This is a genomic window from Thiohalocapsa halophila (assembly GCF_016583825.1).
Lineage (GTDB): Bacteria > Pseudomonadota > Gammaproteobacteria > Chromatiales > Chromatiaceae > Thiohalocapsa > Thiohalocapsa halophila.
Genome location: NZ_NRRV01000023.1, coordinates 1 through 82,798 on the forward strand (window position 1 = coordinate 1; position 82,798 = coordinate 82,798).

90 protein-coding genes, 1 tRNA gene, 1 other RNA gene and 2 pseudogenes are annotated in these 82,798 nt (G+C 66.8%); 48 read left to right on the plus strand and 46 right to left on the minus strand.

The window, feature by feature from the left end:
* Positions 1-295: 295 nt before the first annotated feature.
* The 5 genes from CKO31_RS10905 to CKO31_RS27215 all read right to left on the minus strand — a co-directional run bounded on the left by CKO31_RS10905 (position 296) and on the right by CKO31_RS27215 (position 2,118).
* Complete coding sequence (locus CKO31_RS10905; RefSeq protein ID WP_200237010.1) at positions 296-565, minus strand: hypothetical protein; 270 nt, start codon at positions 563-565, stop codon at positions 296-298.
* Positions 547-1,026 (minus strand): hypothetical protein, encoded by a 480-nt coding sequence (locus CKO31_RS10910; protein ID WP_200237012.1) that lies wholly within the window; start codon positions 1,024-1,026, stop codon positions 547-549. The genes CKO31_RS10905 and CKO31_RS10910 overlap by 19 nt, the downstream gene beginning before the upstream one ends.
* 14 nt (positions 1,027-1,040) lie before the next feature.
* Positions 1,041-1,439: a type II toxin-antitoxin system VapC family toxin gene (locus CKO31_RS10915; protein ID WP_207147995.1), complete on the minus strand. Its 399-nt coding sequence runs from the start codon at positions 1,437-1,439 to the stop codon at positions 1,041-1,043.
* Positions 1,440-1,444: 5 nt separating this feature from the next.
* Positions 1,445-1,699, minus strand: coding sequence for an antitoxin (locus tag CKO31_RS10920; RefSeq protein ID WP_200237017.1), 255 nt, complete (start codon positions 1,697-1,699; stop codon positions 1,445-1,447).
* Positions 1,700-1,989: 290 nt separating this feature from the next.
* On the minus strand, positions 1,990-2,118 hold the full coding sequence (locus CKO31_RS27215) for a hypothetical protein (RefSeq protein ID WP_274607733.1): 129 nt from the start codon (positions 2,116-2,118) through the stop codon (positions 1,990-1,992).
* Positions 2,119-2,168: 50 nt separating this feature from the next.
* On the opposite strand from CKO31_RS27215, the pseudogene CKO31_RS10925 reads away from it, so the two are divergent.
* A pseudogene (locus tag CKO31_RS10925) lies at positions 2,169-2,456 on the plus strand (JAB domain-containing protein); the annotation flags it as partial.
* A gap of 397 nt (positions 2,457-2,853) precedes the next feature.
* The gene (locus CKO31_RS10930; protein WP_200237020.1) at positions 2,854-3,636 is read left to right on the plus strand and encodes a DUF2971 domain-containing protein; all 783 of its coding nucleotides are present in this window, start codon (positions 2,854-2,856) and stop codon (positions 3,634-3,636) included.
* Between the two features lie 1,032 nt (positions 3,637-4,668).
* Here CKO31_RS10930 and CKO31_RS10935 read toward each other — a convergent pair.
* On the minus strand, positions 4,669-5,274 hold the full coding sequence (locus CKO31_RS10935; protein ID WP_200237022.1) for a hypothetical protein: 606 nt from the start codon (positions 5,272-5,274) through the stop codon (positions 4,669-4,671).
* 521 nt (positions 5,275-5,795) lie between these two features.
* On the opposite strand from CKO31_RS10935, the gene CKO31_RS10945 reads away from it, so the two are divergent.
* Positions 5,796-6,674: a peptidoglycan-binding domain-containing protein gene (locus CKO31_RS10945; RefSeq protein ID WP_200237027.1), complete on the plus strand. Its 879-nt coding sequence runs from the start codon at positions 5,796-5,798 to the stop codon at positions 6,672-6,674.
* A gap of 176 nt (positions 6,675-6,850) precedes the next feature.
* On the opposite strand, the gene CKO31_RS10950 is transcribed toward CKO31_RS10945, so the two are convergent.
* Entirely contained in the window at positions 6,851-7,348 is a 498-nt protein-coding gene (locus CKO31_RS10950) for a hypothetical protein (RefSeq protein ID WP_200237030.1), read from the minus strand.
* Between the two features lie 418 nt (positions 7,349-7,766).
* Between CKO31_RS10950 and CKO31_RS10955 the strand changes: the two genes are divergently transcribed.
* From CKO31_RS10955 to CKO31_RS11020, 14 genes are all read left to right on the plus strand, one after another.
* Positions 7,767-8,762: a hypothetical protein gene (locus CKO31_RS10955; protein WP_200237032.1), complete on the plus strand. Its 996-nt coding sequence runs from the start codon at positions 7,767-7,769 to the stop codon at positions 8,760-8,762.
* A gap of 214 nt (positions 8,763-8,976) precedes the next feature.
* On the plus strand, positions 8,977-9,591 hold the full coding sequence (locus CKO31_RS10960) for an AbiU2 domain-containing protein (RefSeq protein WP_200237035.1): 615 nt from the start codon (positions 8,977-8,979) through the stop codon (positions 9,589-9,591).
* A gap of 433 nt (positions 9,592-10,024) precedes the next feature.
* Positions 10,025-10,771: a hypothetical protein gene (locus tag CKO31_RS10965; protein ID WP_200237037.1), complete on the plus strand. Its 747-nt coding sequence runs from the start codon at positions 10,025-10,027 to the stop codon at positions 10,769-10,771.
* 786 nt (positions 10,772-11,557) lie between these two features.
* Positions 11,558-13,027 (plus strand): tyrosine-type recombinase/integrase, encoded by a 1,470-nt coding sequence (locus CKO31_RS10970; protein ID WP_200237040.1) that lies wholly within the window; start codon positions 11,558-11,560, stop codon positions 13,025-13,027.
* Between the two features lie 24 nt (positions 13,028-13,051).
* A complete protein-coding gene (locus CKO31_RS10975; protein ID WP_200237042.1) occupies positions 13,052-13,294 on the plus strand; it encodes a hypothetical protein in 243 nt (80 codons plus the stop codon).
* 118 nt (positions 13,295-13,412) lie between these two features.
* Positions 13,413-14,225 (plus strand): hypothetical protein, encoded by an 813-nt coding sequence (locus tag CKO31_RS10980; RefSeq protein WP_200237045.1) that lies wholly within the window; start codon positions 13,413-13,415, stop codon positions 14,223-14,225.
* A 93-nt stretch (positions 14,226-14,318) separates the two neighbouring features.
* Positions 14,319-14,573 carry a helix-turn-helix transcriptional regulator gene (locus CKO31_RS10985; protein WP_200237048.1) on the plus strand — a complete coding sequence of 85 codons (255 nt, stop codon included), beginning with the start codon at positions 14,319-14,321 and terminating at the stop codon, positions 14,571-14,573.
* 10 nt (positions 14,574-14,583) lie between these two features.
* On the plus strand, positions 14,584-14,862 hold the full coding sequence (locus CKO31_RS10990) for a hypothetical protein (protein ID WP_200237050.1): 279 nt from the start codon (positions 14,584-14,586) through the stop codon (positions 14,860-14,862).
* Positions 14,862-15,797 (plus strand): CHC2 zinc finger domain-containing protein, encoded by a 936-nt coding sequence (locus CKO31_RS10995; protein WP_200237052.1) that lies wholly within the window; start codon positions 14,862-14,864, stop codon positions 15,795-15,797. The genes CKO31_RS10990 and CKO31_RS10995 overlap by 1 nt, the downstream gene beginning before the upstream one ends.
* A gap of 193 nt (positions 15,798-15,990) precedes the next feature.
* Positions 15,991-17,718 (plus strand): DUF927 domain-containing protein, encoded by a 1,728-nt coding sequence (locus tag CKO31_RS11000; protein ID WP_200237055.1) that lies wholly within the window; start codon positions 15,991-15,993, stop codon positions 17,716-17,718.
* On the plus strand, positions 17,708-18,340 hold the full coding sequence (locus CKO31_RS11005; protein WP_200237057.1) for a hypothetical protein: 633 nt from the start codon (positions 17,708-17,710) through the stop codon (positions 18,338-18,340). The genes CKO31_RS11000 and CKO31_RS11005 overlap by 11 nt, the downstream gene beginning before the upstream one ends.
* Complete coding sequence (locus CKO31_RS11010) at positions 18,333-18,758, plus strand: hypothetical protein (RefSeq protein WP_200237060.1); 426 nt, start codon at positions 18,333-18,335, stop codon at positions 18,756-18,758. The genes CKO31_RS11005 and CKO31_RS11010 overlap by 8 nt, the downstream gene beginning before the upstream one ends.
* Complete coding sequence (locus CKO31_RS11015) at positions 18,758-19,162, plus strand: single-stranded DNA-binding protein (RefSeq protein WP_242475302.1); 405 nt, start codon at positions 18,758-18,760, stop codon at positions 19,160-19,162. Before CKO31_RS11010 ends, CKO31_RS11015 begins: the two co-directional genes overlap by 1 nt.
* Positions 19,163-19,398: 236 nt before the next feature.
* Positions 19,399-19,746 (plus strand): hypothetical protein, encoded by a 348-nt coding sequence (locus tag CKO31_RS11020; protein WP_200237066.1) that lies wholly within the window; start codon positions 19,399-19,401, stop codon positions 19,744-19,746.
* Between the two features lie 1,032 nt (positions 19,747-20,778).
* Here CKO31_RS11020 and CKO31_RS11025 read toward each other — a convergent pair.
* The 3 genes from CKO31_RS11025 to CKO31_RS11035 all read right to left on the minus strand — a co-directional run bounded on the left by CKO31_RS11025 (position 20,779) and on the right by CKO31_RS11035 (position 22,614).
* A tRNA-Thr gene (locus CKO31_RS11025) sits at positions 20,779-20,854 on the minus strand.
* A 67-nt stretch (positions 20,855-20,921) separates the two neighbouring features.
* Positions 20,922-21,680 (minus strand): type III pantothenate kinase, encoded by a 759-nt coding sequence (locus CKO31_RS11030; protein WP_200237069.1) that lies wholly within the window; start codon positions 21,678-21,680, stop codon positions 20,922-20,924.
* A gap of 58 nt (positions 21,681-21,738) precedes the next feature.
* Positions 21,739-22,614 (minus strand): serine hydrolase, encoded by an 876-nt coding sequence (locus tag CKO31_RS11035; protein WP_242475298.1) that lies wholly within the window; start codon positions 22,612-22,614, stop codon positions 21,739-21,741.
* A 152-nt stretch (positions 22,615-22,766) separates the two neighbouring features.
* Here CKO31_RS11035 and CKO31_RS11040 point away from each other — a divergent pair, with 152 nt between their 5' ends.
* The gene (locus tag CKO31_RS11040; protein ID WP_242475299.1) at positions 22,767-23,657 is read left to right on the plus strand and encodes a DMT family transporter; all 891 of its coding nucleotides are present in this window, start codon (positions 22,767-22,769) and stop codon (positions 23,655-23,657) included.
* Here the strand turns inward: CKO31_RS11040 and CKO31_RS11045 are convergent.
* From CKO31_RS11045 to CKO31_RS11060, 4 genes are all read right to left on the minus strand, one after another.
* Complete coding sequence (locus CKO31_RS11045) at positions 23,643-23,894, minus strand: type II toxin-antitoxin system Phd/YefM family antitoxin (RefSeq protein WP_200237078.1); 252 nt, start codon at positions 23,892-23,894, stop codon at positions 23,643-23,645. The genes CKO31_RS11040 and CKO31_RS11045 overlap by 15 nt on opposite strands.
* A gap of 117 nt (positions 23,895-24,011) precedes the next feature.
* On the minus strand, positions 24,012-25,658 hold the full coding sequence (gene groL, locus CKO31_RS11050; RefSeq protein ID WP_200237081.1) for a chaperonin GroEL: 1,647 nt from the start codon (positions 25,656-25,658) through the stop codon (positions 24,012-24,014).
* Positions 25,659-25,713: 55 nt separating this feature from the next.
* Positions 25,714-26,004 carry a co-chaperone GroES gene (gene groES, locus CKO31_RS11055; RefSeq protein ID WP_200237083.1) on the minus strand — a complete coding sequence of 97 codons (291 nt, stop codon included), beginning with the start codon at positions 26,002-26,004 and terminating at the stop codon, positions 25,714-25,716.
* Between the two features lie 496 nt (positions 26,005-26,500).
* On the minus strand, positions 26,501-26,932 hold the full coding sequence (locus CKO31_RS11060) for an FxsA family protein (protein WP_200237086.1): 432 nt from the start codon (positions 26,930-26,932) through the stop codon (positions 26,501-26,503).
* 320 nt (positions 26,933-27,252) lie between these two features.
* On the opposite strand from CKO31_RS11060, the gene cutA reads away from it, so the two are divergent.
* The 15 genes from cutA to CKO31_RS11135 all read left to right on the plus strand — a co-directional run bounded on the left by cutA (position 27,253) and on the right by CKO31_RS11135 (position 43,480).
* Positions 27,253-27,594: a divalent-cation tolerance protein CutA gene (gene cutA / locus CKO31_RS11065; RefSeq protein ID WP_200237089.1), complete on the plus strand. Its 342-nt coding sequence runs from the start codon at positions 27,253-27,255 to the stop codon at positions 27,592-27,594.
* Complete coding sequence (locus CKO31_RS11070) at positions 27,573-30,053, plus strand: protein-disulfide reductase DsbD (protein ID WP_200237092.1); 2,481 nt, start codon at positions 27,573-27,575, stop codon at positions 30,051-30,053. Before cutA ends, CKO31_RS11070 begins: the two co-directional genes overlap by 22 nt.
* Positions 30,050-30,610 (plus strand): TlpA family protein disulfide reductase, encoded by a 561-nt coding sequence (locus tag CKO31_RS11075; protein ID WP_200237096.1) that lies wholly within the window; start codon positions 30,050-30,052, stop codon positions 30,608-30,610. Before CKO31_RS11070 ends, CKO31_RS11075 begins: the two co-directional genes overlap by 4 nt.
* A gap of 305 nt (positions 30,611-30,915) precedes the next feature.
* A complete protein-coding gene (gene aroQ, locus CKO31_RS11080) occupies positions 30,916-31,365 on the plus strand; it encodes a type II 3-dehydroquinate dehydratase (RefSeq protein ID WP_200237099.1) in 450 nt (149 codons plus the stop codon).
* 90 nt (positions 31,366-31,455) lie between these two features.
* On the plus strand, positions 31,456-31,914 hold the full coding sequence (gene accB, locus CKO31_RS11085) for an acetyl-CoA carboxylase biotin carboxyl carrier protein (RefSeq protein WP_200237101.1): 459 nt from the start codon (positions 31,456-31,458) through the stop codon (positions 31,912-31,914).
* Positions 31,911-33,251 carry an acetyl-CoA carboxylase biotin carboxylase subunit gene (accC, locus tag CKO31_RS11090; protein ID WP_200237104.1) on the plus strand — a complete coding sequence of 447 codons (1,341 nt, stop codon included), beginning with the start codon at positions 31,911-31,913 and terminating at the stop codon, positions 33,249-33,251. Before accB ends, accC begins: the two co-directional genes overlap by 4 nt.
* A gap of 182 nt (positions 33,252-33,433) precedes the next feature.
* The gene (gene prmA / locus CKO31_RS11095) at positions 33,434-34,360 is read left to right on the plus strand and encodes a 50S ribosomal protein L11 methyltransferase (protein ID WP_200237106.1); all 927 of its coding nucleotides are present in this window, start codon (positions 33,434-33,436) and stop codon (positions 34,358-34,360) included.
* Between the two features lie 384 nt (positions 34,361-34,744).
* Entirely contained in the window at positions 34,745-35,812 is a 1,068-nt protein-coding gene (gene dusB, locus CKO31_RS11100; protein WP_242475303.1) for a tRNA dihydrouridine synthase DusB, read from the plus strand.
* Positions 35,809-36,141 carry a helix-turn-helix domain-containing protein gene (locus CKO31_RS11105; protein ID WP_200237110.1) on the plus strand — a complete coding sequence of 111 codons (333 nt, stop codon included), beginning with the start codon at positions 35,809-35,811 and terminating at the stop codon, positions 36,139-36,141. Before dusB ends, CKO31_RS11105 begins: the two co-directional genes overlap by 4 nt.
* 238 nt (positions 36,142-36,379) lie before the next feature.
* On the plus strand, positions 36,380-37,975 hold the full coding sequence (gene purH, locus CKO31_RS11110; RefSeq protein WP_200237133.1) for a bifunctional phosphoribosylaminoimidazolecarboxamide formyltransferase/IMP cyclohydrolase: 1,596 nt from the start codon (positions 36,380-36,382) through the stop codon (positions 37,973-37,975).
* Positions 37,976-38,107: 132 nt separating this feature from the next.
* The gene (lpxA, locus tag CKO31_RS11115; RefSeq protein ID WP_200237136.1) at positions 38,108-38,884 is read left to right on the plus strand and encodes an acyl-ACP--UDP-N-acetylglucosamine O-acyltransferase; all 777 of its coding nucleotides are present in this window, start codon (positions 38,108-38,110) and stop codon (positions 38,882-38,884) included.
* Between the two features lie 108 nt (positions 38,885-38,992).
* Positions 38,993-39,376: a Co2+/Mg2+ efflux facilitator ApaG/CorD gene (gene apaG / locus CKO31_RS11120; RefSeq protein ID WP_200237139.1), complete on the plus strand. Its 384-nt coding sequence runs from the start codon at positions 38,993-38,995 to the stop codon at positions 39,374-39,376.
* Between the two features lie 227 nt (positions 39,377-39,603).
* Positions 39,604-40,437 (plus strand): symmetrical bis(5'-nucleosyl)-tetraphosphatase, encoded by an 834-nt coding sequence (locus CKO31_RS11125; protein WP_200237142.1) that lies wholly within the window; start codon positions 39,604-39,606, stop codon positions 40,435-40,437.
* A 29-nt stretch (positions 40,438-40,466) separates the two neighbouring features.
* On the plus strand, positions 40,467-42,563 hold the full coding sequence (locus CKO31_RS27500; RefSeq protein ID WP_200237144.1) for a DUF4129 domain-containing transglutaminase family protein: 2,097 nt from the start codon (positions 40,467-40,469) through the stop codon (positions 42,561-42,563).
* A gap of 200 nt (positions 42,564-42,763) precedes the next feature.
* Positions 42,764-43,480: a hypothetical protein gene (locus CKO31_RS11135; protein ID WP_200237147.1), complete on the plus strand. Its 717-nt coding sequence runs from the start codon at positions 42,764-42,766 to the stop codon at positions 43,478-43,480.
* Positions 43,481-43,637: 157 nt separating this feature from the next.
* On the opposite strand, the gene CKO31_RS11140 is transcribed toward CKO31_RS11135, so the two are convergent.
* The 3 genes from CKO31_RS11140 to CKO31_RS11150 form a co-directional block, all read right to left on the minus strand.
* Positions 43,638-44,414 (minus strand): J domain-containing protein, encoded by a 777-nt coding sequence (locus tag CKO31_RS11140; RefSeq protein ID WP_200237149.1) that lies wholly within the window; start codon positions 44,412-44,414, stop codon positions 43,638-43,640.
* A 37-nt stretch (positions 44,415-44,451) separates the two neighbouring features.
* On the minus strand, positions 44,452-45,165 hold the full coding sequence (locus CKO31_RS11145; RefSeq protein WP_200237151.1) for a VWA domain-containing protein: 714 nt from the start codon (positions 45,163-45,165) through the stop codon (positions 44,452-44,454).
* Between the two features lie 158 nt (positions 45,166-45,323).
* A complete protein-coding gene (locus CKO31_RS11150) occupies positions 45,324-45,944 on the minus strand; it encodes a nucleotidyltransferase family protein (RefSeq protein WP_200237154.1) in 621 nt (206 codons plus the stop codon).
* A gap of 148 nt (positions 45,945-46,092) precedes the next feature.
* Here CKO31_RS11150 and CKO31_RS11155 point away from each other — a divergent pair, with 148 nt between their 5' ends.
* The 3 genes from CKO31_RS11155 to CKO31_RS11165 all read left to right on the plus strand — a co-directional run bounded on the left by CKO31_RS11155 (position 46,093) and on the right by CKO31_RS11165 (position 48,121).
* Positions 46,093-46,779, plus strand: a complete 687-nt coding sequence (locus tag CKO31_RS11155; RefSeq protein ID WP_200237155.1) for a tellurite resistance TerB family protein — start codon at positions 46,093-46,095, stop codon at positions 46,777-46,779.
* A gap of 319 nt (positions 46,780-47,098) precedes the next feature.
* On the plus strand, positions 47,099-47,617 hold the full coding sequence (locus CKO31_RS11160) for a hypothetical protein (protein WP_200237158.1): 519 nt from the start codon (positions 47,099-47,101) through the stop codon (positions 47,615-47,617).
* An 18-nt stretch (positions 47,618-47,635) separates the two neighbouring features.
* Positions 47,636-48,121, plus strand: coding sequence for a magnetosome magnetite crystal formation protein family (locus tag CKO31_RS11165; RefSeq protein WP_200237160.1), 486 nt, complete (start codon positions 47,636-47,638; stop codon positions 48,119-48,121).
* 77 nt (positions 48,122-48,198) lie between these two features.
* On the opposite strand, the gene CKO31_RS11170 is transcribed toward CKO31_RS11165, so the two are convergent.
* Together CKO31_RS11170 and CKO31_RS11175 are read right to left on the minus strand one after the other, a co-directional pair.
* Positions 48,199-49,014 carry a cytochrome c gene (locus CKO31_RS11170; protein WP_200237255.1) on the minus strand — a complete coding sequence of 272 codons (816 nt, stop codon included), beginning with the start codon at positions 49,012-49,014 and terminating at the stop codon, positions 48,199-48,201.
* 163 nt (positions 49,015-49,177) lie between these two features.
* Positions 49,178-49,636, minus strand: coding sequence for a c-type cytochrome (locus tag CKO31_RS11175; protein WP_200237163.1), 459 nt, complete (start codon positions 49,634-49,636; stop codon positions 49,178-49,180).
* Between the two features lie 280 nt (positions 49,637-49,916).
* On the opposite strand from CKO31_RS11175, the gene CKO31_RS11180 reads away from it, so the two are divergent.
* Both CKO31_RS11180 and CKO31_RS11185 read left to right on the plus strand, forming a co-directional pair.
* Positions 49,917-50,309 (plus strand): glutaredoxin family protein, encoded by a 393-nt coding sequence (locus tag CKO31_RS11180; protein ID WP_200237166.1) that lies wholly within the window; start codon positions 49,917-49,919, stop codon positions 50,307-50,309.
* Positions 50,306-50,875: a hypothetical protein gene (locus CKO31_RS11185; RefSeq protein ID WP_200237169.1), complete on the plus strand. Its 570-nt coding sequence runs from the start codon at positions 50,306-50,308 to the stop codon at positions 50,873-50,875. Before CKO31_RS11180 ends, CKO31_RS11185 begins: the two co-directional genes overlap by 4 nt.
* 59 nt (positions 50,876-50,934) lie before the next feature.
* Here CKO31_RS11185 and CKO31_RS11190 read toward each other — a convergent pair whose 3' ends face one another.
* The 4 genes from CKO31_RS11190 to CKO31_RS11205 all read right to left on the minus strand — a co-directional run bounded on the left by CKO31_RS11190 (position 50,935) and on the right by CKO31_RS11205 (position 54,522).
* Complete coding sequence (locus CKO31_RS11190; RefSeq protein WP_200237172.1) at positions 50,935-51,324, minus strand: nuclear transport factor 2 family protein; 390 nt, start codon at positions 51,322-51,324, stop codon at positions 50,935-50,937.
* Between the two features lie 95 nt (positions 51,325-51,419).
* Positions 51,420-52,190 (minus strand): DUF2189 domain-containing protein, encoded by a 771-nt coding sequence (locus CKO31_RS11195; RefSeq protein ID WP_200237175.1) that lies wholly within the window; start codon positions 52,188-52,190, stop codon positions 51,420-51,422.
* Positions 52,191-52,819: 629 nt separating this feature from the next.
* The gene (locus CKO31_RS11200; protein ID WP_200237178.1) at positions 52,820-53,428 is read right to left on the minus strand and encodes an ankyrin repeat domain-containing protein; all 609 of its coding nucleotides are present in this window, start codon (positions 53,426-53,428) and stop codon (positions 52,820-52,822) included.
* Between the two features lie 149 nt (positions 53,429-53,577).
* The gene (locus CKO31_RS11205; RefSeq protein WP_200237181.1) at positions 53,578-54,522 is read right to left on the minus strand and encodes a PDC sensor domain-containing protein; all 945 of its coding nucleotides are present in this window, start codon (positions 54,520-54,522) and stop codon (positions 53,578-53,580) included.
* Positions 54,523-54,671: 149 nt separating this feature from the next.
* Here CKO31_RS11205 and CKO31_RS27220 point away from each other — a divergent pair, with 149 nt between their 5' ends.
* Complete coding sequence (locus CKO31_RS27220; protein ID WP_274607736.1) at positions 54,672-54,803, plus strand: hypothetical protein; 132 nt, start codon at positions 54,672-54,674, stop codon at positions 54,801-54,803.
* Between the two features lie 599 nt (positions 54,804-55,402).
* Here the strand turns inward: CKO31_RS27220 and CKO31_RS11210 are convergent.
* From CKO31_RS11210 to CKO31_RS11220, 3 genes are all read right to left on the minus strand, one after another.
* Positions 55,403-56,197: a hypothetical protein gene (locus CKO31_RS11210; protein ID WP_200237184.1), complete on the minus strand. Its 795-nt coding sequence runs from the start codon at positions 56,195-56,197 to the stop codon at positions 55,403-55,405.
* Between the two features lie 195 nt (positions 56,198-56,392).
* Positions 56,393-57,550 carry a hypothetical protein gene (locus CKO31_RS11215; protein WP_200237187.1) on the minus strand — a complete coding sequence of 386 codons (1,158 nt, stop codon included), beginning with the start codon at positions 57,548-57,550 and terminating at the stop codon, positions 56,393-56,395.
* A 238-nt stretch (positions 57,551-57,788) separates the two neighbouring features.
* Positions 57,789-58,172 carry a VOC family protein gene (locus CKO31_RS11220; protein WP_200237190.1) on the minus strand — a complete coding sequence of 128 codons (384 nt, stop codon included), beginning with the start codon at positions 58,170-58,172 and terminating at the stop codon, positions 57,789-57,791.
* 233 nt (positions 58,173-58,405) lie between these two features.
* Here CKO31_RS11220 and dapC point away from each other — a divergent pair, with 233 nt between their 5' ends.
* From dapC to dapE, 4 genes are all read left to right on the plus strand, one after another.
* Positions 58,406-59,602, plus strand: coding sequence for a succinyldiaminopimelate transaminase (gene dapC, locus CKO31_RS11225; protein ID WP_200237192.1), 1,197 nt, complete (start codon positions 58,406-58,408; stop codon positions 59,600-59,602).
* A gap of 80 nt (positions 59,603-59,682) precedes the next feature.
* Positions 59,683-60,504, plus strand: coding sequence for a 2,3,4,5-tetrahydropyridine-2,6-dicarboxylate N-succinyltransferase (gene dapD, locus CKO31_RS11230; protein WP_200237194.1), 822 nt, complete (start codon positions 59,683-59,685; stop codon positions 60,502-60,504).
* Between the two features lie 99 nt (positions 60,505-60,603).
* The gene (locus tag CKO31_RS11235) at positions 60,604-60,948 is read left to right on the plus strand and encodes an ArsC family reductase (protein ID WP_200237197.1); all 345 of its coding nucleotides are present in this window, start codon (positions 60,604-60,606) and stop codon (positions 60,946-60,948) included.
* Positions 60,945-62,084, plus strand: coding sequence for a succinyl-diaminopimelate desuccinylase (dapE, locus tag CKO31_RS11240; RefSeq protein WP_200237200.1), 1,140 nt, complete (start codon positions 60,945-60,947; stop codon positions 62,082-62,084). Before CKO31_RS11235 ends, dapE begins: the two co-directional genes overlap by 4 nt.
* A 57-nt stretch (positions 62,085-62,141) precedes the next feature.
* Here the strand turns inward: dapE and CKO31_RS11245 are convergent, their stop codons facing one another.
* From CKO31_RS11245 to CKO31_RS11255, 3 genes are all read right to left on the minus strand, one after another.
* Positions 62,142-62,324 (minus strand): hypothetical protein, encoded by a 183-nt coding sequence (locus tag CKO31_RS11245; RefSeq protein WP_200237202.1) that lies wholly within the window; start codon positions 62,322-62,324, stop codon positions 62,142-62,144.
* Positions 62,325-62,908: 584 nt separating this feature from the next.
* Complete coding sequence (locus CKO31_RS11250; protein WP_200237205.1) at positions 62,909-63,163, minus strand: hypothetical protein; 255 nt, start codon at positions 63,161-63,163, stop codon at positions 62,909-62,911.
* Complete coding sequence (locus tag CKO31_RS11255; RefSeq protein WP_200237208.1) at positions 63,138-63,407, minus strand: BrnT family toxin; 270 nt, start codon at positions 63,405-63,407, stop codon at positions 63,138-63,140. Before CKO31_RS11255 ends, CKO31_RS11250 begins: the two co-directional genes overlap by 26 nt.
* A gap of 448 nt (positions 63,408-63,855) precedes the next feature.
* Between CKO31_RS11255 and CKO31_RS11260 the strand changes: the two are divergent.
* Positions 63,856-64,086: pseudogene (locus tag CKO31_RS11260) on the plus strand (IS256 family transposase); the annotation flags it as partial.
* Positions 64,087-65,165: 1,079 nt separating this feature from the next.
* On the opposite strand, the gene CKO31_RS27645 reads toward CKO31_RS11260, so the two are convergent.
* The 14 genes from CKO31_RS27645 to ffs all read right to left on the minus strand — a co-directional run bounded on the left by CKO31_RS27645 (position 65,166) and on the right by ffs (position 74,651).
* Complete coding sequence (locus CKO31_RS27645) at positions 65,166-65,477, minus strand: type II toxin-antitoxin system PemK/MazF family toxin (RefSeq protein ID WP_369075127.1); 312 nt, start codon at positions 65,475-65,477, stop codon at positions 65,166-65,168.
* A complete protein-coding gene (locus CKO31_RS11270; RefSeq protein ID WP_200237214.1) occupies positions 65,465-65,659 on the minus strand; it encodes a hypothetical protein in 195 nt (64 codons plus the stop codon). Before CKO31_RS11270 ends, CKO31_RS27645 begins: the two co-directional genes overlap by 13 nt.
* Before the next feature lie 129 nt (positions 65,660-65,788).
* Positions 65,789-66,055: a cell division topological specificity factor MinE gene (minE, locus tag CKO31_RS11275; protein ID WP_200237217.1), complete on the minus strand. Its 267-nt coding sequence runs from the start codon at positions 66,053-66,055 to the stop codon at positions 65,789-65,791.
* Positions 66,056-66,058: 3 nt separating this feature from the next.
* The gene (locus CKO31_RS11280; protein ID WP_200237220.1) at positions 66,059-66,226 is read right to left on the minus strand and encodes a hypothetical protein; all 168 of its coding nucleotides are present in this window, start codon (positions 66,224-66,226) and stop codon (positions 66,059-66,061) included.
* A gap of 82 nt (positions 66,227-66,308) precedes the next feature.
* A complete protein-coding gene (locus CKO31_RS27390; protein WP_200237223.1) occupies positions 66,309-66,794 on the minus strand; it encodes a PIN domain-containing protein in 486 nt (161 codons plus the stop codon).
* Positions 66,787-67,038 carry a UPF0175 family protein gene (locus CKO31_RS11290; protein WP_200237258.1) on the minus strand — a complete coding sequence of 84 codons (252 nt, stop codon included), beginning with the start codon at positions 67,036-67,038 and terminating at the stop codon, positions 66,787-66,789. Before CKO31_RS11290 ends, CKO31_RS27390 begins: the two co-directional genes overlap by 8 nt.
* A gap of 1,591 nt (positions 67,039-68,629) precedes the next feature.
* A complete protein-coding gene (gene minE / locus CKO31_RS11295; protein ID WP_200237217.1) occupies positions 68,630-68,896 on the minus strand; it encodes a cell division topological specificity factor MinE in 267 nt (88 codons plus the stop codon).
* 3 nt (positions 68,897-68,899) lie between these two features.
* On the minus strand, positions 68,900-69,709 hold the full coding sequence (gene minD / locus CKO31_RS11300; protein WP_200237225.1) for a septum site-determining protein MinD: 810 nt from the start codon (positions 69,707-69,709) through the stop codon (positions 68,900-68,902).
* 79 nt (positions 69,710-69,788) lie between these two features.
* Positions 69,789-70,532: a septum site-determining protein MinC gene (minC, locus tag CKO31_RS11305; protein WP_322789126.1), complete on the minus strand. Its 744-nt coding sequence runs from the start codon at positions 70,530-70,532 to the stop codon at positions 69,789-69,791.
* A 262-nt stretch (positions 70,533-70,794) separates the two neighbouring features.
* Complete coding sequence (locus CKO31_RS11310; protein WP_200237230.1) at positions 70,795-71,142, minus strand: histidine triad nucleotide-binding protein; 348 nt, start codon at positions 71,140-71,142, stop codon at positions 70,795-70,797.
* Positions 71,143-71,293: 151 nt separating this feature from the next.
* Positions 71,294-71,890 (minus strand): recombination mediator RecR, encoded by a 597-nt coding sequence (gene recR, locus CKO31_RS11315; RefSeq protein ID WP_200237233.1) that lies wholly within the window; start codon positions 71,888-71,890, stop codon positions 71,294-71,296.
* Between the two features lie 115 nt (positions 71,891-72,005).
* Entirely contained in the window at positions 72,006-72,329 is a 324-nt protein-coding gene (locus CKO31_RS11320) for a YbaB/EbfC family nucleoid-associated protein (protein ID WP_207147994.1), read from the minus strand.
* A 324-nt stretch (positions 72,330-72,653) separates the two neighbouring features.
* A complete protein-coding gene (gene dnaX / locus CKO31_RS11325; protein ID WP_200237237.1) occupies positions 72,654-74,417 on the minus strand; it encodes a DNA polymerase III subunit gamma/tau in 1,764 nt (587 codons plus the stop codon).
* 137 nt (positions 74,418-74,554) lie between these two features.
* Positions 74,555-74,651: signal recognition particle sRNA small type (ffs, locus tag CKO31_RS11330), an RNA gene on the minus strand.
* Positions 74,652-74,861: 210 nt separating this feature from the next.
* Here ffs and CKO31_RS11335 point away from each other — a divergent pair.
* A complete protein-coding gene (locus tag CKO31_RS11335) occupies positions 74,862-76,226 on the plus strand; it encodes a hypothetical protein (RefSeq protein WP_200237240.1) in 1,365 nt (454 codons plus the stop codon).
* 283 nt (positions 76,227-76,509) lie between these two features.
* Positions 76,510-76,815 carry a hypothetical protein gene (locus CKO31_RS11340; protein ID WP_200237243.1) on the plus strand — a complete coding sequence of 102 codons (306 nt, stop codon included), beginning with the start codon at positions 76,510-76,512 and terminating at the stop codon, positions 76,813-76,815.
* Positions 76,816-76,827: 12 nt separating this feature from the next.
* Here CKO31_RS11340 and CKO31_RS11345 read toward each other — a convergent pair whose 3' ends face one another.
* Positions 76,828-77,568 (minus strand): SDR family oxidoreductase, encoded by a 741-nt coding sequence (locus tag CKO31_RS11345; protein ID WP_200237245.1) that lies wholly within the window; start codon positions 77,566-77,568, stop codon positions 76,828-76,830.
* 2 nt (positions 77,569-77,570) lie between these two features.
* On the minus strand, positions 77,571-77,738 hold the full coding sequence (locus CKO31_RS11350; protein ID WP_200237247.1) for a hypothetical protein: 168 nt from the start codon (positions 77,736-77,738) through the stop codon (positions 77,571-77,573).
* Between the two features lie 177 nt (positions 77,739-77,915).
* On the opposite strand from CKO31_RS11350, the gene CKO31_RS11355 reads away from it, so the two are divergent.
* Positions 77,916-78,695 carry a protein-L-isoaspartate(D-aspartate) O-methyltransferase gene (locus tag CKO31_RS11355; protein ID WP_200237249.1) on the plus strand — a complete coding sequence of 260 codons (780 nt, stop codon included), beginning with the start codon at positions 77,916-77,918 and terminating at the stop codon, positions 78,693-78,695.
* Between the two features lie 3 nt (positions 78,696-78,698).
* A complete protein-coding gene (gene manA, locus CKO31_RS11360; RefSeq protein ID WP_200237251.1) occupies positions 78,699-79,997 on the plus strand; it encodes a mannose-6-phosphate isomerase, class I in 1,299 nt (432 codons plus the stop codon).
* 231 nt (positions 79,998-80,228) lie between these two features.
* Here manA and CKO31_RS11365 read toward each other — a convergent pair whose 3' ends face one another.
* Positions 80,229-82,631 carry a penicillin-binding protein 1A gene (locus CKO31_RS11365; protein ID WP_322789127.1) on the minus strand — a complete coding sequence of 801 codons (2,403 nt, stop codon included), beginning with the start codon at positions 82,629-82,631 and terminating at the stop codon, positions 80,229-80,231.
* Positions 82,632-82,798: the final 167 nt, after the last annotated feature.

The window sequence follows — 82,798 nt, forward strand, 5'->3', positions numbered from 1 at the left end:
GTCGACGACGACATGCCCTTCTGAGCCTGCTCCTCGCAGCGAGCCTCGCAGCCAGTACCCCGTGCCCCTCGGGCGGGCGTCGCGGAACTGTTCACCGTTTATGCGCAGGTTCGCTCAGCCGCTAACAAGCAGTCGCGCCCTGCACTGGTCGCCTTCCCCGTACAGGGGATCGATCCCTCCTTGGGTGGCAGCGTCTGTCGTCAACGCATCGCACTGGCCTCTGCTACGACAGTGCAGACTTGTTCCGCCCTTCCCGACTCCCGCGACAGGTCCTCAGCCTTCTCGTTTTCCCGGCTCAGCCCTCGATTAGCCGGAAACGCCGATCGAAGTTCATCGTCTGCAACACCCGTTTCATGGCCTTCCAGTCAGCCTTACTCAGCTTTCTGAGATCCAGCTTGCGTGCGTAAGCGGTGCTCTTGAGCTCCAATGTGGTCTTGCCGAGCCGGATCTCTTCAAGATAGTTCTCTTGCCAGTCATACCCCTCTTTTTCGGCCTCATCGGAGACCTTCACGCCCCGCTCCTCTTCGGGGAGCAAGAATTCCCATTTCACATCCCGCAGCAGCATGATGGACCGCCCATCCTGCGCAATAAGATCTCGGTATCCGCTGGGCTGACGAGCTTCTTCAGCCGTTCCAGCCGCTCCCGACTGACGAAGAACTTGGCCCGGTCGGCGAGGTGCTGGCGCAGGGACTGTTGGCTGAGACCCAGCTCGGCGAGCAGCATCGAGGCCCGGTCCGCGCTGAAGCTCGCGCTATACAGGCGGATGTCGAGCAGCCAGTCCTGGTCGGGTGCGGGCGGTTCGAACGGGGCATAGAACACGTAGCGGCCGCTCGGGTCCTCTTGTTCCAGGCGGACCTTCACCTCAAGCGCCGAGTGCTCGTCGAGGCGCAGTACTGAGACGCAATCAAGGGCAAGCTCGACCAACACCACCTCGAACTCGCGCTCCGGGTCATGCCAGAAGACGACGCGGTGGCCGTCGTGGTGGAAGCGTTCGGCCAGCGCGCCCTCGATACGTCGCCAGTCCATGGGGGCGCTCCGCACTAGGCAGACCAGTTTTCCATGGCCAGCCCGCTGATCCGTGCAAATTCACGCAGATTATTGGTCACCAGAACGGCGTCCATCGCCAAGGCGTGTGCCGCGATCCAGAGATCATTGCCACCGATCGGCGTGCCGGCTGCCTTCAGGCGGGTCGATTGCTCCGCGTAGTGTCGGCAGATGCCCGCGTCGACCGGAAAGGCCACGCGCACCTGCCGGATCAGTAGCCCGAGTCGCTGCAACACGTCCTGCTTGCGGGTGCCGCGCTCGGCACCTTTGAGCAGTTCCGCATAAGTCACGAACGACATGCAGAGCAGCGCGTCCTCGGGCAGGTCGTTGATCCGCTTGGCAATCCCCGGTGGGCGATGCTTCATCAGATAGATCAGGATGTTGGCGTCGAGCATATAGGTCACAGATCGCTGCGCTCCTGCGCCGGTGTCTGACCGGCCCGATCCTCTTCTAGCGCACGGATGAGCTCGTCGTCGAAGCCGTCGAGGATCCGCAGCAACGCGTCGCCCCGCCGCTCGCGCAGCGGATGCAGGATCAGGTCCCCGTCCGCCGTGCGGCGAATCTCCACCTGATCTGTATCCAGTCGCAACTCCGCGGGAATGCGCACCGCCTGGCTGTTGCCGTTCATAAAGACGCGGGTGGTCAGGGTAGTCATGCAGACCTCCGATTGTACATCCTGGGCTGGATGTACTTTAGCTTTGGCTTTGGCTTTGGCTTTGGCTTTGGGGGGATGCAAGGGTAGTGGTTAGTGGTTAGTGGTTAGTGGTTAGTGGTTAGCCGAGCAGGGAGTGCGTCCTTGTGATGCTCCGGTAGTACGACTGCGCGAGCCGCAATCCTCGGCGTGACAGGAAGAAAGCTCACAGTCTGAAAAGCCTCGACGACTGTCAGGCAGTCATCCAGCGACATGGCGAGGTCGATGCGGCCGTGAGTATGAAGCCATGCCCTTTAGAAGCAGGAAATTGCTGAAACCGCGATTTCGTCGGCTGCCTCGATCAGGGCGATCGTCCCGGCGTCGAGCTTGCCATTGATCTGCTTGGTCCACCTATACCAGAGGTGGGTGTCGAGCAGGATCATTCATCGAGGCCCCAGTCCGAGGGAGGTGCACTGCTCATCACGTCCCCCAGCTCGACAACCGCCACCGTGTGCTCCAGTACCACGAGCTGTTCCGGGGTACCGTCGACGGGGCCAGTGTGCATTTGCGCGAGGTGGCAAGGCTGGTGCCCCACGCGAACGCTGCCGCCGTGATCCTGGCCCACAACCATCCCTCAGGCGTCGCTGAGCCCAGTCACTCAGACTTGCGGATCACGCAGCGCTTGCAGGATGCGCTGGCCTTGATCGAGGTGCGGGTGCTCGACGATATCGTGATCGGTGAAGGCGAAGGCGCGTCCTTTGCTGAGCGTGGGCTGTTGTAGCCGTCTGAGACTAGGCACATACTGTTTACCGCCCAGGCGCGTGATAGCTTGCGGCCAGATGTACTGGCCGCCGTGCGCCGCGATTGGCACGATTCGGTCACGCAACGGACACTGGATCTAGGCTTGCCGATTGGCAGCAAACGGCCATGAGCAGACCTTGACGCTTCCACTCACCACCGCCAGTATTCCTAAGACTGGCGTAACTCGACGCGTTAGCGGCCCGACTTTAGGGCTTGTCACCCGTGCGCGTTTTCAGTTGTTGTTTTTTTATACTCGCCCGCCTCGCTCATCGTTAGGGAAACCGAAAACTGCGGAGATGAGGGAGACGCACATTTAGGTGCCCATTATGCTTCTGCGCAATATCTGCGATGAAGGTCAAGTATTAAGCAGAGAGTTCTTGAACAGTGAAGACGCCATTTTCCATTACACACGAAAAGAAACGGTAATCGAGCATATACTTGGGGGAGAATTACCGCACCTGAGGTTCGGGCATTTCTCCGGAACAAACGACCCATGGGAATACCGTCCAAAGGCCACCACAGTTTCTGGTTTCGCTCCAAGTGGACGCGACACGATGCTCGACGAAGCCTTTTGGTGGGTCTACAGGATTCTTCAGCAATCAAGATTCCTTGCATTTTGCACCAACAGATATGGTCGCGATGGAGACATCAGCGAAAGCGGACTTTTGAAGCCAAGAATGTGGGCGCAATATGGCGAGAACCACTGGGGAGTATGCCTGGTGCTGTCGAAAACCGACTTGGAGAAGTCCTTGAAGCGAGACGAAAACAATCTTCAGGAGTTTTTGAAGTCCGAGGTTACATATGTGGACCCAGATGAACAACGCATCCCGGGTTTGCCAATAGATGCTCGGCGAATACGCAACCACAATCTCTACGAAGTAGCCCTGCAATATGTTTTGGATAACAAAGATGTGCTTTACTTTCGGAAGGCACGAGACTTCGAAGACGAGCGTGAGTATCGGGTGGTGTATCTGAACAAGATGCAGCACCCGACAGAAGAAGTCTTTGTCACTATCAGGGATGCCTTGAAAGGTATAGTGTTTGGTGATCGGTTTCCGGACCAATACCGACCAGCCATCGTACATTTAGTCGAACCTTTGAAGCTTGAGCTGCGGCGTGTACGTTGGCAGGATAGCGCGTATGTGTTGACCTCTCTGTAGCGGGCGCGGAGAATGTCACCCTGATTTCGGCTCGATTGTGCTTGACCCCGTATCCTTAATTCTGATGTATTGAGGAGGAGGCGCTTTTGCCCATGAGGCTCGATCAGGAGCGTAGGCGGCGCTCAGACCTAAGACCACCGAAGGCCGCTTAGCGGGAGTAAACAGCCCGCAGTAGCATGGCGACTTCACCGCCCAGGATAGGCTTTAGGACACCTGATTACCGAGAAGACTCAGGCAACACCCAGCCTCGCTAGCGTTCTGTTTTTTAGATAAGAAACCTGGGGACTGCGAATGCGGACCAGCGTCGTCATCTGGCTGGTGTCCCCCAGCCCGATCCAAGCGAAGGTCGAGCGAGCGTTTACCAGGGTGAAATAAACACTTGCTACCAGCTCGAGGCGCGAGGCGGTTGAATTTCGTAGGTTATCAGGTGGGGACAAGCAAGCCTGTTGGTAGCGTTCGGGTACCGCTCAACTACCTTTTGTTTTCTTCGTACAAATGTCTGCGGAGGTTACGATGTTCAAAGCGAAATGGCTCGTGGCAATCCCTGCGACGAGCCTTTGCATGGTTGCAACCCTCAGTGGTTGCGGTGACTCAGTTGACTACACCCCCAGTCCTCCAGTAAGCGAAAGCGCTGTAGTTCGGGCATACGAGAGTGCTGTGATGTGCGATGCGCTGCCACCGGGGACGATCGGCATAAACAAGAGGCTAGACCCGGTGTACGAACCCTGCGTTAAGCTCAACGATTTTGTAGAACGCGTCGAGAACAATGGATTGGACGACCTAGGTGACAGCGCTCGCAAGGATTACCAACATATTCGGTCCGTGCACTTAGAGAGGTTTGGCTACTAGGTGTAGCTTCGCCTTACTTGGGCTTTGATCATAACTCCGTCCACCTGCCGCAGCGGTCTCTGGCGCACCAGACTAAGTAGCTAATTTTCAAGGCTTGGCAGGCGGGACACCACCGGCGAACGGGGTTTTGGGCGGACTTATGATCAAGGCCCTTACTTGGGCTGAAGGGCGTCGGAAAGGCTGCTATTTCGTATCTGATTTCGGCTCTAGGTCATCTTCCGAGAATTGCTCCGAAAATTTCGTGGCTTCGTCAAGGACGATTTCGGGGTCGGTCTTGATAACCCTCCCGTCCTTGGTTCTGATGCGGGCAATCCAAGCAATGGACGCATAGTATTCAGACGCCTCGTTCTCGGAGTATAGTCTCCATGTAGCGTCAAGCCGCTTATAGGCGTCGGCCGCGATATCTACGATATCTGTCGACGACAGAGTTCTAATGTGTGCCCCCCACACGTCAAAGACTAAGAAGCGAACCTCAATGGCGGAGAGGGCTTCCTGCGTTTTGATTGCGTATCGAGTGGTGTATTCGTAGCGACGTTTTTCTTTGTCGAAGGCTGTCTTTATCCCTACTGTCCCATCGATGTCGGCTGGTAACGAGCCGTCATGTATGGTGATCCATTTGCGCGTGAGAGATGAGCCGGCATTCAGGAGAACTCCGTACCCGAGTTCCGTCCCAATCGATCCTCCGGGTTCTCTGGTTACCTCTTGTCCGGCGGCAGCACTCCCTACAATAAGCCAGAATATTGCAACCCCGGTCGTAATTCGATATCCGGTCATTCTCTTCTTCTCCACCTTTCGGTAGTGTCGTCAACCGAAACGTCGTCCACAATGAACGCCATGTTCGGCGACCCTTGCCAGTTGGCTACACACGAGGTTCGGCCGACTTATGATCCCACAGTGGACCTTTAGGGTCGAGGGAGCGACGGCACGGCCCGCTCGCTCGCCAGAGCGTGTGACGGCTTCGGGGTCGGGAACTGCCGCTGGCTCCCAGTCGGGCAGTGTCCGCAGCCAGGCCCAGAGCAGACGTTCGGGCCAGCATCCCCGTCAGGCGGCTGTCAGCCGCTACCGCTCCTTCGACTCGCGTAAAATGTCAGCGCCCTAAGCTGGACGCGTTGACCGCGACACGGCGCAGAGACGAGTTGACTGATGGCCAGAGTACTCCATCTCGCCCTGGGTGGCAGCGCCGCGGGCAGTCTGCGTGTCGCCTGTCGGTCCCACGGTCTGCCTGGCACCGCACTCAGCATCCCGGACGATCTGAGCCATAGTGAGCCTGGAGTGAGGGGCCTAGTGCAAGGTGAGCTGGAGGCACGGTAATGAAACGTATCATCGCAGCAATCATTGTTCTTGCAGGTCTCGACACCTGCTACGCTGCCGAGTGGAAGGTCTCCGCCGCCTTCGCGGATGGAGAGTTCGCTAGGATCGTTATCGACACGACTGGGGAGTTGCGCGTGCAGTGCGCCCTCAAAAACGCGTCCGGAACCACAATAGCGGCGCAGCCATGGACGGTCCATGCCCCGGCGACCGAGGTTATCGTAGCCACTCATGGACGTTCTTGGGAAACCGTGACGTGCTCTGCGCGGGACGCTGCAGGCAGCTCCGTGCTGCCTGGTTTGAATCAGGAACCTGATGTCGGGAGTTCTGAGGGAGCGAACGGATTCCCAACCGATGGCAAGAATCCGGTTCTTGAAGGTGACCACAGTTTCGCGATGAGCTCGGACGAATGGTTCGCTTGGAACAAGAGCGGAATACCCGAATGCGAGACGGTGCCCATCTACGCCTTTGACGGGGCCGACTGGCGAGAGGTTCTAGCATGGACGCAGACACGTCTCACAGAGCTAGGGTACGATCCGGGCGGAATTGACGGCAAGGACGGACCTAAGACCAGAGCCGCGTTGCACGCGTTCGTCGCCGATCACGGCCTGGTTCAAGACGCGCGCTTACTTGAGCTGAATGTGTTCGCTGCGTTGATATCGGGAACGTGCTTCGTGCCGAAGGTCGCGCACATCTTGAAATGCGACGAGGCGATCTCGTCAGGTCCCGGTTGGAAGCTTCAGCTTAAGTTGCTCGACGCCGGGCGCGGTGAAACTCTCGGAAAGATTCAGCAAGAAGCGAGTGAGCGTTGCATCTCCGGAGAGTGGAATCCAAAGCAGGTCGAGCAGCACCTCGCAGAACGGCTCAACGAGCTGCCTTGACCACACTTGTTGTCGGACTCAACGGAGTGGAAGAGAGGTCGTCCGGCATCGGCACCGTCGTACAATAAGCGACCTGGCCGGAGTCCCACTATTTTATATCCCGCTTCAATACCAGCAGCGTACCGAATCCCAGATAATTCCTCCTGACCGTATTAGAATCTCGTCGGCCGGAGGCGTTACGATACCATCTTCGACACGAAGGTAATCACCCCCCCGTTTAGCAGCGCGCACTTCAGCCTCCGCGCTTCGTTCGTGCGGATGACGATGCCCACGTAGTCCGAACTGGCCTGGTAAGCCCTTTCGATATTCATCGGCTTGCTGCGAGCGGCAGCTTTGTCGTCTGTGCGCGTCTCGTCCGCTTCGAAGCGGTCACGGGCGAACCGTTCGTCCTCTGGCTTGCGGTTCTCAGCGTTTGCGGTGTAGATTCGATTGCACTCCGTTGCAGCCATTTTCCAGATGGGGCTCCCGATGCCATACGTCTCAAACTCTCGTCTATAGACCAACGCCAGATCGTCGAATGGCTGCTGCCGGCACACGTCAGCGAGCAATTGGCGCTGGTGCTCGTCTAGGCGCTCGCCCGGCTTATCACCACACACTTTCTTTATTGTTGCAAGCTCTCCGGCCGCACTTGAGCAATCCTCGCAATAATTCTCCAGGTTATCGACTACCTCCATCGCGCACTGGTTCCATTCGGAAAGCGTCCTGATCTCGGCTGGCTGCTTCGCGGGACTAGCAGACTCTGTCGGCGAGGCCGCGCAGCCGGCGACCAGTAATGTCAGGCAAGCAGTTAGCGATCTGACGCGGCGGGACGATCTCGACACGGAAACCCTCCATTTTTGTGAGACGTACTCAAGCGCATCGGGTTTAGTCTATCGAATGTGTGTCAGATTGTGGCAGGCAACACCTTTGTGTGCTTTTTTGCAGCCCCGCTGCTCCCCTCACATGCTCGGGCGGCCCGGTGCGCCCGGCTGGGATCGAACACGCCTCGACGCCTGCTGTCGGGCGCCGTGATCACCCATCCGAGCCGCGGCATGGATCATGCCTACCATAGTTTTTGTTCGCAAGCTGAGTCCGGTATTCAGAGGTGCACAAATGAAACAGCTTGGGCTGGTTGCTTGTCTCTCAGTGGCCACGAGCGTGGACGCACAGGAAATCGATACCTTTTGTCGTCAAGTGGCCGACGCCGCACGAGACAGCTACCAAATTGAACAGACTTGTCGTGAGCAAGAGGCGGAGGCAATGCGTAAGCTCGATGCCCTGAGCCCGCCCTCCCGCATCGAGGATTTCTGTAGTAGCGTCGCGCAGACGGCGGGTGGTAGCTACCAGATCATGTTAATGTGTGTACAGCGCGAGTTGAAAGCGAAAGCCAGCTTGTCGTCCGCGGAGACAAGCGGTTCAGCTACCCTCTACTCAAGCTTGATCCGGAACTTTGTCGATGCGGTAAAGCGCGACGACAAAGAGAGGCTGTCGAGTCTCGTTCAATACCCGCTTCGCAGAGCGTACCCGTTGGTGAGTGTACACACGGCAACGGAGTTCAAGCAAAGATTTGATGCCATATTCGGTGAGGACCTGAAGCAAAAGATAGTGAACTCCGACGTCCTGCAGGACTGGCAAAGAATCGGTAATCGTGGGATCGTTTTCATGGACGGAGTGTTGTGGCTGACACCTGACGGGAAGCTCCGCTCAATAAACTACGAAGCCGAGAGTGAAGAACAGCAGAGGGAGGCGTTGATAAAGGCCGAGAAAAGCACTTTGCATCATAGTTTGAGGCAATATTCTGAGCCTGTACTTGAGTGGCTGACTAATGAGTATAGGATACGCATTGACAGATCATCGAGCGGGGAGTTTCGATATGCTGCGTGGAGTCGCAACCAGAGTACCATGGAACAGCCGAATTTGATCCTTACTAACGGGGTTATGATACCGGACGGTAGTGGCGGCAATCATCATTACACCTTTACAAGAGACGATTACGAATATACCTGCAGAGTGAATTTTATGGGCGGTGTTCCTGCGGGATGGTTAATCGTCAAGAAGCTGGGCAAAACGTTGTTGCGGCAGCCCGTCGTTGAGGAAGTAGAGCCATAACCTCAAAGGCTAGAGTACACTTAATGCTGGACCGGCGCTGATCAGTGTTCTTATAGCCCCGGACCCTGAACCGCCGAGTACGACCTGTCAGTTTTTCTGGTTGTTGGTCTGTCGCGCACATCAGCGCCTTCGTGTCTCGTGTTCGTATAGGAGATCCCGCGTGCAAGCGCCTCTTGCTAACTGTTTACCGTCCGAGGCGCGAGAGCTTTGGGCAATGCTCTATGAGGATGTCACCTGGTTGCATGGGTACTGGAGCATTTATCGGCAGCTCTTCGGCATGAACAAAGAGCGTCTTGACTTGCTAATCAACACAGCGTCCAGCTTCGCGGAGATTGTTCATGCGTCGCTTTTGGACAACGTACAGCTTCGGCTGGCGAGAATTGGGGAGGGTGCCGGCGCGGGGCAACAGAAGAATGTTACTTTGCGACGCCTCCAGGCTGAACTAGAAGACGCGAGCGAGCGGGAGGCGGCCCAAGCCATGGGGCCGCTATTGGAGCGTTTCGAACGCGCATGCAGAGGACTTCGGAAGCGGCGAAACAAACTTATAGCCCATACGGACGTATCGAGTCGGCAGGCAGTCATGGAGAGCCGGCTACCTGGGCCGTCGCGGCAAGAGAGCGAAAATGCTCTCGCGATTCTTCGAGAGATAATGAATCTTGTCGAGTTTCACTACGCGAGATCAAAGACGAGTTACGATAACTTTGTGATGGATGCAGACGGTGAGCATCTGATCACTGCGCTTGCGAAGGCGGAGCGATATCAGCAATTGGTGAAGGAAGGTATCGTGCCCCTGGATGACCTCCGGCGCAACCTTCCGAGGGGGCTGTAACGCTCTTGTCGTCCTGTGCTACGCGCCGCTTGTCGCAGTCGCGACGGTTTCTAGGCGTGGGGTCCGCTTCGGGTGTGCGCCGTGATAAGGCGGCGTCTTCTCAGTGGGTGGAAGTCCTGACCCGGCAACTGTTGCTGCAGGAAATGAAAGGCCGGAATGCATGGGCTCGGGATGTGTGTTCGGCCTCGAACGGATCTGCGGCCCAAAGCCAACTCCGGGCGCTCCCACGGATGAGATACGTCGAGTATTGCAAGACTAGTGCTGGGAGGACCGCTTTGTAGATCTCGGCATGTTCCCCCTTCGGTCCATTTTCCATATCTACGAAACAAGAAGCCTGAACCGCATTTTGGCCTACGGACGCGGATTTCTCGATCACTGCTGGCTTGTAGACTCAGCAATCTCAGTTTCGTAGAAATCAGTAGAGGACGTAAATATGGCCAAGAAGAGCCATCCAGCACTTATCAGCCCTGCGGTGGTAATGACGGTTTTCATATCCGGCTGCGCTATTACTCACGCAACGGAGTCGGATTCGCTTGGAGCTTCTGGCGAGAAAACTGTCCTGACTGGGTCAGTTTGGGAGCAATGCGCGGCCGACTATACGGACCGTTTGGAGGCACAGGGTTACGCTATTTGGTGCGGCAGCAGCGGTTCCCGCGGTGGGTGTGTAGCGGTAGCGCCTGGGACATCTTTTGAGGAGGGGCTGCTGGATTTGATTCTCAGAAACTGCGGATACAAGCCGCATACGGAGTCTGAGACAAACACGTTGACAGATAGGCTTCGGACGGAAGGACGAACTATCGAGATCTTGGACGAGATTGAAACCTTCCCGCCCGATGATCCCATCCATAAGGTCGCTGACGAGATTGCTGAACAGGCGGGTGAACAACTGAGGGCACAGAGGGAACGGCAAAGGAAAAACCAGGCGCAGTTAGCGCAAAAACGGGAAGAAGGGGTTCGTGGCCGTGGATTCTCCGTAGAGCGAGTATTTAGCGCAGGCGCGGATTTTACTAACGTAGTTGTTCGTGTAGAGCGTTCCGGGAAGCTCCGTTGCATCGCCGAAGGCCCAGCCGGACGATACGTTGCCGTTCAGGACTGGATCGTTCAGCCACCAGCAGAGGAAATCACTATTCGGACAAGCGGCGCTGTAGTTGCAAAAGTTAGCTGTCTATGGATTGAGTAGAGAAAAGCGCGCACGGCTTTTGCTGCAGGAAACTTTCTAACGCTGAAGTATCAGGAAATCCTAAGTCATGCCCTGGGGCGGAAGTCAACGAAACTGGGGTTGGCCAGAACGCTTCCGATAGGGCACTTTTACGCTACTCGGGGTCGCGCGCCGATCAGCCCCAAGGCACGTGCGGGGTCAGGCGCGGCGCTGACGTTGCGGTCCTAGGTCGCTGGTCGGCTTTGGGTCGTTATGCAAAGTTCGCGATTATGTAAAGGTTCTTTGTTGTCGTTGGCATGGAGCGAGGTTTGAAGCGGCAAGCGTCGCGGTGCGCCAAGTGCCTTGGAGGGAGGAGGGAGGTGCCAGCCGATCCGAGACGCATCCACTACGCCCCGAAGATGCTGCCGAGAGCTGGGTTAGGCGCTGAGGCGTTGTGGTGGGACCGGAAATCCAATGCTTACCGCAAGTCCCACTTTCAGTCCCACCAAATCGTCTAGCAGAACGGAGATAAAGCGCTAAGCGATTGATTTAATGGAGCTGGCGGACGGATTCGAACCGACGACCTGCTGATTACAAATCACAGATTCGGCCTTTCTCTCGGTTTCGACATATTTCGATAGAGCACTATAAAACAGCATCTTAACGCTTCGCCCTGTGCTATCCTTTGCGGTGAGTTACCACCCTTTTCGCCCCCTTCTGGTGACTTATTGGTGACTTCCGGCGGCGGCTTGGGCTTCGGCGGCATTGGTGACTTATCAGATGGTCGAAGGCGGCTGAATTCGGGTTCTCAGCATTGTGGAGAGCGGCATGCGGTTAACGAAAAAGGTTGTTGATTCACTAACCTATCAGGGAGTCACCAGTCAGCGTTTTGTTGTTTGGGACAGCGACCCGCCCGGCTTCGGCGTTCGGGTTTACCCGAGCGGACGGAAGGCGTTCGTGCTGTCTTACCGAGTTGGCGGACGGAAGCGGCTATTGACGATCGGCGCTTACGGGGTCCTGACCCTGGACCAAGCGCGAACGGCGGCGCGGGCGGAGCTGGCCAAGGTCGAGACCGGCGCAGCCGACCCCTTGGAGGATCGCCAGCGGGAAGCGCGCGGCGAGAGCGTTCGGGACCTGTGCGCCGCGTACATGGAGCGGCACGGCAACGCCAAGCGGAGCGCGCGCGATGATGCGCGGCGCATCCGGCAACACGTCCTGCCCGCATGGGGCGGCCTGAAGGTGAAGGCGGTTAAGCGCGCGGATGTCGCGGCCCTGCATTCGCGGATCGGCAAGGCCGGCAAGCCCTATGAGGCGAACCGCACGCTTGCCCTACTCTCGAAGATATTCGAGCTTGCCCGGCGCTGGGGTTACATCCCCGAGGACCACGGCAACCCCGCCCGCGACATTGACAAGTTCAGCGAGGCGAAGCGCGACCGCTGGCTAACCCCCGAGGAATTGCCCCGGCTGGCCCAAGCGATCAACGAGGAACCGAACGAAGCCGCGCGGCATGCCCTCTGGTTGTACCTGCTAACCGGCGCGCGGAAGTCCGAGCTGCTGCGCGCGCGTTGGGCTGATGTGAGCTTCGAGCGGGCGGAGCTGCGCTTGCCCGAGACGAAGGCCGGCGGCGTTCACTACATCCCTCTGAGCGGCCCGGCCCTGGCTCTGCTGCGGCAGATACCGCGGACGGACGGCAACCCGTACATCTTCCCCGGTCGCGGCGCGCGCGGCGCGCCCCCCGAGGAACGGGCGGCGGCCCCGGCGCACCTGGTGAACATAGACAAGCCCTGGCAGCGCGTCCGCAAAGCGGCCGGCGTCGAGGACGTGCGCCTTCACGACCTGCGGCGGACGGTTGGAAGCTGGCTCGCCCAATCCGGCAACAGCCTGCACCTGATCGGCCGGGTTCTGAATCACAGCAACGCGAGCACGACCCAGGTATATGCCCGCTTCGGCGAGGACAGCGTACGCAACGCCCTGGAACAGCACGGCGCCCGCATCATGGGCGCGGCCGGCCTGACTCCCGCGGCGGAGGTGGCCCACCTGCCGGCCCCGGCCGCCAAGCCCGAAGATCCGGACGCGCGTACCAATTTGCCGCCCGAGGTCCCGAGCCCACCGGCCCGCTTGAACCGTTGCGGCGCCTGCGGCTTTTGGGCGGAGGACTACAGCAACGCCACAAGCGGCGCCTGTATCAACCGCCGATCCGCCTTCTATGACGAACCCCGTGCGGCGAAGGATGCCGCATGCACTCGCTTCGCCCGTGACGACTACGGCAACCCGGCGACCCGCGCGGCGAACGACTGACCCCAGACCCACGGAGAAACGACGATGACAAGCAACGACACCCTGCCCGCCCCTGCATTGGCAGAGCTGGCAACACTGTGCGAGCGCGACGAAGCCGGGCGACACTTCACCGAGGTTGCCGATTGGCTTGATGAACTTGAAACGGCCGGGATGATCGAGATTGACCGGCCGATACATGAGGCCACCGGCATTCCTTACGGCGCGGAGTATTGGCACTTGACCATTACCGATGCCGGCCTTGCTGCCGTTGAAGCAACGAACGACTGACCCCGCGCCCCTGCTACACTGCACCGACCAAGCCTAGGCTGATCCCCGAACGGGCGGCCCCTTCACCGCCCTGGCTTGGTCCTTCCCCTGAAGGCCCGCGCGTTGAAGGTGCGCGACCATGGCCGACGCCCCCGCCCGCCCGGAGTATGTTCCGGCGCCCGTCTGGCAATGTTGGCTCGAGCTGCGAGCGCGCCCGCACTTCGACAGCCCGGCGATGACAGCGGCGGCGCCCCGGTTGCTCGGCATTGCCCCCGATTCCCCCTGCGACCCTGCCGGCCCGCCTGAGATCGCCCGCACCTGGTGGCGGCTGGCCAAGGTCCGGCGCTCCGACACCGATTGGCGGCTGATCTTTGACGCCTTTTGGACCCTGCCCGAGTCCACCGACCCGGAAGCCCGCGCGGCCTTGCACGCCTGCCGCACATTGGCCCCCGAGATCGCCGACCTTGCCGACGCCCTCGCCGACAGGTTGGCAACCTATTGTGAGACCGCCGAGCGGCACCGGATCACCGCCCCGGACGCGGCGCTGTTGCCCGAGGCCCTGCTAAGCGCTGCGGCCATGCGCACCCCGCGCCCTGATCGATTCGCCGAACACTGCGCCCCCTGGCTGACGACCGGCAACGCCCCCGGCGTCAATGTCGAGCACCTGCCCGACCCGCTGGCGCTGGTGCGCACCCTCGCCGATGCCTTCGCCGAGCATGAACCGGCCTGCAACGCCCCCGGCGGCGAGCACGCCAGCGACCGCGAGACCGCCCGCGTTGCGCATTGGGTCCGGCACTTGGACCGGCGACTCGCCCGGCTGCAATACAGCCTGCACGCCCCGTTGCACATCGGCGACGCGGACGCGGCCCGCTTGCTGTCGGCGGCCGTTGGCGGCCCCTTCACCCGCAAAGCGGTTGCGGAAGCGCGCGCGCGGCAGAACCGGAACAACTGAGCCCGCAAAACGCCCCGCAGTTGTTCCGCCGAAGGTGGGCGGCGATTGGGCATGCTGTGTCGCACATCGCAACACACAGCAGGCAAACAATCGATGCACGCCCACCCCACCACCCAGCATGCCCCCTATGCCGACGCGGCACCCTTGCGGCCGTTCCTGACCGAGCGCCAAGCCGCGGCTTATCTGGCCATCAGCCCCCGCACGTTGCAGAGCTGGCGCGTGCGCGGCGGCGGCCCGCGATACGTGAAGGTTGGCGCGAACGTCCGCTATCGAGCGGAGGACCTGACGGCATGGGTCGAGGATCAGAACCGCGCGAACACCAGCGACAACGGCCCGGCGGCGGCTTGAGGTGGAACCCATGAAGAACATCCCTGTTCCCGGATCATCCGTCACGGTTCCCGCGGATTTGGTGCGCCGGGAAAGCGCGGACCCCGCGCGTTTCCTGCGCCTGCTGCCCGTCCTGGCAGCGCTGGATCAAGTCCCGGATGACAAGGGACCCGCGGCCTTGTACGAACTGAACCGACTTGGAATCGACCTTGACCAAATTGTGACGACCCAGAATGAGCTAGTGGCGATCCTGAAGGTGGTATCGGCGGCGACGCAGGCAGCATCGGAGCCTGCCGGACGGCTCCATTGATGGCCCCCAAGGATCGCCCCAGCGACGGCCGGCGCCTGCTGCGAGCCGACCACCTGAAGGCGAGCATCCCGCCCGCGGCGTTCTACGCCAACGAGCTGCCGAATAGCCCGGCCATAAAGGCCGGCCGCGACGATTGGAGCCAGAACGTCGGCTGTCCTTTTCATGAGGACAGCACCCCGAGTTTCGGGGTCAATCTGCGCACGGGCGCTTTCCGATGCTTTGGATGCGAGGCCAATGGCGGCAGCATCCTGGACTTCGCCATGCTGCGCGACGGCCTAAGCTTCGATGACGCACGCGCGGCCCTGGCTGAGCGGTATCACGTCGAGCCCGGCGCCGATCCCAAGCCGGCACCCCGGCAGCGCCCGCAACGCAACAATCCCCGAGCCGAGCCGAAGACAACCCCGGCGGCGCCGATCCCGCCCGAGGCCCTAGCCGAACGCCCGAGCGCGCACCCCAAGCACGGCGAGCCGTCCGCAACCTGGACCTATACCGACGCGGACGGGCGCCCGCTGGCCTTCGTCCTGCGGTTCGATCCGCCCCAGGGTCGAAAGGTATTCGCCCCGCTGACATGGACCGAGGCGGGCGGCTGGCAATGGCGAGCCCCGCCGAAGCCGCGCCCCCTGTACAACCTGCAAGCCCTCACCGCACGGCCCGAGGCCCCCGTCTGCATCTGCGAAGGCGAGAAATCGAGCGATGCGGCGGCGGCTTTGCTGCCGGACATGGTGACGACCGCGAGCATGAACGGCGCCAACGCGGCGGCCCTGTCGGATTTGTCCCCCCTGCACGGCCGGCGCGTCCTGATCTGGCCTGATGCCGATGAGGCCGGCGCCAACTACGCCCGCACGATGGCGAAGCTCGCCCGCGCGGCCGGCGCGGCAAGCGCTGAGGTCCTGGACCTGTCCAGCATCAGCGAGGCGCCCGCCGATGCCAGCTAGGAGGACTGGCCACCTGCCCAAAGGCTACGATGCGGCGGACGCCCTCAAGGCCGGATGGACCGCCGAGACCTTCTCGGCGGCGGCCCGCTGGCGCCCCCTTGACGACCCCGAGCCCGAGCCCGAGCGCGCGCGCGCGCCCGAGGACGCGGCCCCGGCGGCCGGCGATGCGGGCGGCCTGCCGTATCCGTTCGAGGTGCGCGACGGCGGCATCTATTACCGCAAGCCTGACAGCACCCGCCACAAAGGCGGCGACACGCCGGCCCCCGTTTGGGTCTGTTCCGGCCTGCAAGTTATCGCGATGACCCGCGATGAGCGCGGCGAGGACTTCGGCCGGCTGGCGGAGTTCACCGACCCCGACGGCCGGCCCCGGCGCCTAAGCATCCCCGCGGCGGACCTGCAAGGGTCTGGCGAGGCTTTGCGGTCGCGGCTGGCCCGGCTTGGCCTTGAAGTCAGCACCCATCCCGAGGCCCGACGCGCGTTCCTTGAACTGTTGCAGCGCTGGCGCCCCGACGCGCGCGCGACTTCAACGACGCGCACCGGCTGGACGGCCGGCGGCGCTTTCGTGTTGCCCGGCCAAGTGATAGGCGACGGACCCGAGCCCGTCGTCTTGTCTGCCGAGCTTTCGGAAGGTCCCGCCTTCGCGACGCGCGGCACCGTGGAGGACTGGCGGCGGCACGTTGGCGCGCTCTGCATCGGCAACAGCCGATTGCTGTTCTGCGTGTCGGTCCCCTTCGCGGCCCCGCTGCTGCACCTGATCGGCGCCGAGAGCGGCGGCTTCCACCTGCGCGGGTCCAGCACCGACGGCAGTAGCAGCGGCAAGACGACGGCCCAGCGGGTCGCGGCCGCCGTCTGCGGCCCGCCTGATTTCCTGGACCGCTGGCGAACTACGGACAACGGCTTGGAGGCGACCGCCGAGCTGCATAACGACGCGCCGTTGATCCTTGATGAGCTGGGGCAGATGGAGCCGCGCGCGGCCGGCGAAGCGGCCTATATGCTGGCGGCCGGCGCCGGGAAGGTCCGCGCGAGCCGCAATGGTGACGGGCGGCCGATCAAGCGTTGGCGTTTGCTGTTCCTATCGTCTGGTGAGATTGGCCTAACCCAGCACATGGAGGCGGCGAACAAGCGCGCCCGCGCGGGTCAAGAGGTTCGCATGGCGGAGGTGCCCGCCGATGCCGGCGCCGGACTCGGCTGCTTCGAGGACCTGCACGACGACCCGGACGGCGGCGCCTTCGCGCTGCGGTTGACCGACGCGGCGGCGAGCTACTACGGCGCCCCCTTCGTCGCTTTCGTCCGCGCCCTGGTGGAGCATCGCGCCGAGCTGCCGCGCATCGTCAGGCGGGAACGGGACCTGTTCGTTTCCGACGCCCTGCGCGGCATCAAGGACCCGTCGGGACAAGTGCGCCGCGTTGCCCAACGCTTCGCCCTGGTAGCCGTCGGCGGCGAGCTGGCGACTGCGGAAGGTATCACCGGCTGGCCCGAAGGCGCGGCATACGATGCCGCGGCGAGCTGCTTTGCCGATTGGCTGAAGGCCCGCGGCGGCCCGGTCCCTGCCGAAGAGCGGGACCTGTTGTCTCAGGTTCGGCATTGGTTTGAACGGCATTCAAACCGACTCGCGTGGAAAGATCGCGCCGAGCGGCTGGACGACCACATGCCAGAAGTGCCACAGCGCGCTGGATTCAAAGAGGACAAGGCCGATGGCACGCTCTGGCTGTACGTACTGCGCGAGACCTTCGCCCGCGAGGTTGTAGAAGGTCACGACCCGCGCGACGCGGCCCGCGTCCTTCTCCGCCGCGGCCTGCTGCTGCCGGACAGCGACGGCAAGACGACCCAAAAAATACGGCTGCCGGGCGCCAAGAATCCCCAGCGGGTCTACGTTTTTACGGCCGATTCCGTCGCGGGCGGCGAGTTTGATGGACCTTGAACGGTTCGCCCAACGCTTCGGCCGGCACCGGCCCCAACCCGCTGACGCGCCCAGCGGCGAGGCCGCGGCCGGCAACGCGCCCGCCGAGCCGCCTGCCGGCCCCGAGGCGCCCGCGGCGGCACCGACCCCCGGCGAGGACACCGGCGCGCCCCCGGCTTGGCTGGAAGCCCGCATCGAGCGCGCAGCAATCATGCAACACGACGGCGGCCTATCGTCATACGAAGCCGAGCGGCGCGCGGCGCTGCTGCATCCCGATCCTGCCGAGACCCGCCCGGATTGGTGCGGCTTGACCGCTGGCGAGCTGATGGCGGCGGCCGGCCCCGATTGGCCCGAGATTGCCGACCGCCCGGAAGTCCTGGCAGCCCTGGCGCTCGCCTTGAGCGCCCCGCCCGCCGAGCCCGACCCCGAGCCCGAGCCGACACCTACACCCGTCGAGCCCAAGTGCGCGGCGCCCGTCACCTGTGCGTTTTGCCGGCACTTTCGGCGGAACCGCACAAACCCCGCGGCCGGCTTCGGCGCCTGCCGCATCCAAGCCCCGGCGAGCCGACGCCCGCCGACCCTCTGGCCCAACGCCCGGCACGCATGCCGGGATCACCAACCGAGGCAACCCCACGATGAATGAACACCCGCTAAGCGAGTTCCTGGCAGCGTTGATCGACACGGCGGCGGCGATTGATGCCGCGACCGAACGCTTGAATGACTACCTAGCCGAAGCCGACCCGGCGACACTGCGCGCGGCGCTCGAAGGCGAGAACACCCAGCGTGCGGCATTGGCGGCCGTCGTGCGCTTGGATGCCGCGAGCCCGCGCGACGATGCCGAGTTTTTGCATCGGCTGGTGCGCTGGTGCGTCCTATCCCAGCCCGAGGACCGCCCGAGTATGGCAGCGCTTTATGAACGTCTGTGCGTTGAGCCCGCCCTGCGTGAGCTTGCGGCGCGGGAGTCAACTGCCGGCGGCGACGGCGGCGACGCTGGCAAGTTCGTGCGGGACAGGCTTGCAACGCTGCTGCGCCCGCGCCTTTCGGCGGAGGCGCGAACATGATGCAAGCCAGCATTCACGGGCGCCTAGGGCAAGACCCGCGGCCTATCGCGACTAAGACCGGCAAGCCGATGACCACGGCGAGCGTTGCCGTGGACGTTTCTCAACGTGACAGCGAGGCGACCCTATGGGTCCGCGTTGTCGCCTTCGGCCGGCTAGCCGACGCGCTAGCCAAGCACGCGAAAGGCGAAACCTTGTCGGCGGCCGGGCGCTTCGAGCTGTCGCGCTGGACCGATGCCGAAGGCAACGAGCGCGAAAACTGGCAGTTGATAGCCGATGCCTTGGTGTCTGCCCGCACCGTGCGCCCCGGCGGCAAGCGCGGCGCCCGCGGCAACGGCAGCGCCAGCACCGCCCCTGCCAACGGCGCCGACTCGCCGACCCTAAACGATGAGCTGCCCCCGTTCTGAGCCCCGCGAAGCGAGGCCCCGCGGCGCGCGGTTGGGCGCGGAGCGTTGTTCTTGCGCCGCGCTGCACAGCCGTTGCGGCACTTGCGTTGCACATGCCCCGCATGGCCTTGCAGGGTTGCGGGTCCTTCTGCGCCTTCTGCGTTGCGGTCGCGAGAGTCGCGAAATTCCGCTAGCCCCTACGGCAGCAGCATAGGCAACGCCCTGCAACAGTCCCGCCCGGCTTGAGGCTGATTGCGATGACCGACACCCCCCGACCGCTGACCCCCCAGCAATTGGAGGCGGCCCGCCGACTGGTGCGCGGCGCGAGCGGCAGCGAGGCGGCGGCGGCCGTCGGCGTTCGGCCCGAGACCGTTTCCCGCTGGCGGCGTGACCCGGCCTTCACCGCCGAGCTGCGGCGCCTGGTGGAGCTTGCCGAGCACGGCGACACCCGCGCCCGCGTCGAGGCCCTGACCCCGAAGGCCCTGGACGCATTGACCGATGCCCTCGCCAGCACCCGCGCCCCGCTGGCCCTGCGAATCGAGGCGGCGGCGGCCCTGTTGGCCTTCGCGGCGAGCATCCAACGCCCACCCGATGCGGAGCCCTAGACCGGCGATCCGTGCTAACTACCCAGGGGTTACGCTCAAGCTGTCCCCCTGTTTCCGTAACCCATCGTAGTCTGCCGTAACTTTGTCCCACCTGTCCCACCTGCGTCCCACCCGCGGTGGGACAGCGCGAAGCACTCTAACCCTCTGACTATAAAGAGAAAGCCGGACGTGTCCCACCTGTCCCACCTGTCCCACCCGATTTTGCACAGTTGGCGGGAAAAGCATGCAGCGTCCCACCCGTCCCACTGCACCCCCTGTGTGTTTCCCCTGTAGACACATACATATACACACCCCGTGCCACATCCTGTGTTTCACCCTGTGCCTGCATCCTGCGTCGTTTTCCCTTCACTGCTGCAAATAGCGGTGGGACAGGTGGGACAGGTGGGACACTCGAAAAAACACAGTCGGAACAGTCTGTTACGCGCGCCTTCGCGTCCCACCCCTGGTGGGACACAGGTGGGACAGGTGGGACAATCCTGCGACCCGTTACGCTGGCCTGCGACAACAGCGCCCGAGCGCGCCCGCCCGGACCTGCCGGCGGCCCGGATCGGCGGCCAAGCGACCCCAGGAACGGCCCGAGGCGCGGCGCCGAGCCGTGTTCGATGCGGCGGCAAGCACGCGCAAGCACACCCCGGCTGCCGGCCTAACCGCGCGAGCGGACATGATGCGAGGATAGGGCAGCGGCGAGCCCCAGCGGGTCGAGGCCATGGCGGTGCCCACCTGCCGGCGCTCCCGGAGCCCCAGGGGGTCGAGGCCATGGCGGTGCCCACCTGCCGGCGCTCCCGGAGCCCCAGGGGGTCGAGGCCATGGCGGTGCCCACCTGCCGGCGCTCCCGGAGCCCCAGGGGGTCGAGGCCATGGCGGTGCCCACCTGCCGGCGCTCCCGGAGCCCCAGGGGGTCGAGGCCATGGCGGTGCCCACCTGCCGGCGCTCCCGGAGCCCCAGGGAAGGCCCGAAATCCGCCCGGCTGGTGACTCTATGGTGACTCAAGGAACGGGCGCCGGAGCCTGAATCGCCTAAGACCTTGATTTTATGGAGCTGGCGGACGGATTCGAACCGACGACCTGCTGATTACAAATCAGCTGCTCTGCCAACTGAGCTACGCCAGCGTGGGAGGGACGGCTGCCGGCAGTGCCGGCAGCCAACGCCGCATTGTATGCCAGACAAGTGGTCGCCTCAATCGGCGGCGACGGCGGCGAGGCCCCGCAGCACGAGGTCCGGGACCTGCTCAGCCGAGAGCCGCGTCGCGGCGGCGGCGAGTCGGTCGGCATCGCCGCCGGTGAGGACGAGCCGGGGCTCGGTGCCGGTGTGCTCGGCGAGGCGCCGGTACAGGCGCTCGGTCAGCGCCGCCGGAGCCTGGATGCTGGCGGCGGCGACGGCCTCGCCGGTGTCGGCGGCCCAGGCCAGGTCGGCCTCGGCGGGCTCGTGCAGCGGGATCTGGGTGCCGGCGAGGAGGCTCGTGCGCATCAGGCGGATGCCGGGCAGGATGAGTCCGCCCAGGTGTTGGCCGTCGGCGGCGAGGAGGTCATAGGTGACGGCGGTGCCGGCGTCGACGATGAGGCTGGCGGCAGGCGCTGCGTCGGCCTGCGCCAACTGGTGGGCGGCAATGAGGGCGAGGAAGCGGTCGACGCCGAGTCGCTCCGGCACGGTGTAGGCGATACGGATGCCGTTGGCTCGGGCCTGGGTCCGGACCCAGCGGGGACTGCGGGCGAAACGGGATTCGCACACCTGGATGACCGCGTCCTTGACCGTCTGCGGACCGACGCCGGCGGCGATGACGGCGTCGATGTGGCTCAGCTCGTCCCAGACGGCCAGCAGATCCAGCGGCAGCGCGCCGTTGTGCAGAGCGGAGCCGAAGCCCTCCAGGGGTCCCCCCTGCCCCGTTTGCAGCGCCCATTTGACGCTGCTGTTGCCGATGTCGACGAGGAGCCGCATGCGCCCGAACCGAAGCAGATTTGTGGGTTGACGGCGGCGGTGCCAGCCGAGGGGGCTGCTAGCGATGGCCCGCGTCCAGCCCGGCGGTGAGCTGCTCGCCGCCGTTGCGCAGCCAATCCCGTAACCGGTTGGAGTCGCCCACCGGGGTGAGCTTACCCTGGGCGTTGAGCAGGACGATGTAGAGCCGCCGGTCGGCGACGACGGCCTGCATGACCAGGCAGCGGCCGGCCTCGTGGATGTAGCCCGTCTTGCTGAGCTCCACGGTCCAGCGGCTGTCGCGCACCAAGGGGTTGGTGTTGCGATACTGGAGTGGGCCGCGCTTGGTTTCGATGTAGGGACGCGCCGTGAACTCGCCGGTGGAGGTGATCTCCCGGATCAGCGGGTACTGCGACGCGGCGTGGATGAGCCGTACCAGGTCCTCCGCCGTGGAGACGTTGCGGGCGTCGAGGCCGGAGGTATCGGCGAAGTTGCTGTCGTGCATGCCGAGGGACTCGGCCTTGGCGTTCATGGCCGCGACGAAGGCGTCGGTGCCGCCGGCGAAGGTGGTGCGCCCCAGGGCATGGGCGGCCCGGTTGTCGGACGACATGAGGGAAACACGCAACATGTCGCGTCGGGACAGCGTTGCTTCATCAATATAGAGTCTGGAGCGGCTCCAGCGCAGGCGGTCGCGGTCCTGCTCGGTGATGGTGACGGGATCGTCCAGCGGCACCTGGGCGTCGAGCACCACCATCGCCGTCATGAGCTTGGTGATGCTGGCGATGGGCCGGACCTCTTTGGGGCCCCGGCTGTAGAGCCGGTTGCCGTTGTGATCGATGATCAGTGCCACCGCGGAGCGAATGTCCGGACCCGCGAGCGCCGGACTCATGCCTGCGAGCAACGCGCAGACCGCGACGGCCGCGGTGAGGATGCGGCGTGCCTTGGTTTGCGAATTCATCTGAAGTCTTCCCGCCAGCCGTCTGTTTCTCCGAGGCAAAGCAGTGTCAGTATGGCACATCTTTCTGGGCAGCGTGGCAGGAATGCAGCGGCTTGTTGCAAATTGGTCGCGCAGACTGTCATCCGCAAGTACCCTGCCGACATACGATGCCCATGATTTACATCCCGGTCTGGCTGCTGGCCGCCTTCCCCCCGCTGTTCTGGGCCGGCAACTTCGTGCTCGCCCGGGCACTACACGCGGACCTGCCGCCGCTGGCGCTGGCCTTCTGGCGCTGGACGCTGGCACTGGTGATCCTGCTGCCCTTCGGCCTGCCCGCGTTGTGGCGCCAGCGCGCCCTGCTCGCAAGGCATTGGCGCCTGCTAACGGCCCTCGCGCTGCTCGGTGTCACGGGCTACAACACCATGCTCTACATCGGCCTCCAGGACACGACGGCCACCAATGCGCTGCTATTGTCGTCGGCGACCCCGGTGCTGATCGTTGCGCTGTCGTTCGTGGTGCTGCGCCATCGCCCGCGGCTGCTGGCGCTCCTGGGGCTTGCCCTGTCGCTGGCGGGCGTGTGGCTCATCGTCTCCGCCGGCGAGCCGGCCCGGCTGCTCGACATCGGTCTGCGCCCAGGCGATGCCTGGATCTTGGCGACGACCCTGGACTGGGCGATCTACTCCGTGCTGCTGCGGCTGCGCCCGGCGGGGCTGGCCCCCGCGGGCTTCCTGACCGCGCTGGTGGCGCTCGGCCTGCCGCCATTGGCGGGACTCTACGCCTGGGAGCTACAGCAGGGCATCGGGCTTACGCTGAATGCGGGCAACCTCGCGGCCATCGGCTATGTGGCGCTGTTCCCATCGGTGCTGGCCTATCTCTTCTGGAACCGCGCCGTCGCCGAGCTCGGCGCCAACCGCACAGGCCAATACATGCACCTGGTGCCGGTATTCGGCATCCTACTGGGCGTATTGGTACTCGGCGAGCGGCTGCAATGGTTCCACGCCGTGGGCGCAGCGCTGATCGCCGGGGGAATCGTGCTGAGTGCGCAGCGCTCAAAGCGCGTCTAGGGTCGTATCGACGGCTTGGCCGATCTCCCAGTGCCGCTGCCGCACGGTGTCCGCAAGCTCGGCGTCGTCGAGTCGCTCCAGCAGCTCCTCGAAGGCTTGGGCGGAGATCAGATAGGCCGCGGGCTTGTCCTCATCCAGGGTCGCAACGGCTTCCTCGCCCGCCGTTGCAAGCACCGCGGCGGGATGCCGGCGCAGCTCATCCAGCGTGGCTGCACAATCCGCCAGTACGCGATTCATTCCCAAGCCCCAAACGCAAAAAGCCCCGCCGAAGCGGGGCTTTCTTCGCCGCCATCCATGGCGAGCTCAGCGGCGTTGTCGCCCGCCTTGTTGCGAAAGGGGGCGACAGATCCGCTGTTACATCATCCCCATGCCGCCCATGTCGCCCATGCCGCCGCCGCCGGCGGGCATCGGGGTCTCTTCCTTGGGCTCTTCGGCCACCATGGCCTCGGTGGTGATCATCAGGCCGGCCACGGAGACGGCGTTCTGCAGGGCCGTGCGGCTGACCTTGGTCGGGTCCAGAATGCCCATCTCCACCAGATCGCCGTACTCGCCGTTGCTGGCGTTGTAGCCGAAGTTACCCTCGCCGTCGGCGACCTTGTGCAGCACCACGCTGGCCTCGGCGCCGGCGTTGCTGACGATCTGACGCAGCGGCTCTTCCATGGCACGCAAGGCGATGTCGATGCCGACGTCCTGCTCCTTGTTGGCGCCGTGGATGGTGCCGCGGATCTTGGTCAGGGCGCGCACCAGGGCGACGCCGCCGCCGGGGACGATGCCCTCTTCCACCGCCGCACGGGTGGCGTGCAGGGCGTCCTCGACACGGGCCTTCTTCTCCTTCATCTCGACTTCAGTCGCAGCACCCACCTTGATGACGGCGACACCGCCGGCGAGCTTGGCCAGGCGTTCCTGGAGCTTCTCGCGGTCGTAGTCGGAGGTGGTGTCCTCGACCTGGGCGCGGATCTGCTCGCAGCGGCCCTTGATCTCGTCATCCTGTCCGGCGCCGTCGATGATGGTGGTCTCGTCCTTGGTGATCTGCACCCGCTTGGCGGAGCCGAGCTCGTTCAGCGTGGTCTTCTCCAGGGTCAGACCGACCTCCTCGGAGATGACGGTACCGCCGGTGAGGATGGCGATGTCCTGCAGCATGGCCTTGCGGCGGTCGCCGAAGCCAGGCGCCTTGACGGCGCTGACCTTGATGATGCCGCGGATGCTGTTGACCACCAGCGTTGCCAGGGCCTCGCCCTCGATGTCCTCGGCCACGATCATCAGCGGACGGCCGGCCTTGGCGACGGCCTCCAGCACCGGCAGCAGATCGCGGATGTTGGAGATCTTCTTGTCGTGCAGGAGGATGAAGGGCTCCTCCAGCTCGGCGGTCTGGCTCTGCTGGTTGTTGATGAAGTAGGGCGAGAGGTAGCCGCGGTCGAACTGCATGCCCTCGACCACGTCCAGCTCGTTGTGCAGGCTCTTGCCCTCTTCCACGGTGATGACGCCTTCCTTGCCCACCTTCTCCATGGCCTCGGCGATGATCTCGCCGATGGACTCGTCGGCGTTGGCGGAGATGGTGCCGACCTGGGCGATCTCCTTGTTGTCGGAGCAGGGCTTGGACAGCTCGGCCAGCTGCGTGACGGCGGTTTGGACGGCCTTCTCCAGACCGCGCTTCAGGTCCATCGGGTTCATGCCGGCGGCGACCGCCTTGAGGCCCTCGCGGACCATGGCCTGGGCCAGCACGGTGGCGGTGGTGGTACCGTCACCGGCGACGTCGGAGGTCTGGGAGGCGACCTCCTTGACCATCTGCGCGCCCATGTTCTCGAACTTGTCGGCAAGCTCGATCTCCTTGGCCACGGAGACGCCGTCCTTGGTGACGGTCGGGGCGCCGAAGGACTTCTCCAGCACGACGTTGCGGCCCTTGGGGCCGAGGGTGACTTTGACCGCGTTGGCCAGGACGTTGACGCCGTCCATCATGCGGTTGCGGGCGTCAGTGGAGAAGCGGACTTCTTTTGCACTCATGGCGTGATTACCTCGCTGTTCGGATTGGGGATTCTGGTACCGGCGCCGGTCGAGCTCAGGACTCGATCACGCCCATGATGTCGTCCTCGCGCATGACGAGGAACTCGTCGCCGTCGAGCTTGACCTCGGTGCCCGAGTACTTGCCAAACAGGACACGGTCGCCGACCTTGACGTCCAGCGAGCGGGTGTCGCCACTGTCCATCAGCTTGCCGTTGCCGACGGCGATGATCTCGCCCTGGATCGGCTTCTCGGTGGCGGAGTCCGGAATGACGATGCCGCCGGCGGAGGTGCGCTCCTCTTCCATACGACGGACAACGACGCGGTCATGCAGCGGGCGAATGTTCATGGTTGCTTTCCCCTCAGCTTTTCGGATGGGTTGCGGGTGTGAGACGCCGGGTGCCAGCGGCCCGTTTGCGGGCAGCGCCGCAAGCGCTGAAGCCGGCGCCCGGACCGTGTTAGCACTCAACGATAGCGGCTGCTAATCATAGGGCGCACGCTGTTGCTGTCAAGTACGGTTTGCCCCAAGGAAGGCGGGCGGTGCCGGTAATAAGGGGTCGCTCGGGCCGGGCTCAGGGAGCCAGCTCACTCAGGGACCCAGTGACGGACCCGGCGAGGGACCCAGCTCAGGGCGGGACGGCTCGAAGCGAGCGCTGCAGGCTTCGGCGGAACAGCAAGGAAGCAGGATGGGCCTTTTACGTCCGACCCTCGGCAGGTGGTACATGGCACGCGGCTAGGCATGCTTCGCTGGCCGAGCCAAAGCAGGCCGAGCCAAAGCAGATGCCCGAGCACGTTGACAGCGGCACTGCGAGTGCCGGACCTCCCGGCGTCGGTGCGGCCGAGGCTCAATCCTCGCGGCGCCAGTCCGCGTCGATGATGCGCGGGCGGGGGCCGCCGCCCAGGTCATCGTCGTCGCGGCCGGCGCCGAGGGCTTCGACGCGCACATAGCGCAGAATCAGTGCGCGGCGCAGCGGCGGGATCAGCAGCAGGAAGCCGGCGATGTCGGTGATGAAGCCGGGCAGCAGCAGCAGGAAGCCGGTCACCAAGAGTACGGCGCCGTCCATGAGCTCCAGGGCCGGCGCCTCGCCGCGGTCCATGGCCTGGCGCACACGCAGCAGGACGTGCAGACCCTGCATGCGCACCAGGGCGCCGCCGATCATGGCGGTCAGCACCGACAGGGCGATGGTGGGCAGCGCGCCGATGACCGAGCCCACCTGAATCAGAAAATACAGCTCCACCAGCGGGGCGCCGACGAAGAGCAGAAGGAAAAGCCACATGGTTTGGGTCTCGGAAGTCAGTGCCGCAGCGGGCCGCGCCGGCTGTCGGTCAGCGTAGACAAAAGGGCGCCGCAACGCCGGGCGCGCACTGCGGAGGTCTCGGCGGCGCGCGCGGACGCCGATGCGCTGCGGCCAAAGGCAAGGTTAAACCCCGAACGTCTGTCCGGTAAAAGCCGATTCAAACCCCGGCGCCCGAGCCCGCGAATTCCGTTAGGCTATGCGCCCGCTGCCGGCAGCGGCTGCGGGACCGCCCGTCAGAGGCCGGCCCGCCCGTCATGCGTCCACCGATCACCATACGTCCGACCGCGGAGGCCGCCCCCATGTCCGACACCAATGCCGCCGATGTCCATGTGGTCTTCTGCACCTGTCCGGACCCCGCCGTCGCCGAATCCCTGGCCGGCGCGCTGGTCCAAGCGGGACTCGCCGCCTGCGCCACCATGCTGCCGGGCGCCGTGTCCATCTACAGCTGGCAGGGCCGCATCGAGCGCGACAGCGAGGCGCTGTTGATGATCAAGACCACGGGCGCACGGCTGTCCGCGCTCACCGAGCGCATCTGCGAGCTGCATCCTTACGACGTGCCGGAAGTCATCGCCCATCCCATCACCGCCGGCCACGACAGTTATCTCGATTGGGTTCGTCAATGCACCACTATCACCACCTGATCGCCCGCGCTCTGCGGAGCTTGCAACAACCGAGTCAAGCTCAGAGTTCGCACCGGCGCCGCGCGCCGAGCAGTGGCAGGCCGCTGCTCGCCCTGTTGGCACTCTGCCCAGTGCTCTTGCTCGCGCCCCCGACGGCGCTGGCTGCCGCCGACGACGAATTCCTGCAGCCGGATCAGGCCTTTCGCATCTCCGGGGAGTCGGCGGGGCCGGACGCCGTGATCGTGAGCTGGGATATCGAGCCCGGCTACTACATGTATCGGAGCAAGTTCCGCTTCGACAGCGAAAGCCCCGGCATCAGCCTCGGCCGCCCCGACCTGCCGGAAGCCGAGACCAAGCAGGACGAGTTCTTCGGCGAGGTACAGATCTATCGCGACCGCATCGAGGCCAAGCTGCCCGTGGAGCGGACCGCCGACGCCGGCGACATGATCGCCATCGAGGCCAAATCCCAGGGCTGCGCCGATGCCGGGCTCTGCTACCCACCGCAGAAGCAGCGCATCCTGTTGGAGCTGCCGAAGCTGGCGGCAGCGGATGCCAGTGGCGCCGGCGAAGCGCCAGCTTCAGCGCCGGCAGCCGAGGCCGCGGCGTCGAGCGCGCCGGCACCGGCCCAAAGCATGGCCCGGGCGCTCTCGGGCGGCGGCGCCAGCAGCGGCGGCGCCGCCCAGTCGCTGGGTCTCGGCATCGGCGACGACATCCTGCCTGTGGAGGAGGCCTTCCGCTTCAACGCCGAGGTGGCGGCGCCGGAGCGCCTGGCGCTCACCTGGGACATCGCCCCGGGAACCTATCTCTACGCGGACAAGATCGAGCTGGCGCTGGAGGACGCCGAGGGCGTGCAGCTCGGCGCCTTCGAGCTGCCGGAGGCCGAGGTCAAGCCCGACACGGTGCGCCCCGACGGCACCATCGGCGATGTCGCCGTTTTCCATGGGACCATCGACATCGACGTGCCGCTGCTGCGCGCTCGGGCCGAGCCCACGGAGGTCACCCTGGTGGCCAAGTACCAGGGCTGCGCCGAGCGCGGCATCTGCTATCCGCCCGTCACCGATCGCATCGCCCTGGCGCTGCCGGCGGCCACCGAGACCGTGGCGCTGGCCGAGGTGGCGCCGGCGGACACCGCGGCGGCTGCGGGCGCCGATGCGGGCGGCCCGCCCGAGCGCGTCTCCGAGCAGGATCAGATCGCCGCGCGCCTCGCCGATGCCGGCATCCTCGGGGCCATGGCCATCTTCTTCGGCCTGGGGCTGCTCTTGGCCTTCACGCCCTGCGTCTTCCCGATGATCCCGATTCTGTCGGGCATCATCGCCGGCCAGGGCGACAGCATCACCACCCGCAAGGCCTTCTTCCTGTCGCTGGCCTATGTGCTGGCCATGGCATTGACTTACGCCGTGGTGGGCGTCATCGCCGGACTCTTCGGCGCCAACCTCCAGGCCACCTTCCAGAACGTCTGGGTGCTGACGGCCTTCGCCGCGGTGTTCGTGCTGCTGGCGCTGTCCATGTTCGGCTTCTACGAGCTGCAGCTGCCGAGCAGCTGGCAGAGCAAGCTCACGGAGATGAGCAACAAGCAGGAGGGCGGCACCCTGGCCGGGGCGGGCATCATGGGCGCGCTCTCGGCGCTCATCGTCGGCCCCTGCGTGGCACCACCGCTGATGGGCGCGCTCATCTTCATCGGCAAGACCGGCGATGCCGTGCTCGGCTTCTTTGCGCTGCTGGGCTTGGGACTCGGCATGGGGGCGCCGCTGCTGGCCATCGGCACCTCCGCCGGCAAGCTCCTGCCGCGGGCCGGCATGTGGATGGACGCCGTCAAGGCCGTGTTCGGCGTCCTGCTGCTGGCGGTGGCCATCATCCTGCTGGAGCGGGTGCTGCCGCCGGCGGTGGCCATGATCCTCTGGGGGCTGCTGCTCATCGCCGCCGGTGTCTACATGGGCGCGCTCACCACCATCACGCAGGAAGCCCGCGGCTGGACCAAGCTGTGGAAGGCGCTGGGCCTGGCGCTGCTGGTCTACGGCGTGCTGATGATCGTCGGCGCGGCCGCCGGCGGGCGGGACACCATCCAGCCGCTGCGCGGCATCGTCGCCGCCGGTGGCGGCCAGGCGGCGGCGCACAAGGAGTTTACGCCCATCAAGACCAGCGCGGACCTGGACCGCGAAATCGCCGCCGCCAGCGCCGCCGGCAAGCCGGTGATGCTGGACTTCTACGCCGACTGGTGCGTGTCCTGTAAAGAGATGGAGCGCTATACCTTCCCGGACCCGGCCGTCATCGACGCCATGGAGCAATTCGTCGTGCTGCAGGCGGATGTCACGGCCAACGATGCCGAGGACAAGGCCCTGATGCAGGAGCGCTTCGGCATCCCGGGACCGCCGGCCATCCTCTTTTTCGACGCGAGCGGTGAGGAGCTGCGCGGCTATCGGCTAGTGGGCTTCGTACCCGCCGACGAGTTCTCGGCCCATCTGAACGAGATCGCCCGATGAACCCGGCCAAGGTGCTGGTAGTGACGGTGCTGGCGGGCACGCTCAGCATCGGCGCGGCCCTGTTCGGGGAGCGCTGGTTCGCCAAACAGGACATCGACCTCAGCGGGCGGGGAGACGACGGCCGCATCGCCACCCTGCCCGACCTGCGCCTGCCGGACCTCTCGGGCCAGGAGATCGCCAGCAACGCCTGGGGCGGCAAGGTGGTGGTGCTCAACTTCTGGGCCACCTGGTGCCCGCCCTGTCTGCGCGAGATGCCCATGCTGGACGAGCTCCAGCGCGGTGTCGACGCCGGCGAGCTGCAGGTCGTCGGCATCGCCATCGACGCGCGCGAGGCGGTGGAGCGCTTCCTCGCCGAAAACCAGGTGGAGTACCAGATCCTGCTCGGCGATGCGGACACGGTCGCGCTGTCTCGACGCCTCGGCAACCGCACCGGCGGTCTGCCCTTTACGGTGGTCTTCGATCCACTGGGGCGGCGGGTGTTCAGCCATACGGGCGAGATCACCGCGGACTTGGTGCGGGCGCGCATCCTGCCTCTACTAGACCAAGAAACCGGCTGATCCGGCGCAAATCCGCCGGCATCTGCTGCGAAGTCCGACCAGTCTGGTCTTTGTAATCGCGTCCCGATTGCCTTACATTGTGCGCCGTTGTCAAACGGTGCGCTCACGGGCCGATCGCGGCCGTTGCATACCCAAAGCTTTATTTTGTGCACCGCTCGCCCGCTTGAGCGGCCGGCGCCCGGACGCGCTGCCACAGCAGCCCGACCCGGGCCCTGCGCCAGCACCGCAGCCCGCTGCGCCGGCAAGGGTGTGTCCACGTATCACGACCGCCGCCCAGTCCGGACCAGCAAACACCCACGCAGCCCATGGCCCAGATCCTTTGCCTGAACGGCCCCAATCTGAATCTGCTCGGCACCCGGGAGCCGGACAAGTACGGCCGCGACAGCCTTGCCGACATCGGCGCGCGCCTGTCGCAGCAGGCGCAGGCCGCCGGGCATAGCCTGCGACTGGTGCAGAGCAACGCCGAGCACGTGCTCATCGACGCCGTGCAGCAGGCGGGCGCCGACGGCGCCGCGTTCGCGCTGGTGAACCCGGCCGGCCTCACCCATACCAGCGTCGCGCTGCGCGATGCCCTGCTCGCCGTGCAGCTCCCGTTCATCGAGGTGCACCTGTCCAAGGTCCATGCCCGCGAGGTCTTCCGGCAGCACTCGTATTTCTCGGACATCGCCGAGGGCACCATTACCGGGCTCGGCGCCATCGGCTACGAGCTCGCCCTCACCGCGGCGCTGCGGCGACTCGACGCCCGCCCCGGCTGAGCCAGGGCTCAGGCGAGCGGTCAACAGCCGCCCTGCACACTGGCGCCCACCCACTACACACTGAGGCCCGAGACCCGGCACAACCACATCATGGACATCCGCAAGGTCAAGAAGCTCATCGAGCTCCTCGAAGAATCCGACGTCGCCGAGATCGAGATCCACGAGGGCGAAGAGTCCGTGCGCATCAGCCGCCATGGCAGCGCCCCAATGCACTACATGATGCAGGCGCCCGCCGCCGCCCCGGCCGCGGCGCCGCCGGCGACAGGCACCGCTGCGGGCGCGACGGAGGCGGAAGCCGAGCCGGAAGCGGACGAAGGCGCGATGGTGCGCTCGCCCATGGTGGGCACCTTCTACCGGGCGCCGTCGCCGGGCAGCAAGGCGTTCGTCGAAGAAGGTCAGGACGTCAAGCTCGGTGACACGCTGTGCATCATCGAGGCCATGAAGATCCTGAATCAGATCGAGTGCGAGAAGGCCGGTGTCGTACGCCGCATCCTGGTGGAGAATGGCCAGCCCGTGGAGTACAACCAGCCGCTCTTCGTCATCGAATGATCGAGAAGATCCTCATCGCCAACCGCGGCGAGATCGCGCTGCGCATCCAGCGCGCCTGCCGCGAGCTCGGCATCAAGACCGTCGCCGTCCACTCCGACGCCGACCGGGAGCTGAAGCATGTGCTGCTCGCCGACGAGTCCGTCTGCATCGGCCCGGCGCCGTCGCGCGACAGCTATCTGCACATCCCCTCCATCATCAGCGCCGCGGAGGTGACGGACACCGTCGCCATTCACCCCGGCTATGGCTTCCTGTCGGAGAACGCCGACTTCGCCGAGCGGGTGGAGCGCTCGGGCTTCGTCTTCATCGGACCCAAGCCGGAGACCATCCGGCTCATGGGCGACAAGGTCTCTGCCATCAAGGCCATGAAGCAGGCGGGCGTGCCCTGTGTGCCGGGCTCCGACGGCCCCATCGACAGCAGCAACAAGCACACCCTGGACCTGGCGCGGGAGATTGGCTACCCGGTCATCATCAAGGCCGCAGGCGGCGGCGGCGGCCGCGGCATGCGCGTCGTGCATTCCGACGCCACGCTGCTCAATGCCATCTCACTCACCAAGGCCGAGGCGAGTGCCGCCTTCGGCAACGACATGGTCTACATGGAGAAGTACCTGGAGAACCCCCGACATGTGGAGTTCCAGGTGCTGGCGGACCAATACGGCAACGCCATTCATCTCGGCGAGCGGGACTGCTCCATGCAGCGCCGCCACCAGAAGGTGGTCGAAGAGGCACCGGCGCCGGGCATCACCCCGGAGCAGCGCGCCTTCATCGGCGAGCGCTGCGCCAAAGCGTGTGAGCAGATCGGCTACCGGGGGCTCGGCACTTTCGAGTTCCTCTATCAGGACGGCGAGTTCTACTTCATCGAGATGAACACTCGTGTGCAGGTGGAGCACCCGGTGACCGAGATGATCACCGGCGTCGATCTGGTCAAGGAGCAGATCCTGGTGGCCTCCGGCGAGCGGCTGCGCTACCGCCAGGCCGAGATCGACTGGCGCGGGCATGCCATCGAATGCCGCCTGAATGCCGAGCACCCGGAGACCTTTCGTCCGAGCCCCGGGCCCATCGAGGAATTCCATGCCCCGGGCGGCCCGGGCGTGCGCATCGACACCCATATCTACGCGGGCTATGTCGTGCCGCCCTATTACGACTCCATGATCGGCAAGCTCATCACCCACGGCGAGGACCGCGACACCGCGCTTTCGCGCATGTGCAACGCCCTGCGCGAGACCATTATCGAGGGCATCGACACCAACATCCCGCTGCACCGGCAAATCATGAAGGACTCGGCGTTCCAGCAGGGCGGCGCGAATATCCATTACCTGGAGAAGAAGCTGGGACTGTAGGGGCAAGGCTCGAGTAGCGAGTGTCGAGCTCCGAGTCGGTTTGCTTGTAGCTGAGGTATGAGCTACCGAGCCACTGAATGCGGGCTCCCCGGCCGACTCGCCGCCCAGAGCCCTCGCTCCTCGTTACTCGATACTCGCCCCTCGTCCCTCGTCCCTATCCCCTAGCCCCTAGCCCCTGAAAAATGCCCTGGCTCCAGCTCACCCTGATCATCGACCGCGACTACGCCGAGCAGGCGGAGTCGACGCTGGAAGAGGCCGGTGCGCTGTCGGTGACCCTGGACGACGCCGCGGACGAGCCGGAGCCGCCGGGCGCGGAGCCCGCCGCCGGCGGCATCTGGGAGCCGGCGCCGGCGACGCAGCCCCTGTGGCGGCGGCTTCGGATTACAGCGCTCTTCGATGACGACGACGCCGGTACCGCGGCGGCCGACCAGGCGGCGGCGGCCCTCGCGGAGGTCGCACTGACACCGCCGAGCATCGCCAGCCTGGACGACCGACCCTGGGAGCGCGTCTGGCTGGATGAATTCACGCCCACTTGCTTCGGGCGGCGCCTGTGGGTCTGCCCCCGCGGCGAGCGGCCACCGGGGGCGGACGCAGCGGACTGGGCGGGCGTGGTCCTGGATCTGGACCCGGGCCTCGCCTTCGGCACCGGCCATCACCCCACCACGGCGCTGTGCCTGACCTGGCTGGACGGATTGGACCTGGCGGGCAAGCGGGTGCTCGACTACGGCTGCGGCTCGGGCATCCTCGCCATCGCTGCCCTCAAGCTCGGCGCCGCATCGGCGCTGGCGGTGGATCACGACCCCCAGGCGCTGGACGCGACCGTCGACAACGCCCTCGACAACGGCGTGCTGGAGCGACTCGCCGTGGCCCGCCCGGAGCAAGTGCCGCAGACACCCGCCGACTTGGTTGTCGCCAACATCCTCGCTGGCCCGCTGTTGGAGCTGGCGCCCACGCTGGCGACGCTAGCCGCGCCGGCGGCCGAGCTCGGACTCTCCGGCATCCTCGCCCACCAGGCGGCACGGGTCGCCGATGGCTATGCGCCCTACTTCGTGATGGCGCCCCCCGAGACCCGCGACGATTGGGCCCTGCTCACCGGGCGACGGCACTGACGCCGAGCGGCCCGATTCGCCCCCAGGGAAATCGAGCACGGATCGTCTCCGCCAGATGCGGCGACGGCATCCCGGCGACCTCTGTCGGTCAGACACAGTCAAATCCGGGCACGAGCCGTGTCGTTGTCCACCAACACCCGTCATAACAGCCCGCCTCGGGTCCTGCTGGCAACGCCGAAGTTGGCTAGAATCCCGTACCGATCCCCGCCGCTTCGCTGACCCATGGACCGCATGCCGACGACCCCCGACATCAACGGCAGCGCAAGCAACTCTCTGCGGCCGCCCGTCAACCCTGGCGCCGCCGGGGCCCCGGCGCGGAGGGACGCCGCCCGAGGCTTCGCCATCGGCGGCATCCGGGTGCATAACCGTTTGATTTTGGCGCCCATGGCAGGCGTCACCGACCGCCCGTTCCGCAGCCTCTGCCGGCGTCTCGGCGCCGGGCTCGCGGTCTCCGAGATGCTCTCGGCCAACCCGGCCTTGGCAAGCTCGCGCAAGAGCCGCGAGCGCGCCGACCACCGCGGCGAGCCGGGTCCCATCGCCGTGCAGATCGCCGGTGCCGACCCGCAGTGGCTCGCCGAGGCGGCGCGCATGAACGTCGATCAGGGCGCTGAGCTCATCGACATCAACCTCGGCTGCCCGGCCAAGAAGGTCTGCAAGACCGCCGCCGGCTCGGCGCTGCTGCGCGATGAGCCCTTAGTGGCACGCATCCTCGAAGCCGTGGTGGCCGCTGTACACGTACCAGTCACACTGAAGACCCGCACCGGCTGGTCGCCCGAGACCCGTAACCTGCCGCGCATCGCCCGCATTGCGCGGGAAGCCGGCATCGCCATGCTCGCCGTGCACGGGCGCACCCGCGCCTGCGGCTACAGCGGCCGGGCTGAGCTCGACAGCCTGCGGACGCTACGCGCGGAGGCCGGCCTGCCCGCGGATTTTCCGCTGGTGGCCAACGGCGACATCGACAGCCCCGAGCGCGCCGCGGCGGCGCTGGCCTATACCGGCGCCGATGCCGTCATGGTCGGCCGCGCCGCCCAGGGCCGACCCTGGCTGTTCCAGCAGATCGACCACTATCTGATCACCGGCGAGCACCTGCCGCCACCCACCAGCGACTGGGTCTGCTCAACCCTGCTCGCCCATTTGGAGGAGCTCTATCGCTTCTACGGCCCAGAGCGCGGTGTGCGCATCGCGCGTAAACACATCGGCTGGTATCTGCGCGCCCACCAGCAGACCGGCCCGCAGCAAAGACCTGGCGTCGGGCTTGGAGCCGGGCGCGCAGGGCTGCGGGGCAGCGGCACTAGCACCCGAGCGTGCGCCGCCGGCCCCACCCAACCGGACGCACCCCACACCATCGAAGCGCATCTGGCCCGCATCAACCGGGCCGAGACGCCACAACAACAAACCGATCTGGTCCGCGCCCTATTGTTGGGCCCTGCGGACTTGGAGGATGCGGCATGACAATCGCGACGGTAGCCAAGGTTGCTCCATTGGAAGAACAAGACGCTGACTGGACAGGACTGACCGTAATCCCGACCAACCGAGGCGAGCCGCTGCGCGAATGCGTACGGGCCGCGGTGTGCACCTATCTGCGCAACATGGATGGGCAGGACGTGGAAGGCCTGCACCGCTTCGTCATGGACGAGGTGGAGCGGCCGCTGATCGAGACAGTGCTGGAAGCCGCCGGCAACAACCAATCCGTGGCGGCGCGTATGCTGAGTATCAGCCGCAGCACGCTGCGCAAGAAGCTCGCGGCCTATGCGGCGGCGGACGGCGACTCTGCGCGTTAACCCCGGGCCGCGGGCAGGCCCGCCGTGTCAGTGCGCCCGACGGCGCGGCGGGCGAGCTAGCGAATGAGTCCGGCCAGCGAGCCGGCCCGGCACTGCGCGGCCCCGCCGGCGGTGGCATAATCGGCGGCCACGTTCCACGCCGGTGCGGAGCGCCGTGCTTGCAGGCCGCAACGCCGGCAGCCATCGCGCACCTGCAAGACCGCCGCTGCGCTTCGCCGAAGCCTTCGCGAGACTGCCCATGCACGCCATCCGCCGCGCCCTCATCAGTGTTTCCGACAAGACCGGGCTCGCCGAGTTCGCCCGATCCCTGGCCGAGCAGGGGGTGGAGATCCTCTCCACCGGCGGCACCTCCAAGCTGCTCACGGATGCCGACGTGCCGATCAAGGAGGTCTCGGACCACACAGGGTTCCCGGAGATCATGGGCGGGCGCGTCAAGACGCTGCATCCGCGCATCCATGGCGGCATCCTCGGGCGCCGCGGCATCGACGACGGCGTCATGCACGAGAACGAGATCAAGCCTATCGACCTGGTGGTCGTGAATCTCTATCCCTTCGAGGCCGCGGTCGCCAAGCCCGACTGCGACCTCGCAACGGCCATCGAGAACATCGACATCGGCGGCCCGGCGCTGCTGCGGGCGGCGGCCAAGAACCACGCCGCCGTCACCGTGGTGGTGGACGCCGCCGACTACAGCCGAGTACTGGACGAGATGGCGGACCACGACGGTGCGGTGAGCGATGCCACCCGCTTCGACTTGGCGGTGAAGGCCTTCGAGCACACCGCCGGCTACGACGCCGCTATCGCCAATTACCTGGGCGCCGTCGTCGACGAGCCCCAGCAACAGCACCCCCAGCAGCAGCATTCCCAGCAAGCGCCCGGGCTCCCGCGCACGCTGAACCTCCAGTTCACCAAGCGCCAGGCCATGCGCTACGGCGAGAACCCGCACCAGAACGCGGCCTTCTACACCGCCCGTTCGGTGCCGACGGCCTCCGTGGCCGGCGCAGAGCAGCTTCAGGGCAAGGCGCTCAGCTACAACAACATCGCCGACACCGACGCGGCGCTGGAGTGCGTCAAACAGTTCACCGACGGCCCTGCCTGCGTCATCGTCAAGCATGCCAACCCCTGCGGCGTCGCCTATGGCGAGAGTCTGAAGCACGCCTACGAGCGCGCCTTCGCCACGGACCCCGAGTCCGCTTTCGGCGGCATCATCGCCGTCAACGGCGAGCTGGACGCGGACACCGCGCAGGCCATCGTGGAGCGCCAGTTCGTGGAGGTCATCATCGCGCCGACAGTGACGACCCAGGCGGCGGCCGCCGTGGCGGTGAAGAAGAACGTGCGCCTGCTGGCTTGCGGCACCTGGGACCCGGCACCGGCGCCCTACTTGGACTACAAGCGGGTGCTGGGTGGCCTACTGGTCCAGGACGCGGATCTGGCGCTCGCCGGCGAGCTCCAGGTGGTCTCCCGCCGCGCGCCCTCGGAGGCCGAGATGCGTGACCTGCTATTCGGCTGGCGCGTGGCCAAGTTCGTGAAGTCCAACGCCATCGTCTACACCCGGGACCAGCAGACCATCGGCGTCGGTGCCGGGCAGATGAGCCGGGTCAACTCTGCGCGCATCGCCACCATCAAGGCGGAGCAAGCGGGGCTCAGCGTGCAGGACGCCGTCATGGCCTCGGATGCCTTCTTCCCGTTCCGCGACGGCATCGACCAAGCCGCCGCCACCGGCATCGCCGCGGTCATCCAGCCTGGGGGCTCCATGCGCGACCAGGAGGTCATCGCCGCCGCCGACGAGTACGAAATGGCGATGGTGTTCACCAGTATGCGGCATTTTAGGCATTGAAGAAGGGCTGAGGGCTGAGGGCGAAGGATGGACCCACGGCAGACCCCGCAGCCCCGCGCCGCACCCCGCACGGCGCACCATCACGCTGCGCTTAGCCACTGCAGACCGGCGCCCCTTACTTCGTACTTCCGCATGTCCATCCACCCCACCGCCATCATCGAGCCCGGCGCCGAGCTGCACCCGAGCGTGGCGGTGGGTCCCTACTCGATCATCGAGTCCGGCGCGGTGCTGGGCGAGGGCTGCGTGGTGGAGAGCTGCACGCGCATCTACGGCCACACCAGACTCGGGTGCAACAACCGGGTGTGTCACGGTGTCACCCTGGGCGCGGAGCCGCAGGACCTGGGCTACACGCCAGAACAGGCCAAGCCGCTAACCATCGGCGACGACAACCAGTTCCGCGAGGGCGTCAACATCAGCCACGGCGTCAAGTCCGCCACCGGCACGCGCATCGGCAGCCGCAATTTCTTCATGGCCTACAGCCATGTGGGGCATGACTGCAGCGTCGGCGACGACAACGTCTTCGCCAATACCGCCACCCTCGCCGGGCATGTGGAGCTGGCGCACCATGTCTTCGTCTCCGGCCAGGTGGCGGTGCACCAATTCTGCCGCATCGGCGCCTATGTGATGCTCGGCGGCGTCAGCGGCGTGCCCAAGGACGTGCCGCCTTACGTGATCGCCAGCGGCCAGCGCGCACGCATCATCGGCCTGAACCTGGTGGGACTGCGGCGCAACGGCTTCGACCAAGCCCGCCGCGCCCATATCAAAGCGGTCTACAAACTGGTGCTGCGCTCCGGCTTGCGGCTCGCCGAGGCCCTGACGCGCGCCGAGCGGGAGCTGCCCGGGCCGGACACCGACGCCATCGTCGCCTTCTGCCGCGCCTCAGAGCGCGGCATTACCGGCTTCGCCTGACCCGGCGGCGGGCCGCGTGGGGTGCCAACGCGCGTGCCGAGGCACAGCGCAGCGCACGCGCGAAGCGGCAGCCGCAACACGAACCGACCTACCCGACAGGAGCCGCACATGGCAGCCGAAGAGCCCTATCGCATCGAAGTGAGCGCGGTCAGCGACTACATCGCCGAGCAATCGGACCCCGCCGACAACCGCTTCGTCTTCGCCTACACCATCACCATCCGCAACAACGGCAGCATCCCCGCCAAGCTGCTCAACCGCCATTGGATCGTCACCGATGCCGACGGCAAGCAGCAGGAAGTGCGCGGCGCCGGCGTCGTCGGCGAGCAGCCGCATCTACAGCCCGGCGAGTCCTTCCGCTACACCAGCGGCACTCAGATCGCCACCCCCGTGGGCAGCATGCACGGCACCTACGATATGCTCGCCGACGACGGCACCCGCTTCGATGCGGAAATCCCCGCCTTTTCCCTGGGAGACCGTGGGCGTCTGCATTGATCCGCGCCCTTCAATCACCGCGCACGGCGCTGGACAATACTGAGCCGGACGCCGCGACAGCGCCTGCGCCGGCTTCCCACCCCTGCTTCGGACCCAGGCTCGGACGCAATCGTGGCTCCGGGCTCGGCGCCAAGCTGGGACCAGGCCGAAGCCAGGCGCTGCCGCCATGACAGCACCCGGCGGCCGCCGCAGGCGGCTCGCCCCCGACGCCTGCTCGCAGTGACATCATGGCCACCTACGCCATCGGCGACATCCAGGGCTGCTACGACGAATTCCGGCGGCTCCTGGACCATATCGAATTCGACCCCGCCAACGACAAGCTCTGGTCCGTCGGCGACTTGGTGAACCGCGGTCCCGGCTCCCTCGCCGTGCTGCGCTGGCTCAAGGCGCTGGGCGACAACGCCGTGGTCGTGCTCGGCAACCACGACCTGCACCTGCTGGCGCTGGCCGCCGGCAACCCCCGCCAGGCCAAGAAGCACACCATGGATGACGTGCTGACGGCGCCCGACCGCGACGAGCTGCTGGACTGGCTGCGCCACCGCCCCCTGCTGCACCACAGTGACCACAAACGCTTCGCCATGATCCACGCCGGCTTGGCGCCGCAGTGGGACCTGGCTCAGGCGCGGGCCTGCGCGCAGGAGGTGGAAGTAGCGCTGCGCGGCCCTGGCCATATCGACTTCCTCAATGCCATGTACGGCGATCAGCCGGATCAATGGTCGGACGACCTCAGCGGCATGGAGCGCCTGCGCTTCATCACCAACTGCTTGACCCGCCTGCGCTGGTGCACCGCAGACGGCCGGCTGCTGCTGCACGAGAAGTCCCTGCCCGGCACCGAGCCCGACGGCGTGCTGCCCTGGTACAAGGTCCCTGGGCGCGCGAGCCGCGAAACGCGCATCCTCTTCGGCCACTGGTCCACGCTGGGCTACATCGCCGAGCACAACGTCTGGGCGCTCGACACCGGCTGCGTCTGGGGCGGCAGCCTCACCGCCGTGAGCGTGCGGCGCAAGAAGCCCATCAAGGTCTACGACCTGGACTGCACCGGCCATCAGGCGCCGGGCTGAGCGCGCCGCGTCCGTCTGCTCACAGCGCCGTGCCCAGCGCAGCGCCATCCGCGGCGCCCACGGCCGACAGCGAGACGCCGGTCACAGGCGGCGACGCCCTGCCGCGACCGCCGCCCCCCTGGCTGATCCCGGCGGGGCTCCTGTTCTGGGGGGTGCACACCGGGCTCTGGTGGCTCGCCGTACCCATGACCGTGCTCGCGGCCCTGCCCGGGTGGCGCGGCTGGCACTTCGAGCTGGCACTGCGCGAGCGCCGTCGCGTCGCCGACCTCTGCACCCTGATGATCGTGCTCGCCGGCGCTTGGCTCACCCTGAACCAGCCCCGACTCGGCGCCGCGCTGATCCTGCTCATCCAATGGCTGCCGGCGCTGTTGTTCCCGCTGCTGGCGGTGCAGCTCTACGGCCGGCGGCCCGGTCTGGAGCTGTCGGTGCTGTTCCTGAGCCTGCGCGGCGGGCCAAGCGGGCACCGCCCGGGCGGCGAGACGCTGTTCGACCTGCGCTGGGCCTATCTCCTCGTCTGCGTCATCGCCGCGGCCATGATCCCGCCGCAGACACCCTGGCTCCTGCCCTCGCTGGCACTGCTGACTGCGGGGGCGCTGCTGCCCTGGGCGCCGGCCGCCGGCGGGCGCCGCGGCCTGTTCACGCTGCTGCTGGCGCTAGTGCTCGCCGCATCCGTGGCGCTGGCGGCGGGGCTGCGCCTGGGCCATGACATCACCGAGCAGGCCGTGCTGCGGTGGATGGAGCAATGGCTCGGCACGCAGCTGGACCCCTACCGCGCCACCACCGCCATCGGCGAAGTGGGTCGCCTCAAAGGCTCCGAGCGCATTCTGCTGCGCGTCTATCCGCAGGCGCCAATGGACGATGCCCTGCTGCTGCGTACCGCAAGCTACGACCGCTATGTCGACGGTACCTGGTTCACCACGGGCTCGCTGTTCGAGCCGGTGGCGGAGCGCAACGGACGCCGCCCGCTCCTGGGACCGGACACCGCCGCCGCCGGGACCGGCGGACCGCGCATCGTCATGCTGCTGCGGCGCACCGAGGGCCTGCTGCCGCTACCCGGCGACACCGCACTCGTGACCGGGCTGCCCGGCACGGCGCTGCACCGCAACGACTATGGCACCGTGCGCTATGAGGTGCCCGTCACCAAGCCCCTGTTGAGCTATCGGGTGCGGGAGTCAGCGGCCAGCGCCCGAGCTGCGCTAACCACGCCGCCGAGCGCAGCGGACCTGCGCGTGGTGGGTCAGGACGCGCCGGCCATCGCCGCCTTCGCCGCCGAGCTCGGGCTCGCCGATCTGACACCGCGACAGGCCCTCGCTGCGCTCCAAAGCCACTTCGTGCGTCACTTCCGCTATACGCTGACACTGCCCGAGCCGCCGGCGGATACGGGCCCGCTGACGCATTTCCTCACCCGGGCCCGCGCCGGCCACTGCGAGTACTTCGCCACTGCCGCGGCGCTGGTGCTGCGCGATATCGGCCTGCCCACGCGCTATGTGCGGGGCTGGTCGGTACAGGAGTACAGCGCGCTGGAGGACGCCTGGATCGCCCGCGAGAGCCACGCCCACGCCTGGGTGCAGGTATACCTGAACGGCCGCTGGCAGGACTTCGATCCCACACCGCCAGACTGGGCCGCACTAGAGGCGGCCGACCGCGGCTGGCTCCAGGATGCCGCCGATGTCGTCGCCTGGCTGCGGCTCGCCGTCTCCGGCGCCGCCAGCGAAGACCGCGGGGACCGCGGGGACCGCGACTGGCTGCTGCTGCCGTTGGCCGTCCTGGTGGTGCTCCTCGCCTGGCGGATCATCCGGCGCGCCAGGCGCGGCGGCGCTGGCCGCCGCCGCACAGAGCCGCCGGCCCCGGCGCACCAAGCCACCCCTTTCGCGGCGCTGGAGCGCGCGGCGGCCCGCCACGGCCACGGCCGCCGGGCCGACGAGACGCTGCTGGAGTGGGCCCACCGTCTCGGCGGCGAGGGTGTCGACACCGCCGAGCCGCTGGCGCAGGCCGTCCAGCTCTACTATCGCAGCCGCTTCGACCCGGCGGGGCTCGACGCCGACGCCCGCCGCCGACTCGAGGCACTCATCGGTGACTGCCTGAAGCACTGGCACACGCCGCCCGCCGCAGCCCGGCCGGGGTGAGCGCCCGCCAAGCATCGAGCGTACGAGAGGTCAGCGACGGCGCAAACAGGCCGCGACAGTCGGAGCTCGACGAGCGGTGATCCCCGGCGAGTACCGGGAGCACAGGCGCACATCAGCACGCATATCCCCCCGGACCCAGCCCCGTTGCCGCTCGCTTTGGACCGATGTTCTACGTCATCCTGTTCGCAGTCGTGCGCGCCGTGGTCTTTCTGCCGGGGCTCTGGGTCCGGCGGGTGATGCAGCGGTACCACGACCCCTTTTGCGTTTTCCATCCACCAGAGCGACAAGCCATGCCTGCAACAATGACGCCGAGCCGATCCGTTTTTCTCTTCTTTCTCTGCTGTGCCCCATCGATTGCCCTCGGCGCTGCCGATTCGCCGGACCAGGGCATTCAAGTACGCTTCTCGGGCGAGGTCGTCGCGGCCGAGGGTGTCTCGTCTGTGCCGGTCGGTACGGCTGTAAGCGGGCAGTACCGGTTCGATCCGACTGCCCAGGATTTCAATCCGGCGGACAGCGCGCTGGGCTTGTACGAGGCCGTGCTGGAGCTCGAGCTGTCGGTCGGAGACACCGAGTACAGAGCCGAGACGGGCACCATCGGTGTGCTCAACGACAGTGCCCGCTTCGGCGGCAAGGTGGACGCCTACACCCTGACCTGCGGCCCGCCACTGATCGGTCCTGCCATCGACGGTCTGCCGCCCTTTCAGATGGACATGAACCTTGCCGATACCACGGCTTCCCTGTTCGACGGGGTCGATCTGCCGGCCAACATCGACGCCGCAGGACTCGACATCCGGGCGCCCACACGCGGCCTTCAGACCGGTGGCCACTTGCTGCTGCGCGACAGCGCCAGTGGCGAGATTGGCGACGTGGCGTTTCGGGTCGAAACGCTGGAAGTCATTCAGACGCCGGACCAGTAGAGCGTTTCAGGCAACGTTGTACTCGGTATCGGTATCGGTATCGGTATCGGTATCAAAAACGCTATAGCTGTCATCTCGATTCCGATACAGATACCGACCCCGATTGGTCAACACCGTTGCGAACGGTCTCCGGACTCCAACGGCTGTGCGCCAGCCGTCACTCCTCCAGCAGCAGGTCCTTCGCGGCGTTGATCTGCGCGGCCAAGTAATCACTGCCGCCGCGGTCGGGGTGCAGGCGCTGCATGAGCCGGCGGTGGGCGGCGCGGACGGCGTCGGGCTCGGCGCCCGGCTCCAGGCCGAGGATGGACCAGGCGTCGTCCTTGGTCATGCCGCGCGCCGCAGCCTGGCCGGTACCGCCGCTGCCCTGCCCCGCGCCGCTGGCACCGGCGGCAGCCGCGTCCTCGCGCCAGTCCGGATGCTCGCGGTCCAGGTAGGCCGTCAGCACCGCCGCCGAGCGGGCGTCGGACTCTTGGTAGAGCTCGAGCATGCGCAGCAGCTGAGGCAATGTGAGCTCCGAGAGCTGCTGACCGGCGAAGGGACCCTCCAGCACCTCGCCGTCCATGGCGCCGGTTTCGTGGTCCAGAGACATGTCGAGATAGCGGGTGCGGATGGACGATTGTTGCCCGCCGCCGGACTGGCCGCCGCCCACGGGTCCGGGCCCGACCAAGCCCAGGGATTGCAGCATGCGATGCAGCGCGGGCAGCGCCTGCAACAGGTTGAGCGCCCGAAACACCACCGGCACCGCCGCCGCCAGGGCCGCGAACAGCGGGTTCAGCCGCCCGCTCAGCACCGCAAGCAGCAGCAGGCCGACGGCCACCCAAACGAGCGACTTGCGCAGCACCGCGGCCACCTGCTGCGGCGGTGTGTTGCGGAACCAATGCAGGAGCCACCACAGCGCGACGCCAATGGCCAGCAGGACGATCAGCCGGCCCATAGGCGTGCTCCTCCAGGGCGTCCGAGCAGCATTGCGGTCATCGCTTCTCCAGTTGGTGGGTCAGTTGCAGCACGGCACCGCCCCGGCGGCGGCCGAAGTCCGTGAGCGCCTTGCGCCCGCCGGCGGCGAAGACGGCGACGGCGCTCAGTAGGTCCTTGAGCGCCTGCGGGCTGCGGTGATCGAAGGGGCACCAGGCGCCGCCGGAGAGCCGGGCGACGTCCTTGAGCACGCGCTCGGCCTGGGGCTCGCGCCCCTCCTGGAAGACGAATATGGGGACGCCCAGGAGCCCGAGCTCGCCGGCGGCACCGGCGAGCCGGTCGTGGTCTTCTTCCACGCAATCGCCGACGAACACCAGCGCATTGACGGGCTTGCGGGCGGCCTCGGCCTTGGCATGGTCCAACACCCGGGCGATCTGCGTCAGGCCCGCCGCGCAGCGCACGCGGGTCATGCGCGGCAAGAGCTCATCGGCGCTGGCGCACCAGGGTGAGGCATGAAATTCCCGAAAGCCGCCGTAGTGGCAGAGCTGGATCTGCAGACCGCCCAGATCGCGGGTCTCCTGGAACATGGCCGCCTGGATATCCGCGGCCCGATCCCAAGTGGGCTCGCGGCTGGCGGTGGCGTCCATGGCGAAGATGAGCCGCCCGCGCGCGCCCGGCTCGGCGCGCTGCGGGGTTCGGGCCACCTGTTCCAGGAAGGCGTCGATTTCGCCGTCCGAGGACGTACGCTCGAGGTCTTTGCGGGATGTGGTCATGACTTCTGGGGGCTTACTTGTTGCGGTGAAGGCCGGCCTGCCGGCGGCGCCTGTGCGGGTCTTCGCCGCCACCGCCGCAGGGCCGTCAAGCTCAGTCACCTCAGGTCCATTGGACCTTACGGACGGCCACGGGTGCCGGATGCCTGCCATCACTAATCTCAGTCGCGCTGCCGGTACCGATCGCCTGGGCGCAGATTGGCTGGGCTCAGATTGGCTGGGCTCAGATCCTCGGGTCGGTCGACATCGCGCAACACGCCCGGATCGGCCACCGGTATGTCAACGATGCGGTCTGCATGCGCCCGGAGCAAACCGCGCGCGCCCTGATCACCGCAGGAGCGCAGGAGCGTTTCGCGAAAGCCGGCGGCGAAGCCCACGGGGTGTCCGTGGCGGCCGCCGACACTCGGCGCAGCAATGCCCGCCCCTGCCACTAGCGCGCCAGCGACGGCGGCGACACTCGCCGGCTGCACGAAGGGCATGTCCCCCAGGGCGATGAGCCAGCCGTCCGCGTCGGCGCTCGCGCGCACGCCGCAGGCCAGGCTGTGCCCCATGCCCAGGTATGCGTTGGCACAGGGCACCAGCACGGCACCGACCCGCGCCAGCGCCGGGGCGATGCCGGCGTCGGCGGCGCGCACCACGGCATGCACCTCGCAGCCCGCCGCCAGCAGGCTGCGAGCGGCGGCGACAGCCACCGGCGTACCGTCCGGCAGGGCTGCGGACAGCTTGTCGGCGCCGAAGCGCTGGCCGGCACCGGCGGCGAGCAACAGGGCGCAGAGACGCATTGCAACGCTATCGCAGTCGCCAGCCGCCGCGGCCCGCGTGCTGACGGCCCGTTCGCGCGAAACGCATCGTCGGCGCGAGACAAAGCTGGATTAGACTCAAGCGTACAGTTAGCACAACCAAGCTCCACGACACCGGAGGATTCCGCCAATGGCCTTCAGAGACATGCTCGACCAGATGCTCGCCGCGGGCAAGGACCTTGCCGCCCAGGGGACCAATCTCGCCGAGAAGCACATGAACCTGCCGCCAGAAGGACCGGAGCGCGATGCCATGCTCGGCAACCTGGGCAAGGGCGCGGTGGCCGGCGGCGCCCTGGTGGCCCTGCTCGGCACTAAGTTTGGGCGCAAGCTCACGGGCACCGCCGCCGCGCTCGGCGGCATCGGCCTGCTCGGCAAGGTGGCGCACGATGCCTACAAGACCTGGCAGGCCGATCAGGGCGACAGCGCCGAGCCCGGCACACCAGTGCAGGAGCTGCCGGGCGCGCAGGCCGAGCAGCGCAGCCGGACGCTGTTCAAGGCCATGATCGCCGCCGCCAAGGCCGACGGCCATGTGGACGACGCCGAGCGCAGGGCCATCCACGACGCCATGACCAACCTCAATCTCGACGACGACACCAAGCTCATGATGGAGGCGGAGCTCGCCCGGCCGCTGGACGTGCAGGACACCGCCGCCGATGCCGATTCGACCGAGGCGGCGGCGGAGATCTACCTGGCGTCGCTGTTTGTCATCGACGCGGCGAACCCGGCAGAGCGCAGCTATCTGGACCGGCTCGCCACCGCGCTGGGCCTACACCCGGAGCTGACACGGCAGCTGGAGGCCAAGGCGGCTGCGGCGTAGCTCGGTCTCCGGGCGGCGAAGCCCGGCACCAGCGTTGAACGCCTCGCCAACACGGCCTGCCGGCGCCAGACGGCAAGGACGCCCGATGGTAAGCGACGGCTTCGGCAATGACGGGATGACTGCTGCGCACAAGGACCGAGGAAGCGCCGAATCATTGGCCCTGTCCGGCCAAGCATCGGCACCCTGCCCGGCCCGGGAAACGCCAATCAAGCGGCGTTTGCCGGAGCCGGGTCTATTGAGACCATCGCGCCACAGCGGCGGCCCGCACGGCATCCCTCGACGCGCCCGGCCGTCGGGCACAAAAGTCTGGAGACACCCCATGCAACCCGCTCAAACCCGCCTGCCGGGGGCCTGGCCCGGCCGCGTCTTGGCATTGCTCTGCGCCACGGCTACCCTGTCGGCCATGCCGGCCATGGCGGCCATGGCGGCCGAGAAACGCATGTACCGTTGCCAGCAAGGGGACGCGATTACCTTCTCGGAGGAGCCCTGCGGCCCGGATGCCCGCGAGCTCGACGTCCACTACGACACGCCGGCTCCAGCCGAAGCGGCGGACGCGCAGCGGCGGCTGCAAGCGCAGGAGGCCAGCGCCGCGGCTGCCGCCGATGCCGCCGAGCGCGAGCAGCGCATCGACGGCCTGGAGCGCGAGATCGAAGACCTGCGGGTGGAGCGGGACCATGCGGTGGAACAGCTCGCCGCCGAGCGCCAGCGCGGCACGGAAGACCGCGCCGACGACACCTACCGCGAGCGCAAGCGCGCCGAGATGAAGACGGTCATCGATCGCTACAACACGCGCATCGAGGCCAAACAGATCGAGCTCCAGCAACTGCTCCAGCGATAGCGACGACCACCGCAGCCCATGACCATCGCCGACGAGATCGAGCGCCTGCACCGACTCAAGGAGTCCGGTGCGCTGAGCGAAGACGAGTTTCAGCAAGCCAAGCAGCGGGTCCTGGCCGGCGAACTGCCGCCGCGGGCAGCGACCGGCGCACCGCCAGCGGCGAGCGCGGAGGCGCGCACCCGCGAGTGGGCGATGTTCCTGCACATCTCACAGCTGCTGGGCTTCCTGGTGCCGCTGGCCGGTCTCATCGCTCCCCTGTTGATTTGGCAGCTCAAAAAGGACGAGCTGCCGGGGCTCGATCCCCACGGCAAGGTGGTGATGAACTGGGTGCTGTCGGCGTTGATCTACCTTTTGGCCGCCTCGCTGCTGGTGCTGGTGGTGGTGGGCGTCCCGCTACTGCTGGCGCTGCTGGTGCTGGCGGTGGTCTTCCCGATTATCGGCGGCCTCAAGGCCAACGCCGGCGAGCTGTGGCGCTATCCGCTTAGTATCGAGTTTCTAAAGTGACACTAGGCTTTGGTGGGCCACTCGGTCTCAGTGCGCGCTCGGCTGCGCACGGCACGCAGCCGCCGCTAGCCGTCGGCTCAGCGCTCGATGGGTGGCAGGGACAGGATGTACTCGGCAATGGCATCGCGGTCTTCGGCGCTCAGCTTGCCGGTGCCGACATCGATGACATGGGCCATGGCGCCGCCGGCGAAGTCGCCGTCGGGGTCCATGCCGATCTCCAAGTAGAACGCCAGCATATCCTGGGTCCAGCTGCCGATGCCCTGGTCCTTGCTCGGCGTAATGTTCGGCGTACTGCCGCCCTCGACTCCCGCATCGGCACCGGCATAGCGGACGTCGTCGATGATGGCCCCGAAGAGGTTGCGCGGCGAATGGCATTCCGCGCAGTGGGCGGCGGCCTCGCTGAGATAGGCGCCACGGTTCCAGGCATCGCCGCGCTCGGGAACAGGTTGGAAGGTACCGGGCTCGAAGAAGAGCGCCTTCCAAAGGCCAAGCGGCCAGCGCCAATCGGCATACCAGACCAGGTCGTGCTCGCGGTTGGGCTGCGCGACCGGCTCGACGTCGTCAATGTAGGCCTTGATGGCGAGCATGTCCTCACGCGTCAACTTGGTGAACGCGGTGTAGGGGAAGGCCGGGTAATAGTGCTCGCCATCGGGTGAGACCCCCTCGGACAATGCACGCACGAAGTCCTCATCGGACCAGCCGCCGATGCCGTGCTCGGGGTCAGGCGTGATATTGCTGGCGTAGAAGGTGCCGTAGGGGCTCTCGATGGGGCGCCCGCCGGCGAGCGGCGCGCCATCCTCGGCGGTATGGCAGCCGGCGCAAAGGCCGGCGTGAAACAACAAGCGCCCGCGCTCGGCGGTGCTTTGGGCGCTCGCATCCGCCGCGGGCTCCATCGTGTCGCTCACAGCTGGTGCCGCCGGCGCATCGGTGCCTGTCTGCGCCTGCACTATGGCCGCGGCGCCAAAGCCGAGCCACAGCGCGATGCCGGCCCACAGGCCGGGGCGGCGACACCAGCGGGCCGTCCTCCGCACCGCTCGCACGGCCTGGACGACAGGCTTACTGCTTGCGGTAGGCCTCATGGCAGCCTTTGCAGGAGTCCCCGACGGCCTTGAAGGCACCCATTAGGGTGGCCTTGTCGCCGGAGGCGACGGCCTCCTGGAAGCTCGCGGCGGCCTCTTTGGCTTCTTTGGATTTCTCCGCGAAGCCCTCGGCGTCCGACCACACCTCGGCCGTGGCATCGGTCTCGCCGAAGTCCGTGCCCGCCGGGAACAGTGCCGGGATGTCGTCGGTGGTCGCGACCAGGCTGGCTGCCACGGTATCCAGGCCCGGCCCGAACTCAAAGCCATCACGCAGCTGTCCAACGGCCGTGCCGACGAGGCCGCCCATGGTGCTCATGACGGCCTGACGATATTTGACTGCCTGCTCGACCTTGTCCATCGGCACGTCTTCGGCAGCGACCGGGCCGGCAAGGGCGACGGCGACTAGCGAGGCGGCGGCGAGTGCGATCTTGCGCATGGCTGACTCCTGTGGCTTTGTGTTGTGTGGTGTTGTGGATGTCCTCGGCAATGTGCGCGCTCACCGCGCGGCATCAAGGGGACGCGCACCGCGCCGAGGCGCTTTCCGCTGCAATTGCGCGGTCGAGCCGATAGCCGGCGCGGTTACAATCGTAGAGCGTCAAGATCGGCGGCGGCCCAAGCCTTGGCCAGACGCCTTGCGGCAAGCCGCGGCCGCCACCGCCGGGGCCACCACCTTAGCTCCCGCCGACCCCCATCACAATCATCTCTGAGGCCCAACTATGCTGCTCAAGCTCGTCCGTGAAGGGCTCGGACGCACCGTCGCGTTCGTCGACCGCATCACCCGCCCGACGCCAATCCAACGCACACCCGAGGCACAGCAACAGGTGGAGCAGGCCTTGGACGGATTGGCGCTCTATCAGTACTTCGCCTGCCCTTTCTGCATCAAGACCCGGCGCGCACTGCACCGCCTGAACCTGCCGCTGGAGCTGCGCGACGCCCAGAACGACCCGGCGCATCGCAGCACCCTGGAGCGCCAGGGCGGGCGCATCCAGGTCCCCTGCCTGCGCATCGACTCGGCCGATGGGACCGAGTGGATGTACGAATCCAACGACATCATCCGCTACCTCGAGCACCGCTTCGGCGCGGTTGCGCCCGCTGAGCAAGCCGGTTGAAAGACCCGCTGCTGCGACGCGCTCGACGCCCGTCCCGAAGCGCGTGGCTGAGCGTCCTGGCCGGCGTCATACTGCCGGCCGGCGGCGCGGCCGGTCTGGAGTCGGCCGCGGCGCAGATCAGCCCCGAGCCGGTGCCGGGTATTGCGGTGGGTCAGGACATCGAGCACCTGGACCCGATCGCCCTCCGCCGTCAGGTCTCTCGGGCCGAGGGACGCATCAGCGACCTTGAGAAGGACCGGGAAGCGGCGCTCGCCGGGCTGGAAGGCGCCATTGCCGAGGCCGAGACGCGAGCCACGGCGGCCGCGTCCCGCAGCGGCAGTGGCGGCGCGCCCAGCGACGCCGCCGCAACGGCCGAAGCTCAGCCCGCGCGGCGCACCCCGCCGCTGTTAGACCCGGCGACCCAGGCCGATCGGCGCCGTGCCATCCGGGCCCGCTATGGCGCGAAAATCGCCCGCGCGCGCCGCCAGCTCGCGCGGCTTCTGGCCCGGCAGGCGCAGATCGACCCCGACGCGCCCGATCAGCAGCGCCTGCGCGACGCGGCCCGCGCCGGCGAGCCGGCCCCGTAGCGCGCGCCCCGCCCACCATCGGCCCAGCATCGGCCCAATACCGGCCGGCACCGGCGCGCTCAATCACCGGCGTCGAACAGCAGCCGCCAGCGGTAGGGGTCGAACAACAGCTCGATCCGCACGATTTGCCCCTCGCGCACCGTCGCCCACTGCGCCGCCCGGGTAGAGACCCGCTCCGAGACCTGGGTGTCCAGCACCAGCCAGTGACAGACCTGGTCCCCGTCCACGAACACCTGCCGGCGCGTGATACCGCGCAGGATGCCGCCCGTCATCATGATGTACTCGAGGAAGGCGGCGGTGTCGTCGATGGTCGCAATGGGGCTCTCGTAGCGGAAGGCCGCCGGCGCGATCAGCGCAGCCACCGCATCGTGGTCGTGCGCCGCGAGCGCATCGAGATAGCGCTCGACGACATCGAGCGCGTCGGCGGCCTGGGCGGCGCTGGCGGACATCTGCGGACTCCCGGTCGCAGTCGTGACGACAGGGCCCGATTCTACGGCAAGCGTGTCCGCGTGCGTCGGGCGAGTTGCCGAGGCCGCGGCGGTGCTCATTGCACCAGGTCCCGATAGGCGTGCCAGGTGGCATGGCCGAGCAGCGGGAAGACCACCACCATCCCCACCAGGAAGCTCGCGAAGCCGAGGACCGTCAGCAGCACGATGAAGGACGCCCAGATCAGCATCGCAGGCAGGTCCTTGAGCGTCACCCGATGGCTGGTGCGCACTGCTTGGGCCGCACTCGTGTCGCGATCCACGATCATCGGCACCGCCACCACCGACCGAGCGAAGACGATGGCCGCGAGGATGCCACCAACGGCAAAGTACGACAGGAGCTGGCCGCGGCTCACTTGATCGAGGAGGCTCCCCCAAACGGTCGCGCCCAGTGAGGGTGCGGCACTACCCAGCACCGTCGCCAGCAGGACGGTAGACACCGCGAACCAGACCGCAGCGATGACCAGCAGCCCGACGGAGAAGCGCACCAACGCCTCGCGGTGGCGGCCGAGGGCGGATAGTGATGCATCGAAGCTCAGCGGTTCGCCGCGCTCGCGGCGACGGGAGAGCTCCACCAGCCCGGTGGTCAGGAGCGGCCCAACGAGCAGAAAGCCGGAGATGCTGCCGGCAATCAGGAAGGGATGGCTCCAAAAGGTCAAGACGAGCGCGCCGAACAAGGACACGAGCAGCCCGTAGGCCAGGCTCGGCCCCGGGTTGTGGCGCAGGTCCTCCCAGCCGCGCTGCAGCCACTGCAGCGGCTGCTCCACGGGTACGCGGCTGATGTTCACGGGCGCGCCGGAGCGCATGTCCGGATGGGTCAGGGTTGCCATGGGCCTCCTCCGATGCTCTGCATTCGGCGAACGCCCGGCGCCACGATCCCGAGCGCGCCGTCTCCTGCGCCATCGTCGAACGGCTAAGGGCAGGGTCCCGCTTTCCAGCGGGCTGCGGACCCGGATGACGGTACGCCGGCGGCGCCCGCCGGGTTGTGAAAACCCGACCCGTTTGGTCGGGCTTATCCACAAGCCTAGATCGCTTTCGCTGAAGTACAAGCCACTCTGCGCCCTGGGGCGCCTCGCAGCGGCAAGGGCCGAGCACGAGCCGCCGGGCGGTATGGTACCCAGGACCTGGCGTCTCCTCGCGGACTCAACAAAAATGGGGCCGGTGTCGGCATCCTCGCCCGTGGGTGCTCAACCGCCGCCGATCTCGATCTGCTCGGTGCCGATGTAGGTCCGCGGGGCATCGATGACGCGGGTGAGCGCCGGCTCGGCACTCGTAGTCGTCGTTCGACTCGAACCCGTTGCGGGCCATGGTTTCGCGCAGGCTGGCCATGGCGGGATGGTAAGAAAGTTCGAAGTGTGAAGTTTGAAGCACCCTTGCTCGCGGTGCTCTGTCAGCGTCCGGCGATCGACTCCGCCGCTGCAAACCTCAAACCTCAAACTTCACCCTTCAAACTTCAAACTTAACGCAGGGCAGTCGCGGCGGCCGTGCCGGGGGCCGTCTCGCCTTGCAGCAACGCCTCGACCTGCGCATGGCCCTGGGTGGCGGCATGCCACAGGGCGCCATGACCGGCCAGGTCCGGCAGTGTGGCATCGGCGCCGTGCTCCAGCAGCACCTGCACCGTCTCGGCGTGGCCCCGGTGGGCGGCCCAGATCAGCGGTGTGTAGCCCTCGGTCTGCTCCTGGGCGTCGATCATGGCGCCGTGCGCCAGCAGCAGCTCTACCAGCTGCGCATGATTGTTGGACGCCGCCAGCAACAGTGCGGTATAGCCGCCCTGATCGACCGCGTCCACGGCAGCGCCGGCGGCGAGCAAGCGCTCGGCAACCTGGAGGTGGCCGTTCACGGCGGCCTTCATCAGCGGTGTCCAGTCGCAGCTGTCTCGGACATTGGCATCGGCGCGGCGCTCCAGCAGGGCGTCGAGCGCGGAGACGTCTCCCTGCTCGGCGACCTCGAGCAGGCTCGGGGCTTGCTTGCCCGCTTGTGGGCTTTGGGAGGTGTCGTTGTCACCGCCCACCAGCAGCACCGCCGGCAGAATCAGCAGTACGGGCAATAGCCACAGAATCTTCGACATGGCTCAAAAGGCAATGGGATGCGATTGCATGAGAATGCAAACATGGTGCACCCTCGACGCCGGCCTGCCAATGCGAATCCGCAATCAATGCCAAGCAGATCAGCAGCTTGGCGACAGCGGCGCAAGCCGCGCTTCGGCCGCCGCCAGCGTCAGCTCACGTTCTGCCAAAAGGTCGACGCCGGATCCAGAAACTCCGTGTGCGGCAGGTAGTGCGAGCCGTCGCAGGAGAAGTTCAACGCCACCAGACCGTTGAAGACGTTGAGGGATCCCGAGCGCAGGTAGATGATGTCGTCGGCATAGCGCAGACGCCGGAAGCCCTGCAGGATGGCGCGCACCTGCTCGGCGGCGACCAGGGCCTGCTCGGGGTAGGCGCAGTGCGGATAGGCGAGGCAGACATCCGGGTCCGCCAGCTCATCGAAGTGCAGCAGCCGATAGCGGAAGGGATCATCCACCAGCCAGATAGTGGCCCGGGAGCTGGAGAAATGGATCTTGCAGTGGAACACGCCGCTCTCGGTGACCAGCTCCTCGAGCACCGGCAGCACCTCGTCGATGTGCCGGTCCATCAGGCTCTCCACCCGGCGCTGCTCGAACAGGGACCCGCGGATGGCGGGATCGCCCCTGAGCTGCTGCCAGCGATTCGGCTCCCGGTAGACCTCGCGGGTGAGGGGCAGGTCGCGCAGGTCGAAATCCGCGCCGAGCAGGCCGAGCTGCTCGCCATCGCGCTCGATGCGCCGCAGCGCGGTCAGCGACGGCCGCTTGGCCCGCAGGCTGATATAGGCCTCCGACAGCAGCAGCCCGTGCGCCGGCATGGGCTCGTGCATATAGGGCCGCGCGGCGCGATCGCGGCCGAAGTCCGTCCCGATGAGGCCCTCCACGGCCGCGTTGCTGCTCACCTGCACGGCCCGGGTGTCGAGGGCGTAGAGGTAGCGGCTGTGCGGCACGGTGCCCAGGGCGTCCAGTAACACAGCGTCCAGCGCCTGGCGCTCACCCCAGACGGCGGCGCAGCGGCCGGCGACATAGGCCATGGGCTCCAGGAGCATGTTAAACAGCGCGAGGCGCTGGCGGGCGACACTGGCCTTGAGATTGTCGGTCATGCGGCGGCGGTGGGTAGGACAGCAACGAAACGGGCGCAGCGCCGGGCGCGCATGGCCGCGCGCCCGATTCTACACTGGGATCATCCGCAAGCCAGCTGCCGGGGCCAACCGCCGCCGGACGCTGGCATCCGCCAACACAGGAGCACCCCATGAGCCTCGTCGGAAGCCTGATCGCCCTCTCTCTGCTGCTGCTCGCGGCGCTCGGCATCGCCGGCGCGCTGCTGATGGGCCGCTCCAGCCGCAGCGCCAACGCCGATGACCCGGACCCACACAAGGACTGAGGCCGCAGCCGGCGAGCGCCTGGTCTGCGCCCTGTCCGTGCTGCTGCTGGCAAGCCTGGCGGGCTGTGCACTGGCGCCGGCGGGCAGCGGCGATATCGGGCTGCGCCTTCGCGTTGAGCAGCCGGTGCCCTTCCCTGCCGGCAGCGCCCACGCCACCTTCCAGCGCGGGCGCGTGGTGCGCCAGGCGAGCCTGTTCGAGCCCTACTGCCAGCTGGAGGTCAACACCGTCGCGCAGCGCCGGCGCACCCTTGGACCCGGGCGTTATCGGGTCACCCGCATCACGAGCCGCGTCCTGCGGGACCCCATTACACGCATCCCCCTCTTGCGGCCGGCACTGGATTGCCACGACGGCATTTTCCAGGAATCCATCTGGCGGCTCGCCCCGGACGATGACCCGGGCGCCTATGGCGAGATCCGGCATCTGCGCTGTATCGCCCCCTACTACAACTGCACCTTCGGCCCGCCGCTGGCGCTGGATCAAGTGCAGCAGGTGGTGGGCCCCTATCTGGCGGTGGTGCGGCTCGCCACCGCAGCCGCGGCTGATTCGGCCCAGTCGTGCGCAGCACGCGCCGTCGCCACAGACCCGCCGTCCAAGCCGATCAGCCGCTGTCTCGACAGCGCTCGCGATCGCAGCGAATCAGCATGCTGGTGCCGTCCCGGCAGTCGACGCGGTGTACCTCGGCACCGTCCTCTTCGCGCAGCAGCACGGCGCCGCGCTCGTCGAGCTCGCAGCCGCGGCTGACAGCGAGCTCCTCTGCATGATAGGCCCAGACGCCCACCGGCAAGTCCTCGGGCGGGGGCGCCGAATGCTCGCGCCGCAGTGACTCCGGGACACGCCGAGCAGCCTGGGCGGGCGCAGCAATGCTGCCGGAGGGGGCGGCGGAAGGCTCCGCGCGGGCCGGTGTTGCGGAGGCTCGGGGCTTGGCCCGGCGCTCCCCGGCGTCGGATGCCGCGGCTGCACGCGCCGCACCCTGCGGCGCGATGGCGGCCCATTGCTCGCGCAGGGAGCGTAGCGCATTCAACAGGTTATCGCGGTAAGGGCTGGTGACGTCCGTAGACCACTGCTGCCGGGTCCCGGCATACCAGGTCTCGGTAGCACGCAATGCCGTGCGCACGCCGTCGCCCGTCGCCGTGAAATCGGCCCGGATGCGCAGCAGGGTCTGCGCCGGGGGCGCCACCTTGCCCAGCACCACGCCGGGCGGCCCGGCGCTGGCCGGGGTCTCCAGCCGGGTCTCGAAGACGACGCGCTCCCGCTCGCTGACGGCGACCCGCCAGCCCTTGATCAGGGCCGCGTCCAAGGCCAAGGCCTTGGCCCGGGGCACATTGGCGCCGGCGAGCAGCACACTGGGCGGCGCGGCGGTCTCGGCTTGCGCCGCGACGGCGATCAGTGCCAACAGGATGGACAGGAGCGCCGCGAGCGACCGGGCCCGAGGGTATTCACACTGAGAAGCCCGCGGGCGTTCAGGCGACGCAAGTCTGGCACGGGTGCGTGGGCGCAGACGGCGAACGCACCCTGCGCGCAGCCGGGGCTGGTCGGCACGTCCGCCCACGTCGTGCGCCGGGCTGGTGCGCTCCGAGGCGGGCATGCCTCAGCGCAAGGGCTCGCAGACGCCTCCACGGCACTTCACGAGCTGGTTGCTGCTGCCAACGCACTGCACTTCGTGCACCTCGAAGCCGTCGGTCTCCTGCAGCAGCACGGCCCCTCGGTCGCCGAGGGCGCAGCCGCGCAGCCGCGCGAAGTCCTCCGCGTAATAGGCCCAAAGCCCTTTGCGCGAGCCCTGATTGAGCACCAGCATATCGTTGCGGGACCCGCCACTGCCGGAGGCGGGGGTCACAGCCGCCGGCCCCGCGCCTGGATTGGCCGCGGCAGCCGGGGGCTGAGCGCTCGGGGCGGCAGCCTCGGCAGCGGTGCTCGGGCTGCCCGGATCGTCGATGGTGGGGGCGACCAGCGCACTGCCGGCAGCCGCCGGCGGCGCTGCGGGGGCGGAGGCCGCCGTCTGCCGCGCGCTCGGCTGCTGGGGGACCGTCGTCTGCTGGGGGACCGGCTGCTGGCGGGTCGGCGACGCCGCGCGCTGCGCAGGCTCTGGCGCCGCTTGGCTGGCTTGGCTTGCGGGATCGTCCTCGGCCCGTGCGACCTCGGCTGCGGCCGCATCGCCCCCACCCGCGCCCACGGTGGCCGCTACGTCGCCGAGATCAGTGCCCGCGGTCGTGTCGGCATCGGCATCGGTCTCGGTCGCGGCGAGCACAGGCACCTCGGAGCGCAGCTTGTCCCGCGCAGCCAGCCAAGCCGATGTCAATGAGCTGAGCGAGATCAGGAGTTGGCTCTCGTAGTCCGAGGTGTAATTGATGCGTTTTTCTTCCGGCGTGCCGGGGTTCGTGAGCACGAAGGCCTGCAATGCAACGATGGTGCCATCACCACGCTCCACGATGTCCGTCTGCACCTGGATGCGCGGCGGCGCGAGGACGCTGCCCAGCGCCTGCGCCTGGGGTGAGCCCGGCGGGAGCGGGCGCTCCAGCGTGAGGCGGTTGGCGTCGGCGGCGATGATATCCCAGCCCTTGGTGCGCGCCGCCGCCATGGCGACAGAGCGCGCGTCTTGCATGGTCGCCCCTGGCAGCTTCACCTGCGGCAGGTTGGAGATGTCGCCGATGTAGACCTTCTCTTCACCGGGCACGGAGCTGCCGAGGCTGGCGCAGCCGGCAACGGCGAGTGCGAGCAGCAGCAAGATCAATGGGCGCATGGGGGTCAAAGGCGAAGCTCCAGCCGGATGAGCAGGGAAGCGGGGACGGCGGCGAATGCGGCATCGCCCAGGTTCCTTGAAAACCCCGGATTTTAGCATGAGGCCCGTTGGTACAGACGCTTACAACCGGGGCGCACCGGCGATTCGTCGGCCCTTACCCGACTTCGACACCAACAACGCTCGCCGCTCGGCGCCGCGTCCCCGGCCGCCGGGCCAACAGCACCGACGCTACCCGCCGGCTAGATGCTCAAGCGCCGGCAGGCTCCTCGATGAGCTCCACGGCATTGGCGTCCGGGTCCCGACAGAAGAGCGCGCGGCGCCCGGAGCGGCTCACGCTGTAGGCGATGCCAGCGGCATCCAGGCGGGCGATGACGGCATCCAGGTCGCTGATGCGAAGCGCCACATGGCGATCGCGCCCACCGTGCGCCGGCCGGCCATGGGTCGGGTCGGGGTTGGGAAGCTCCAGCAAGTGGATCTGCTGCGGGCCAATGTCGAGCCAAGCACCGCGGAAGGCCATGTCCGGGCGCTCGGGCGACACGGGCAGACCGAGCAGGTCGCGGTAGAAGCCGAGCGCGCGCTCGGTGTCCGCCACCAACAAGCTCACGTGGTGCATACCGGTTACCAGTGCCATGGGCTTGGCCTCCTGACGGTTTCGCGACGATGAGCCCATCGCCTATACTGCGAGTTTGCGCGTCCGCTGCGGTCCTGGCTCGGCGGCTTGCGCAGCCGGCAGCCGCCGCCGGCTGTTGCATCAGGCTCATGGCCGATCATCGCGTCCCCCTGGGCGTGCTTGCGATGCCCCACCCGAGCGTTCGGCTTCGAGCGCCGCCGGCGCTCCAAGGCGACCCCCCATTCAGCGCCAGCATGAATCCCCGACTCGACCGTCTACAACCCTACCCCTTCGAGAAGCTCGGCGCGCTGCTGGCGGATGCGACGCCACCGCGCGGGCTCGCGCCCATTCGGCTGTCCATCGGCGAGCCCAAGCATCCAACGCCGCCGTTCATCGCCGAGACCCTCGCGGCGAATCTGGACGGTCTGGCCACCTATCCAGCCACCCAGGGGACGCCCCTGCTGCGCGAAGCCATCGCCGACTGGCTGACACGCCGCTTTCGGCTACCGCAGGACGCCCTGGACCCACAGCGCCATGTGCTGCCGGTGAACGGCACGCGCGAGGCCCTGTTCGCCTTCGCCCAGGCCGTGGTGGACGCCGACGCCGACGCCCTGGTGCTGCTGCCGAATCCGTTCTACCAGATTTACGAGGGTGCGGCCCTGTTGGCAGGGGCGCAACCTCGATACTTGGCCTGCACCGCCGACACCGGCCATCAGCCGGATTTCGAGGCCGTGGATACCGCCACCTGGGAGCGCTGCCAGCTGCTCTACCTCTGCTCGCCGGGGAACCCGAGCGGGGCGGTGCTGGAGCACTCGACCCTCGCGCGGCTCATCGAGCTTGCCGAGCGCCACGACTTCATCATCGCCGCCGACGAATGCTACAGCGAGCTCTACCCCGACGAGGCGGCGCCGCCCGTGGGGCTGCTGCAGGCAGCAGCGGTCATGGGCAACACGGACTTCCGCCGCTGCGTGGTGTTCCACAGCCTATCCAAGCGCTCCAATGCCCCGGGGCTGCGCTCGGGCTTCGTCGCCGGTGACGCCGACGTCATGCGGCGGTTTCTGGCCTACCGGACCTATCACGGCTGCGCCATGGCGCTGCCGCAGCAGCATGCCAGCGCCGCCGCCTGGCGGGACGAGCAGCACGTGGTGGACAATCGCCGCCTGTACCGCGAGAAGTTCGACGCCGTGCTGGCGGTGCTCCAGGACGTGCTGGACGTCCAACGCCCGGCGGGCGGCTTCTACCTGTGGCCGCAAACGCCGCTGGACGACACCGAGCTCGCCCGCCGCCTCTACGCCGAGCAGCATGTCACCGTCCTGCCGGGGAGCTTCTTGTCCCGCGCGACGGCCGACGGCGATCCGGGCCGGGGTCGGGTGCGCATGGCGCTGGTGGCCTCGCTCGCCGAGTGCGTCGAGGCCGCCGAGCGCATCGCCGACTTCTGCCGCAAGCTCTGAACCCCGGCCCCCGCGCTGCGCGCTATGGCCGCCGCCGGGGCCCGACGCGAATCGACACCGCATCACCGAGGAATCCTTACATGTCCGACACTCAAGCCGTCATCGAGAAGGCCTTCGAGCGCCGCGCCGAGATCACCCCCCGTAATGTCGAGACCCTGGTACGGGACGCCGTGCTCGACACCATTGATCGGCTCGACCGCGGCGAGCTGCGGGTGGCCGAGAAGACCAACGGCAGCTGGGTGGTCAATGACTGGGTCAAGAAGGCGGTGCTGCTGTCTTTCCGCATCGAGGACAACCAGTTCATCAAGGGCGGCTTCACCAATTACTACGACAAGGTCCCGTCCAAGTATGCGGACACCAACTCGCGGGAGCTCCGCAACGGCGGCGTGCGCGTGGTGCCGCCCGCCACCGCCCGCCGGGGCGCCTACATCGCCCCCAGCTGCGTGCTGATGCCGAGCTACGTGAACATCGGCGCCTACGTGGACTCCGGCACCATGGTAGACACCTGGGCCACCGTCGGCTCCTGCGCTCAGATCGGCAAGAACGTGCACCTCTCCGGCGGCGTGGGCATCGGCGGCGTGCTGGAGCCGGTGCAGGCGGCGCCCACCATCATCGAGGACGACTGCTTCATCGGCGCCCGCTCGGAGATCGTCGAGGGCGTCATCGTCGGCCAGGGTGCGGTCATCTCCATGGGCGTTTACATCGGCCAGAGCACCAAGATCTACAACCGCGAGACCGGCGAGGTCATCTACGGCCAGATCCCGCCCGGCGCCGTGGTCGTCCCCGGCAGCCTGCCGGCGAAGGACGGCACCCACAGCCTCTACTGCGCCGTGATCATCAAGCAGGTGGATGAAAAGACCCGCGGGAAGGTGGGGATCAACGAGCTGTTGCGGGACATCTAGGGGATGAGTGCGTAGTGCGCGGTGCGGGTCCGCACTACGCACCGCGCACTTCGCACTACTTCGCACTGCGCACTAACCCGTACTACGCACTTCGCACCTATGACCCTCTACGGCATCCCCAACTGCGGCACCATCAAAAAGGCCCGCGCCTGGCTCGACGAGCGCGGCATCGACTACGCCTTCCACGACTACAAGCAGGCCGGGCTGGATGAAGCGACGCTGCGCGGCTGGGTCGCGGAGCTCGGCTGGGAGCAGTTGATCAACAAGCGCGGTCAGATGTGGCGCAAGCTGGAGCCCGCGGTGCGCGAGCACTTGGACGAGGCCGGCGCCGTCCGGGTGATGCTGGAGACGCCCACCATCATCCGCCGGCCGGTGCTGGACACCGGCAACGCCCGCCACGTCGGCTTCACCGAGGACCAATACCAAGCCATCTTCGCATCATGAGCAAACAGCCCTCAGCCACCGTTCAGCTCGCCTGCGAGCTCATCGGCCGCCCGTCTGTCACGCCCGACGACGGGGGCTGCCAGCCGCTGATGATGGAGCGCCTGGCGCGGCTCGGCTTCAACGTCGAGCCCATGCGCTTCGGGGAGGTGGACAACTTCTGGGCCAGGCGCGGCGAGGAGGGCCCTGTGTTCTGCTTCGCCGGCCACACCGACGTGGTCCCGCCCGGCCCGCTGGAGCGCTGGGACACCGATCCATTCGCGCCGACGGTTCGCGACGGCATCCTCTACGGCCGCGGCGCCTGCGACATGAAGGGGGCGCTCGCCGCCATGATCACGGCCACCGAGGGCTTCCTCGCCGTGCATCCCGAGCACGCGGGCTCCATCGCCTTTTTGATCACCAGCGACGAGGAAGGCCCGTCCATCGACGGCACCCGCAAGGTCGTCGAGGCGCTCGAGGCACGCGGCGAGAAGATCGACTACGCCCTGGTCGGCGAGCCGTCGAGCAAAGAGCGCCTGGGCGACATCGTCAAGCACGGCCGCCGCGGCAGCGTGACGGGCAAGCTGCGTATCCAGGGCAAGCAGGGCCACGTGGCCTATCCCCAGCTCGCGGACAATCCCATCCACCGCGCGGCGCCCGCCCTGGCGGCCTTGGCCGCCGAGCAGTGGGACGAGGGCAACGAGCACTTCCCGCCGACCAGCCTCCAGCTCTCCAATGTCGACGCGGGCACCGGCGCCGACAACGTCATCCCGGACGCGCTGACGGCGGTGTTCAACCTGCGCTTCTCCACGGAGCAGACCCCAGAGGCCATCCAGCAGCGGGTCCATGCCATCCTGGACGCCCACGGGCTCGACTACGAGCTCGACTGGCACCTCTCCGGGCTACCCTTCCTCACGCCCACCGGCGAGCTGCTGGACGCCGGCCGCGACGCCATCGCGGCCGTCACCGGCCTGCGGACCCAGCCCACCACCACGGGCGGCACCTCCGACGGGCGCTTCATCGCACCCACCGGCGCCCAGGTGCTGGAGGTCGGCCCGGTGAACGCCACCATCCACAAGATCAACGAATGCGTGGCGGTCAAGGAGCTGGACCAGCTCGCGGCCATCTACGCGGAGATGCTGCGGCGCCTGCTGACCTGAGTCCCGCCGCGCCAGGCACCGCCGCCGTAGGTGCGCGGCCAGCACGACGCGCGGCCTTCAGGCGTACAACCGCGCCATCGGCGGCGCCAGCCCGACGGCATCGAGGGCCGGAGTCGCGTCCGCACCGGCGACGCGCAGCTCCTCCCAACCCGCCTCGGTCCGCCGCAACAGATCCACCCGCGGCTCGTCCGGCGTCAGCCGCGGCAGCGTCTCGGGCGGGATGATCTGGTGCACTTGCATGGTGGGGGGTGCGGCGTTGGGATGATGCCAGCATAGGCCAGCGGCGCGGCGGGGCCAATCGTCGCTCGGCGAGCTTTCGCACCGACACCTTGCGCCTCGCGCCAGTCCCGGCTGTTGGGCGCCGGCTGCCGTTGCGCTGCCTGCCCGCAGTCCTGCAGGAACAGAGCTCAAAGGAGAAAAAGATCACAGCAATGGGGACCTGACCAACCGCAAGCGGCCGGCAACCACCCCGTCGCCCGCGGCCTCATTCACAACACCGTCCACGAGATTCGCGATAAGGAACCGGAGTGCTGCTTGACCCGCGCAGCAAGGACGGCCCATGCGAGCGCCATCAGCAGACCCCCGCGACCGACAGACGTCGCGCTCCTACAAGAGCAGAATCCCCGATCGCACTGCCAAGCTGCAAGGGTCCGCTCCACGTCCGACAGCGGACGCTTTGGGGCCACTGCGCGAATGTCCGTTCACGACCCCAAAGCCGACATAACCGTCAAGCACAGCCCGGCGCACGCTGCCGACCCTCACGCGTCAGCGGCGGCTCGGCAGCATGCGCTTGGGCTTGTGCACGCGTTGGACAAGTGCATCCGCTAGCCGGAGTCATTGGGTGTTTCCGTGGTGAGCTGCGCGGTGCGTTCTGCGAACTGCAGCATTGATCTGAGTGCAGCGTTTACTGCCTCAGAGTTCTGAAAAGCAGCGGCAACATCAGGGTCGAGAACCACGACGTTGGTGCTGCGGTGATACGCGTCGTAGTGCTTGCCGCGAACGGCCTTGGAAAAATCAAAATCGTACTCGGGGCGCAAATCGTCTTCGATGTCGTCAGAGTTCGTAACGCTGTCGCTCATGTGCAGTTGCCTGTCGTGCGCTGATAATTCGAAACTCGGCGTCGTGTTCGGTGTGTGCCACCACCAAGAGCCGACCCGAGGACGAGCGTCCTACTGTGATAAATCGCTGTTCGCCGTCAGAATGATCCTGATCGGCGAACGTGCCAGCCAAGGGGTCACCGAACACGGTGGCAGCCTCGTCGAAGGCTACGCCATGCTTGCGAAAATTGGCCTCAGCTTTCTTTGCGTTCCAGGCGAACTTCACAGTATTCCAGTGCTCTCCTGAGCGTGCGGTGGATGTCTACCCGCCCAACAAGTGATTATCTGGTTTCGGGATAACGCGCGTGTGGGGGATGTCATCCAGACGTACGAGACGCCCGCTGACCGATGGACATCGCCTGGGGCGTCGAAGGTGGGGGCGTACCGGCGAGCGCAGCACAGGTGCCGTTGCTTCCGCCCTCTGGCCGAATCTTGCTGTGCTGGACTGGATGCGTCAATGACAGCTTTTGGCCGACACCGGGCGTAGAGCCCTGCGGCGCCGTTCGCCCGCTGACAGGTGCACACCTGGCATGGCGAGCGCCGATGTCGTCCCCCAGGATCATCGCTTCAGGCCCCGTGGCGTCGGCCACGAGCGATCTGCGACCTAGAACAGCGCCTCGCAGTTATCCCCGACCGCTTCTCTTAGCAGCGCGGGATAGCTCATCAGCGCCCCCACCGCCAACCCGATCGAGTCTGCCTTCTCCACGGTGCGCCTGCGCACCGAGCGTTCGCGCAACTGCGGCTCGCGCGGGACCGTGCTGGCGATGGTCTACAAGCTGCTGCAAAGCGCGCAGAAGGGCTGGACGCGCATTAAGGGATTCAGCAAACTCGAACAGGTCGTCAACAACGTCCAGTTCCGCAACGGAGAGCAAGTCGTCGATCAGTCAGACAGGGTTGCCGCTTGAGCGGCTATCCACCAGATTTGACAATAACTCCCGGAACGGCTGCCGGGGACGATGAACCGATCAGAGTATCTCGGAGGCGCCATTCCTAGATCGGAGCGTTTCACAGCGGCGTCTGGCAGGTCCCGGACCACAGCACACGCTCAGCGCGCAAACATTCGGTTTATCCGCTCCTCATTCGCCTCGCAGCATGCTTGAGCGGCATTCGCAGCATCCATTGCAAACTGTGCCCTATCCCGAGCGTACTGGTCGACGCCATTACTGCCGTTCGCGAGCGGATAGTATGCGAAGGTTACTGAACCCCCGAACCAGCGGCTGGCTAACCGGTACCGGCCTTTGCCAAGTTCGACCCTGAAGTTGCCGTAAGGAGTATCTGCCGGTATGGAAAAGTAAACGGAGTCCTCCCCTGTCCAGAATTCTGTTTCGTCTAGAACCCCATCTCCACCAGACAGCAGTACATACTCAGTGCTCCCGACATTAGGCCCGGAAGCAACCGCCATATCCTCATCGACTCCACAAAGATCCTCTTGTCTGAATGCCGTCGCAAGGTCAGCGCTATCTCCCGCGTAGTCAACGACAACGCTATTGATTATCGTGCGACCATGGAAGCCCCAGGCATGTACGTCAGAAAACACTGTTAGTAGTACGATGAGAAGCAATCCGCGTTTCTGTAGTTCAGACAAAAAACTCTACCTCGTATGTTTCTCGCACCGCGCGTGCCAGAGGCCCAGGGTCATCGGAGTACCCGAGACTGCTATGGTGGCAAACAACGCTATGGGACCTCGCCACAGTTTTGGCGTGCCGCGCTGAGTGACGCAACGCCCCGAACTGCCAACGCAGGATACCGCATCTGGACAAGCGCGCTCAAACAGATCTCGTGCGCTTCTGGCCGGTACCTGCCGTCCGCCTCCCGATCGCTGGAAGTCCGCTTACTGACCCCATGCTGGCGTTCGCAGGCTAACCCCTACCGGCAGACTTTGGACGGGGGAAGAATTAGAGACGATGAGTGGCTGCAGCTGTCGCTCGTTGCATGTCGGTTGCGAGTCGCTCGGCTGGCCGATGGCAAGCAGTGCACCGGAGTCTCACAAATCTCTCGATGCCTTACCGTGGGGACCGGGCTTGCCCGCGATCTTCGCACCAAGACGCTCGCGCTTGATAGCAGTCAGCTTGTCCACCATCACCCACGACCGACGGTGAGAGTCGCCCACGGGAAGATCCAGAGGAATGCGGTAGGGCACCGTCTCATGATGGGTCGTGAACGGACACACCAGCACCGAGCCAGGCCGTTCCGAGTCGTTGTAATGGTCGGCTTGCATAATGAGCCAGGGCCGCGGCTTACCGTAATCCCTGGCCGCAGTCGCCAAGACGCCATCGCCGCGTCTTACCCTTCCCAAGAAAGATCCTTCTGGACGTCGGATTCCATGGCTTCCATCTCCGCCAGCGTTTCGGCGTCGCTGGCGAAAGGCTCGGGTGAGACCATGCTCCAGAGCGCCTCCCCGACCAGATGCTGAACCGGTATGCCCCGCGCACCCGCCATCGAGCGTACAAGGTCGAGCGGGTGGTGGAAGCGGTTCATGACCGGGGAATTGGCCGGACTTGCTGGCGCAGGCTCGCTGTCGTCGGACGCGACGGTGGGGGCTGCGGGCTGCCGGGGGACGCCGGCCGTCCCGGTGGGCCGGCGGGACGCCGGCGAAGGACGGTTGAGCTAGCCGCGCCCGGCGGCGTCCGGCAGCACGATGTTGAGCTCCAGGAATTCTTGGTCGTCGTCCTGCTCGTAGTTCACCGAGACGGCGTCCAAATCGACCTCGACGTACTTGCGGATAACCTCGAGGATCTCCTGCTGGAGCTTGGGCAGGTAAGACGGGCGGTTGCGGTAGGCGCGGTCATGCGCCACCAGGATTTGCAACCGCTCCTTGGCGACGGACGCCGAGCCTTTGTTGCGGTTGGACCGAAAAACGTCGAGTAGACCCACGGCTCACCCCCGGAAAAGTCGGCTGAAAATGCCCTTTCGCTCCGTGTCAAGGAACCGCATCGGCAGGTCCTCGCCGAGGTAGCGCGCAACCATGTCGTTGTAGGCCCGGCCGGCGTTGGACTCGTTGTCGAGCACCACGGGAATACCGGGGAGGCACGGGGGACGTACCACGAAACAACGCGTCAGCTTTTGGAATTGCCGCGGTCGGGCTGACAGCCGCTTTCATCCTTGTTGTCACGATGGGGTAATCACGCTATTCCGCAACTCGCCGTAGCGCGTTATCCAGCACGCGTCTGGACAAATACAGCCCGGCCCTCATCATCGACTCGATGACGGGCCTGGCTTGAGGAATCAGCCCGCGACGCTTGGCCAGCAGCACGATCCCCAAGGTGCCACGCAGCGGAATGTTCAGGCTCGCGGCGCACTTGCGCCCGGCCAAATCATCGATGATCACCTCCGTACCGGGCTGGGTGGCGGCCAAGGCGAGCACGCTGGATTCGCCACGACCGAGGCGCCACTCCAGCACGTGCTGCGGGGGCGGCGGTGCCGGTCGGATGTCCAGCCAGGCCGTGTACTCTATGGCCTTGGCGGTGATGTCCTGCGGTCCGCGCTGGAGAATCTCCTTGGCCACCGGTTCCGGGACCCAGACATCGTTGGCGAAGGCTTGCAGCAAGTCCAGATGCCCACTGCGGGAGAAGAAGATCAGGGGCGAGGCATTGATGATCGCCCGCTCAACCACGCGCCAGCTCGTCGTCCAAGTCGTCGAAATCCACCACAAACGAATCCTTGCCCATGCGCGCCAGGGCAAGCAAGAAGTCGGTGCGGTCAAGCCCGGCGATCTCCGCAGCACACTCCTGGGAGATGCGCCCCTGTTGATACCAATGGGCCGCGGCAGCCAGCAGCAGCTCCTTGTTCAACTCACCAGGGCGGCAGTACAACAACGCGGGCAACGATTCCGGCAGATCCAGACACACCTGGGTCATGGCGTTCACCTCTTTAGCTGCTCAGGTTACCGACCATCCGCTTGGTCTAGAACAGTTCTGTGGCAGGGCAGTTCCGGGAACAATTTACTCAATCTCCTCGGACCCGCAATAGTTTGTTCTCGATGTCGGGTTTCGCATCGTAATGTCTGAAGCTCGTCGTGGTCGACATTTCGGCTAACGGCGTTCAACGCTCACTGAGCAATCGGCGGCCCATGTCCGCAACTGGCCGACAGCGGCCGGTCGGCGACCGACGGTGCATGTCTGCTTAGGAGCCATCTGCGGACCAGGGGTAAACATGCCTTACAGATGTACGCGACGACGATGTCGATCTCCGCAGCCATCGGCAAGATCCCGCCAATCTTCTTTTGCACCAGGTGCGCCGACTCGACGTTGCTCCGCGAGCGCTTAATAGCAGATCATTCGTCCAAGTATACGGCCGACGTCTGAAACGCTTCTTCCGGTGTTCCGAAAAAGCCACCGTGATCAAAGACACTCGGCTCGTACGCGTTGTGACTGTACGTGTAGAAAGCCATGCTCCATTGTTCTTCGTCGCCCTTGTATCTTAATCTGCAGAGGTGTAACGGAGTATTCCTGAGCCTTTCGATAAATTCTTCTTTCATTTCACCACATTTCAGTGGGTCATATTCGTGCGGCACGAATGGTTCGATATATGCGTCGATATAGCAGAAGTGCCCCCTAAAGCGTACTTCAATTCGTGTATATTTTCCGGCGTAGTGCGCTTCGGCATAGCTTGTTATACGAGTCTTAACGCTTTCTTGTATTCTTTTAGGGATTTTCACTCCGCCAAAGTGGGGATCCTTTATCCAAGCCGTTGTCATCACAATTTTTAATCTGCGGTAGGTGTGCGCTTGCTAGGATTGGACGACCCGCCGTTTCGGCTGGGCCGCACGAGTAGCCAAGGCTGCCCGAGAAACCTATGTACTGTCCAGAGATTCTCGGGTACTGGCGTAGGCATCCGGCTCGCACCTACGCAAGGCGATCCGACGTCCCGGCGTATCAGGGAGACTTCACACGGAGCCAACAAGCAAGGCGGCCTTGATGTCCGGACCTGGCCCTCTGCTCCTCCCAGCGCACGCGCCGCGAGCGTCTGCTTCGGGGCAGGATTCCTGCCTCTGCCACTGCCACTGCCACCGGAGCAGTGCTCGCGAAATCGGTGGCAGAGGGTAAGTCGGACCGGGCCGGGGTGTGCATCGACAAGCCCCGAGTGCTCCGCGCGCGCTGCCCTGACCGTCTTCGCGGAAACACGCCGGCCGAAGGCCACGATCATCGATGTCGAGGGTCGTTCGCATGGCGCTGTTCTGCCCCGTTTGATGCGCTGAGGCCAGCACAACCTGATGCGGCATCCGTCTGTCATGCCGCAAGCCGGGAGGGCGGGGGCGCTTCGAATCACCAGCGAAGTCGGTCTGGCCGCAAAGGTCGAGCGGGTGGTGGAAGCGGTTCATGACCGGGGAATTGGCCGGACTTGCTGGCGCAGGCTCGCTGTCGTCGGACGCGACGGTGGGGCTGCGGGCTGCCGGGGGACGCCGGCCGTCCCGGTGGGCCGGCGGGACGCCGGCGAAGGACGGTTGAGCTAGCCGCGCCCGGCGGCGTCCGGCAGCACGATGTTGAGCTCCAGGAATTCTTGGTCGTCGTCCTGCTCGTAGTTCACCGAGACGGCGTCCAAATCGACCTCGACGTACTTGCGGATAACCTCGAGGATCTCCTGCTGGAGCTTGGGCAGGTAGGACGGGCGGTTGCGGTAGGCGCGGTCATGCGCCACCAGGATTTGCAACCGCTCCTTGGCGACGGACGCCGAGCCTTTGTTGCGGTTGGACCGAAAAACGTCGAGTAGACCCACGGCTCACCCCCGGAAAAGTCGGCTGAAAATGCCCTTTCGCTCCGTGTCAAGGAACCGCATCGGCAGGTCCTCGCCGAGGTAGCGCGCAACCATGTCGTTGTAGGCGCGGCCGGCGTTGGACTCGTTGTCGAGCACCACGGGAATACCGGCGTTTGAGGCGTTCAATACCGCCTGCGATTCCGGAATCACGCCGAGCAGGTTGAGCGACAGAATCTCTTGGACATCGTCGACGCTCAGCATTTCCCCACGCTCCACCCGGTCTGCGGAGTAGCGCGTCAGGAGCAGGTGCTCCTTGATGGGCTCGTCATCCTGCTCGGCGCGGCGCGACTTGCTGGCGAGGATACCGAGCATACGGTCGGAATCCCGTACCGACGAGACCTCGGGGTTGGTCACCACCACCGCGTCATCGGCGAAGTACATGGCCATGTTGGCGCCGTGCTCGATGCCCGCCGGCGAGTCGCAGACGATGTAGTCGTGCCCCTTGCCGAGCTCCTCGAGCACCTTGCCGACGCCCTCCTGGGTGAGGGCCTCCTTGTCGCGGGTCTGGGAAGCGGGCAAGACATAGAGGCTGTCGCAGCGCTTATCGCGAATCAAGGCTTGGTTCAGGTTCGCCTCGCCATTGATGACGTTGACGAAATCGTAAACGACACGTCGCTCGCAGCCCATGATGAGGTCCAGGTTCCGCAAACCGACGTCGAAGTCGATGACGGCGGTGCGATGTCCCCGCTGCGCCAGGCCCATGGCCATGGCGGCGGCCGTCGTGGTCTTACCGACCCCGCCCTTTCCCGAGGTGATGACGATGATTCTGGCCAAAGAGGTTCTCCAAAGCGCTGATTGGAAGCCGATTATTCAGATTGATTCAAAGCACCATCACTGCCCGCCGATGGCCGTATCAGCCGATGGGCTCGATGCGCAGCACTTCGTGATCCAGGAACACTTGCACGCTGCGGCCCTTTAGATCCGCCGGGATGTTCTCACTGACCCGGTAGTGGCCGGCGACGGAGACCAGCTCCGCCTGTAGGTCGCGGCAGAAGATGCGCGCGCCGAGATCGCCCTGAAGCCCGGCGATCACGCGTCCGCGCAGCGGCCCGTAAACATGGATATTGCCGTCCGCCATCAGCTCGGCACCCGAGCTCACGGGCCCGACCACCGTCAGGTCGCCGCCCGCGGCATAGAGACGCTGTCCGGAGCGCACGGGCCGGTCCACCAGCAGCGAGCCCAGGCTGCCATGGGCCGCCGGCGGCTCCGGGTGCCCCTCGGAGGACGCGGACGCCGCCTGCGCCGGCTCGGCCCGGTCCGCCGTCGACTCCGCCGCGCGGGCGGCGCGGGTGCTCTCCCCCAGAATGGCCAGCTCCATGGCGCGGGCGGCCTCGTTTTGCTGAGCACTGCCGCCGCGCACGCCCACGGGGATCATACCGAGTCCGCGCAGCATGCCCACCAATTGCGGGAAGGCAACGATCCCACTGTCCCGGGGCAGCGCGCCGAGATCGATCACCACCGGCGTGTTCTGAAAGAAGCCCGGCGCCTGCTCCACCTTGGGCGCCAACTGCGCTTCCACAGCGTCCATATCCAGCGCCAAAAGCCGGATCACGGGCAATGTGAAACTGGAAGCCTTGAGCTCGAACGCGGGGGACACTGGGGTGTCTGGGCCGCTGCGGGAAGCGCTGTCGGGGGAGGTTTGCACGGCCATCGGCGGGGGTTTCTTGCTCCTTGGGACTCCTTAACACGAGCGCCGGGCAGGGCCCGGGCGCCAACCGCAGCATGCTAACCCCTGACGCAGAAACCTGGAAGCCGTCGCGGGTGCACAGCGGCGACAGGTCGGGGCGATGTCGGTCTTCCACCTGCGCCGAGCACGCGGCCTCTGGGCCGCCCGCCCCGGGGCCGCCGCCGGGCCGGCATCAGCCCGGCGGCCACTGCAGCGGCCGCCCGCCCAGCAAATGAACATGGAGATGGTACACGGTTTGGCCGCCATCAGCATTGCAGTTGATAACGGTGCGATAGCCGTCGTCGGCGAAGCCCTCCTGCGCAGCGACCTTGGCGGCGGCCAGGAAGAGCCGACCAATGAGCTCGGCGTCGTCGGGACCGGCGTCGTTCAGTGTCGCGATGGGCCGGCGCGGGATCACCAGTACATGGGTCGGCGCCTGCGGATTCAGGTCGCGGAAGGCGACCGCGTGCTCGTCCTCGTAGACGATGTCCGCGGGGATCTCGCCGCGGGCGATCTTGCCGAAGATGGTGTCGTCGGACATGGCGAATACACTCCTCCATCGGGGTGGGCGCATGTTGGTCGCGGTTGCCGTTCAGTGCAACCGCCGAGTGGACGGCCGAGATCGCGCAGCAGGACGCCGATGCGGCAGGCGCCATCGGCGCGCGGCAACCCGAGTGATTTGGGCGGCCGCCTCAAAACCCGGTGCGGCCGGCAAAGGCGTGCGCCAGGGTCCCGCCGTCGACGAGCTCCAGCTCTCCGCCCAGGGGCACCCCGTGGGCGATACGGGTGATGCGCACGTCGCTGCCGGCGGCGAGGTCGTGGATGTAATGCGCCGTGGCGCTGCCCTCTACGGTCGGGCTGATGGCCAGGATGGCCTCGCGCACCAAGCCGCTGTGCAGGCGCTCACCGAGCAGCTCCAGGCCGAGCTCCTCCGGGCCCATGCCGTCCAGCGGTGACAGACGCCCGCCGAGCACGAAGTACCGCCCCCGGTAGTCTGTGGCCTGCTCGATGGCGGCGATGTCCGACGGCTGCTCGACGATGCACAGCAGCGCAGGGTCCCGCGCCGGGCTCGCGCAGAGCGTGCAGACCTCGCGCTCGGTCAGGGTTCTGCATTCGCGGCAGTGGCCGATGCGCGCCATCGCCTCGCCGAGCACGCCTGCCAGGTGCCGGCCGGCGTCGCGATCATGCTCGAGCAGGTAGAAGACCATCCGCTGCGCGGACTTGGGGCCGACGCCGGGCAGACAGCGCAGGGCGTCCACCAGTTGCTGCAGCAGACTCGAATCGGACATCTGTGCTCACCGCCGCTCGGCGCTTGTCTGTCGATACACCTCAACCGGCGGAGCCGGCGTTAAGGTCGGAGACCGGTGCCGGGGGTCACGCTCACGCTCACGCTCAGGCTCAGGCTCAGAAAGGCAGCTTCATCCCGGGCGGCAACGGCAGGCCGCTGGTGATGTCCGACATCTGCTCCTTGGTGCGCTCGCCGACACGGCGCACCGCGTCATTGGCGGCTGCGGCGATAAGATCCTCCAGCATCTCCTTGTCGTCGCCCATGAGACTCGGGTCGATCTGCACCCGCTTGATCTCGTGCCGGCAAGTCATGGTGACCTGCACCATCCCGCCGCCCGCTTCACCGGTGACCTCTTCCTTGGCGAGCCGCTCCTGCGCCTCCTTGAGCTCGGTCTGCATCTTCTGCGCCTGCTTCATCATGTCGCCCAACGCGCCTTTCATCACAACACCTCTCGGTCGTTCGTCGTGGAGGGCGCCGGCCGCACCGGTGCCCGGTTGTCACTGCATCTTATCCGCCCAAACCCTGCCTGCGTCCAGTCGGCACCGCGCAAGCGCGGCCGCCGGGTACGGGTGCCCTGGCGCGCAGCCTCAGGACTCGGTCGCCGGGCGCCAGTGCTTGGACCCAGTGTTGGGACCCAGTGTTGGGACCCAGTGTTGGGACCCAGTGTTGGGACCCAGTGTTGGGACCCAGTATTGGGACCCAGTATTGGGACCCAGTATTGGGACCCAGTATTGGGACCCAGTGTTGGGGCTCAGCGCTTGGCGTCAGTCGCTGGGGCGGATACTGCCCGGCACCCAATCGGCATCGAAGCGGCGCTTCAGTTCCCCGGCGACGGCATCGGCATCCATGGCGGCCTCCGCCGCGGCGACCTGCTCGGCGGCACTGCGGGCCTCACGGCCGGCGGGGGTCTCGGCCAGCTGTTGCGTACAGCTTTGGCGGGCTGGCGCCGCAGCCTCATCGCCGCCGCCGGGCTGACTCACCTCGATGCGCAGCGCCACCTCGCAGCCCAGCGTCGCGGCCAGGGCCGCGCCCAAGCGCTGCTCGGCGCCGGCGACACGCAGGTTGGCGAGGGAGGATGCCAAGCTCAAGCGCAGCGTCTTTCCATCCCAGGCCTCCAACGCGCAGTGTGCCGCCAGCTGACGAGCAAGCCCCGCCACCGGCAGGGATTCCACCAGGCGGTGCCAGTCCTCAGCGTTGTCGAGCGCCGGCAGCGGCGCGGCGCCGACCTCGCCCTGCGCTTTGATCCGCGCCGGTGGGGCAGCAGCCGAGCTGCGCGGTACATCGGCGTGGCCCGCGGCCCGGCCTGAGCCATCGGCGGGCCCGGCAGCGCCCGCGGCGCTGTTGGGCGCGACAGTCGAGCCGGCTTTCGACGAGGTGTGTGGGGGCGCTGCGCCCGCGTCGCCACGGGTCGCGGGGCCGGCACCACCGGCGCCGCCGTCGGCAGCCGCGGGCCGAAAGGCCAGGGCCCGCAGCAGCACCATCTCGAAGCCGGTGCGCGGGTCCGGCGCCAAAGGCAGATCGCGCTGGCCCGTGAGCAAGACTTGGTAGAAGAGCTGCACGTCCTCAGCGGGCACCTCGGCCGCGAGCCGACGCAGCATCTCGGCGTCGGGGTCGTCATCGGCCACCGTCGCCGGTATCTGCTGCGCCAGCGCGATGCGGTGCAGCAGGGTGATCAGCTCCGTCAGTACGGCGGCGAAGTCCGGCGTCAGCTCGGCGAGCCGGTCCACCTCCGCCAGCAGACCCTTGCCGTTGCCGCTCGCCAAAGCCGCCACCAGAGTGGGCACCAAGTCGCCGGTGTGGGTGCCCAGCATGCGGCGCACGTCGTCCGCTTGGAGCCCGCCGCCGCCGAAGGCGATGGCCTGGTCCAACAAGCTCAGGCCGTCGCGCATGCTGCCGTCGGCGGCGCGGGCCAGCAAGGCCAGAGAGGGCTCGTCGAAGTCGACCTCCTCGGCGGCCAGCACCTGTCGGAAGCGGCCTTGGATCTGCTCCGGCAACAGGCGCTTCAGGTGGAACTGCAGGCAGCGCGAGAGCACCGTCGGCGGCAGCTTCTGCGGGTCCGTGGTGGCGAGCACGAACTTGACGTGCTCCGGCGGCTCTTCCAGGGTTTTCAGCAGCGCATTGAAGCTGCTGGCAGAGAACATGTGCACCTCGTCGATGAGGTAGACCTTGTAGCGCCCGCGCACCGGTGCAAAGGGCACGTTGTCCAGGAGGTCTCGGGTCTGGTCCACCTTGGTGCGCGAGGCGGCGTCCACTTCGATCAAGTCTACGAAGCGGCCACCGTCGATCTCCTCACAGGCGGAGCAAATACCGCAGGGCGTCGGCCCCACGCCCTGCTCGCAGTTCAAGGTCTTTGCGAGGATGCGCGCCAGCGTCGTCTTACCGACGCCGCGGGTGCCCGTGAAGAGGTAGGCGTGATGCAGCTGCCCGCGCGTGAGGCCGTTGGTGAGGGCCTGTACCACATGGCCCTGCCCGACCAGATCGGCGAAGGCGCGCGGGCGCCATTTGCGGGCGAGCACCTGGTAGGTCATGGATCGGGCCGGTGCGCGAGCTCGGGCGCAATAGGGGTCTGCAACATAGCCGCAGTGTAACCCAGCGGCGGCGGACTCTCAGCCCGGTGGCGAGCAGCTGTGGATGAGCTTAAGGTGGTCGCGAAAGGGGCGGCGAGCCCCGCCAGCCGCACCCCGGCACACGCTGCCACCGCTGCGGCTGCTCCCTTCCGGGCCTGACCGGATTCACGGTTTGGCGTTGCGGGGGGACCGGCGGCGCCCACCATTGCTCGGTTGGCGCAGGCCTTGCACCACGCCGAATCCGTCACAATAGCAAACCCACCCTGGCTCGACAAGCACGTTCGACAGCTCGGCGCCAGTGGCGATAGCGGGGCCCTACCGGTCGGCCCCGCGCCGACAAGCCGGCCAGGTTTGACACCCTTGGATTTGACACCTTTGGCGTCCGCACGCGCCCGCCGGCGTACAATGACTGGCTGCCCAGAGCACTGCCCGAACCGCCAAGACCCGCTGACCCAAATGCCCTGCCCGCGCTCACTCCCGCTGGTCATGTTGCTGGTGACAATCGCCGCTGTCGCTCAGGACGAGGGCGGCACGCCGCCCGCGCCTGAGCCAACCCCGGCCCCGGAGCTCACGGAGCAGGCCCGCGAGCTGTGGCAGCGCTCCGCGGAGCAGGCGGGCACCTGGTGGGAGCGCTCCCGCGACACCGCCGGCGACTGGTGGCAACGCTCGCGCGAGACCTGGGACAGTGCCCGCGAAGCCCTGACGCCGGAGCAGCGAGACGCCTTCGGCGAGGTCTGGACCAACGTGGTGCCCAAGCTAGAAGAGACGGTCGAGCTGCAGGAGGTGCAGCGCGACCTGCCCGAGAAGGCCTGGCTCCGCCGCGACCAGGCCGACGTAGAGGCGGACATCGATGCGCTGCTGGACGCCGCCGTAGGCATCCTGTCCACATCCCCGGTGCAGCAATACCGCGAGCGCCTCGAAGCCCTGGAGCAGACCATCGCCGAGGCCCGCGCCGACATCGACCGCTTTCGCCAGAAGCGGGTGGTCGCCCCGGAGACATCGCTCATGGAGCGCACCGTCGGCGACTACGACCGACTCATCGACGAGCGTGAGCAAACCATCGCCCGCGCCGAGCAGGAGCTCACTGCCATCAAGCAGCAGTTCGCCGCCGAGCTGCGGGGGATGGGCCTGGAGGTATCCGATGCGCAGCTGGAGCTGCTCCTCTCCACCGTCGTCGGCGACAACATCGTCGACCTCGGCATCGTCTTCGACAACGTCAAAGCCATCATCGCCCAGCTTGAGACCTTGATGCGCGAGAGCGGCGAGGATCTCGCCAGCGCCCGGCGCTATTACGGCATGTACCTGGTGCTGCTAAGGGCCCTGAACCAGATGCACCTGGACGTGGAGCAGGCCATCGACCAGCGCTATATCCCGGAGATCAACGACATCGCCAAGCGCGCCCGGGCGCTCTCCAAGGAAACCCGCGCCCTCAAGCAAGAGCACCCGGAGAAAGCTGCGGTCCTGGACGCCAACCTGGAGGCCCAGCAGCTGACCCTAGAGGCGGCCGACGTCTACCGGCGCTATCTCAAAGATCAAGGTCAACAGGTGGCCGCCGCTCGAGCCGCGTTGCAGGAGGACATCGCCACGGCCTGGAACACCTACGAGACGGTGCGCGTCTCCGGCGAGCTGGTGAACCTGGTGCGGTCCAGCCAGCAGCTGCTGGACGGCCTGTTGAGACGCCAGGTGCCGGCCCTGCGCCCGCTCCAGAACCTCGAAATGCAGCGCGAGCTCTCCAAGCTCACCGAGCAGCTGCGCGCCAGCGAGGGATGACGCCGCGCCACTGAATCACGCCGGCGTCGTAGAGGCCGAGCCGCTTCGGGCGAGCCCGGCGCGATGTAACGAGGTGCGAGGTGCGGAGTGCGGAGTGCGGAGTGCGGAGTGCGGAGTGCGGAGTGCGGAGTGCGGAGTGCGGTGACAGTATACTGAACTGGTGCGCAATCGGCCGAGGGATAAATATACCGTCCCCGTATCGAGGTGTTGACACACCGGCGCAGTCGGCGGGCGCGGTCGGTTATGCTTCGGCCATCGTCAGGCCCACTCGGAGGACGGCTGCATGCACTACCCCGCAATCGGCCGCTGCTGGCACTGCGGCACCGAGCTCACGGAGCTGGACTATGCCCGCGAGGCGACCTGTCCCGGCTGCCGCAAAGCGACTCACTGTTGCCGCAACTGCCGTTGGTATGCGCCGGGGCGCGCCAACGACTGCGCCGAGCCCGTCGCTGAGGCGGTGACCTATAAGGACCGGGCCAATTTCTGCGGCTACTTCGAGCCCAGCTTTCCCCAGCCGGCGGCCGGCGCACAGGACGACCCCGACGCGCTGAGACAGGCCGCCGAGGACCTGTTCAAGGATGGCCAATGAATCGGTATCTGCCTAGCCATGCTCCAGCGGCAGGGTCGTGAGCACCGGTGTGTCGGCGGCGGCGGGGTCGAAGGCCAGCTCCAGCATACGGTCGGCGACGAAGCCCGGTGAGCTGAAGGCGTCCTTGGCCTTGAGGTCCAGGAACTTCTGTACCCGCGGGAACTGCTCCGGCGTGCAGCTGCGGATCAGAGACTGCATGTCCGTGTCGATGATGCCGGGGGCGACGGCGTGCACGCGCACGCCGCTGTCGGCTTCCTCCAATGCAATCGCTTCGCTCATGCGCTCCACGGCGGCCTTACCGGCGCAGTAGGCGGACCAGCCGGCATAAGCATTACGGGCGGCTCCCGAGCTGATGTTGAGCAGCACACCGGCGCCGCCACGCTCGTACACATGGCGAGTGAAGGCGCGGCTGCCGTTGAACACGCCTGTCACGTTCACCTGGATATGGAGCGCGAATTGCGCCGGGTCGTTCTCGCGCAGCGGGCCGATGGGAGCGAGCAGACCGGCGTTGTTGATCCACAGGTCCACGCGGCCGAAGCGGCTCACGGCCGCGGCACAGAGCTGCTCCATAGCCTCGGCGTCGGTGACGTCGGCGGCCTGGGTGAGCAGCTTGGCCTCGTCGCCCGCGAGCTGCGGGCGGTGCCGGGCGCAGGCGGCGACGCGCAGCCCGCGCTCGAGAAACCGCCCGGCAAGACCGGCACCGAGCCCTCGGCTGGCGCCGGTGATCACGGCTACCTTGTCAGTCAGATCCATGGTTACCTCCCAGGGGTCGATTGCTGTGTGTCTGTGCAGCACGCTGACTCGCGGGCATTGCCCGGCGGCCCGCGGGTGAGCCAGAGGGCCGCAGCCGTCACCGCCAGCGCCGCCACCAGCAGCTCGACACCAACGGCGGGATTGCCGAGGACATCCGGGCGGAACGCCATGGTGAGCCAGAGACCGAGCAGCCTGGCACCGCAGAGGAGCGGTCGCTGTCGGCAGCCCGCCTCCCTCTCCTGCTGCGGGCAGTGCTAACATCACCAGGGTGCCCAGCACGGGCCCCGTCTGCAATGACCTTTGCCCAGCCGCTTGGCAAGGGTAACTCCCGACCGACGGCCGCCGCCATGCACATCCATCGACCATCGCATTTTCTGCTGCGTCTGCTCGCGCCCGCACTGCTGCTGCTCGGCGTCGGCGGCGGCAGCACCGCGGCGGGCACCGCTCCGTCGAGCAGCGAGCACTTCGAGGCCGCGCGCCAGCGCCTGGTGGACGCCATCGAGCGCGACGTCGCCGCCACGGCGGATTATCTCGGCACGCACCGACTTGATCCGGCTGTCGCTCAAGCCATGCGCAGCGTCCCGCGAGAGGCCTTCGTGCCGCCTGCGCTGCGCGATCGGGCCTACCAGGACAGCCCGCTGCCCATCGGCGCTGGCCAGACCATCTCCCAGCCCTACATCGTCGCGGTCATGAGCCACCTGGCCGGCGTCGAGGCCGGTGACCGGGTCTATGAGCTGGGCACGGGCTCCGGCTACCAGGCGGCGGTTCTGGGCGCCATGGGGGTGGAGGTCTACAGCGTGGAGATCATGCCCGAGCTCGCCGAGCGGGCCGCCGCGACACTGGCGCGCCTGGGCTACGACAACGTCCATGTGCGCGCCGGCGACGGCTACCTGGGCTGGCCCGATGCGGCGCCGTTCGACGCCGTGGTGGTCACCGCGGCCCATCCAAAGATCCCCGAGCCGCTGGTGGAGCAGCTCAAGGTGGGCGGGCGCCTGGTGATGCCCGTGGGCGCCGTCCACGAGGTCCAGCAGCTCACGGTGCTCACCAAGCAGCCGGACGGCAGCCTGCAAGAGCGCGCCCTGCTGCCGGTGCGCTTCGTTCCCATCACCGGCGACAACGCCCGTTGAGCCATGGCGGCGGCGAACGGCGTCGGAGCTGCCGCAAGCCAACGCCTGGTCACGGACGCCATCGCCGCGTATGCCCGCAGACCCCACCCCGCAGCGCTGTGCTGCGACATCCAGCGCTACGTCTGGGGCGATCGTCACTTCATCCCGGACCTGCTCGGCACCCCCTCGCCGGCAGCCGACCCGCAGGCGGAGCTCTGGATCGGCGCCCACCCCGATCTGCCCGCCAGCGTCTGCCTGCATCCCGCCCGCGTCCCGCTCGATGCGCTCATCGCCGCAATGCCGGCAGCCGTCCTCGGCGCCGACGCGGCGGAGCGCTTCGACCACACCCTGCCGTTCCTCTTCAAGGTGCTCGCGGCGGCCACGCCACTGTCCATCCAGGCCCATCCGAACCGTGCGCAGGCAGCACAGGGATTCCTGCGCGAGGATCGGCTCGGCCTCGCCCTGAGCGACCCCAAGCGCAGCTATCGCGACCGCAATCACAAGCCGGAGCTGCTGGTGGCGCTGACGGACTTCCATGCCCTGCGCGGCTTCCGCCCGCTCCATGAGCTCGCCGCGGAGCTGCAACGCTGGCCGCCTTTGACGGACATGCGCCGACACCTCGACGGCGGCACGGCGGGTCTGCGCGCACTGTATGCGGACTTCATGCGTCTGCCGCAGCCGGCGGTGGACGCGCTGCTGGCGCCGGTGGTGGCGGCAGCCGGGCGCAAGGCGTGCGACCCCAAAGACCCGAGCCGCGAGCGCTGCCAGTGGCTAATGCAGGCCCACAACGGCTTCTCCCCCCCCGGCCACTACGACCGCGGCTTGCTGTCCCTGCTGTTGCTGAACCTGCTCCACCTGCGCCCGGGGCAGGCCATCTTCCTGCCCGCCGGCGAGCTGCACAGCTATCTCCAGGGCGCGGGCCTGGAGCTCATGGCCAACTCCAACAATGTGCTGCGCGGCGGCCTGACGGCCAAGCACATCGACGTGGCGGCACTATTGGAGGTGCTGCGCGTCGACCCGCATGCACCGGAGATCCTGGCGCCTGTAACCGCGGTGGATGATCCGAGATGGCAGACCTATGCGCCGCCGGCGGCGGAATTCTCCCTGCACCGGCTGCGGCTGGGCGCCGGCGACAGTGCACCGCTACAGCCCGCCGCCGTTATGCTCGGGCTGGTGCTGGAGGGGGAGCTGGACATCGCCGGCGCAGGCACGCGCTTGCGGCTGCGCCGCGGCGGCAGCTGCTTGGTGCCGGCAGGCGAGGCGTTGCGGCTCGCCTCCCGCAGCGGTGTCGACCTGGCGCTGGCGACGACACCCCCAAGCTGAGACAGTGCGCAGCGATGCCTGGCGACCAGGTGACGCTCGGCCAGATCCTTTACTGGAGCCCTCACTAGAGCCCTCACCGAGGCAAGCCTCACTGATCGGCAAGCCAATCCGCTAGGGCGACCCCGATTGATTGGCCTTGCCGTTGCGACAATCGCACGCGGCCAGGCTTGTTCCCGACGGGGCGGTCTCCCGGCTCCTGCATTTTCAGCAGCATCGCCAGCGCGACACGCTTCAGAATAGCTCGTCCATGACCCGCGGTGCGCTGCGCCGGGGCGCGCTGCGCCTGGGCCCGCTGCGGGAGCGACGGGCATTGCTGCTGCCCGAGCGCCCGCTGGCGGCCGCGTACTTCACCGGATTCGGCCCCAGGGTCATCAGCTGGTATTCGCTGCGGATGTACTCCAGCACACTGCCGCCGCTACTGGCCCGACCGGTGGCCGCACTGACGCGCACCGGGACCATGCCCTCCGGGCGCTTGATTTTGGCGATGGGCTCGTCCTCCAGGGCGTCGGCCATGAAGTCCACCCACATGCCGAGCGCTGCGGTGCCGCCCCATTCACCGGAGCCGAGCGGGCGGTTGTCATCCATGCCCATCCAGGCGACGGCCACTAGCCGGGGCATGTAGCCGGCGAACCAGGAGTCTCTGGATTCGTTGGTGGTGCCGGTCTTGCCGGCGAGATCGGAGCGCCCGAGCCGGCGCGCGCGCCTCGCCGTGCCGTCGGTGATGACGTCCTGTAGCATCGAGGTCATGTTGTACGCAATGCGCGGGTCGAGCACCTGCTGCGCGAGCGGGCTGTCGGCCTCGCCCAGGCCGTGGACTTCCGCCTCGCCCGCCTCGAGCTCAAGCCAGCAGCTGACGCAGGCCTGCGGCGGCTCCGCCGCGAACAGCAGGTTGCCATTGGCATCCTCGATGCGCTGAACGATATGCGGCTCTACCTGGTAGCCGCCGTTGGCGAATACCGCATAGGCCGCCGCCAGCTGCAGCGGCGTCGAGCTGCCGCCGCCGAGCGCCAGGCCATAGTTGCGCGGCATGTCTTCCATGCTGTAGCCGAAACGCTGGAGGAAGTCCCGCGTGTAGTCGATGCCCATCCGATCCAGCTGGTTGATGATGGCCAGGTTTCGCGACTTGGCGATGGCCACGCGCATGCGGATGGTACCCATGTACTTGCCGTCCGCGTTCTTCGGCTTCCAGCTGCCGAAGCTCTTCTTGGTGTCGCTGACCAGGCTCGCCGGCGTATAGCCCTTGCCGAGTGCGGCGGCGTAGACAAAGGGCTTGAAGGTGGACCCTGGCTGGCGCCGCGCGTCGGTGGCGCGATTGAACTTGGACCAATCGAACTCGTAGCCGCCGGAGACGGCGCGAATGGCGCCGTCGGTGGGCGACAACGCCACCAGGGCGCCGCCCACAGTGGGCACCTGGGTCAGAATCCAGCTGCCCTTGTTGTTCTGGCGCAGGCGGATGACATCGCCGGTGGCGATAACCCGGTCCACGCGGGACTGCCGCCGGCCTTTGGCGTTCTCGTTGACGTACTTGCGCATGTGGTTGACCTGCCACAGGCGCAGCTCGCGCGTCTCACCGCCGCCGAGATAGACCTCGGCCTTATTCGCATCGGCCTCCAGCACGACCCCCACCGGCAAATCCGGCACCGCCGGGCGCGCCGCGACATACGCGTCCAGCGATTCGTCGCTCATGTCGCCGACGTTCTCGAGCTGGTCTTCCGGCCCGTGATAGCCGTGGCGGCGGTTGTAGGCCATCAGGCCGCGGCGCAGCGCCCGATCGGACTCGGTCTGCAGCTTCTCGTCGATGGTCGTGGTCACCTTCAGGCCGAGCCGATAGGCCTCCTCCGCGCCGAAGCGCTCCACCATGGCCTGGCGGGCCATCTCGGCGGCGTAGCCGGCCTCAAACTCGACCGGCGCCACATAGGCCTCCGCCGTCACCGGCGACACCCAGGCCATGCTGTGGTCCACCTCATCGACATAGCCCAGCGCCAGCATGCGATCGAGAATCCAGTCGCGACGCTCGCGCGCGCGCTCGGGGTCAGCAAGCGGATTGTTGGCCGACGGCGCCTTGGGCAGGCCGGCGAGCATGGCCATTTCCGGCAGACTCAGCTCGTCCAGCGTCTTGCTGTAGTAGAACTCGGCGGCGGCGGAGATGCCGTAGGCGCGGTTGCCGAAGAAGATCTTGTTGAGATACAGCTCCAGGATCTGCTCTTTGCTCAGGGTGGTTTCCATGCGCATGGCGAGCATGATCTCGGAGACCTTGCGCTTGATCGTCTTCTCCGGTGTCAGGAAGAAGTTGCGCGCCACCTGCATCGGGATGGTGCTGCCGCCCTGGGTGGCCTCGCCAGCTTGAGCGACGGCATAGGCGGCGCGGGCGAGGCCAATGACGTCGATACCGCGGTGCTCGTAGAAGCGGCTGTCCTCGGCAGCCAAGAAGGCGTTGACCAGATCCGGCGGAATGTCCTCGAAGTCCACGGCCCGGCGACGCTGCACACCGTACTCGGCCATCAGGGAGCCATCGGCGGTGTAGATTCGCAGCGGCTCCTCCAGCTTGACCTCGAGCAGCGCATCCACCGCCGGCAGCTCGTCCTGGATGCTGTAGAGCAGCACCGCCGCGCCCAGGAGACCAATCAAAGCCACATCCATGGGCAGAGCCAAGGGCGCCGAGACCAGACGCGCGAACCAATCGACCAGACCAAAGAGCGCATTCCGCGGGCGGCGGCTGCGGGCCTTGGGACGCGACGGCTTGGCGGCCCGCCTGTGGGCGCCATCACGGGGGACAGTGGGGGCGGCGGTGCTGCTCTACA

Bases quoted from the DNA above. Each gene is read 5' to 3' on its own strand.
- CKO31_RS11205 (WP_200237181.1), bottom strand. From the start codon at position 54,522: ATGACCGACAATCTCAAGGCCAGTGTCGCCCGCCAGCGCCTCGCGCTG.
- CKO31_RS10945 (WP_200237027.1), top strand. From the start codon at position 5,796: ATGAAACGTATCATCGCAGCAATCATTGTTCTTGCAGGTCTCGACACC.
- CKO31_RS11245 (WP_200237202.1), bottom strand. From the start codon at position 62,324: ATGCAAGTGCACCAGATCATCCCGCCCGAGACGCTGCCGCGGCTGACG.
- CKO31_RS10905 (WP_200237010.1), bottom strand. From the start codon at position 565: ATGCTGCTGCGGGATGTGAAATGGGAATTCTTGCTCCCCGAAGAGGAG.
- CKO31_RS11145 (WP_200237151.1), bottom strand. From the start codon at position 45,165: ATGACCACATCCCGCAAAGACCTCGAGCGTACGTCCTCGGACGGCGAA.
- CKO31_RS11150 (WP_200237154.1), bottom strand. From the start codon at position 45,944: ATGCGTCTCTGCGCCCTGTTGCTCGCCGCCGGTGCCGGCCAGCGCTTC.
- CKO31_RS10980 (WP_200237045.1), top strand. From the start codon at position 13,413: ATGGCCGACGCCCCCGCCCGCCCGGAGTATGTTCCGGCGCCCGTCTGG.
- purH (WP_200237133.1), top strand. From the start codon at position 36,380: ATGCACGCCATCCGCCGCGCCCTCATCAGTGTTTCCGACAAGACCGGG.
- CKO31_RS10995 (WP_200237052.1), top strand. From the start codon at position 14,862: ATGGCCCCCAAGGATCGCCCCAGCGACGGCCGGCGCCTGCTGCGAGCC.
- CKO31_RS11035 (WP_242475298.1), bottom strand. From the start codon at position 22,614: ATGAATTCGCAAACCAAGGCACGCCGCATCCTCACCGCGGCCGTCGCG.
- CKO31_RS11345 (WP_200237245.1), bottom strand. From the start codon at position 77,568: ATGGATCTGACTGACAAGGTAGCCGTGATCACCGGCGCCAGCCGAGGG.
- CKO31_RS10910 (WP_200237012.1), bottom strand. From the start codon at position 1,026: ATGGACTGGCGACGTATCGAGGGCGCGCTGGCCGAACGCTTCCACCAC.
- CKO31_RS11125 (WP_200237142.1), top strand. From the start codon at position 39,604: ATGGCCACCTACGCCATCGGCGACATCCAGGGCTGCTACGACGAATTC.
- CKO31_RS10955 (WP_200237032.1), top strand. From the start codon at position 7,767: ATGAAACAGCTTGGGCTGGTTGCTTGTCTCTCAGTGGCCACGAGCGTG.
- CKO31_RS11235 (WP_200237197.1), top strand. From the start codon at position 60,604: ATGACCCTCTACGGCATCCCCAACTGCGGCACCATCAAAAAGGCCCGC.
- CKO31_RS11195 (WP_200237175.1), bottom strand. From the start codon at position 52,190: ATGGCAACCCTGACCCATCCGGACATGCGCTCCGGCGCGCCCGTGAAC.
- CKO31_RS11060 (WP_200237086.1), bottom strand. From the start codon at position 26,932: ATGTGGCTTTTCCTTCTGCTCTTCGTCGGCGCCCCGCTGGTGGAGCTG.
- cutA (WP_200237089.1), top strand. From the start codon at position 27,253: ATGTCCGACACCAATGCCGCCGATGTCCATGTGGTCTTCTGCACCTGT.
- groES (WP_200237083.1), bottom strand. From the start codon at position 26,004: ATGAACATTCGCCCGCTGCATGACCGCGTCGTTGTCCGTCGTATGGAA.
- recR (WP_200237233.1), bottom strand. From the start codon at position 71,890: ATGTCCGATTCGAGTCTGCTGCAGCAACTGGTGGACGCCCTGCGCTGT.
- CKO31_RS10915 (WP_207147995.1), bottom strand. From the start codon at position 1,439: ATGCTCGACGCCAACATCCTGATCTATCTGATGAAGCATCGCCCACCG.
- CKO31_RS11220 (WP_200237190.1), bottom strand. From the start codon at position 58,172: ATGGCACTGGTAACCGGTATGCACCACGTGAGCTTGTTGGTGGCGGAC.
- CKO31_RS11020 (WP_200237066.1), top strand. From the start codon at position 19,399: ATGACCGACACCCCCCGACCGCTGACCCCCCAGCAATTGGAGGCGGCC.
- CKO31_RS11340 (WP_200237243.1), top strand. From the start codon at position 76,510: ATGCACTACCCCGCAATCGGCCGCTGCTGGCACTGCGGCACCGAGCTC.
- CKO31_RS11270 (WP_200237214.1), bottom strand. From the start codon at position 65,659: ATGAACCGCTTCCACCACCCGCTCGACCTTGTACGCTCGATGGCGGGT.
- CKO31_RS11045 (WP_200237078.1), bottom strand. From the start codon at position 23,894: ATGAATCGCGTACTGGCGGATTGTGCAGCCACGCTGGATGAGCTGCGC.
- accB (WP_200237101.1), top strand. From the start codon at position 31,456: ATGGACATCCGCAAGGTCAAGAAGCTCATCGAGCTCCTCGAAGAATCC.
- CKO31_RS11155 (WP_200237155.1), top strand. From the start codon at position 46,093: ATGGCCTTCAGAGACATGCTCGACCAGATGCTCGCCGCGGGCAAGGAC.
- groL (WP_200237081.1), bottom strand. From the start codon at position 25,658: ATGAGTGCAAAAGAAGTCCGCTTCTCCACTGACGCCCGCAACCGCATG.
- CKO31_RS10985 (WP_200237048.1), top strand. From the start codon at position 14,319: ATGCACGCCCACCCCACCACCCAGCATGCCCCCTATGCCGACGCGGCA.
- dapC (WP_200237192.1), top strand. From the start codon at position 58,406: ATGAATCCCCGACTCGACCGTCTACAACCCTACCCCTTCGAGAAGCTC.
- CKO31_RS11075 (WP_200237096.1), top strand. From the start codon at position 30,050: ATGAACCCGGCCAAGGTGCTGGTAGTGACGGTGCTGGCGGGCACGCTC.
- CKO31_RS27220 (WP_274607736.1), top strand. From the start codon at position 54,672: ATGAGCCTCGTCGGAAGCCTGATCGCCCTCTCTCTGCTGCTGCTCGCG.
- CKO31_RS10960 (WP_200237035.1), top strand. From the start codon at position 8,977: ATGCTCTATGAGGATGTCACCTGGTTGCATGGGTACTGGAGCATTTAT.
- lpxA (WP_200237136.1), top strand. From the start codon at position 38,108: ATGTCCATCCACCCCACCGCCATCATCGAGCCCGGCGCCGAGCTGCAC.
- CKO31_RS11070 (WP_200237092.1), top strand. From the start codon at position 27,573: ATGCACCACTATCACCACCTGATCGCCCGCGCTCTGCGGAGCTTGCAA.
- CKO31_RS11350 (WP_200237247.1), bottom strand. From the start codon at position 77,738: ATGGCGTTCCGCCCGGATGTCCTCGGCAATCCCGCCGTTGGTGTCGAG.
- CKO31_RS10990 (WP_200237050.1), top strand. From the start codon at position 14,584: ATGAAGAACATCCCTGTTCCCGGATCATCCGTCACGGTTCCCGCGGAT.
- CKO31_RS11355 (WP_200237249.1), top strand. From the start codon at position 77,916: ATGCACATCCATCGACCATCGCATTTTCTGCTGCGTCTGCTCGCGCCC.
- dapE (WP_200237200.1), top strand. From the start codon at position 60,945: ATGAGCAAACAGCCCTCAGCCACCGTTCAGCTCGCCTGCGAGCTCATC.
- CKO31_RS11190 (WP_200237172.1), bottom strand. From the start codon at position 51,324: ATGTCCGCCAGCGCCGCCCAGGCCGCCGACGCGCTCGATGTCGTCGAG.
- CKO31_RS11290 (WP_200237258.1), bottom strand. From the start codon at position 67,038: ATGACCCAGGTGTGTCTGGATCTGCCGGAATCGTTGCCCGCGTTGTTG.
- CKO31_RS11335 (WP_200237240.1), top strand. From the start codon at position 74,862: ATGACTGGCTGCCCAGAGCACTGCCCGAACCGCCAAGACCCGCTGACC.
- CKO31_RS10950 (WP_200237030.1), bottom strand. From the start codon at position 7,348: ATGGAGGTAGTCGATAACCTGGAGAATTATTGCGAGGATTGCTCAAGT.
- CKO31_RS11005 (WP_200237057.1), top strand. From the start codon at position 17,708: ATGGACCTTGAACGGTTCGCCCAACGCTTCGGCCGGCACCGGCCCCAA.
- CKO31_RS11175 (WP_200237163.1), bottom strand. From the start codon at position 49,636: ATGCGCAAGATCGCACTCGCCGCCGCCTCGCTAGTCGCCGTCGCCCTT.
- accC (WP_200237104.1), top strand. From the start codon at position 31,911: ATGATCGAGAAGATCCTCATCGCCAACCGCGGCGAGATCGCGCTGCGC.
- CKO31_RS11030 (WP_200237069.1), bottom strand. From the start codon at position 21,680: ATGCGGCTCCTCGTCGACATCGGCAACAGCAGCGTCAAATGGGCGCTG.
- CKO31_RS11200 (WP_200237178.1), bottom strand. From the start codon at position 53,428: ATGTCGAAGATTCTGTGGCTATTGCCCGTACTGCTGATTCTGCCGGCG.
- CKO31_RS11160 (WP_200237158.1), top strand. From the start codon at position 47,099: ATGCAACCCGCTCAAACCCGCCTGCCGGGGGCCTGGCCCGGCCGCGTC.
- CKO31_RS11015 (WP_242475302.1), top strand. From the start codon at position 18,758: ATGCAAGCCAGCATTCACGGGCGCCTAGGGCAAGACCCGCGGCCTATC.
- CKO31_RS10965 (WP_200237037.1), top strand. From the start codon at position 10,025: ATGGCCAAGAAGAGCCATCCAGCACTTATCAGCCCTGCGGTGGTAATG.
- CKO31_RS11105 (WP_200237110.1), top strand. From the start codon at position 35,809: ATGACAATCGCGACGGTAGCCAAGGTTGCTCCATTGGAAGAACAAGAC.
- CKO31_RS11320 (WP_207147994.1), bottom strand. From the start codon at position 72,329: ATGAAAGGCGCGTTGGGCGACATGATGAAGCAGGCGCAGAAGATGCAG.
- dapD (WP_200237194.1), top strand. From the start codon at position 59,683: ATGTCCGACACTCAAGCCGTCATCGAGAAGGCCTTCGAGCGCCGCGCC.
- CKO31_RS11010 (WP_200237060.1), top strand. From the start codon at position 18,333: ATGAATGAACACCCGCTAAGCGAGTTCCTGGCAGCGTTGATCGACACG.
- CKO31_RS27215 (WP_274607733.1), bottom strand. From the start codon at position 2,118: ATGATCCTGCTCGACACCCACCTCTGGTATAGGTGGACCAAGCAGATC.
- apaG (WP_200237139.1), top strand. From the start codon at position 38,993: ATGGCAGCCGAAGAGCCCTATCGCATCGAAGTGAGCGCGGTCAGCGAC.
- CKO31_RS10970 (WP_200237040.1), top strand. From the start codon at position 11,558: ATGCGGTTAACGAAAAAGGTTGTTGATTCACTAACCTATCAGGGAGTC.
- CKO31_RS11040 (WP_242475299.1), top strand. From the start codon at position 22,767: ATGATTTACATCCCGGTCTGGCTGCTGGCCGCCTTCCCCCCGCTGTTC.
- CKO31_RS11250 (WP_200237205.1), bottom strand. From the start codon at position 63,163: ATGAGCGACAGCGTTACGAACTCTGACGACATCGAAGACGATTTGCGC.
- manA (WP_200237251.1), top strand. From the start codon at position 78,699: ATGGCGGCGGCGAACGGCGTCGGAGCTGCCGCAAGCCAACGCCTGGTC.
- dusB (WP_242475303.1), top strand. From the start codon at position 34,745: ATGGCAGGCGTCACCGACCGCCCGTTCCGCAGCCTCTGCCGGCGTCTC.
- dnaX (WP_200237237.1), bottom strand. From the start codon at position 74,417: ATGACCTACCAGGTGCTCGCCCGCAAATGGCGCCCGCGCGCCTTCGCC.
- prmA (WP_200237106.1), top strand. From the start codon at position 33,434: ATGCCCTGGCTCCAGCTCACCCTGATCATCGACCGCGACTACGCCGAG.
- aroQ (WP_200237099.1), top strand. From the start codon at position 30,916: ATGGCCCAGATCCTTTGCCTGAACGGCCCCAATCTGAATCTGCTCGGC.
- CKO31_RS11140 (WP_200237149.1), bottom strand. From the start codon at position 44,414: ATGGGCCGGCTGATCGTCCTGCTGGCCATTGGCGTCGCGCTGTGGTGG.
- CKO31_RS10920 (WP_200237017.1), bottom strand. From the start codon at position 1,699: ATGACTACCCTGACCACCCGCGTCTTTATGAACGGCAACAGCCAGGCG.
- CKO31_RS11170 (WP_200237255.1), bottom strand. From the start codon at position 49,014: ATGGAGCCCGCGGCGGATGCGAGCGCCCAAAGCACCGCCGAGCGCGGG.
- CKO31_RS11180 (WP_200237166.1), top strand. From the start codon at position 49,917: ATGCTGCTCAAGCTCGTCCGTGAAGGGCTCGGACGCACCGTCGCGTTC.
- CKO31_RS10975 (WP_200237042.1), top strand. From the start codon at position 13,052: ATGACAAGCAACGACACCCTGCCCGCCCCTGCATTGGCAGAGCTGGCA.
- CKO31_RS11310 (WP_200237230.1), bottom strand. From the start codon at position 71,142: ATGTCCGACGACACCATCTTCGGCAAGATCGCCCGCGGCGAGATCCCC.
- CKO31_RS11165 (WP_200237160.1), top strand. From the start codon at position 47,636: ATGACCATCGCCGACGAGATCGAGCGCCTGCACCGACTCAAGGAGTCC.